The organism is Pseudomonas sp. GM50 (assembly GCF_000282375.1).
GTDB lineage: Bacteria > Pseudomonadota > Gammaproteobacteria > Pseudomonadales > Pseudomonadaceae > Aquipseudomonas.
The window spans coordinates 1-112,926 of sequence record NZ_AKJK01000042.1 but is presented as its reverse complement, the minus strand read 5'-3'; the positions used below and the strand labels follow the sequence as shown (position 1 = coordinate 112,926).

At 59.2% G+C, this 112,926-nt stretch carries 109 protein-coding genes and 1 pseudogene (1 of these 110 only partly in view); 65 read left to right on the top strand and 45 right to left on the bottom strand.

What is annotated here, in order from left to right:
* From PMI30_RS21690 to tagQ, 5 genes are all read left to right on the top strand, one after another.
* A protein-coding gene (locus tag PMI30_RS21690; protein ID WP_008007684.1) for a serine/threonine-protein kinase crosses the window boundary here: on the top strand, window positions 1–473 show its final stretch. The gene continues 2,578 nt to the left of window position 1, outside the view; only the last 473 of its 3,051 coding nucleotides appear in the window; its start codon lies off the left edge, out of view; the stop codon is at window positions 471–473.
* The gene (locus tag PMI30_RS21695; protein WP_008007681.1) at window positions 473–1,189 is read left to right on the top strand and encodes an ABC transporter ATP-binding protein; all 717 of its coding nucleotides are present in this window, start codon (window positions 473–475) and stop codon (window positions 1,187–1,189) included. The genes PMI30_RS21690 and PMI30_RS21695 overlap by 1 nt, the downstream gene beginning before the upstream one ends.
* Window positions 1,189–2,385, top strand: a complete 1,197-nt coding sequence (locus PMI30_RS21700) for an ABC transporter permease (protein ID WP_008007679.1) — start codon at window positions 1,189–1,191, stop codon at window positions 2,383–2,385. Before PMI30_RS21695 ends, PMI30_RS21700 begins: the two co-directional genes overlap by 1 nt.
* Complete coding sequence (locus PMI30_RS21705) at window positions 2,378–4,105, top strand: formylglycine-generating enzyme family protein (protein WP_008007678.1); 1,728 nt, start codon at window positions 2,378–2,380, stop codon at window positions 4,103–4,105. Before PMI30_RS21700 ends, PMI30_RS21705 begins: the two co-directional genes overlap by 8 nt.
* Before the next feature lie 84 nt (window positions 4,106–4,189).
* A complete protein-coding gene (tagQ, locus tag PMI30_RS21710; protein ID WP_008007676.1) occupies window positions 4,190–5,119 on the top strand; it encodes a type VI secretion system-associated lipoprotein TagQ in 930 nt (309 codons plus the stop codon).
* Window positions 5,120–5,194: 75 nt separating this feature from the next.
* Here tagQ and PMI30_RS31415 read toward each other — a convergent pair whose 3' ends face one another.
* The gene (locus tag PMI30_RS31415) at window positions 5,195–5,440 is read right to left on the bottom strand and encodes a hypothetical protein (RefSeq protein WP_032835064.1); all 246 of its coding nucleotides are present in this window, start codon (window positions 5,438–5,440) and stop codon (window positions 5,195–5,197) included.
* Window positions 5,441–6,103: 663 nt separating this feature from the next.
* Here PMI30_RS31415 and tssA point away from each other — a divergent pair.
* The 28 genes from tssA (at window position 6,104) to PMI30_RS21845 (ending at window position 38,188) form a co-directional block, all read left to right on the top strand.
* Window positions 6,104–7,660, top strand: coding sequence for a type VI secretion system protein TssA (gene tssA, locus PMI30_RS21715; RefSeq protein WP_008007673.1), 1,557 nt, complete (start codon window positions 6,104–6,106; stop codon window positions 7,658–7,660).
* Between the two features lie 32 nt (window positions 7,661–7,692).
* Complete coding sequence (gene tssB, locus PMI30_RS21720; RefSeq protein WP_008007671.1) at window positions 7,693–8,196, top strand: type VI secretion system contractile sheath small subunit; 504 nt, start codon at window positions 7,693–7,695, stop codon at window positions 8,194–8,196.
* Between the two features lie 26 nt (window positions 8,197–8,222).
* Window positions 8,223–9,698, top strand: coding sequence for a type VI secretion system contractile sheath large subunit (gene tssC / locus PMI30_RS21725; protein WP_008007668.1), 1,476 nt, complete (start codon window positions 8,223–8,225; stop codon window positions 9,696–9,698).
* A 14-nt stretch (window positions 9,699–9,712) separates the two neighbouring features.
* Window positions 9,713–10,120: a type VI secretion system baseplate subunit TssE gene (gene tssE, locus PMI30_RS21730; protein WP_007894554.1), complete on the top strand. Its 408-nt coding sequence runs from the start codon at window positions 9,713–9,715 to the stop codon at window positions 10,118–10,120.
* Window positions 10,121–10,154: 34 nt separating this feature from the next.
* Window positions 10,155–10,532 (top strand): hypothetical protein, encoded by a 378-nt coding sequence (locus PMI30_RS21735; protein ID WP_238541976.1) that lies wholly within the window; start codon window positions 10,155–10,157, stop codon window positions 10,530–10,532.
* A gap of 43 nt (window positions 10,533–10,575) precedes the next feature.
* Window positions 10,576–11,079, top strand: a complete 504-nt coding sequence (locus PMI30_RS21740; RefSeq protein ID WP_008007665.1) for a PAAR domain-containing protein — start codon at window positions 10,576–10,578, stop codon at window positions 11,077–11,079.
* 4 nt (window positions 11,080–11,083) lie between these two features.
* Window positions 11,084–11,935, top strand: coding sequence for a hypothetical protein (locus PMI30_RS21745; RefSeq protein WP_008007663.1), 852 nt, complete (start codon window positions 11,084–11,086; stop codon window positions 11,933–11,935).
* The gene (locus PMI30_RS21750) at window positions 11,923–12,303 is read left to right on the top strand and encodes a hypothetical protein (RefSeq protein WP_008007661.1); all 381 of its coding nucleotides are present in this window, start codon (window positions 11,923–11,925) and stop codon (window positions 12,301–12,303) included. Before PMI30_RS21745 ends, PMI30_RS21750 begins: the two co-directional genes overlap by 13 nt.
* A gap of 12 nt (window positions 12,304–12,315) precedes the next feature.
* The gene (locus PMI30_RS21755) at window positions 12,316–12,888 is read left to right on the top strand and encodes a hypothetical protein (protein WP_008007659.1); all 573 of its coding nucleotides are present in this window, start codon (window positions 12,316–12,318) and stop codon (window positions 12,886–12,888) included.
* A 161-nt stretch (window positions 12,889–13,049) separates the two neighbouring features.
* Window positions 13,050–13,313: a hypothetical protein gene (locus PMI30_RS31675; protein ID WP_157173021.1), complete on the top strand. Its 264-nt coding sequence runs from the start codon at window positions 13,050–13,052 to the stop codon at window positions 13,311–13,313.
* Window positions 13,310–13,483 carry a hypothetical protein gene (locus PMI30_RS31265; protein ID WP_238541975.1) on the top strand — a complete coding sequence of 58 codons (174 nt, stop codon included), beginning with the start codon at window positions 13,310–13,312 and terminating at the stop codon, window positions 13,481–13,483. The genes PMI30_RS31675 and PMI30_RS31265 overlap by 4 nt, the downstream gene beginning before the upstream one ends.
* A gap of 24 nt (window positions 13,484–13,507) precedes the next feature.
* The gene (gene tssF / locus PMI30_RS21765) at window positions 13,508–15,295 is read left to right on the top strand and encodes a type VI secretion system baseplate subunit TssF (RefSeq protein WP_008007653.1); all 1,788 of its coding nucleotides are present in this window, start codon (window positions 13,508–13,510) and stop codon (window positions 15,293–15,295) included.
* A complete protein-coding gene (gene tssG / locus PMI30_RS21770) occupies window positions 15,259–16,266 on the top strand; it encodes a type VI secretion system baseplate subunit TssG (protein WP_008007651.1) in 1,008 nt (335 codons plus the stop codon). Before tssF ends, tssG begins: the two co-directional genes overlap by 37 nt.
* Window positions 16,267–16,279: 13 nt before the next feature.
* Complete coding sequence (gene tssH / locus PMI30_RS21775) at window positions 16,280–18,928, top strand: type VI secretion system ATPase TssH (RefSeq protein ID WP_008007649.1); 2,649 nt, start codon at window positions 16,280–16,282, stop codon at window positions 18,926–18,928.
* Between the two features lie 10 nt (window positions 18,929–18,938).
* Window positions 18,939–20,456: a sigma-54 interaction domain-containing protein gene (locus PMI30_RS21780; protein ID WP_008007647.1), complete on the top strand. Its 1,518-nt coding sequence runs from the start codon at window positions 18,939–18,941 to the stop codon at window positions 20,454–20,456.
* Between the two features lie 324 nt (window positions 20,457–20,780).
* A complete protein-coding gene (locus tag PMI30_RS21785; protein ID WP_007894589.1) occupies window positions 20,781–20,921 on the top strand; it encodes a hypothetical protein in 141 nt (46 codons plus the stop codon).
* Window positions 20,922–20,938: 17 nt separating this feature from the next.
* Window positions 20,939–22,135 (top strand): type VI secretion system-associated FHA domain protein TagH, encoded by a 1,197-nt coding sequence (gene tagH, locus PMI30_RS21790; RefSeq protein WP_008007644.1) that lies wholly within the window; start codon window positions 20,939–20,941, stop codon window positions 22,133–22,135.
* 5 nt (window positions 22,136–22,140) lie between these two features.
* On the top strand, window positions 22,141–22,641 hold the full coding sequence (gene tssJ / locus PMI30_RS21795; RefSeq protein ID WP_008007643.1) for a type VI secretion system lipoprotein TssJ: 501 nt from the start codon (window positions 22,141–22,143) through the stop codon (window positions 22,639–22,641).
* A 2-nt stretch (window positions 22,642–22,643) separates the two neighbouring features.
* Window positions 22,644–23,975, top strand: coding sequence for a type VI secretion system baseplate subunit TssK (tssK, locus tag PMI30_RS21800; protein WP_008007641.1), 1,332 nt, complete (start codon window positions 22,644–22,646; stop codon window positions 23,973–23,975).
* A gap of 5 nt (window positions 23,976–23,980) precedes the next feature.
* The gene (gene icmH / locus PMI30_RS21805) at window positions 23,981–24,856 is read left to right on the top strand and encodes a type IVB secretion system protein IcmH/DotU (RefSeq protein ID WP_007894606.1); all 876 of its coding nucleotides are present in this window, start codon (window positions 23,981–23,983) and stop codon (window positions 24,854–24,856) included.
* 13 nt (window positions 24,857–24,869) lie between these two features.
* Window positions 24,870–28,409 carry a type VI secretion system membrane subunit TssM gene (tssM, locus tag PMI30_RS21810; RefSeq protein WP_008007639.1) on the top strand — a complete coding sequence of 1,180 codons (3,540 nt, stop codon included), beginning with the start codon at window positions 24,870–24,872 and terminating at the stop codon, window positions 28,407–28,409.
* Window positions 28,409–29,137 (top strand): PP2C family protein-serine/threonine phosphatase, encoded by a 729-nt coding sequence (locus PMI30_RS21815; protein ID WP_008007637.1) that lies wholly within the window; start codon window positions 28,409–28,411, stop codon window positions 29,135–29,137. The genes tssM and PMI30_RS21815 overlap by 1 nt, the downstream gene beginning before the upstream one ends.
* Window positions 29,134–30,150: a serine/threonine-protein kinase gene (locus tag PMI30_RS21820; protein WP_008007635.1), complete on the top strand. Its 1,017-nt coding sequence runs from the start codon at window positions 29,134–29,136 to the stop codon at window positions 30,148–30,150. Before PMI30_RS21815 ends, PMI30_RS21820 begins: the two co-directional genes overlap by 4 nt.
* A 28-nt stretch (window positions 30,151–30,178) precedes the next feature.
* Entirely contained in the window at window positions 30,179–32,221 is a 2,043-nt protein-coding gene (tssI, locus tag PMI30_RS21825) for a type VI secretion system Vgr family protein (protein ID WP_008007634.1), read from the top strand.
* 53 nt (window positions 32,222–32,274) lie between these two features.
* Window positions 32,275–34,977, top strand: a complete 2,703-nt coding sequence (locus PMI30_RS21830; protein WP_008007632.1) for a hypothetical protein — start codon at window positions 32,275–32,277, stop codon at window positions 34,975–34,977.
* A gap of 17 nt (window positions 34,978–34,994) precedes the next feature.
* Window positions 34,995–35,534, top strand: a complete 540-nt coding sequence (locus tag PMI30_RS21835) for a hypothetical protein (protein ID WP_008007630.1) — start codon at window positions 34,995–34,997, stop codon at window positions 35,532–35,534.
* Window positions 35,535–35,633: 99 nt separating this feature from the next.
* The gene (locus PMI30_RS21840) at window positions 35,634–36,770 is read left to right on the top strand and encodes a lysozyme inhibitor LprI family protein (RefSeq protein ID WP_008007628.1); all 1,137 of its coding nucleotides are present in this window, start codon (window positions 35,634–35,636) and stop codon (window positions 36,768–36,770) included.
* A gap of 50 nt (window positions 36,771–36,820) precedes the next feature.
* Window positions 36,821–38,188 (top strand): lysozyme inhibitor LprI family protein, encoded by a 1,368-nt coding sequence (locus PMI30_RS21845; RefSeq protein ID WP_008007627.1) that lies wholly within the window; start codon window positions 36,821–36,823, stop codon window positions 38,186–38,188.
* Between the two features lie 53 nt (window positions 38,189–38,241).
* On the opposite strand, the gene PMI30_RS21850 is transcribed toward PMI30_RS21845, so the two are convergent.
* Complete coding sequence (locus tag PMI30_RS21850; protein WP_008007625.1) at window positions 38,242–38,613, bottom strand: DUF6124 family protein; 372 nt, start codon at window positions 38,611–38,613, stop codon at window positions 38,242–38,244.
* A gap of 588 nt (window positions 38,614–39,201) precedes the next feature.
* Here PMI30_RS21850 and PMI30_RS21855 point away from each other — a divergent pair.
* Window positions 39,202–39,585 carry a hypothetical protein gene (locus PMI30_RS21855; RefSeq protein ID WP_008007623.1) on the top strand — a complete coding sequence of 128 codons (384 nt, stop codon included), beginning with the start codon at window positions 39,202–39,204 and terminating at the stop codon, window positions 39,583–39,585.
* Between the two features lie 47 nt (window positions 39,586–39,632).
* Here PMI30_RS21855 and PMI30_RS21860 read toward each other — a convergent pair whose 3' ends face one another.
* From PMI30_RS21860 to exbB, 8 genes are all read right to left on the bottom strand, one after another.
* Entirely contained in the window at window positions 39,633–40,397 is a 765-nt protein-coding gene (locus PMI30_RS21860) for a Fic family protein (protein ID WP_008007622.1), read from the bottom strand.
* Window positions 40,394–40,645: a hypothetical protein gene (locus tag PMI30_RS21865; RefSeq protein ID WP_008007621.1), complete on the bottom strand. Its 252-nt coding sequence runs from the start codon at window positions 40,643–40,645 to the stop codon at window positions 40,394–40,396. Before PMI30_RS21865 ends, PMI30_RS21860 begins: the two co-directional genes overlap by 4 nt.
* A 198-nt stretch (window positions 40,646–40,843) precedes the next feature.
* Window positions 40,844–42,244 carry an aminoacyl-tRNA deacylase and HDOD domain-containing protein gene (locus PMI30_RS21870; RefSeq protein WP_008007620.1) on the bottom strand — a complete coding sequence of 467 codons (1,401 nt, stop codon included), beginning with the start codon at window positions 42,242–42,244 and terminating at the stop codon, window positions 40,844–40,846.
* A gap of 78 nt (window positions 42,245–42,322) precedes the next feature.
* Complete coding sequence (gene recG / locus PMI30_RS21875; protein WP_008007619.1) at window positions 42,323–44,398, bottom strand: ATP-dependent DNA helicase RecG; 2,076 nt, start codon at window positions 44,396–44,398, stop codon at window positions 42,323–42,325.
* Between the two features lie 9 nt (window positions 44,399–44,407).
* On the bottom strand, window positions 44,408–45,337 hold the full coding sequence (locus tag PMI30_RS21880; RefSeq protein ID WP_008007618.1) for a hydrogen peroxide-inducible genes activator: 930 nt from the start codon (window positions 45,335–45,337) through the stop codon (window positions 44,408–44,410).
* A gap of 267 nt (window positions 45,338–45,604) precedes the next feature.
* The gene (locus tag PMI30_RS21885; RefSeq protein ID WP_008007617.1) at window positions 45,605–46,351 is read right to left on the bottom strand and encodes an energy transducer TonB family protein; all 747 of its coding nucleotides are present in this window, start codon (window positions 46,349–46,351) and stop codon (window positions 45,605–45,607) included.
* On the bottom strand, window positions 46,348–46,776 hold the full coding sequence (exbD, locus tag PMI30_RS21890; RefSeq protein WP_008007616.1) for a TonB system transport protein ExbD: 429 nt from the start codon (window positions 46,774–46,776) through the stop codon (window positions 46,348–46,350). The genes PMI30_RS21885 and exbD overlap by 4 nt, the downstream gene beginning before the upstream one ends.
* Before the next feature lie 6 nt (window positions 46,777–46,782).
* Window positions 46,783–47,739 (bottom strand): tonB-system energizer ExbB, encoded by a 957-nt coding sequence (gene exbB / locus PMI30_RS21895; protein WP_008007615.1) that lies wholly within the window; start codon window positions 47,737–47,739, stop codon window positions 46,783–46,785.
* A 189-nt stretch (window positions 47,740–47,928) separates the two neighbouring features.
* On the opposite strand from exbB, the gene PMI30_RS21900 reads away from it, so the two are divergent.
* Window positions 47,929–48,786: an SDR family oxidoreductase gene (locus tag PMI30_RS21900; RefSeq protein ID WP_008007614.1), complete on the top strand. Its 858-nt coding sequence runs from the start codon at window positions 47,929–47,931 to the stop codon at window positions 48,784–48,786.
* A 139-nt stretch (window positions 48,787–48,925) separates the two neighbouring features.
* On the opposite strand, the gene PMI30_RS21905 is transcribed toward PMI30_RS21900, so the two are convergent.
* From PMI30_RS21905 to PMI30_RS21930, 6 genes are all read right to left on the bottom strand, one after another.
* On the bottom strand, window positions 48,926–49,666 hold the full coding sequence (locus PMI30_RS21905) for a hypothetical protein (RefSeq protein ID WP_008007613.1): 741 nt from the start codon (window positions 49,664–49,666) through the stop codon (window positions 48,926–48,928).
* Between the two features lie 57 nt (window positions 49,667–49,723).
* Window positions 49,724–50,104 carry a RidA family protein gene (locus PMI30_RS21910; protein ID WP_003177257.1) on the bottom strand — a complete coding sequence of 127 codons (381 nt, stop codon included), beginning with the start codon at window positions 50,102–50,104 and terminating at the stop codon, window positions 49,724–49,726.
* 24 nt (window positions 50,105–50,128) lie between these two features.
* Window positions 50,129–52,234, bottom strand: coding sequence for a bifunctional GTP diphosphokinase/guanosine-3',5'-bis pyrophosphate 3'-pyrophosphohydrolase (gene spoT, locus PMI30_RS21915; protein WP_007894658.1), 2,106 nt, complete (start codon window positions 52,232–52,234; stop codon window positions 50,129–50,131).
* Between the two features lie 57 nt (window positions 52,235–52,291).
* On the bottom strand, window positions 52,292–52,555 hold the full coding sequence (gene rpoZ / locus PMI30_RS21920) for a DNA-directed RNA polymerase subunit omega (RefSeq protein ID WP_007894670.1): 264 nt from the start codon (window positions 52,553–52,555) through the stop codon (window positions 52,292–52,294).
* Between the two features lie 167 nt (window positions 52,556–52,722).
* Window positions 52,723–53,343, bottom strand: a complete 621-nt coding sequence (gene gmk / locus PMI30_RS21925; protein WP_007894672.1) for a guanylate kinase — start codon at window positions 53,341–53,343, stop codon at window positions 52,723–52,725.
* 12 nt (window positions 53,344–53,355) lie between these two features.
* Window positions 53,356–54,219 (bottom strand): YicC/YloC family endoribonuclease, encoded by an 864-nt coding sequence (locus PMI30_RS21930; protein ID WP_007894674.1) that lies wholly within the window; start codon window positions 54,217–54,219, stop codon window positions 53,356–53,358.
* Window positions 54,220–54,487: 268 nt separating this feature from the next.
* Between PMI30_RS21930 and rph the strand changes: the two genes are divergently transcribed.
* The 3 genes from rph (at window position 54,488) to gltS (ending at window position 57,273) form a co-directional block, all read left to right on the top strand.
* The gene (gene rph / locus PMI30_RS21935) at window positions 54,488–55,210 is read left to right on the top strand and encodes a ribonuclease PH (protein ID WP_008007612.1); all 723 of its coding nucleotides are present in this window, start codon (window positions 54,488–54,490) and stop codon (window positions 55,208–55,210) included.
* A 29-nt stretch (window positions 55,211–55,239) separates the two neighbouring features.
* Entirely contained in the window at window positions 55,240–55,608 is a 369-nt protein-coding gene (locus tag PMI30_RS21940; protein WP_008007611.1) for a DUF4870 domain-containing protein, read from the top strand.
* Window positions 55,609–56,067: 459 nt separating this feature from the next.
* The gene (gene gltS / locus PMI30_RS21945; protein WP_008007610.1) at window positions 56,068–57,273 is read left to right on the top strand and encodes a sodium/glutamate symporter; all 1,206 of its coding nucleotides are present in this window, start codon (window positions 56,068–56,070) and stop codon (window positions 57,271–57,273) included.
* Between the two features lie 86 nt (window positions 57,274–57,359).
* Here the strand turns inward: gltS and PMI30_RS21950 are convergent, their stop codons facing one another.
* Window positions 57,360–58,139: an exodeoxyribonuclease III gene (locus PMI30_RS21950; RefSeq protein WP_007894678.1), complete on the bottom strand. Its 780-nt coding sequence runs from the start codon at window positions 58,137–58,139 to the stop codon at window positions 57,360–57,362.
* A gap of 82 nt (window positions 58,140–58,221) precedes the next feature.
* On the opposite strand from PMI30_RS21950, the gene pyrE reads away from it, so the two are divergent.
* On the top strand, window positions 58,222–58,866 hold the full coding sequence (gene pyrE / locus PMI30_RS21955) for an orotate phosphoribosyltransferase (protein WP_007894680.1): 645 nt from the start codon (window positions 58,222–58,224) through the stop codon (window positions 58,864–58,866).
* Between the two features lie 119 nt (window positions 58,867–58,985).
* On the opposite strand, the gene PMI30_RS21960 is transcribed toward pyrE, so the two are convergent.
* The 7 genes and pseudogenes from PMI30_RS21960 to coaBC all read right to left on the bottom strand — a co-directional run bounded on the left by PMI30_RS21960 (window position 58,986) and on the right by coaBC (window position 64,728).
* On the bottom strand, window positions 58,986–59,369 hold the full coding sequence (locus PMI30_RS21960) for a hypothetical protein (protein WP_008007608.1): 384 nt from the start codon (window positions 59,367–59,369) through the stop codon (window positions 58,986–58,988).
* Window positions 59,356–59,928: a hypothetical protein gene (locus PMI30_RS21965; protein ID WP_008007606.1), complete on the bottom strand. Its 573-nt coding sequence runs from the start codon at window positions 59,926–59,928 to the stop codon at window positions 59,356–59,358. Before PMI30_RS21965 ends, PMI30_RS21960 begins: the two co-directional genes overlap by 14 nt.
* A gap of 17 nt (window positions 59,929–59,945) precedes the next feature.
* Entirely contained in the window at window positions 59,946–60,206 is a 261-nt protein-coding gene (locus tag PMI30_RS21970) for a hypothetical protein (protein ID WP_008007604.1), read from the bottom strand.
* A 201-nt stretch (window positions 60,207–60,407) separates the two neighbouring features.
* A complete protein-coding gene (gene argB, locus PMI30_RS21975) occupies window positions 60,408–61,313 on the bottom strand; it encodes an acetylglutamate kinase (RefSeq protein WP_008007602.1) in 906 nt (301 codons plus the stop codon).
* Between the two features lie 17 nt (window positions 61,314–61,330).
* Window positions 61,331–62,707: pseudogene (locus PMI30_RS21980) on the bottom strand (phosphomannomutase/phosphoglucomutase); the annotation flags it as partial.
* A gap of 351 nt (window positions 62,708–63,058) precedes the next feature.
* Window positions 63,059–63,514 (bottom strand): dUTP diphosphatase, encoded by a 456-nt coding sequence (dut, locus tag PMI30_RS21985; RefSeq protein ID WP_007894692.1) that lies wholly within the window; start codon window positions 63,512–63,514, stop codon window positions 63,059–63,061.
* 5 nt (window positions 63,515–63,519) lie between these two features.
* A complete protein-coding gene (gene coaBC / locus PMI30_RS21990) occupies window positions 63,520–64,728 on the bottom strand; it encodes a bifunctional phosphopantothenoylcysteine decarboxylase/phosphopantothenate--cysteine ligase CoaBC (protein WP_007894693.1) in 1,209 nt (402 codons plus the stop codon).
* Window positions 64,729–64,863: 135 nt separating this feature from the next.
* On the opposite strand from coaBC, the gene radC reads away from it, so the two are divergent.
* Complete coding sequence (gene radC / locus PMI30_RS21995) at window positions 64,864–65,538, top strand: RadC family protein (protein ID WP_008007598.1); 675 nt, start codon at window positions 64,864–64,866, stop codon at window positions 65,536–65,538.
* Between the two features lie 175 nt (window positions 65,539–65,713).
* On the opposite strand, the gene PMI30_RS22000 is transcribed toward radC, so the two are convergent.
* The gene (locus tag PMI30_RS22000) at window positions 65,714–67,300 is read right to left on the bottom strand and encodes an ABC transporter substrate-binding protein (protein ID WP_008007596.1); all 1,587 of its coding nucleotides are present in this window, start codon (window positions 67,298–67,300) and stop codon (window positions 65,714–65,716) included.
* A gap of 444 nt (window positions 67,301–67,744) precedes the next feature.
* On the opposite strand from PMI30_RS22000, the gene rpmB reads away from it, so the two are divergent.
* Window positions 67,745–67,978: a 50S ribosomal protein L28 gene (gene rpmB / locus PMI30_RS22005; RefSeq protein WP_007894701.1), complete on the top strand. Its 234-nt coding sequence runs from the start codon at window positions 67,745–67,747 to the stop codon at window positions 67,976–67,978.
* 11 nt (window positions 67,979–67,989) lie between these two features.
* Window positions 67,990–68,145: a 50S ribosomal protein L33 gene (gene rpmG, locus PMI30_RS22010; RefSeq protein ID WP_007894709.1), complete on the top strand. Its 156-nt coding sequence runs from the start codon at window positions 67,990–67,992 to the stop codon at window positions 68,143–68,145.
* Window positions 68,146–68,280: 135 nt separating this feature from the next.
* On the opposite strand, the gene PMI30_RS22015 is transcribed toward rpmG, so the two are convergent.
* Window positions 68,281–68,643, bottom strand: coding sequence for a cupin domain-containing protein (locus PMI30_RS22015; RefSeq protein WP_008007594.1), 363 nt, complete (start codon window positions 68,641–68,643; stop codon window positions 68,281–68,283).
* Window positions 68,644–68,870: 227 nt separating this feature from the next.
* Between PMI30_RS22015 and PMI30_RS22020 the strand changes: the two genes are divergently transcribed.
* Window positions 68,871–70,364, top strand: coding sequence for an aldehyde dehydrogenase (locus tag PMI30_RS22020; protein ID WP_008007592.1), 1,494 nt, complete (start codon window positions 68,871–68,873; stop codon window positions 70,362–70,364).
* A gap of 259 nt (window positions 70,365–70,623) precedes the next feature.
* Complete coding sequence (locus PMI30_RS22025; protein ID WP_008007589.1) at window positions 70,624–71,769, top strand: MFS transporter; 1,146 nt, start codon at window positions 70,624–70,626, stop codon at window positions 71,767–71,769.
* Between the two features lie 18 nt (window positions 71,770–71,787).
* Here the strand turns inward: PMI30_RS22025 and PMI30_RS22030 are convergent, their stop codons facing one another.
* Window positions 71,788–73,362, bottom strand: a complete 1,575-nt coding sequence (locus tag PMI30_RS22030) for a phospholipase D family protein (protein WP_008007588.1) — start codon at window positions 73,360–73,362, stop codon at window positions 71,788–71,790.
* 59 nt (window positions 73,363–73,421) lie between these two features.
* The gene (locus PMI30_RS22035; RefSeq protein WP_008007586.1) at window positions 73,422–74,843 is read right to left on the bottom strand and encodes an aminotransferase-like domain-containing protein; all 1,422 of its coding nucleotides are present in this window, start codon (window positions 74,841–74,843) and stop codon (window positions 73,422–73,424) included.
* 179 nt (window positions 74,844–75,022) lie between these two features.
* On the opposite strand from PMI30_RS22035, the gene PMI30_RS22040 reads away from it, so the two are divergent.
* Window positions 75,023–75,268, top strand: coding sequence for a DUF1127 domain-containing protein (locus tag PMI30_RS22040; protein ID WP_008007584.1), 246 nt, complete (start codon window positions 75,023–75,025; stop codon window positions 75,266–75,268).
* A 145-nt stretch (window positions 75,269–75,413) separates the two neighbouring features.
* On the opposite strand, the gene PMI30_RS22045 is transcribed toward PMI30_RS22040, so the two are convergent.
* Entirely contained in the window at window positions 75,414–76,727 is a 1,314-nt protein-coding gene (locus PMI30_RS22045; protein ID WP_008007582.1) for an NAD(P)/FAD-dependent oxidoreductase, read from the bottom strand.
* Window positions 76,728–76,874: 147 nt separating this feature from the next.
* Here PMI30_RS22045 and PMI30_RS22050 point away from each other — a divergent pair, with 147 nt between their 5' ends.
* Window positions 76,875–77,228 (top strand): YkgJ family cysteine cluster protein, encoded by a 354-nt coding sequence (locus PMI30_RS22050; protein WP_007894729.1) that lies wholly within the window; start codon window positions 76,875–76,877, stop codon window positions 77,226–77,228.
* A gap of 138 nt (window positions 77,229–77,366) precedes the next feature.
* Here the strand turns inward: PMI30_RS22050 and PMI30_RS22055 are convergent, their stop codons facing one another.
* A complete protein-coding gene (locus PMI30_RS22055; protein WP_003206849.1) occupies window positions 77,367–77,855 on the bottom strand; it encodes an Lrp/AsnC ligand binding domain-containing protein in 489 nt (162 codons plus the stop codon).
* A 156-nt stretch (window positions 77,856–78,011) separates the two neighbouring features.
* Between PMI30_RS22055 and dadA the strand changes: the two genes are divergently transcribed.
* The 6 genes from dadA to PMI30_RS22085 all read left to right on the top strand — a co-directional run bounded on the left by dadA (window position 78,012) and on the right by PMI30_RS22085 (window position 84,157).
* Window positions 78,012–79,316, top strand: a complete 1,305-nt coding sequence (dadA, locus tag PMI30_RS22060) for a D-amino acid dehydrogenase (RefSeq protein ID WP_007894735.1) — start codon at window positions 78,012–78,014, stop codon at window positions 79,314–79,316.
* Window positions 79,288–79,641 (top strand): RidA family protein, encoded by a 354-nt coding sequence (locus PMI30_RS22065; RefSeq protein WP_008007580.1) that lies wholly within the window; start codon window positions 79,288–79,290, stop codon window positions 79,639–79,641. Before dadA ends, PMI30_RS22065 begins: the two co-directional genes overlap by 29 nt.
* Window positions 79,642–79,750: 109 nt before the next feature.
* Window positions 79,751–80,824, top strand: a complete 1,074-nt coding sequence (gene alr / locus PMI30_RS22070) for an alanine racemase (protein ID WP_008007579.1) — start codon at window positions 79,751–79,753, stop codon at window positions 80,822–80,824.
* 128 nt (window positions 80,825–80,952) lie between these two features.
* Window positions 80,953–81,501, top strand: coding sequence for a cupin domain-containing protein (locus tag PMI30_RS22075; RefSeq protein ID WP_007894746.1), 549 nt, complete (start codon window positions 80,953–80,955; stop codon window positions 81,499–81,501).
* A gap of 182 nt (window positions 81,502–81,683) precedes the next feature.
* Window positions 81,684–82,100: a c-type cytochrome gene (locus tag PMI30_RS22080; RefSeq protein WP_032835058.1), complete on the top strand. Its 417-nt coding sequence runs from the start codon at window positions 81,684–81,686 to the stop codon at window positions 82,098–82,100.
* A gap of 134 nt (window positions 82,101–82,234) precedes the next feature.
* Window positions 82,235–84,157, top strand: a complete 1,923-nt coding sequence (locus tag PMI30_RS22085; RefSeq protein WP_008007576.1) for an acetyl-CoA hydrolase/transferase C-terminal domain-containing protein — start codon at window positions 82,235–82,237, stop codon at window positions 84,155–84,157.
* Between the two features lie 128 nt (window positions 84,158–84,285).
* Here PMI30_RS22085 and PMI30_RS22090 read toward each other — a convergent pair whose 3' ends face one another.
* Window positions 84,286–84,858: a xanthine phosphoribosyltransferase gene (locus PMI30_RS22090; protein WP_020799401.1), complete on the bottom strand. Its 573-nt coding sequence runs from the start codon at window positions 84,856–84,858 to the stop codon at window positions 84,286–84,288.
* A 69-nt stretch (window positions 84,859–84,927) separates the two neighbouring features.
* The gene (gene rep / locus PMI30_RS22095) at window positions 84,928–86,937 is read right to left on the bottom strand and encodes a DNA helicase Rep (protein WP_007894754.1); all 2,010 of its coding nucleotides are present in this window, start codon (window positions 86,935–86,937) and stop codon (window positions 84,928–84,930) included.
* 263 nt (window positions 86,938–87,200) lie between these two features.
* Between rep and PMI30_RS22100 the strand changes: the two genes are divergently transcribed.
* Window positions 87,201–88,865: a putative bifunctional diguanylate cyclase/phosphodiesterase gene (locus PMI30_RS22100; protein ID WP_008007572.1), complete on the top strand. Its 1,665-nt coding sequence runs from the start codon at window positions 87,201–87,203 to the stop codon at window positions 88,863–88,865.
* 103 nt (window positions 88,866–88,968) lie between these two features.
* On the opposite strand, the gene PMI30_RS22105 is transcribed toward PMI30_RS22100, so the two are convergent.
* Entirely contained in the window at window positions 88,969–90,366 is a 1,398-nt protein-coding gene (locus tag PMI30_RS22105) for a NorM family multidrug efflux MATE transporter (RefSeq protein ID WP_008007570.1), read from the bottom strand.
* A gap of 157 nt (window positions 90,367–90,523) precedes the next feature.
* On the opposite strand from PMI30_RS22105, the gene PMI30_RS22110 reads away from it, so the two are divergent.
* The 3 genes from PMI30_RS22110 (at window position 90,524) to PMI30_RS22120 (ending at window position 95,085) form a co-directional block, all read left to right on the top strand.
* Window positions 90,524–91,444, top strand: a complete 921-nt coding sequence (locus PMI30_RS22110) for a LysR substrate-binding domain-containing protein (RefSeq protein ID WP_007894759.1) — start codon at window positions 90,524–90,526, stop codon at window positions 91,442–91,444.
* Between the two features lie 185 nt (window positions 91,445–91,629).
* Window positions 91,630–93,606 carry a methyl-accepting chemotaxis protein gene (locus tag PMI30_RS22115; protein WP_008007566.1) on the top strand — a complete coding sequence of 659 codons (1,977 nt, stop codon included), beginning with the start codon at window positions 91,630–91,632 and terminating at the stop codon, window positions 93,604–93,606.
* A gap of 264 nt (window positions 93,607–93,870) precedes the next feature.
* Complete coding sequence (locus tag PMI30_RS22120) at window positions 93,871–95,085, top strand: aldose 1-epimerase family protein (protein WP_008007564.1); 1,215 nt, start codon at window positions 93,871–93,873, stop codon at window positions 95,083–95,085.
* Window positions 95,086–95,091: 6 nt separating this feature from the next.
* Here the strand turns inward: PMI30_RS22120 and PMI30_RS22125 are convergent, their stop codons facing one another.
* Entirely contained in the window at window positions 95,092–96,585 is a 1,494-nt protein-coding gene (locus PMI30_RS22125) for a YifB family Mg chelatase-like AAA ATPase (RefSeq protein ID WP_007894770.1), read from the bottom strand.
* 450 nt (window positions 96,586–97,035) lie between these two features.
* On the opposite strand from PMI30_RS22125, the gene PMI30_RS22130 reads away from it, so the two are divergent.
* Complete coding sequence (locus PMI30_RS22130) at window positions 97,036–97,299, top strand: HigA family addiction module antitoxin (protein ID WP_008007563.1); 264 nt, start codon at window positions 97,036–97,038, stop codon at window positions 97,297–97,299.
* An 11-nt stretch (window positions 97,300–97,310) separates the two neighbouring features.
* Here the strand turns inward: PMI30_RS22130 and PMI30_RS22135 are convergent, their stop codons facing one another.
* Both PMI30_RS22135 and PMI30_RS22140 read right to left on the bottom strand, forming a co-directional pair.
* Window positions 97,311–97,832 (bottom strand): BRO-N domain-containing protein, encoded by a 522-nt coding sequence (locus tag PMI30_RS22135; RefSeq protein WP_008007561.1) that lies wholly within the window; start codon window positions 97,830–97,832, stop codon window positions 97,311–97,313.
* 460 nt (window positions 97,833–98,292) lie between these two features.
* Window positions 98,293–98,553: an accessory factor UbiK family protein gene (locus PMI30_RS22140; RefSeq protein ID WP_008007559.1), complete on the bottom strand. Its 261-nt coding sequence runs from the start codon at window positions 98,551–98,553 to the stop codon at window positions 98,293–98,295.
* Window positions 98,554–98,970: 417 nt separating this feature from the next.
* Here PMI30_RS22140 and glnK point away from each other — a divergent pair, with 417 nt between their 5' ends.
* From glnK to sutA, 4 genes are all read left to right on the top strand, one after another.
* Window positions 98,971–99,309 carry a P-II family nitrogen regulator gene (gene glnK / locus PMI30_RS22145; RefSeq protein WP_002555808.1) on the top strand — a complete coding sequence of 113 codons (339 nt, stop codon included), beginning with the start codon at window positions 98,971–98,973 and terminating at the stop codon, window positions 99,307–99,309.
* A gap of 35 nt (window positions 99,310–99,344) precedes the next feature.
* On the top strand, window positions 99,345–100,682 hold the full coding sequence (locus PMI30_RS22150; protein WP_008007557.1) for an ammonium transporter: 1,338 nt from the start codon (window positions 99,345–99,347) through the stop codon (window positions 100,680–100,682).
* 214 nt (window positions 100,683–100,896) lie between these two features.
* Complete coding sequence (locus tag PMI30_RS22155) at window positions 100,897–101,322, top strand: secondary thiamine-phosphate synthase enzyme YjbQ (RefSeq protein ID WP_008007554.1); 426 nt, start codon at window positions 100,897–100,899, stop codon at window positions 101,320–101,322.
* 103 nt (window positions 101,323–101,425) lie between these two features.
* Window positions 101,426–101,749 carry a transcriptional regulator SutA gene (gene sutA, locus PMI30_RS22160; protein WP_008007552.1) on the top strand — a complete coding sequence of 108 codons (324 nt, stop codon included), beginning with the start codon at window positions 101,426–101,428 and terminating at the stop codon, window positions 101,747–101,749.
* Between the two features lie 246 nt (window positions 101,750–101,995).
* Here the strand turns inward: sutA and PMI30_RS22165 are convergent, their stop codons facing one another.
* Genes PMI30_RS22165 through lptM form a run of 6 tightly spaced genes read right to left on the bottom strand, consistent with a single transcriptional unit; the run spans window position 101,996 to window position 106,612 of the window.
* The gene (locus PMI30_RS22165; RefSeq protein WP_008007550.1) at window positions 101,996–102,700 is read right to left on the bottom strand and encodes an HAD family hydrolase; all 705 of its coding nucleotides are present in this window, start codon (window positions 102,698–102,700) and stop codon (window positions 101,996–101,998) included.
* Window positions 102,697–103,596 (bottom strand): tyrosine recombinase XerC, encoded by a 900-nt coding sequence (gene xerC, locus PMI30_RS22170; RefSeq protein ID WP_008007548.1) that lies wholly within the window; start codon window positions 103,594–103,596, stop codon window positions 102,697–102,699. Before xerC ends, PMI30_RS22165 begins: the two co-directional genes overlap by 4 nt.
* 2 nt (window positions 103,597–103,598) lie before the next feature.
* Window positions 103,599–104,324 (bottom strand): DUF484 family protein, encoded by a 726-nt coding sequence (locus tag PMI30_RS22175; RefSeq protein ID WP_007894877.1) that lies wholly within the window; start codon window positions 104,322–104,324, stop codon window positions 103,599–103,601.
* Between the two features lie 13 nt (window positions 104,325–104,337).
* The gene (dapF, locus tag PMI30_RS22180) at window positions 104,338–105,168 is read right to left on the bottom strand and encodes a diaminopimelate epimerase (protein WP_008007547.1); all 831 of its coding nucleotides are present in this window, start codon (window positions 105,166–105,168) and stop codon (window positions 104,338–104,340) included.
* A 4-nt stretch (window positions 105,169–105,172) separates the two neighbouring features.
* Entirely contained in the window at window positions 105,173–106,420 is a 1,248-nt protein-coding gene (gene lysA / locus PMI30_RS22185) for a diaminopimelate decarboxylase (RefSeq protein ID WP_008007546.1), read from the bottom strand.
* 9 nt (window positions 106,421–106,429) lie between these two features.
* Window positions 106,430–106,612, bottom strand: coding sequence for an LPS translocon maturation chaperone LptM (gene lptM / locus PMI30_RS22190; protein ID WP_007894883.1), 183 nt, complete (start codon window positions 106,610–106,612; stop codon window positions 106,430–106,432).
* 327 nt (window positions 106,613–106,939) lie between these two features.
* Between lptM and cyaY the strand changes: the two genes are divergently transcribed.
* The 3 genes from cyaY (at window position 106,940) to rnk (ending at window position 108,194) form a co-directional block, all read left to right on the top strand.
* A complete protein-coding gene (gene cyaY / locus PMI30_RS22195) occupies window positions 106,940–107,272 on the top strand; it encodes an iron donor protein CyaY (protein WP_008007543.1) in 333 nt (110 codons plus the stop codon).
* 4 nt (window positions 107,273–107,276) lie between these two features.
* Entirely contained in the window at window positions 107,277–107,495 is a 219-nt protein-coding gene (locus tag PMI30_RS30390) for a DUF1289 domain-containing protein (RefSeq protein ID WP_081501249.1), read from the top strand.
* Between the two features lie 288 nt (window positions 107,496–107,783).
* Entirely contained in the window at window positions 107,784–108,194 is a 411-nt protein-coding gene (gene rnk, locus PMI30_RS22200) for a nucleoside diphosphate kinase regulator (protein ID WP_008007541.1), read from the top strand.
* 7 nt (window positions 108,195–108,201) lie between these two features.
* Here the strand turns inward: rnk and PMI30_RS22205 are convergent, their stop codons facing one another.
* The 3 genes from PMI30_RS22205 to PMI30_RS22215 all read right to left on the bottom strand — a co-directional run bounded on the left by PMI30_RS22205 (window position 108,202) and on the right by PMI30_RS22215 (window position 112,068).
* Entirely contained in the window at window positions 108,202–111,048 is a 2,847-nt protein-coding gene (locus PMI30_RS22205; protein WP_008007539.1) for a class I adenylate cyclase, read from the bottom strand.
* A gap of 195 nt (window positions 111,049–111,243) precedes the next feature.
* Complete coding sequence (locus tag PMI30_RS22210) at window positions 111,244–111,489, bottom strand: TIGR02647 family protein (RefSeq protein WP_007894898.1); 246 nt, start codon at window positions 111,487–111,489, stop codon at window positions 111,244–111,246.
* Between the two features lie 294 nt (window positions 111,490–111,783).
* On the bottom strand, window positions 111,784–112,068 hold the full coding sequence (locus PMI30_RS22215) for a hypothetical protein (protein WP_007894899.1): 285 nt from the start codon (window positions 112,066–112,068) through the stop codon (window positions 111,784–111,786).
* A gap of 167 nt (window positions 112,069–112,235) precedes the next feature.
* Between PMI30_RS22215 and PMI30_RS22220 the strand changes: the two genes are divergently transcribed.
* A complete protein-coding gene (locus tag PMI30_RS22220) occupies window positions 112,236–112,853 on the top strand; it encodes a glutathione S-transferase (RefSeq protein ID WP_008007537.1) in 618 nt (205 codons plus the stop codon).
* Window positions 112,854–112,926 lie beyond the last annotated feature (73 nt).

Here is a 112,926-nt window from a genome sequence, read left to right as displayed (position 1 = left end):
TCAGCGCCTGGACCGCCGACCGCGACCTGACCAACCCGGCACTGCCGGCGTTCCAGGTGTGCGTGATGCTGACCAAGTTGCAGCTCAATGACTTGCAGCAATCGCTGAAACTGATCGTCGATGCCGCTCGCAAGACCCAGACCTCGCCGAAGAATTTCTTCCAGGAAATCGCCAGTGCCAGTGCCTACATGAGCCGCGATCCCTCGGCCTTGCGCAAGGGTGGCAACCTGGCCGATGGCGGGGTGCTGGGGGAGTACCTGGAAGGGCTGCCCTATCGCAGCAAATCGCTGAACATGACCCAGGATTTGTGGCTTTCCCTGAGCGTGGCCGAGCAGGAGGATTTTATCGACGAGCTGGATTCGAAGATCCGCCTCTACGAAACCTTCCACAACGACTTGGCCAACTGGGTGCGGTTCGGCGATGCCGAACCGGGTGATGCCTTGTACCGCGTTCCATTGTCGACGCTGCCGTAATGATGAACCTCAGCGCAGTGCACAAAAACCGGGGCGCCGGCAGTCAACGCTACAGCCTGGTGATCCCTCGGCTGCAACTGCGTGCCGGTGAGCAACTGGCGGTGGTCGGTCCCAGTGGCTGCGGCAAAAGCACCTTGCTGGATTTGCTGGCGCTGGTGCTGGCTCCGGATCAGGCCGGGCAATTTGATTTTGCACCCGGCCAAACCCGCACAGACATTACCGGGCTGTGGCACGCAGAGGCGCAAAGTGCCTTGGCGGACCTGCGCCGCCGGCACTTGGGCTACGTGCTGCAAACCGGTGGCCTGCTGGATTTTATGGACGTGCGCGGGAACATCGGCCTGTCGCGCAAACTGCTCGGTTTGAAAGACGACGGCAGCGTGGATCGCCTGGCCGGGGCGTTGGATATCGTCGATCAACTGGGCAAGAGGCCGGGCGACTTGTCCGTCGGCCAACGGCAACGGGTGAGTTGCGCCCGCGCCTTGGCCCATGGGCCGCGTTTGCTGCTGGCCGATGAGCCGACCGCCGCCCTCGATCCGCTAAACGCGGAACGAGTGATGCAGTTGCTGGTGACCCAGGCCCGCGAACACGGTGTGTGCTGCGTCGTCGCCACCCACGATGAGTCACTGGCCCGCGCCAGCGGTTTGCAGGTGCGGCGCATCAGTTGTCATCGCGACGTTGATGGCGGTGTCACCGCCACCCTCGGGGAGGCCTGCTGATGCGCAGCGCGCTGGTGGCTTCCCTGGCCTGGCAGGATTACCGCAACGATGCGTGGCTGTCGGCCTGTTCGGTGCTGGCGCTGGTGGCGGTGGTCGCGCCGCTGCTGGTGCTGTTCGGCTTGAAATTCGGCCTGGTCAGCAGTTTGACCGAGCGCCTGGAAAACGACCCGGCCACCCGGGAAATCATTCCCCTGGGCGGCGGTCGGTTCGGTGCCGCGTTTATCGAACAGTTGAGCCGGCGCGACGACGTGGCTTTCGCCTTGCCGCGCACCCGGCAGATTGCCGCGACGGCGGACCTGACCGCTGGCGCTGCGACGGTGACCGTCGAAATGATCCCCACCGCCAACAACGATCCGTTGCTCGGCAGCTTGCCGGTGCCCCAAGGGCTGGACCAGGTGCTGCTCAGCCAGACCGCCGCCGAAAAGCTCGGGGCCAAGGCCGGTGATTGGCTGCAGGCCAGCGTCGGTCGGCAAGTGGCCGGTCGTGGCGAGGCGCAGCGCACTCGCGTCCAGGTGCTGCGCGTACTGCCGCTGGAAGCCTTCGCCCGGGACGGCTTGTTCGCACCGTTGGCCCTGCTGGAAGCAGCTGAAGATTACCGGGACGGCCGCGCCGTGCCAGCGCTCGGTTGGCCGGGGGAGTCGGTGGGTGTGACGGAGCAACGGGTGTACCCGGCGTTTCGTCTGTACGCCCGTCGTCTCACGGATGTCGAGCCGCTGCGCCAGTACTTCGCCGCACAGAATCTGCTGGTCTCGACCCAGGCCCAGGCCATCGCCCAGGTGCAATCGCTGAGCCGCAACTTGTCGATCGTATTCTGGATCATCGCCGGATTGGCTTTGTCGGGAGCATTTGCGGCGATTTTTGCCGGTGCGCTGGCGGCGGTCGAGCGCAAGCGTCGAGCGTTGTCGGTGTTGCGCCTGCTGGGATTTTCCACGGCGGCGCTGTTGCTGTTTGTTGTGTTGCAGGCGCTGTACAGCGCCGGCCTCGCGGCCCTGTTGAGCGCCGGGCTGTATGGCCTGGCGCAATCGGGCCTGAACCATTTATTTGCGCAGGCGCCGGGCGAATACGCCAGTCATCTGCTGGTGCATCACTACGCGTGGGCCTTGGTAGCCGTGCTCGGCGTCAGCGTCGTGGCGGCGGCCTGTGGTGGCTGGCGAGTGGCGCGTATCCAGGCGTTTGAAGGAATCCGAGATGTATAAGTTACTGGGCGCCGCCGTGGCGCTGAGCCTGGCCAGCATCGTCTGGGCAGATGAGAGCACCGACAAACTGGACAACCCCAAGCCGTTGCCCGATGACGTCAGCCTGCCGTTGCCGTGCGAAGGGCAGATGGTGTTCCGCTACGTGTACATTTTGGCCGAGGGCACCCTGGATGATCGCGAGATCAGCCTCGGCTATCCCTTCAGCGAGGGCGAGGCCGGTTATCAACAGTCGTTCATTTCCGGTTACCGCCGGGACTTTATCAACGGCCAGTTCACCCTCAAGGATCTGCCCAAGGATTGGGGCAAGACCATCACGCCGTTGATGCCCAAGACAGACACCAAGACCCCGCTCAAACCGATGCTCTATTTCATCGGCAAATACGAAGTCACCGCCCGCCAATACGCTCAGGTCATGGCCCAGGCGCAATCGCTGGCCAGCGGCGAGCCGGCGCCCACCTGCGAGGCACTGCAAGCGGAGGCGCCGCAAGGCATGGCCGGGCGTTTGCCCAAGGTGAAGTTGTCGCGATTCGAGGCCGAACGCTTCTCGGCGGTGTACAGCGCCTGGCTGATGAAATACCACAAGGACCTGCTACCGGTGAGCGGTCGCGGTACCTCGGCTGAAGACGGTGGGCTGGGTTTTGTGCGCTTGCCGACCGAAGTCGAGTGGGAATTTGCCGCCCGTGGCGGGCAGGCCATCAGCCGTCAGGATTTGGAAGGGCGCCTGTTTCCCCGGCGCCTTGAGGGCAGCGAAAGCGACGGGCCACTGGCCGATTGGGCGGTGTTCAACCAAGTCGCCGGTGGCACCGGTCAGGCAGCGCGGTTGATGCCGATCGGTACCAAACTGCCAAACCCCATCGGCCTGTTCGACGTGATCGGCAACGCCGCCGAAATGGTCCAGGAGTCCTTCCAGCTCGTGCATGCCGGACGCCGCCAAGGCACCTACGGCGGCTTCGTGGTCAAGGGCGGCAACTACCTGGAAGGCGAGGGCACCTTGTTTACCGGGATGCGTCGCGAGTACCCGCTGTTCGCCGCCGACGGCACCGAGCAAAACAACGAAACCACCGGGTTCCGGGTGGCGATTGGCGCGTTGTCGGCGCCACGTTCGCGCTACAAGGAACTGTTCGTCCAGTGGGAAAAGGAAGGTCGGCTGGCTTCGCTGACCGATGCCATCGACGACGCCCAGGACCCGACCAAACGCCTGGACAGCATCATTGCTGCCAGTGTCGATCCACGCCTGCAAGCCGAACTCGGGCTGGTCAACGAAGAGCTCAAGCGCAACGTCTCGCTCATCGCCCAGCAGCGCGAGGAAGCGGCCGGCAACCTGATCCAGTCGGCGGCCCTGGTGGCCGAGACCGTCAACAACTACAACATTCGCCTGACCAATTTGCAGAAGAGTCGCCAGCAAGCCGTGGACGCCAAGGACGAGGCCAGCGCCAAGCTGTTCGCCACGGCCATAGACAATGGCCGCAGCGCGCTGGACGGCGCGGTGGCGATCTACATCGACAACCTGGCGACCGGCACGCGCTACACCGATGCCGTGATCCAGGCGCAGTTTCAACGCATCAAGGAAGAGTTGGAGCGCAAGCCGGTACTGGGCAAAAGCCTGGTAACGCGCGCAACGTTATTCGTTCGCCATGTCGGTGATTATCGTCAGCAACGACGAGCCGACCCGGCGGCGATATTGAAGGAATTGCTCGCATCGAACGCTCAGCGGTCTTGATCGTTCGTTGTACAGCGAGCTTGGAAGGGACTCAGGCGGCGGTGGGCCGTGCTGAGCTGGTCAAACTTAAAAGAGAACACAACTATGCTTTCCTCCCGTAAACCTGTTGCTTCGCTTTCCAAGCGTCACTTGCTGCTGATGGCCGTCGGCTTCAGCACCGTACTGAGCGGTTGCGCCACGTCGCCGACCTCCAAGGTCGCCTCGAGCACCAAGGTCGAGTACTACCCAAACTGCTACGAGCCAGTGCAACACCTGCGTGCCACTGATTCGAACATGACCAAGTCGGTCGTCACCGGCGCGGCCGTCGGCGCTGTCGGCGGTGCACTGCTGGGCGCCCTGGTCGATTCCGAGAACCGTGGTCGCAACGCCGCCATCGGTGCAGCGGGCGGTGCCCTGGCGGGCGGCGCGGCCGGTTACTACACCGAGCGCCAGAAGCAGATCGCCGATGACAACCAGCGCATCGCGTCCTACGCCTCCGACGTCAACAAAAGCGCTGCCGACATCGATCGCAGCACCGCGTACGCCAAGACTTCGCAGCAGTGCTACCAGAACGCGTTCACCAAACTGGTCGCCGACCGCAAGGCCAAGACCGTCAACGACACCGAAGGCCGCAAGCGCCTGGCAGAAATCGTCGCAGGCCTCAAAGAGTCCAACGATCTGATCGTTGCGGTGAACGGTAAAGCCAGCGAAGACCTGAACAACTACACCCAGGCCTACGAAAAAGACCTGCAGCAAGTCGGCGTACAGCGCACTGACGTGGTCACCGTGGCAACCGCCGACACCACGCCAGTCGTGGCGCCGACCAAGAGCAAAAAAGCGGTGAAACCGGCGAAAAAACCGGCGCTGCCAACCGTGCCGAAAGAAGCGGTCACCACCGAGAAAACCCTGCAGACCGCACAAGCCAAACAGGCTGAAAGCAAACAGGTCGCCAGCGCAGGCAACACTCAAGTCAACAGCATGTGCAAGAACCCGGACCTGGGCGACTGGGCACCGGTACCTTGCCCGAATGCTTGATTGAGTTTTCTGTAGGTCTTTGATCATTCCCACGCGCTATGCGTGGGAGTGATCTGTACTGGCTACACCTTGGCGCTATGCGCCGCCATCTCCTGCACTGGCAAATGATCCAGCGCTCGTTTCACCGGCAACTACACGCCCTTTGCCATTCTGCTGAGCACCAAGCTTACCGAGTGTCGAGTACCTTTCTCCGTCGGCCAGGTCCCTGCGGTGTATCGGCTGAGCAAACTCTCCAAGTTCGACATCAGGGTGCTCGCTGACCAGTTCAACCTCGGTCGAATACAAGGTGCTGATGGCTTCAATACCTTCAAAGACCAGCACTTTAAATCGTTGCGAACAAACGGAATCAATAACGTGAAGTGCGCAACATTGGCCGGCACGAACAGGCCTTTATCCTGAGCAAAAGGATTATGTAGGAAGGGGCCTGAGGCGCAGTCCGAAATTTCCGTATTGCAGAATGTTGCATCAGCTTTTGTAAGAAGTTTGAGACGTATTGAGCATGTATTTGGAGGGAGAGGGGTGAAATACAGGGTGCCATCATTATGATGGCACCCTGTATTTCTTATTGTCAGTTATCGCTACGTCCATGGATGACTGTAACTTTTCGGAAAGCTCCTACATTTTTCATGTTTTATTTTTGTCATGCTGGGTTCCGTTTCAGGGTGTGAATGTCCTGTGATTATTGGCGGGGTTGATAAACCGCTCTGGCTCAATGGTTACGGGGGTGATGCGTCGAAGGTGGGGAGGTCAAAACCGGCATCAGGGGATCCCCTGTCTCCTATAGGGTGATCTCCTACAGCAACAACGAAGACGCAGTTTTATTGTTTTATCGGATGCTTGCCAATGGCCATCATTGTGATTAGGATGCGCGCCTTGAAAGAGCGCGAACTCAATTGGATGAGACTCATCGCAGCTCTTTGATACTGTCCGGCGCCATTTCAACTCCAATGGCTGCGTGACTGTAATCCTAATTAAAGGTCACGGATGTCCTACTCAAGCAAACTTTCCGCTCATTACCTCGAACTCGCAAAAGGCTCTGTTTCAAAAGAGAATTTCGCGGGCGAGGATGTTCGCTTTTCGAGCGAATATGAGGCGTTGGAAAGTGAGCTGGGTAAAGCCTCGTCCATGCACGAAAGCGGTCAGATCGACTGGCTGAAAATCCGCGAAAACAGTGAAAACCTGCTGCGCACGCAATCCAGGGATTTGCGTGTCGGCGCCTGGTTGACCTGGGCGCTGTACCAGCGTGAATCCTTCCCGGGGTTGCTGGCCGGCCTCGGTTTGCTGCACCACCTGTGTGAAAACCATTGGGCCGAAATCCACCCGAACAAGGCCCGCACCCGCGCCGCAGCCATCAGCTGGTTGGTGCCGCGTCTTGAGCAGGTGCTGAACGAAAACGTCGCGATCAAAGAGCAGTTGCCGCTGTTCCGCCGTCTGGTCGAGCATCTGGAAGGGCTCGACGCCGCGTGCACCGAGCATTTGGGCGACGACGCGCCGTTGCTGCTGCCGATTTCCCGTCGCTTGAAAAACATGGTCCAGCGCGCCGCCGACAATCAGCCGGAGCCCGGTGTGGTGGGCGCCGCGGTGGCGCAGGTCAAGCAGGCCGCAACCCAGCTGTTAACTCCCGGCGCACCGATCGACAACGAGAAAGAAGCCCACAAGGCCCTGCGTGCCCAGCAGGAAAACGCCCGTCCGTTGTGTGCCTGGTGGCTCAAGCAGAAAGCCACCGACCTGCGTGCCCTGCGTCTCAATCGCACATTGCTGTGGCTGCCGATCGACGCGGTGCCCGAGCGTAACGCCGAGCAGATCACCGTTCTGCGCGGGCTGCCGGCGGACAAACTCAAGGCCTATCAGGACCGCTACGACCAGGGGAAATACGCTGATCTGCTGGTAGAGCTGGAGGCGAGCCTGGCGAAGGCGCCGTTCTGGTTCGATGGCCAGCGAATAGTCTGGGAATGCCTCCAGGGGCTGAACGCCGAGATGGCGATGCGCGAAGTGGAAATCCACTTCGCGCTTTTGGTTCAGCGCCTGCCCGGCATCATCGAATTGCGTTTCCATGACGGCGCGCCGTTCGCCGATCCGGCCACCCGCGCCTGGATCGGCGCCCACGTCATGCCGCACCTGCAAAGCGCCAGTGCGCCGCGCAAGGTCGAGGTCGCCGATACCCAGCCGGCCTGGGAACTGGCCCTTGAAGAAGTCTTGCCGGTTCTGCGCAAGGACGGTCTCAAGGCCGCCGTGCAGGTCCTCAAGCAAGGCCTGCAAAGTGCCCACGGCGGGCGGGTTCGATTCTTCTGGCAGTTCGCCCTGGCGCGGCTGTGTTTCATGGCCAAGAAATACGAACTGGCCAAGACTCAACTCGAAACCCTCGACCAAACATTACAGGACTCAGGCCTGCACGCCTGGGAGCCCGATCTTGCGCTGGAAGTGCTGCATTTGCTGCATAGCTGCTGCGAGTTGTTACCGCAGAACCATGCAGTGCGTGAACGCAAGGAAGAGATTTATCGCAGGCTGTGCCACCTCGATCTCGAAGTGGTACTCGAATAGGCCCCCGGGCCACAACCGCAAGGAGAAAAGCCATGGCCAAAGAAGGCTCGGTAGCCCCCAAGGAACGCATCAACGTCACCTTCAAACCCGCCACCGGCGGTGCTCAGGAAGAGATTGAACTGCCGCTGAAACTACTGGCAATCGGTGACTACACCCACCGCAAGGACGAACGCAAAATCGAAGATCGCAAGCCGATCAGCATCGACAAGATGACCTTCGACGAAGTGCTGGCCAAGCAAGAGCTGAGCCTGACATTGAGCGTGCCGAACCGTCTGCAGGAAGATGGCGAAGCCGACGAGTTGGCCGTGCAACTGCGCGTCAACTCGATGAAGGACTTCAACCCGGCCTCGCTGGTCGAGCAAGTGCCCGAGCTGAAAAAACTGATGGAACTGCGCGACGCGCTGGTGGCCCTCAAAGGCCCGCTGGGTAACGCGCCTGCGTTCCGCAAAGCCATCGAAGGCGTGCTCGCCGACGACGAATCCCGCGGTCGCGTACTGGGTGAGCTGGGCCTGAACGCCGCAGCCCCGGACGCCTGAGCCTCTATCAGTCAAGGAAGCCAACAATGAGCACCAGTGCAGCACAGCAAAAGAGCAACGAGAACGGCGAATACAGCATTCTCGACAGCATCATCGCCGAAACCCGCCTGACCCCGGACGACGAAGCCTACGACATCGCCAAACGCGGTGTGTCGGCGTTCATCGAAGAGTTGCTCAAGCCGCAGAACAACGGTGAGCCGGTCAAGAAGGCAATGGTCGATCGCATGATCGCCGAGATCGATGCCAAGCTCAGCCGTCAGATGGATGAAATCCTCCACCACCCGGACTTCCAGTCCCTGGAATCGTCGTGGCGTGGCCTGCAGTTGCTGGTCGACCGCACCAACTTCCGCGAAAACATCAAGATCGAAATCCTCAACGTCTCCAAGGACGATCTGCTGGACGACTTCGAAGATTCGCCGGAAGTGATGCAGTCGGGCCTGTACAAGCACATCTACACCGCTGAATACGGTCAGTTCGGTGGTCAGCCGGTGGGCGCGATCATTGCTAACTACTTCATGTCCCCAAGCTCGCCGGACGTGAAACTGATGCAGTACGTGTCCAGCGTAGCCTGCATGTCCCACGCGCCGTTCATTGCTGCCGCCGGCCCGAAATTCTTCGGCCTGGAAAGCTTCACCGGCCTGCCGGACCTGAAAGATCTGAAAGATCACTTCGAAGGCCCGCAATTCGCCAAATGGCAGAGCTTCCGCCAGTCGGAAGACTCCCGTTACGTTGGCCTGACCGTGCCGCGTTTCCTGCTGCGTAACCCGTACGACCCGGAAGAAAACCCGGTCAAATCGTTCGTGTACAAAGAAACCGTCGCCAACAGCCACGAGCACTACCTGTGGGGCAACACGGCCTACGCGTTCGGCACCAAGCTGACCGACAGCTTCGCCAAATTCCGCTGGTGCCCGAACATCATCGGCCCGCAGAGCGGTGGCGCGGTTGAAGACCTGCCGTTGCACCACTTCGAAAGCATGGGCGAAATCGAAACCAAGATTCCTACCGAAGTATTGGTTAGCGACCGTCGTGAATACGAACTGGCCGAGGAAGGCTTCATCTCCCTGACCATGCGCAAAGGCTCCGACAACGCGGCGTTCTTCTCCGCAAGCTCGGTGCAGAAGCCGAAGTTCTTCGGCATCAGCGCAGAAGGCAAGGCCGCAGAGCTGAACTACAAGCTCGGCACCCAACTGCCGTACATGATGATCGTCAACCGCCTGGCTCACTACTTGAAAGTGCTGCAGCGCGAGCAACTCGGTTCGTGGAAAGAACGTACCGACCTCGAACTGGAACTCAACAAGTGGATCCGCCAGTACGTGGCCGACCAGGAAAACCCGAGCGCCGAAGTCCGTGGCCGTCGTCCACTGCGCGCCGCCCAGATCATCGTCAGCGATGTCGAAGGCGAGCCGGGCTGGTACCGCGTCAGCCTGAACGTGCGCCCGCACTTCAAGTACATGGGTGCCGATTTCACCCTGTCACTGGTTGGCAAGCTGGACAAAGAGTAAGCGGAGCCTAACTCATGACTGGATACGGCAGCCTTTTCGAACGCCTGGGTGGCGACGCAGACAAACGCGTCGGCTGGAGCCGCGAGGTCTCCGCCATGGCGTCCGTGGCTGCCCATCTGGCCAAGATGCTCAGCACCCGTGCGGGCAGCGTGCAAACGCTGTCCGATTACGGGCTACCCGATCTCAATGACATGCGCCTGAGCCTGCACGACTCCCTGAGTCAGGCCCGTTTGGCCATCGAAAATTTCATCGAAGCCTACGAGCCACGCCTGAGCAATGTGCGTGTCATCTCCCTGCCGCGTGACAACGATCAGCTTCGCCTGTCCTTCAGCATCGAAGGCCTGCTGGAAGTTGATGGTTTCAAGCGTCAGGTCAGTTTCGCCGCGCGCCTGGATGGCAGCGGTCAAGTAAAGGTCAACTAGGGATATGCGATTGAGGGTTCTAAGTACGTTGGCAATGATCGTGCGTCGCGCTTTGCTGCTGATCGCCCTGACTGCCGCTGCGCTGGTGTTGGCTGCCTGCTACATGAAAGTGACGGCTTCAAAGCTCGCTCACGTGTACTCCACAGTCTGGAACGAGTCCGGGACTTGTTACATCAACTCCTACATTCCGCAGTATTCGGCTCTGGGCATTCCCGGAAAGATCTTCCGTCTTTTCACCAGTGAAGCCTTTTTCAGGGTGTACGCAAAAGACGGCACGTTGTTGAAATCGTCTGAATGGTTGATTTGGCAGAACGAATTCACGACGGATGAACGGGCGCAATGGGTAAACGCTCATGCGATCTACCCGACAGCGACGGGTTACGAAGGCTGGAAAATTCCAGTGTGTGGTTGAGCAATGAACAGTCATCAAGCCAAGGTCAATTAAGGAGAGCCCAATGTCAGGAAAACCCGCAGCACGCGTATCCGATCCCACCGCTTGCCCGCTCCCCGGCCACGGCACCAACCCGATCGTCGCTGGTTCCGGCGACGTGTTCTTCGACGGCCTCGCGGCCGCCCGCCAAGGCGATGCCTCGGCGTGTGGTGGTGCGATGGTTGGCGATCTTGCGACGACTGTTTTGATTAACGGTAAACCGGCGGCGACCGTGGGCTCAGCCGGTACTCATGGCAACAAGGTTACGGCCGGGTCCGGGTCGGTGATTATCGGGAATTCGCATTCGCCGGCGCCGTTTATTCCGCCGTTGCCTGTGATTATTCCCGGAATATTCAATCGTGTTTTTGCCTTTAAAACGGCCAGCGGGAAAACGGTCGAGGGGCTGAACTATAGAATAGTTTCCGAAAGTGGAATCGAGAAGTTTGGTACTGCAGTAGCCGGAACGTCTGCCTGTTTCTCAACGGGACAGAAGCCTGAGCCAGTCTCGATTTTTGTAACATCGGAGTAAGATCTTGGAAACGATTGTTGAAATTGGCGGCATGCCTTATACCTTTGTTACCGAAGACGGTGCTACTGCGTTAAGGCTTGATGACAAGACAACCGCCAGCAATGATACGGATCTGGGGACTTTGAATCTCCCTGAAGTTTGGTTGGTGACTCGTTCCAATGGCGTACCCTTATTCGCTGTAAAACCAGATATCTGTGATAAGCCATTTCGCATCCTGAGCGCTGAAAAATTATACGCTGAGAAAATTCAGTGGTTTGAGCCACTGGCCGATTTCTATCGCGAGCGGTTATGGGTAAACCCCGAAAGTAGTGTAGAAGGGTCGGAAGTGTACGGAGCTTATCGACAGCATACATGGCAATCAATTATTGATTTCGCAATCGTGGACAGGCCATCGCTTGTTTACTATAGAAATCTTCCTGGAGATTGGAAAAAACAACCTGAAGGTGGAGCGAAGTATCTTCTCTGTCTAGTTGAAGGTGATCCTTACTGGACAGATGGGCTGGGGCAAATTCCATTCGCAGTGGACACTTTCCGTAAGTACTGGGAGGAAACCCGCGAGGTTGATTCCGCGGTCAGGAAGACTGGCCAGACTGGCTTGGACTGGGCAGACGGAACACTCGGTGGCAGCGACGATGGCAGTAAGAATGTTTATGACAACTTCATAATCATCAGGGCTTGTTTGTGGGCTTCTGAGAACTTTGAGCTGATGCTCGAGAAAAGAGCTATGAGCGGTCAAAGATTCGGGATCGACGGTGCGACACTCGCAAGCACCGTATTCAAGCCAGCCTCTAATGTAAGACTCGAGACGTCGATTGACGCAGGCCTATTAGAAAAATACAAAACATGGGGGGCGTGATTTTGAAAATTTTCGTTGGTGCCATTGTTTATCTGCTCGTCGGTGTATTGTATTTCTATGTGCACGACATTGGTGTTGTTTATTACAAGTCGCATGTGGGCTTTACAGACCGAGGTGTCGCAATAGGTGGCACCGCAGAGCTTATATTTTATTTTTTTATTCTGACCAATTTTATCGTTTTCTTTGTGCCGAAGGCTTTGTTGAAGTTGCTGGTAGTAGCAGTAATGCTGAGCATTGTGTTGTTTTATTTCTTGCCAGATAACCCGGTGCGAGCATTCGCCTATGGTGGTCTTACTACCAGTATGAGTGTATTGGCGCTTGTGCTGCGTTTGACAATTGACCGATGGCTCTCTCGAAGCTTTGTTTGAGGCGGCTACAACATGAACGTAGTTGGAGTGGTTTTTTATCCATGGATAGACCAGCCAACAAAGGAAAGGGGGCTGTCCCCTTTTTTGCGCCCTTTTTTGCGTTATGGTGAGCCAATGTCGAAGTTGAGTTTGTATTCGTCAATGTGGGCCTTGCAAACTTTTGTCGGTCGCGCCAGCTGCGTTGCGTTAGCGGTAATCATAGCGGCGTTGCTTACATTTGATTTGTGGCTCGATGGTCTTTCGGTTTTGCGTCCGGATGTTATCGAGTTAAGTTACTCGCGTCAGTTTATTGTTGAACGTGTTCCAGTGAATGTATTGTTTGCTGCTGAAAAAATGTCGTACTTACGCGTTACTGATCAAGACCACGCTCGTGATGTTTATCGCAGCCCACTTTGTCCGACTCGGCTGCTGGATATGACCGTCACAGAAACAGTCGAGCGAGTAGTGCTGCCGCATGTCAGTTTTTATATCAAGGGTAAATATTTTGTTCTGAATGCGTCGTGCTGGGAGGACAGTTGGTTGAATGATTTTATTAGCAATACTGTCCATAAGATCAAAGTCCCGGTAGGGGAACGCTACAAGTGATGAGTGTCGGTAGTTTCAGCAGTGTTGTGACCAAGCGACGCGGAGTTACGTTATTTTGCTTCTTGGTTCTGTTTGCGTTGTTCATAAGGAATTTGATTAACAATCAAGCGTATTTAATTCAGATAAGCCCCTCTGGGCGCTACATAATGGAGAATGTAGGAGTGGGCCGCTGGTGGTATTGGAATGATATGGCCTACCTGCGGGTGATCGATAGACAACACCCAGAGAAAGTCTATCGGACGCCACTATATGAAATGGATTCCTTTGATATGCGAGCCTTCGAAGATGAGAAAGAGGTTGGTATTGTCTGGATTTACTTTGATTTGGTTAATAAAGCTTTCACAGTTCATATGCCGCAATGGAAACCCCATTGGCTGAATTATTTCATCAGCAATACTCCCTACGAAGCAGGAGGTAATGATTGATGAAGACCAAGGCATTACGTGGCGTTACTGCTTTCCTGTGGCCCGAGCGCTGGATTCGTTTTAGCACGAAAGATGAATTCGGCTGGGTCACGATTTTGCCTTACCTATTGGTGGCGGGCTACGTGTGTGCCGGTCTGACAGTCGCGCTCTACAGGACAGTTTTTTCATGAGATCCACTACCAGGAAGGTACCTCGTGTCCTTTAACCACTACTACCAAAGCGAACTCACCGCACTTCGCCAGTTAGGTCGTCGTTTCGCCGAGCGTAGCCCGGCGTTGGCGCCTTTCCTGGGACAGGCCGGGCGGGATCCGGATGTGGAGCGGTTGCTGGAGGGCTTTGCCTTTCTGACCGGGCGCCTGCGCCAGAAGCTCGACGACGAGTTGCCGGAGCTCAGCCACTCGCTGATGCAGCTGCTGTGGCCCAACTACATGCGGCCGCTGCCGGCGTTCAGCATTTTGCAGTTCGATCCGTTGAAGCGTTCCGGGCCTGCGTTGAGGGTCGAGCGTGATACGCCGGTGGAGAGTGTGCCGGTCGATGATGTGCGCTGCCGTTTCCGCACGTGCTATCCGACCGAGGTGTTGCCGCTGGATCTGGCCGCGCTGACTTACTCGGTGAAGGGTGACGGTTCGCTGTTGAGCCTGCGCCTGGAGATGAGCGCCGATGGTCACCTCGGCGAGTTGGAGCTGAGTCGTCTGCGCCTGCACTTTGCCGGTGAGCGCTACATCAGCCAGATGCTTTACCTGAGCCTGTTGCGCAATCTTGAAGGCATCGAGCTGATCCCGCTGGACGGCGCCGGCAAGCCTATTAACAGTGTGAGCGGCCAGCCGATGGCGTTCAAGATGCCGGGCGACCGTGTGCAGCCGGTGGGTTTTGCCGAAGAAGAAGCATTGATCCCGTATCCGCTGAACACCTTCCGCGGCTACCGCTACCTGCAGGAATATTTCGCCTTCCAGGACAAGTTCCTGTTCGTCGATATCAACGGTCTGGACCTGCTCAAGGCGCTGCCGGAAGACACGCTCAAGCAAATGCGCGGCCTCGAATTGCGTTTCGATATTCGCAAGAGCGGCATCATGCGTATGCGTCCGACCCTGGATAACGTGAAGCTCTACTGCACGCCGATCGTTAACCTGTTCGAGCACGATGCTTTGCCCATTCGCCTCGATGGCAAACAGGACGAATACCTGCTGCTACCGGCCGAATACGACCTGCAAAACTGCGGCGTGTTCTCGGTGGAAACCGTCACTGGCTGGAAGCCCGGCGGCCTCGGTTATCAGGAGTACGTGCCGTTCGAATCCTTCGAGCACGACCCGAGTTTCGATGTACCGACTAGCCGTCCGCATTACAGCATCCGCCAGCGTTCGTCCTTGCTGCACGACGGCCTCGACACCTACCTGAGCTTCGGCATCCGCCACACTGAAGCCCACGAAACCCTGTCGATCGAGCTGATGTGCACCAACCAGAACCTGCCGCGCAAGCTCAAGCTCGGCGACATCTGCATGGCCTGCGAAGACACGCCGGAGTTTCTGAGTTTCCGCAACATCACGCCGGCCACCTCCAGTTTCGCGCCGCCGCTGAACCGTGACTTCCTCTGGAAGCTGATCAGCAACATGTCGCTCAACTACCTGTCGCTGGCCGACGTCAATGCGCTGAAGGTGATTCTCGAAACCTACGACCTGCCGCGCTACTACGACCAACACGCGGAAAAAGTCAGCAAACGCCTGTTGGGCGGGCTCAAGTCGATCAAGCACCAACACGTCGACAGATTGCATCGAGGGTTGCCGGTACGCGGGTTGCGCACTGAGCTGACCATCGACCCGGAAGGGTATATCGGCGAGGGCGACCTGTTCGTGTTCGCTTCGGTTCTTAACGAGTTTTTCGCGCTTTACGCCAGTCTCAATTCGTTCCACGAGCTGCGGGTAAAAAGCACACAGGGAGAGGTGTACCAATGGACACCACGTATGGGCCTGCAGCCCCTGCTTTAAGCGGGCTGACCCGGGTAATACGCGAGTACTCGCTGTTTCAGGCCGTGCTGCTGGTGATTGACCGGCTGCGCGATGCACACCCGCACCTGAGCGAAGACGACCTGTACGACCAGCTGGAATTCCAGGCCAACCCGAGCCTGGGTTTCCCTGGCAGCGACATCGATCGCGTGGAGTTTTTCAAAGAGCATGGGCAGATGCGTGCGCGTCTGCGTTTCAACCTGATCGGCCTGGTCGGCTCCGGTTCGCCGCTGCCGGCGTTCTACGGCGAACAGGCCCTGGGCGACAGTGAAGACGGCAACCCGACCCGCAACTTCCTCGACCTGTTTCACCATCGCCTGCAACGGCTGATGCTGCCGATCTGGCGCAAGTACCGCTACCGCGCGAGCTTCCAGAGCGGCGCGCTCGATCCGTTTTCCTCGCAGCTGTTTGCGTTGATCGGCCTCGGTGGCGAAGAGATCCGCAAGGCCCAGGAACTGAACTGGAAACGCCTGCTGCCGTACCTCGGCCTGCTCAGTTTGCGGGCGCACTCGGCGGCGTTGATCGAAGCGGTGCTGCGCTACTACTTCAAGCACGCCGAACTGACCATCGAGCAGTGCATCGAGCGCCGCGTTGAAATCCTCGACGAGCAACGCAATCGCCTGGGTCGCGCCAACAGCATGCTCGGCGAAGACCTGGTGCTGGGCGAACACGTGCGCGATCGCAGCGGCAAATTCCGCATTCACATCCGCGAACTCGACTGGCAACGCTTTCACGAATTCCTACCGATCGGTTTCGGCTACCAGCCGCTGTGCGCGCTGGTGCGGTTCACCCTGCGTGACCCGCTCGATTACGACATTCGCCTGGTGCTGCGCCAGGAAGAAATCCGCGAACTGCGCATCGGTGAGCAGAACGCCTGTCGCCTGGGGTGGACCAGTTGGCTCGGCCGCGAGAAAGCGGACGGCGTGGTGACCCTGGGCAGCAAAATTCATTAAGGACAGATGACACATGATCAACGTAGACCTGCAACAACTTATCCAGGCGCTGGACGCCGAAACCCGTCGTGATCTGGAAAGTTCTGCCGAACGCTGCGTCGCCCGTGGCGGCAGCAAGATCCTCGTCGAAGACCTGCTGCTGGGCCTGCTGGAACGCCCGCAAGGTTTGCTCGCACGGGCGTTGCAGGATGCCGAAGTGGACGCTGGCGAACTGAGTGCCGCGTTGCAATCGCGGGTCGAGCACAGCGCCTCGCGCAACCCGGTGTTCGCCCCGGAACTGGTGCAGTGGCTGCAAGACGCGTTGCTGGTGGCCAATCTCGAATTGGGCCAGAGCCAGGTCGAGCAAGCCGCGTTGATCCTCGCCCTGCTGCGCAACCCGATGCGTTACGCCGGCAGCCGTTATCAGTCGTTGCTGGCCAAGCTGAACATCGAGCGCCTGAAAGAATTCGCGCTGTCGCAGAAAGAGCAACCGGCCACCGGTAAGCCCGCTGTGCCTGGCGAATCGCTGCTGCAGCGCTTCACCCATAACCTGACCCAACAGGCCCGCGACGGCAAACTCGACCCGGTACTGTGCCGCGATGGCGCGATCCGCCAGATGGTCGACATCCTCGCTCGTCGGCGCAAGAACAACCCGATCGTGGTTGGTGAAGCCGGCGTCGGTAAAACCGCGATCGTCGAAGGCCTGGCCTCGCGCATTGCGGCCGGTGAAGTGCCGCAAGTCTTGAAAGGCGTCGAACTGCTGTCGCTGGACATGGGCCTGTTGCAGGCCGGTGCCAGCGTCAAAGGTGAGTTCGAACGTCGCCTCAAAGGCGTGATCGACGAAGTCAAAGCTTCGCCAAAACCGATCATCCTGTTCATCGACGAAGCCCACACCCTGATCGGCGCGGGCGGCAATGCCGGCGGCTCCGACGCGGCCAACTTGCTGAAACCGGCCCTGGCCCGTGGCGAGTTGCGCACCATCGCCGCCACTACATGGGCGGAGTACAAAAAATACTTCGAGAAAGACCCGGCCCTGGCCCGTCGTTTCCAACCGGTGCAACTGCACGAACCGACCGTCAGCGAAGCAGTGACCATCCTGCGTGGCCTGGCTCAGGTTTACGAGAAGAGCCACGGCATCTATTTGCGCGATGATGCGGTGGTTGCAGCGGCCGAGTTGTCCGCCCGTTACCTGGCGGGCCGTCAGCTGCCGGACAAAGCCGTCGACGTGCTCGACACTGCGTGCGCCCGCGTGCGCATCAGCCTCGCCGCCGCCCCTGAAAGCCTGGAACGCCTGCGTGGCGAACTGGCCGAAGGTGGTCGTCAGCGTCAGGCCCTGCGTCGCGACGCCGAGGCCGGTCTGCTGATTGACCATGAAGCGCTGGACGCTCTGGAAGATCGCCTGACCGACGCCGAAGAAGAAAGGGTCGCTCTGGAAACCCTCTGGACCGAACAAAAAACACTGGCCGAGCGCCTGCTGGACCTGCGTCAGCAACTGGCCAAGGCCCGTGAAGCCGCTGCCGTCGAACCGACCATCACGGTTGAAGAAGACGCTGAAGGCACCGTGATTGAAACCTTGCCAATAGACGAAGCACAAAGCGTCTTGTCCCTGGAAACTGCGCTGAACGAAACCCACCGCGCCCTGACCGAGGCCCAGGTCAAGGAGCGTCTGGTGAGCTTCGAAGTCTGCCCGCGTCTGGTGGCTGAAGTGATCAGCGCCTGGACCGGCGTGCCATTGGCGCAACTGGCCCGCGAACACAACGCCAAGGTCGCGAGCTTCGCCACCGACCTGCGCACCCGCATTCGTGGTCAGGAACAAGCGGTTCATGCCCTCGACCGTTCGATGCGCGCCACTGCCGCTGGCCTGAACAAGCCTGATGCCCCGGTCGGCGTGTTCCTGCTGGTCGGCCCAAGCGGCGTCGGCAAGACCGAAACCGCCCTGGCACTCGCCGATTTGCTGTACGGCGGCGATCGCTTCATCACCACCATCAACATGTCCGAGTTCCAGGAGAAGCACACCGTGTCGCGCCTGATCGGTGCACCGCCGGGCTACGTCGGTTACGGCGAGGGCGGCATGCTCACCGAAGCCGTGCGGCAAAAACCGTACTCGGTGGTGCTGCTCGATGAAGTCGAAAAAGCCGACCCGGACGTGCTCAACCTGTTCTATCAAATCTTCGACAAAGGCGTAGCCAACGACGGGGAAGGGCGCGAGATCGACTTCCGCAACACGCTGATCCTGATGACCTCGAACCTGGGCAGCGACCGCATCAGCGAACTCTGCGAAAACGGTGCGCGGCCGACAGCCGAAGTCCTCGAAGAAACCATTCGCCCGGTGCTCAGCAAGCACTTCAAACCGGCGTTGTTGGCGCGGATGCGCGTGGTGCCTTACTACCCGGTCGGTGGCCCGGTGCTGCGCGAGCTGATCGAAATCAAACTCGGCCGTTTGGGCGATCGCCTGAACCGTCGTCAGCTCGATTTCACTTACTCCCAGGACCTCGTCGATCACCTGGCCGAACGCTGCACCCAAAGCGACAGCGGCGCACGCCTGATCGACCACTTGCTGGACCTGCATGTGCTGCCGTTGGTGGCTGACCGTTTGCTCGACGCAATGGTCACCGGTGAAAGCCTCAAGCGTGTGCATGCGACGCTCGACGGTGACGCCAGCGTGATGTGCGAGTTCGCCTGAGGTGGGTGTGATGTTCACTCAAGTGCCGCAACCGCTGGTCTATGCCGAAGCCTTGCTGGCGCAATTCGCCAGCCTGTCGCGCGCGGCGGACGGTGCTGCGCTGCTGGGTGACTTCGTGCGCGGTTTGGCCGAGCTCAGCGGTTGCGAGCTGACGCAACTGTACCTGCTGGACGCGACCCACACCTGCCTGGGGATGAACGCCGAGTGCCTGAACGGCATTCTGCAACCTCGGGAGGGGGCGAGCCTGCCGGCGGATTACAACGGTGAACAACTGCTGCAATTCTCCTTGTGCCAGAACCGCGTGGTGTGCCTCAGCGAGCTGAGCGGCAGCCTGCACGAAACCAGTTTCCTGCCGCTCCAGGCCACGCCGTGGCAGTCACTGTTGTGCGTGCCATTGGTCAATCAGCAAAAGGCTGTCGAAGGTTTGCTGCTGTGTGCCAGTCGCCGGCAGATCGACCTGCAAGGCTTTGCTGATTCCCTCGGTCAACTGGGCTCGTTCGTGCTCGGCCAATTGCACTTGCTGCAACGTTTGCGTCGGCCGGCCGGCGATACACGACCGGCATCGGTCAGCGTCCCGAGCGTCAGCGGTTATGGCTTGATCGGCAAGAGCGCGGCGATGCGCCAGACCTATTCGCTGATCAGCAAAGTTTTGCACAGCCCGTACACCGTGCTGCTGCGCGGCGAAACCGGCACCGGCAAGGAAGTGGTCGCGCGGGCGATTCACGACTGCGGTCCGCGACGTTCCCAGGCGTTCATCGTGCAGAACTGCGCGGCGTTCCCCGAGAACCTGCTGGAAAGTGAACTGTTCGGCTACCGCAAAGGCGCCTTCACCGGTGCCGACCGCGACCGTGCCGGGCTGTTCGACGCGGCCAATGGCGGCACCTTGTTGCTCGATGAAATCGGCGACATGCCGTTGTCCCTGCAAGCCAAGCTGTTGCGCGTGTTGCAGGAAGGCGAGATCCGCCCGTTGGGTTCCAACGACACCCACAAGATCGACGTGCGCATCATCGCTGCGACTCACCGGGATTTGGCAGTGCTGGTCAGCGAAGGCAAATTCCGCGAGGACTTGTACTACCGCCTCGCGCAATTCCCGATCGAGCTGCCGGCCCTGCGTCAGCGCGAAGGCGACATCCTCGACCTGGCCCGGCACTTCGCCGACAAGGCTTGCGCGTTTCTGCAACGCGATGCCGTGCGTTGGTCCGACGCGGCGCTGGATCACCTGTCCGGCTATGCCTTCCCCGGCAACGTTCGCGAACTCAAAGGTTTGGTCGAACGCGCGGTATTGCTGTGCGAAGGCGGCGAGTTGCTGGCCGAGCATTTCTCCCTGCGCATGGAAGCCATGCCGGAAGACAACAGTCTGAACCTGCGCGAACGCCTGGAGCAGGTCGAACGCAGTTTGCTGCTCGACTGCCTGCGCAAAAACGACGGCAACCAGACCCTCGCCGCCCGCGAACTCGGATTGCCACGCCGCACGCTGCTTTATCGCCTTGGGCGCCTGAATATCAATTTGGGTGATTTCGATGGCTGACCTGAATTTCTGCAACCTAACCACTCTGGTTGGAATGCTCCTTTTGGCCAGCGCAACTCCTGTGGCGAGGGGGCTTGCCCCCGTTCGGCTGCGCAGCAGTCGTAGTCCGGTAAATGCGGTTTGCCTGAATAAACAGGATGGCCGGTTTTGGGGCCGCTTCGCGACCCAACGGGGGCAAGCCCCCTCGCCACAGGGGGCCACCGTTTCCCTTGTGATTGGCTATAGGCCTTGGAATAGAGCCTCCCAATCAACCTCATTCGCTTTTAACAGCGCCGCCCGAACAGGTCGGCGCTTTGTGCTTTGTCTACCCCTGGAGACCCTCTGATGCCTGTTCGTCACTGGCAAGCCGTCCTGCTGACCCTCGTCGTTCTATGCGGCCTTGGCGGCTGTAGCGGCAATTACAAATACAACGACAACACCTATCGCCCATTGGGTGATCCGCAGGCGGTCAATCGCGGCAAGTGACCGCAAGGAGTATCACCATGGAACTGGTTTTCGAAATGCTGAACACCAAGCAGTTCGTGCCCACGGATTTGTGCCAGAAGACCTTCAAGCAGGCCGGTGGCGTGATCGGCCGGGGCGAGGATTGCGACTGGATCATCCCCGACCGCAAGCGTCACCTGTCCAACCACCACGCGTTGATCAACTACCGCGAAGGCACGTTTTTCCTGACCGATACCAGCAGCAACGGTATCCAGGACAGCGAAAGCGGTGCGCGTCTGCGCAAAGGCGAGCCAATGCGCATCGAACACGGCAGCGTGTACGTGCTGGGTGACTTCGAGATCCGTGCGCGACTGGTGCGCGACCCGGCGACGTTCGACGTTGAAGTTGGCCGTCCGCAGGCCGCGGGCAGCATCATTCCGGACGATGCCTTCCTCGACCTCGATCCGCTGAATGCCCTCGACCAGCAAGAGCGCGTGTACTCGGAAATCGATGAGCTGATCTCCCCGAGCACCACCATCGAAGACACCCGTCAGCGTGCCGACTACGCGCGCATCGACATGGAAAGCCTGATGGTCCCGGAGCTGATCGACGCCCCGGCTGAGCCTGCGCCAGCCCCGAAGCCTGCGGCTGTGGCGCGTCAGAGCGAGGGCTTCTGGGAGCACTTCGGTGCCGCCCTCGGCGTGGACCTCAAAGGTCTCGACCACGACGCTCGCGAAGCCCTGGCCCTGAACGCAGCGCGCCTGCTCAAGCAGAGCGTCGGTGGTTTGCAGCAGAGCCTGCGCACCCGCAGCGAACTGAAAAACGAACTGCGCCTGGCCCAGACCACCGTGCAAGGCACTCACAAGAATCCACTGAAATTTGCCGTCGATGCCGGTGAAGCGCTGGGCATTTTGTTGCAGGGCAACAAGCCGGGTCAGTTGCCGGCCGAGCAAGCGATCTCCCGTGCGTTCCGTGATTTGCAGGCGCATCAGGTGGCGTTGCTGACCGCCAGCCGCGCTGCCGTTCGCGGCACCCTGGAACACTTCTCGCCGCAACAGCTGACCCTGCGTTTCGAGCGCGACAACAAGCCGTTGCTCGCCACCTCCGGTAGTCGCTGGAGAGCCTACGGGCGTTATCACCAGGCTCTGCGTCTGGACGATGACTGGAGCGAGCGCCTGCTGGCCCGCGACTTTGCCCAGGCCTACGAAGAACAGATCCGCCTGATTTCTACCCTTCACACCGACCACCAAGGATGATGCGCATGTCTCGCTGCTCGACCGCTTTTTTCAAGACGCTGACGGCGCTAATTGCCCTTGTGCTGTTGGCCGGATGCTCGTCGTTGTCGCCGTATTCCAAAGTGACCAAAGTCAACCTGAAGCTCACCGGCAGCGATCAGCTGAACCCGGACCTCAACGGGCGTCCGTCGCCGATTGTCGTGCGTCTGTTCGAGCTCAAGCACCCGGTGACGTTCGAGAACGCCGACTTCTTCAGCCTGTACGAACGCGCCAAGGAATCCCTGGTCCCGGACCTGGTGGCCAGCGAAGAACTCGAGCTGCGTCCGGGTGAAACCGTCGAGCTCAAACTCAGCGTGGAGGAGGGCAGCCGTTACGTCGGCGTGCTCGCGGCCTACCGCGACCTGCCGGAAACCAAGTGGCGCTACACCGTGCAAATCACTCCGCTGGAAGTCACCGTGGCTGACCTGACCCTCGATCAGGCCGGCATCCGCAATACCCATGAAACGCTCGCCAAGGCGGATGACTGATCATGAATGCCCATAAAGTCATTTGGCAGGAAGGCATGCTGCTGCGTCCGCAGCACTTCCAGCACAACGATCGTTACTACGACCACCAGATGAAGACCCGTACCCAGTTGTTGGGCAGCTACATCTGGGGCTTCCTGAACCTGGAAATCGACTTGCAGTTCCTCAACATGGGCAAACTGGTGATCAGCCAGGCCTCGGGGATTCTGCCGGACGGCAGCCTGTTCGAACTCGGCGGCAACACCGAGCCGTTGGCGCTGGACGTGCCGCCGAACACTGGCAACACGCCGATCTACCTGGCGCTGCCGCTGGTCACCGGTAACCACATCGAGTCTCGCCGCCCGGAGCAGTCCGACGTGCTGGCGCGCTACACCGCGTACGACGCGGAAGTCGCCGACTCCAATGCCGGCGACGACTCCGCCAGCCAGGTCAGCTGCGGTCGTCCGGACTTCAAACTGTTGCTCGGCGAGCAGCAGAGCGACCAGGCCTACGTGAAGCTGAAAATCTGCGAAGTGCTCGACACCACGCCCGACGGCGTGATCAGCCTCGACCCCGACTTCGTGCCGACCTACATTCAGGCGCACTCCTCCAGCTACTTGCTGTCGTGCCTCAAAGAAGTGATCAGCATGCTTGGCCACCGGGGCGACACGATTGCCGAGCGGATCAGCTCCAACGGCAAGGTCGGTGGCGCGGAAATCGGCGACTTCATGATGCTGCAACTGATCAACCGCACCGAAATGCTGCTGCGCCATTACCTCGGCCTGGAACAGGTTCACCCGGAAGAGTTGTACCGCACGCTGCTGACCATGCTCGGTGATCTGGCGACGTTTTCCAGCGAGAGCAAGCGCCCGCGTCTGGACAGCCGTTACCAGCACAGCGACCAAGGCGCGAGCTTCCGCAAACTGATGGAAGCGATTCGTCAGGTGCTGTCGATGGTGCTCGAACAGCACGCCATCGAGCTGGTGCTGCAAGCGCGTCAGTACGGGATCATCGTGTCGCCCTTGCACGACCACAAACTGCTGGGCTCGGCCTCGTTCGTGCTCGCGGCCAGTGCCAACTGCGACTCCGAAGAACTGCGTCATCGCTTGCCGGCGCACCTCAAGGTCGGCCCCGTGGAGCGCATCCGTCAACTGGTCAACCTGCACCTGCCTGGCATCAAGGTCAAACCGTTGCCGGTGGCCCCACGGCAGATCGCGTTCCACTCCAACAAAACCTATTTCATCCTCGAACTCAGTTCCGAAGACCTGGCGCAACTCGAGCGCTCCGGCGGCTTCGCGTTCCACGTGTCCGGCGAATTCGCCGAGCTTGAACTGAAATTCTGGGCCATCAGGAACTGACCGACATGATCAAGGACATGGAATACAACCAGGACGACAAAACCGTCCTGCTCGACCGCCAGGGCCACGGCCCGGCGTCGAGTCCGCTGACTGACTTCGCTGCGCCGCCGCGTTTCGAACAGCTGGAAGAACGGATGATCTACGCCGCGCGTCTGCGCCCGGCCGAAGCGTTCAACATCAGCCTCAACTCGCTGGTGGCCGCGGCGTCCGAGTTGCTGTCGGAAGTGGTGCGACTCAAGCACAGCGACACCCGTGAAGACCTGTACGCGCTCAACGAGCGACTGACTGCCGGGCTGAAGCTGTTTGAAGTGCGTGCGCTGCACAACGGCGCTGAAAGCAGCCAGGTGATGGCCGCCCGTTACGTGCTCTGCACCGTGGTCGACGAAGCCGTCGTCACCACGCCGTGGGGCAACGAAAGCGAGTGGTCGCAGATGAGCCTGCTCAGCAGCTTCCACAACGAAACCTTCGGTGGCGAGAAGTTCTTCCAGCTGCTGGATCGCCTGTCGAAAAACCCGGTCAAGCACCTGCCAATGCTGGAGCTGATGTACTTGTGCCTGTCCCTCGGTTTCGAAGGCAAGTACCGGGTACAGGCTCGCGGCATGCTCGAGCTCGAAGGCATCCGCGATGCTTTGTATCGGCAGATTCGGCAACTGCGCGGCGACGTGCCGCGTGAGCTGTCGCCGCATTGGGAAGGCTTGAACGATCAGCGTCGCAGCCTGGTGCGCATCGTGCCGGCGTGGATGGTGGTGCTGTTCACTGTGGTCTGCCTGGTGGTGATGTATTCGGGTTTCGCCTGGGTACTGGGCGAGCAACGCGAAACCGTTCTGCAACCTTACCAGCAGCTGGATCCGGCCGCGGTTCAGCCGCAGTCGAAGCCGTAAACAGGGACGTGTGATGAAAAAGTTTTTCAAGAAAGTCGGCGCATTCCTGCGCCAGACCTGGGTCTGGACCCTGCTGCTGGTGCTGTTCGTCGCGCTGCTGGTGTGGTTCGTCGGGCCGCTGCTGGCGGTCAATGACTACAAGTTCTGGGAAGGTTCGACCTCCCGCCTGCTGACCATCAGTGTGCTGTTTCTGGTCTGGGGCCTGACCATGGTCTTCGTCAGCTGGCGCGCCGGTGTGCGCAAAAAGGCTGTGGAAGAAACCGAAGACGGCCAGGACCGTATCCGCCGTGAAGAGCTGATCGACGACGAGCAGAAAGAGCTTCGCGTGCGCTTCAAGGATGCGTTGAAAACCCTGAAGACCTCGAGCCTCTATCGCGGTCGCAGCGAACGCTGGCGCAGCGATTTGCCGTGGTACTTGCTGATCGGCCCGCAGGGCAGCGGCAAGACCAGTCTGCTGGACTTCTCGGGGCTTGAGTTTCCGATCAACAAGATCGACCGCAAACTCACCCGTGACACCCTCGGCACTCGGCATTGCGACTGGTACTTCGCCGACCACGGCGTGCTGATCGACACCGCCGGGCGTTACCTGACCCAGCCGGATGCGGAAGTCGATGGCAGCGCCTGGAGCACCTTGCTCGACCTGCTGCGCAAGCGTCGCCGCAACCGCCCATTGAACGGTGTGTTGGTGACCATCCCGGTGGAAACACTGCTGGGCGGCAGCGAGCAAGACCTCGACACGCTGGCTCGCCAGGTGCGTGCGCGTCTGCAAGACGTGCATCAGAAACTGCACGTCGACGTGCCGATTTATCTGGTGCTGAGCAAGGCCGATCGCCTGCTCGGTTTCGACGAGTTCTTCGATCAGCTGACCCGCGAAGAAAGCGATCAGGTACTCGGCACCAGCTTCCGCAAAGAGCAGAGCGGCACTGACGTGGCTGTGCTGCGCGCCGAGTTCGAAGAGCTGCTGCGTCGCCTGAACAGCCAGGTGATCATGCGCATGCACCAGGAACGCGACACCCAGCGCCGTGGCCGTATCCTCGACTTCCCGCATCAACTGGGGCAGATCGGCGAGCGTCTGTGCCTGTTTGTCGACATGGCGTTCACCGGCAACCGCTACCAGCGTGTCAGCCAGTTGCGCGGTTTCTACCTGACCAGCGCGCCGCACCTGACCCAGGAAATGGACCAGACCACCGCCGGCATCGGCGCGAACCTGGGGATGAACGCCGGCGTGCTGCCGACCCTGCGCAGTGGCCGTTCGCGGTTCATTCACCATTTGCTCAGCCGAGTAATTTTCCCCGAGGCCGATCTGGCCGGTCTGGACAAGCGCGAACGCAGCCGCATCCATTGGGGCCAACGTGCGTTGTACGTGGGTGCACTGGCGGCACTGGCGCTGTTCGGCATGCTCTGGGCTGGCGGGTTCTCGGCCAACTACGAGCGTCTGGAAAACCTGCGTTCTTTGGCACAAAACTGGAATCAGCAACGCTCGGCCCTGACTGCACGCGATGATTCGATGGCGGTGCTCAAGACCCTCGACACCAGCTACGCGGCGACTCAGGTCTTCCCGAAAAAGGGTGACGTGTCGTACCACGAGCGCGGTGGCCTGTACCAAGGTGAAGACGTCAATCCGGTAGTCAAGAGCGCCTACGAGCGTGAGCTTGAAGCGCAACTGCTGCCACGGGTTGCGACCCTGCTGGAAGGGCAGATCCGCGCCAACATGAAGGACCGCGAACGCCTGCTCAACAGCCTGCGTGCGTACCTGATGCTGAACATGAAGGATCGCCGCGATGCTGCCTGGCTCAAGGATTGGGTCGCCACTGACTGGTCCTTGCGCTACGCCGGCAACACCGCGGTGCAGAATGGCTTGAACACCCATTTCGAGCGTTTGCTCAAGCAGCCGTTTATCTACCCGCTGAACGAGCAACTGGTGGCGCAGGCGCGTCAGGTGCTGCGCAGCGAGTCGCTGGCCAACGTGGTTTACCGGATGCTGCGCGAGCAGGCTCGCAACCTGCCGGAATACCGCCTGAGCCAACACATCGGCCCGCAGGGTTCGTTGTTTGTCGGCACCGATTACGTGATTCCGGGGTTCTACACCCAGCAAGGCTATCAGCAGTACTTCTCGGTCCAGGGGGCGGCGCTGGTCACCGATATCCTGCGTGACAACTGGGTACTGGGCGAAGGCTCGGGCATCAGCGGCATGGACTTGCGTCGCCTGATGGTCGAACTGGAGCAACTGTACTTCCGCGACTACGCCAATTTCTGGAGCGAAGCGGTCGGTCAGGTGGCATTGCCACCGATCAACGACGCCGGTGAAGGCGCCGAGCAACTGGCAGGCCTGACGTCCGCCAACTCCCCAGTGCTGCAACTGCTGGTGGAAGTGCGCGAGAACACCCGGTTCCCGGCGGAAGCTGAGCCGGTTGATGAGGCCGCGGATGCCGCTGCAAAACTGGGAGAGCAGAAGGGCAAGCTCGGCAAGTTGGGCAAACTGGCGTCGGCCGCAGCGGATGCGGCGTCTGACATGGCCGCGACCAAAAACCTGCCGGACACCGCGAAAAAATCCCTGCAACGTCGCTTCGAACCGCTGCACCGCTTGCTGGACGACAACAACGGCCCGGCCGCTGACCTGACCCCGGCACTGACAGCACTCAACGACCTGCAACTGCAACTGTCGAGCCTGGCCCGTGCCAGCGCGCCGGAGCAGGCTGCGTTCGAAATGGCCAAGACCCGCATGAGCGGCCAGCGTGATGCGCTGAGCAACTTGCGCAATGCGTCGAACCGTTTGCCGCGCCCTGTCAGCGTGTGGTTCAACGTGCTGGCCGAAGACACCTGGCGTCTGGTGCTCAACGATTCCTACCAGTACCTGAACCAGCGTTATCAGAGCGAGCTGTACAGCTTCTACGGCAAGGCGATCAACAAGCGTTACCCGTTCAGCGCCCACAGCACCAGCGACGTTGCGATCAGCGACTTCCGAGAGTTCTTCAAGGCCCAGGGCATCGCCGACCGCTTCTTCGACAACTACATGCGTCCGTTCGTGAGTGGCGATCCAGGCAACTACCGCCTGCGCAGCATTGACGGTCACAGCATGCCGATCTCCAAGGTCTACCTCGACCAGATGGCCGCGGCACAAGTGATCCGCCAGAGCTTCTTCGCCAGTAACCCGGCCGAGCCGCAAGTGCAGTTCAAACTGGAGCCGTACACCCTCGACCCGGCCGTCAGCCGTTCCGAGTTCAAGTTTGGCGACAAGACCATTGAATACCGTCACGGCCCTATCGTGCCGGTGTCCTTCAAATGGCCGACCGACGCTGAAGACGGTCGCACCAGTCTGGTCCTCGACAAAATGGCCGGTCGCCCGATCGGCATCGAGAAGAACTCCGGCCCATGGTCGTTGTTCCGTCTGTTCGACCTGATGCAAACCGAGTACCTGACCGGTCGCGACGTGCTGGTGCTCAAGGCTGACGTGGGTGGCCTGCGCGCCAACTACTTGCTGACGAGCCAGCGCACGCCGAACCCGTTCGACATGGGCGTGCTGCGTACTTTCCGTATGCCGGTGCAGCTCTGATGCTGGTTGCCAGTCCCTGGCGCAGCGCTGCGCGTACCGATCCGGGCAAGGTTCGGGCGCGCAACGAAGATGCTTTTCTCGACTGCCCACAGCAGGGGCTGTGGGTGGTCGCGGACGGCATGGGCGGTCATCAGGGCGGCGACATCGCCAGCCAGTTGATCGTCGCCAGCCTGGCGGAATTGCCGGTACAGGACGACTTCGACGAACGACTCAAAGGTATTCGCCAGTGCCTGCACTGGCTCAACCGCCGATTGGGTCAGGAGTTGACCGTCACCGCCGGACGCCATGACAGCATCATGGGCAGCACCGTGGTGGCGCTACTGGTGGAAGGCAATCGCGCGGCCTGCATCTGGGCCGGCGACAGCCGCTGCTACCTGTGGCGTGGCCAGCGTTTGTATCAGCTGTCCAAGGACCATTCGCTGCAACAGCAACTGATCGACGAGCAGAACATGAGCGTCGAGCAAGCCCAGGCTCACCCTGCCGCTCATGCCTTGACCCGTGCGGTCGGGGCTGCCGAACAGCTGACCCTGGACGTGCTCGAACTCGAGGTCTATCCCGGCGATGCGTTTTTGCTGTGCAGCGACGGTTTGTATCAAGGGCTGACTAGCGATGCCCTGGGCAACGCCCTGAGCCTGACCGCGCCGCACGTTGCGCTGGAACGTCTGTTCGACGGCGCTCTGCGTGGCTCGGCCCGGGACAATCTGACCGCCGTGGTGATCCGCCAATGACTGAACTCATGCCACTGATCGACGACCTGCTGGTGACCGAGGAAGAAGCCAATAACCTGACTTACTTCGCCTTCGCCACGCCTCTAAACGGAAAGCCGCATCAGGCCGAGCCTGCGCTGGCGCCGACCCGGGCCAGCATCGGCGAACTGCCGGACGTGCTGGCGGGACGTTACCGCATCGAGCGCCTGCTCGGTGCCGGTGGCATGGGCGCGGTTTACCGTGCACGGGACTTGCTGAGCGAACAGTTCGGCGATCCCGATCCTTACATCGCGCTGAAAATACTCAGCGAAGAATTTGCCGAATCGCCGGACGCCAGCGCCTTGCTCTACAGCGAGTTCGCGCTGACCCGACGACTGCGCCACAACAACGTGCTGCGACCGCACACCTTTGAAGTGGACACCGACTGCCAGCGCGCCTTCATCACCATGGAACTCATGCGTGGGCTGACCCTGGACAAATTACTCTGCGAGCGGCCTCTGGGCCTGCCATGGAAAGAACTGCGCGACATCGCGCTGCCGCTGCTCGACGCGCTGGCCTACGCCCACGCTCGCGGCGTGCTGCACGGCGACATGAAGCCGAGCAACGTAATGCTCAGCGAAGAGGGCGTGCGCCTGTTCGACTTCGGCCTCGGCCAGGCACAAGAGGGCATCTTGCCCGGCCTGCCGCACCTGAGCCGCAACCGCTTCAACGCCTGGACCCCCGGCTACGCCGCCCCCGAACTGCTCGAAGGCCAACCGTTGTCGGCCAGCGCGGACGTGTACGGCGTGGCCTGCGTGATCTACGAACTGGCGGGCGGCAAACACCCGTTCCGCCGCTTGCCCTCGACCGAGGCCCGCGACGGCCACCTCGAACGCGAACTGCAAGCACCCAAGCATCTACCGAAACACTGCTGGCCAGCCCTGCGAACGGCGCTGGCTTTCGATGCGGCCAAGCGCACCATCACCGCCGCCCAATTGCGTGACGCCATGGGCGCCACTTCGTCCTGGCTACAACGTCTGCGACTTCGGGCGTAACGGATGACATTCGAACAGGGAGCACTTTATGTTCAACCCAGCTAACGAAACGCACTTCAGCCTGACCGTTGAAGACTATGCCGGCGACCTGCAAGTGCTGTCGTTCACCGGCACTGAAGGCATCAGCCAGCCGTATCGCTTCGACCTCGAACTGGTCAGCGAAAACCCGGACCTGGACCTGGAAAAGCTCCTGCACAAGCAGGCGTTCCTCGCATTCGACCCGAAAGGCAGTGGCATCCACGGCCAGATCTACCGCGTCGCCCAAGGCGATGCCGGCAAGCGCTTGACCCGCTACAAAGTCTCCCTGGTGCCGCAGCTGCAATACCTGCATCACCGCACTAACCAGCGCATCTACCAGCAGATGTCGGCGCCGAAAATCATCGCGCTGATCCTCGAAGAACACGGCATCAAAGGCAACGCCTACCGCTTCCAGCTGAACACCCCGTGCCCGGACCGCGATTACTGCGTGCAATACGACGAAACCGACCTGCACTTCGTCCAGCGCCTGTGCGAAGAGGAAGGTATTCACTACCACTTCCAGCACAGCGAAAAAGCCCACCTGCTGGTGTTCGGCGACAACCAGACCGTGTTCCCGAAACTCGGCCAGCCCACCGCCTATGTACAAGGCAGCGGCATGGTCGCCGAGGAACCGGTGATCAAAGGCTTCAAACTGCGCCTGGAAACCCGCACCGGCCGCGTCACCCGCCGCGACTACGACTTCGAAAAGCCCAACCTGCGACTTGAAGCCGGCTATAAACCCGACGGCAAAAGCACTGAACCGGACCTCGAAGACTACGACTACCCCGGCCGCTTCCTCGACCGCGCACGCGGCAAATTCCTCAGCCAGCGCGCCCTCGAACGCCACCGCGCCGACTACCAGCAAGCCGAAGGCCACGGCGACCAGACCACCCTCGCCAGCGGCCACTTCCTGGAAATCTCCGACCACCCGCGCACCGAGTGGAACGACCTCTGGCTGCTCACCGAAATCGTCCACGAAGGCAAACAGCCGCAAGTGCTCGAAGAATCCGTGACCAGCGACACCACCGATAACAAAGACGACTTCCACCAGGGCTACCGCAACCGCTTCCTCGCCACCCCGTGGGCCGTGTTCTACCGCCCCGCGCTACAACACCCGAAACCCCGCGTCCTCGGCAGCCAGACCGCCATGGTCACCGGCCCCAAAGGCGAAGAAATCCACTGCGACCAATACGGCCGCATCAAAGTGCAATTCCACTGGGACCGCGAAGGGTTGGCTGATGACAAAACCAGCTGCTGGATGCGCGTCTCCTCCAGCTGGGCCGGCGACCGCTACGGCGCCATCGCCATCCCGCGTATCGGCATGGAAGTCCTCGTCACCTTCCTCGAAGGCGATCCCGATCAACCGTTGGTGACTGGGTGCCTGTACCACAAGGAAAACCAGGTTCCCTACGATCTGCCGGCCAACAAAACCCGCACCGTGTTCAAAACCCTCAGCTCACCGGGCGGCGGCGGGTTCAATGAACTAAGGATTGAGGACAAGAAGGGCGCCGAGCAGATATTTATTCATGCCCAGCGGGATTGGGATGAAAACATCGAGCACGACCAGAAGATTCGGGTGGGGAATGAACGCCACGATACGGTGGTGAAGAACACCTACACCGAGCTGAAGGCTGAGGAGCATCGCACCACGATTGCGGATCGCAAGAGTGAAGTGCGGGTGGATGATCACCTGACGGTTGGGCAGAGCCAGCATGTGAAGTTGGGGACTGCGCAGCTGACCAGTGCCGGGAAGGAGATTCACCTCAAGGCTGGGGACAAGATTGTTATCGAGGCCGGGATGGAGCTCACGGTTAAGGCCGGGGGGAGTTTTATCAAGCTCGATGCGGGTGGTGTGACGGTTGTTGGGCCGGTGGTGAAGATTAATGCGGGTGGTTCGGCGGGCTCGGGGACTGGGATTGGCATCAAGCCGCCGGTGTTGCCGGGGGCTGCGGATAAGGATAAGGCGGGGAGTTTGATGGATCAGGCGTTGGGGAATGCGCCTGAGGAACAGGTCAAACGTAAACCCAAACGAATGCTCAATTTTTCTGGTTAATCGACATAGACGGCAATCCAAGCCACCAGGGATCAGGATTTAGGTAATTGGTAATGACTGAAACAACAAGCAAAGTAGAGAAATGGTCGTATCCCCTGAAAGTAGGGACAGCAGAAGCGACGGATCCACAGCAATTTTATAGGGCGTTGGCCAAGGCGAAAGACGGCTACTACCCATTAGGGGCCAATGGCCTCTGGCATGGCGGGGTTCATTTCGACGAAGACTCGGGCTTGGTGAAAGATCTGACGGAGGTCAGATGTATTGCCGACGGTGAGGTAGTGGCCTATCGCATTGACGAGAAATACCCCGCATCAGATTTTGGCTCGACGCATTCAGTTTACTCAACGGGGTTCGTGTTGGTTAAGCACCGTCTGGAAGTTCCCGTGCCTCCTGCCCCCGCACCCACTCCTGGGGCGCAACCAGCGACAGTGGCTCCCGGACCTAGCCTGACTTTTTTCAGTCTTTATATGCATTTGCTGCATTGGGATACCTACGAAAAAACTCCGGCATTAGGCAGGCCGCCTTTCTGGAGTGGCGGTACTTGGAAGGTGAAATCGACGGCTAAAGATGAAATTCTGGGTCTAAGAGTTCGACTGGAGCCGCGTGGAAAACCTGGTTATGCCACGGTGTTAGCCGTATTGCCTCGCGGCACGGTTGTCGAAACAGGCGAGGAGGAAAACGGATGGCTCAAAGTGGTGAGTGTTACGCCTGCCAATACCGGTGTTACTCCAGGTACCGGTTGGGTGTTCAAAAGACAGTTGACGGCGGGTGCAACACCTAATAGTTATGTCATTGGTAGTGCTGCAAAAGACCCGATGAACCCACCTCAAAAAGGGCTGGCAGTTCATGCTTCCGCCAGCCGATCAAGCGCTACAACAGCAATTTTGCCGATTGGAACTAAGGTAAAAATCGGTAATGACGGAACGAGTGGCAAATATCAGAAACTGCTAGAGATAGTTGGGGGGAATGCTGTCCCTCCGTTGGCCGCGGCCGACGTGCTTGGTTATGTCTGGGAAGGATTGCTTGAGACGAAGAGTGAGCCTGCCGAGAAAGGCACTGTCCATGTTCTGACCCGCCCATTCTCGGTAAAGGCAGGGAGCCTGATTGGTCACGTAGGGCAGTATCAGAACCATTCTGATTCCGCTCCCAAAAATTTTCTGCACTTGGAAGTATTTAGCTGCGAAGACGTCAAGGCATTCACCGCTCTGAGCAAGGAGAAGGTTACAGGTTTGCCAGCAGCCGAAAAAACAATGCTTAAGATTCCAAAAGGCAGCGTTTTGGTCACCCATATGCAAGGAATGAGCGCGACAAACCCACCTAAAGTGACAGATCCTCACAAGATAGTTGGATACGATTTTTTGGTGCCTGTCGCAGTACTTGAAGCGTTACCTGCGGAGAAAAGAATTAAGGTGCCTGTCGTCATGGGGGGAGCTACCACTTACACGCTTTGGTGGCGTTTGGACGGGTTGCTTGGTGATGCCGGCGGGAATGAAATCAGCGGTTGGTTTGCTGAGCCGGACACTACTTTGTCACGCCACTCGCCTTTTGAATGGGAAGGCTTTAGTTTTATCGATGAAACCGTCAGCAATATGGATCACTTGGCCGCTTTCCTTCATGCACAGGAAAGTCTCAGTGATGAAGAGCGAGCGACTTATCTGCCGAACGTTAGCAATGCTAATGAAGGTTCAGCGAAGCAACAGCTTTATAAAATATTGGACAAAAATGCTGATAAAAAACTCACTCCCCTTGAGATAAAAGAAGCATTGGGGAAACCTTGGTTTTCTCAGCCGATATCTCAGATGGTTACTCGTTACGAAAGCGAGTGGCAATACAAGAAAGACAAATGGGATGCTCTTGATGAATTGATGGGTCATAACGAATCAGATCCGCATAAAGAATGGGTCGAAGAGAAAGTTCGGATAGAAAATTTAAGCTGGTGGGATAAGCTGATACAAAAGCATGGGATAACTGAAGATATTAATATTCAGCACATACATCCCATTGGCTTGATTTCTAATTTTACTGCTCGGCGTGATTTGATTACTTTGGAGATGTTGAGAGCCGCGAACCCGGACGGGGCCGAGGAACATCATAGAAATATTTTGCCCTATCTAAATAAATACGCGCTGGCATACAAGTTGGAAGAGCCAAAAGCGATCGCGCACTTTCTTTCTCAAGTTGGCCATGAAAGTGGTTTTAGAATTATTGAGGAAGGGTTGAGGTATAGTGCGCGACAAATGAAAAAGACTTACGGGTGCAGGCGGCAAAATAATGTTAATGGGTATAATGAGCAAAGTGATAGCTGTGAATTTGGCGTGTTGCGTAGCAAGCTATGGTCGGAAGAAAGTTATTATGCGATGAACGCGGAAAACCTCGGTAGTTATGTTTATGCTAATAGAATGGGTAATGGCGATGAGGCCAGCAAAGAGGGGTATACATATCGAGGCCGAGGAATGCTTCAAGTAACAGGGAAGTCGGAATATCTAAGGTTTACGAATGTTCATAATCAGAAAAATCCAACAGATATACAGGACTTCGTGGCTAACCCTGATCTACTGGTTTCTTCGATCGAATACGGTGTGGAGTCTGCTTTCGTATTCTGGTTCACGAAAACTGGTCAGGAAGGGACGAAGCTTTGTGATATTGCTAAGACAGGTAGTGTTGTTAACGTAACGCAGATGGTGAACGGTGGCCAAAATGGATATACGGATAGGAATAACCGATTCCAGTCTCTCGCAACGCTAATGAATCTTTGATTAAGAGAGTGCTCACAATGCTCCGGCTTACTGCGTTTTTCTTCTTTTTTACTTTGGCGGGTATAAGCTTTGCTCAAGATGATGCGAGGTTTTTGCAAGGCAAGGTAATTCAAGGTCCATTTAAAACAAACGTTGTAGATAATGGCGAGTTATCATTTTTAGATACGGGAGATGCAGAGTTTCCTATCTCGCTAATCCTAGAGACAGCAGAGACTGATAAAGCCAAGGCTAAAAGTCTAGTTGATAAGTACGATGTCGCTGGCTCAGATCCTAAAATTGAGTCGCTGTTCTTTTACCCTGTGCAAGGGAAGAAAAATGTATTGGTTTTGGTTTCTTGGGAGCTTACCAGTAGGGGTATTGGTACCTATGGAACCCTTTATCAGGTTTATAGTTATGAGAAGGGTTCGAAAAATCAGTTGGTGACTAATAGGCTAATTCGGTTCGATAAGCATCTGAGCGGTATTGATGGTTATCAGGAGGGAGAGGAGGAACACTTTGCCTATAAGGATGCGGCATCAATAAAATCCTATATTAAAAAGAATATTAACGTTCATTAAGTCAGAGCAAAGGGGGCGGATTTATTTGTTGCGCTCCACGGCTTTGATCTTGGAGGGGAGCTTAAATAGATCTGTCCTGTTGGTTGAGAAATTTATTTGATGGCTGATTCAATGAGAAATATATATTCGCTCTCTAAGTTTTTGTTGTTGGCTCTGTTGCTGTTTAGCTCAATCGCGCTTTCAGCGAGTTTCGACTGCGGCAAAGCTTCGACGGAAGTAGAACGACAAATTTGTAGCTCTCCTTCTTTGTCCGTAATGGATGAAAAGTTGAGTGAGGTCTTCAAGCCGTTAAAGAATCGCCGGGCTTTTCAAGTTATTGAAAGTGATTGGCTTGAATCAGAACGTAACTCTTGTGAGTCAACGGAATGTTTAGAGGACGCTTATGTCCGGCAGATTCGCTTTCTGACTCCGATCTCAGTAACGCCTAGGCCGACCCAAAAAGACATTAAGTTGCTGGCGGGCGATAAAGCGTATACGCAGTTCGATCGTTCATGGAAGGTAATTGAATTAGCATGGCTTCCCAATGAAAAAGGCGTTCTTGAGCGTTTTATAATTTCCGCTGAAACAATCTCAGGCATGCTGCATGTCATCGTATTTGAAGGGCATTTTGATGCAGCAATGATTGCGTACCGGGGTAATTTGTATGAGTATGTTGATCACAACGACAGGCCAATAGTACACGCGATTGCAAAAGATATTGGCTTTGACGGTGCGCTGAGATTGGGTGCGAACGACGAAGGAAAGAGGTTTTCGGGAATTTTAGATGGGTCTTTTTACTATCGACAGCAGATCTCGAAAAACCAGTTACGAGGGATGGTGTATAAACTCGGTTCCAAGCTGCCGCCGGCGGAGAGTAGTTTGTTATTTCAACAGTGGCCAAATGCTGATGAAAATGCTGTTAGTGGTTTGACTTTCGGTTGGGGTGGTGAATATGGAAAACTGCAAGCGTATTATTCACACACTCCGGGATATGAAACGGTTGCTCCAGTTGGTCAACCGGAGGTCGGTTGGAATATTTATAATCCGATTTGGAGCAAGTCACGGCCGGTATTTTATTTCAAGAATGGTGATGAAACTATCTGGCGTGCCAATGTTGCCGATAAGACTCTGACAAAAATTGCGGCAGCCAGTGATAAAGATATGATCCAGAATCCTACGCCTATCGATATTAACGGTCGCGAAGCAGTCGTTTTTCTAGATGGGTATACTCTGAAAATGGCTATCGCGCCGGATTAGTAGTGACAGTTTAAAAGAATGTCTTCTAAAGTTTGTTGTTGGGTTTTTTCATGAATAAGTATTTTGTTCTAGTGCTATTTGGCGTGCTGGTTTGTGGTTTGCCTCCTTTAGGGGCTGATGCACTTGCTCAAGATGCATGTGTTGATGTCGCTACGAACGCCCAGGGTGAAAGATGTTCTGTGAGTGCCAAGGCTGCTGCGGATGCGCAGTTGAATACCAGTTACCAAGAATTGATGGTGCGGCTTGAAGGCGGCTATCAGACCGACCCAGTTCTAGCTGCGGAACACAAGGCAAAGGTTCAAGAGGCTCAGCGCGCCTGGATTAAACTGCGTGATACCGATTGTCAGATTGATGCGTTGGAGGTGGAACCGGGCTCGTCGGCACATGTGACAGCGGTGAACAATTGCATCGCCAGCATGAGCCGTGAACGGTCAGTTTTTCTGGACAATATCGCGTCCGATAGCGGGAGTAGCTCGGCAATTGGGCGCGGCTCGTGTCCTTCGCAAGAGTTCGCCCAGTTTCTGCCGGCATTTTCCGTTAATGCCGAATCGCAAAAGCGGCTAACGGCGCAGGCTGTGAAGCTATTGGTGTTAAAGGGAACGTCCGATATAGGGCGGATTGTGCCTTACGTCACTGCCGAGGTAGGGCGCGACATGGCGTTTCCCTTAATGGTCGCGATGCCTGATGGGAAGGTGGAAGGGATAGAAGTCGAGAAGGTGGATGACCGCCACGTTAACGTTGTGGATAAACGTGCCGGCAACAGCAATATCAAGATCTTCAATTTTTCAAGGAAGGCCTGCTGGACGCTTGTTGGGGTTGAGGATTGGTCGATTCCTGAAAAAGAGCTTTCTGTAGCAAGTACGCGGTCGATGAGTCGTGCGGAGAATTTCTGCTCACAGCGCGCACTGGGATTTGTTGGCTTGGGTGGTCTTGAGCAATACCGGCTGACGGGAGAGCTTTTTGAGGCAGCCTTGGAAAATTACCTGTGCGCTGCCGCTTCAGGCGATCCTGAGTCGAGTCTGGCAGCAGCTGGGCTGAGTCTGTCGGGTATGGCGCCGCAGTTGGAATACGGCAAAGTCGAGGCTCTGTTCAAAGCGGCGGCCGTTAATTCACCGAGCGGGGCTGAGTCCCTGGCAGGCTTCTATTGTTTTGGCAATGAAACGGCAGGGGAAGGGCCATGTCAGCGACCAATTGACGTTGAAAAAGAGCTGATTCGTGCCGTTTCCATGGGGTCAACGAATGCGTTCGTTTCGTTGGGCTCTTATTGGGAAAGTGGCGATCTCGGTAAAAAGGATATTCCCCGAGCCTTGGCCTGTTATCAGCTTGCTGCCAACAAAGGTTACGAGTCGGGTCTCAATGCTGTTAAACGACTTCAGTCGGAAGTGACTGAACCAATAGCGGCCAGCAACTGCTATTAGTACGACCAAGTGATGAAGGGCGCGCAAAGCGCCCTTCAACTGCTTTGGGGTTACTAACCCTGCGTTCGATACTCCCGCAACTCAATGTGATCCTGCGTCCCTTCCACCATCAACCGCACGCCATCCGCCATTCTGCTCAGGGCTAATGCGACCGAGCGGCGTGAGCCGTCTAGGTCGTCTGCCAGGTCTGCGGCGATGGCGCTGATGGACAGGAGGTCTTCCGAGGCGTTGGCCATGAGGGCTTCGGCGTCGGTGCCGGGGGAGAGGGTGAAGAGGCCGCCACGGCGTTTGGGGCGGGGTTCGACGGCTGGGGCGAAATGGTGGTCGAGGGCGCGTTCGGCGGCTTCGTGGAGTTTTCTGGAATCGAAGGATTCGTAGGGGGATGTGGCTGGGTTTTCAGGAGGATTCGGTGTTGGCTTGATCATTGAAATAGTACCGATATTAGGAGCTAACACCGTTTCGCTTGCGCTTCGAATGAGGTGGCAGCTGTGTATAGGTGTGCAAGACCGGAATCGGCAAACCGGCAAACCCGAAGGTCTCCCATACACAGCCGCCATAACGATTCGCGAGCATAAGAAAACGCTCGATGAATAGCCATAACCGATTGTGTGCCGATTCTGGACTTGCACGTCCGAGTCACCGATTTTGCGGTGACGGACAGAGGTTATCGATGAGGGACCAAGCTGCCTAGTTCATGGACAGCCCGGCGTTTTGAAGGAAATGTCCGATAAGATTGAGGGCATCAAGATCAAAAGATCGTAGCCTTCGGCAGCTCCTACAGGAATGTGTTTCTTCAGGTGTAGGGCGGGTGTTGGGTGTGACGCGCAGCGTCACGGGATGCATTCCCACGCGGGAGCGTGGGAACGATCAAGGTGGAGGCGGGGAAAGCGTGACTTGGCGGTCATCATGCGGGAAAAGCGGTTCATCTTCTTCTAACGCAACCCGACGGTGGCGTTCTGGCTTGAAGCCGCTACACTGCGCCGGCCGTTCATTTTTCTTTTGAGGCTGTGCGCATGAAATTTCGTTTTCTTCTGTGGATGCTGGGTTTGTTGATGGGTAAGGCCAGTCGGACTAATCCTGCGTTTCAGCAGCAGTTGGGTGACAAGGCATTGGTGTTTCAGCTACAGACCCTGGACGGGAAAGTGGCGCGGCATTTCTTTGTGAAGGATCAGCGCATTACCAGCAAGTCGGGCGTGTATGCCGAGCCGGCGTTTGCGATCGCGTTCAAGGACGCAGCGTATGGCTTTGCCACGATGCAGGCGAAGAACAAGCAGTTGGCGTTTATGACCGGGATTCAGGACAAGTCGATTCAGATCAAGGGCAACCCGGCGTTGGTGATCTGGTTTCAGGGGTTGACCAAGTATTTGAAGCCGAAGAAGGCCAAGCCAAAGGCATAGGTCTTTCGGGTAGCTCGCCGGGATTTTTCGAGAGCAAGCCAGCCTCTTCAGCCATCCGACTCAGGAGGCCCGCGGGTGTCGAGTGGCTGGGCCCGGTATGTCTTGTAGATCTGCTGGACTTGCGGGTTGTCCAGGTTCGCGTATGTGATGTCTTCCTTGTCCAGGCCATCCAGGCCTCTGATACCACTGATGGTCTCTGGCCACTCGTCACGACTGGATATATCGACTACGAACGGGGTGAGGTAGTTATCGAGATGCCTCTCGCGAGGCTCTCGGATCTCGTCGCTGAGTGCCCGCAGGTAGTCGTCTTTGTTTGTCCTTGACCAGGCGATGGCGAACTCGGCTCGATAACAGAGTTCCATGAAGACTAATAGAATCGTGCGCCCATTGCCGTCCAGGAAGGGGTGTGCGAAAGCCAGCTGGCCCATTACCCCGCCGGGATGGGCTCTGAAGCGTTTCTTGTCAGCTGCTAGTTTAAGCGCATAGTCGACAGACATTTTGATGGAGTCTGGGCGCTCGAAGACGGTACTGCGAGGATCGTCAAGGGAGCCCTTGAAGACTGCCAGATGAGGGACAAGCTCGTTCCGGTCATTTCCTGCCCAGTGATAGAAGCCGGAGAACAGGATCTCGTGAACTTTGAGGACTGTCTTGTAATCGATTGGCTTCTTCTTTGCCAAATAGGCAAGCGCATCTTCGATACTCAATTCGAACGAAAGATGCTCTGACTCTTTTACTTCAGTGGGATCTTTCAGTTGCAGTGAGTTTTGAAGATATCCAGCAGTGTCGAAATCGCCGAACGGATCAAAAGTCATGCGCTACGTTTCTGTGCACGCCTTTCTTGAAGATAGCGCCCTTGGAGCACCAGGATTTCAGACTTGCTCAGAATGCCTTTTCTCTTGAGATTGACGAGCAACTGTTCGATACCATCCAACTCGACGACATCGCCAGCCAAATGGGTAATGCTCACGGCCATACGACTTATGCCGTCACGTCCAGCAGTGACCTTGTTTTCTTTCGCAAGCTTACGGACTTGGCTTGCAACACTGGCTGTTTGGGTCATAGGAAAGCCCTCTATTTGCCGTCAAATCATAGCAGGGCGCTTGCTTCCTGTCGTTGCTGGCTCAGTTGAGCGGGAGCAAGCTCTCTCGCCACAGTGGGGGGTGGTGATTCAGGTGGACCGAGTTGAATTCTTCGCGGGCAAGCCTCGCTCCTACAGGGCTTTGGTGATCTGTGGGAGCGATGCTTGCCCGCGATGCTTTTAAGCCTGACTGAATTGCGAAGCCAGTTCACGCAGCAGCACTTCAGCCTCAAGCACTTTGCTGACGACGTCGTTGGCTTTGTCGCGGGTCAGGCCGACGCGTTCCAGCAGCGCATCCGGAATATCTTCATCCGGTCCCGAACCAATCCCGCGACCGCGCAGCAGGCGCACGGCCAGGCAGACGAGGTTCGGGTATTCGGCGTAGTCGCCGTCGTAGCTTGGGTCGTGCTGGAAGCGCAGGGCGGTGGCCAGTTCTTCGGGCATGTCCCAGTAGCGCATCAGCCATGAGCCGATCTGTTCGCGGCTGATGCCCAGCAGGTGTTGTTCCACGTAGCTGTGGCACAGGTGCGGGTTGACTTCCAGGTGGCGGCAGATCAGCGAGAAGTGCGGTGGGAACACGTGGGCCAGCAGCAGGTAACCGAAGTTGTGCAGCAGGCCGGCGAGGTAGGTCAGGCCGGCTTCCGGGCGCTGGGCGCGGGGCATGGCGCGGGTCAGGCCTTCGATGACGGCGGCGGTGTAGATCGATTGCTGCCAGTACGGCGTGGTGTGTTGCGGGTGGTCTTTGGGCAGGCTCAGGGTTTTGCCCAAGGCCAGGCCCAATGCCAGGTTGATCACCAGGTCGAAACCCAGCACCCGGACGATGGCGTCTTCCACTGAACGAATCTTGCCCGGCGAGGCGTAGTACGGCGACGCTGCCCAGCTGACGACTTGTGCGGCCAGGGCCGGGTCGGTTTCGACGACGCCGGTGATGTCGTCGATGGTGGCGTTGGGGTCGACGCGCAGTTTGATGATTTTCTGCGCGGTTTCGGCCAGCGGCGGAATCTCGATGGTCGCTTCCAGGCGTTGCTGAATGCGTCGCGCGGTGAACGCTTGCACGGCCTGGGTGATTTCCTCGCGGTCATCGTCGGGGCGATCGAGGTTTGGACGGATGCGGTTCACGGCTTCGCCGAAATTGCCGGCGCTGGCCTTGGTGAGCATGGTTTTGAAAGCATCGCTGGAGATTTCCAGCAGCACGCCCGGCTCGCCCGAGTTGATCAGCAACATCGGTTCGCGCAGCAGGCTTTCTTCATACAGACACGGCGAGCTGGTGAGTGCCGGCAGGCCGGGCAGCAGGCTCAGGCTGTGTTTGCCGAGCATTTTTACCAGGCGTTCGGTGGATACGGCAGTCAACCGGCGGCCAGTGAGTTCGGCGAGGCGGTTGAGGTCCAGCAATTGGCTCTGGGGGAACAGCACCATGAGCGCACCGACGGCATCATCCAGCAGAACCGCCTGCACTTTACGCGCGGCGTTCAGGCCGTGATGGTCGAGGACTTCTTCATAGGCGATGTCCAGCTTGCCGAGCAGCAGCCGAATAACAGACGGAGCGTGCGGGGTTTCGGGGGCGAGGGCAGCTTCTGTCATGGTCTGTATCCGTTTGCAAACAATTGCAGGAGTATAACCAGCTTGTTTAAAGGCAGGGTCCGGAAACTGCGACAGTGCTCACACTTGGCCGTATTGCTGCCCATGGCGTAGCCAGCGGTCGAGCAACGGGCTGACGTGATCCGGCCAGCGTTCGAGCAAGGCCTGGGCGGCGTCGCGTACGGCGGGCAGCAAGTCGGCGTCGCGCATCAGGTCCGCGACTTTGAATTGCAGCAGGCCGGTCTGGCGGGTGCCGAGCATTTCGCCGGGGCCGCGCAGTTCGAGGTCTTTTTCGGCGATGACAAAACCGTCGTTGGTTTCGCGCATGATGCCCAGCCGCTGACGGCCGATCTGCGACAGCGGTGGATGGTAAAGCAGCACGCAATGGCTGACGGCGCTGCCTCGGCCGACACGGCCGCGCAATTGGTGTAGTTGCGCGAGCCCGAGGCGTTCGGGGTTTTCGATGATCATCAGGCTGGCGTTGGGCACGTCCACGCCGACTTCGATCACGGTGGTGGCGACCAGCAGTTGCAGGTTGCCGGCCTTGAATTCGGCCATCACCGCGGCCTTCTCGGCAGGCTTCATGCGACCGTGGATCAAGCCGACTTTCAACTCGCCGAGGGCGGCGGTGAGGTCTTCAAAAGTGGTTTCGGCGGCCTGGCAGGTCAGCTCTTCAGACTCTTCGATCAGCGTGCACACCCAATAGGCCTGACGCCCTTCGGCACAGGCGCCGCGCACCCGTTCGATGACTTCGACGCGCCGGGTGTCGGTGACCAACACCGTGTTCACCGGGGTACGGCCGGGTGGCAGCTCGTCGAGGATCGAGGTGTCGAGGTCGGCGTAGGCGCTCATGGCCAGCGTGCGGGGGATCGGCGTGGCGGTCATGATCAACTGGTGCGGACACATCCGCCCGCCGACGCCTTTCTGCCGCAATGCCAGGCGCTGCTGCACGCCGAAGCGGTGCTGTTCGTCGATGATCGCCAGCGCCAGGTTCTTGAATTGCACTTCGTCCTGGAACAGCGCGTGGGTGCCGACCACCATCTGCGCGCCGCCAGCGATCTGCTCCAGCGCCGCCACGCGGTTTTTGCCCTTGAGCTTGCCGGCCAGCCACGCGACTTCGATGCCCAGCGGTTCGAGCCAGCGCTTGAAGGTGATGAAGTGCTGCTCAGCGAGGATTTCGGTGGGCGCCATCAATGCGACTTGGTAACCGGCTTCCAGCGCCTGAAGCGCGGCGAGGGCGGCGACCACGGTTTTGCCCGCGCCGACGTCGCCCTGGATCAGCCGCAACATCGGCTCGTGCTGGCTGAGGTCGTAGGCGATTTCTTTGCCGACCCGTTGTTGGGCACCCGTCGGGGTGAAGCCGAGGTTGGCCAAATACTGTTCTGGCAGCTTCGTGGCTTTCGGCATGGCCGGCGCGCGCAGGGCACGCATGCTCTCGCGCAGGCGTTGTTGGGACAGTTGATGGGTCAGCAGTTCTTCGAAGGCCAGACGGTGTTGGGCCCAGTGATGACCGAGGGCGAGCTCGTCGACATCGGCATCGGCAGGCGGGTGATGCAGGTAGCGGATCGCATCGGCCAACGGCGCCAGTTGATAGTCCCGGGCCAGTTCGGTCGGCAGCCAGTCGGGCAGGCTGCTGGGGCCGAGCAGGGTCAGGGTTTGCATGCACAACTGGCGCAAGCGCTGCTGGGTCAGGCCTTCGGTGAGCGGGTAAACCGGGGTCAGGGTTTCGTCCACCGGCGGTGGCTCGTCGCCGGTGATGGCGCGGTATTCCGGGTGGTAGATCTCCAGCCCCGAGGCTCCGGGCCGCGCTTCGCCGTAGCAGCGAATGCGTGTGCCACGCTTGAGGCCTTCTTTCTGGGCGTTGCTGAAATGGTAGAAGCGCAAGCTGAGCCCGCCGGTGCCGTCCTGCAGACGGACAACCAGGCTGCGGCGTCGGCCCATGACCACGTCGGCGCCGCTGACGGTGCCTTCGATCACGGCGTCCTGACCCGGTCGCAAATGGCCGATCGGGACCACGCGGGTGCGGTCCTGATAGCGCAGCGGCAAATGGAACAGCACGTCCTGGAGATTCTCCAGGCCGACCTTGGCCAGTTTCTCGGCCATGGCTTCGCCGACACCCTTGAGTGCCGTCACCGACACCTGCGACAACTCGGTCATGGCAGCAGCTTAACCGGCCACCACCGGCGCTGGCGGCTTGGCCACCGAGCACAGGCGGATGGAGTCGGCGAGGATTTCAATCGCCTTCGGTCGCGGGAAGCTCGCGCGCCAGGCGATGGCCACGGTGCGGAACGGCACTGGCGCGCTCAGCGGGCGTACTTCGATCACGCCGGGGGCGTAATGGTGGCTGTCCACCGCCGAGAGCGGCAGGATCGAAATACCCAGGCCCGACGCGACCATGTGGCGAATGGTTTCCAGCGAGCTGGATTCCACCGTGGTGTGCTTGGCGCCGTCGTTGCCTTTGGCCAGGGTCGGGCAGGCTTCCAGCACTTGATCGCGGAAGCAGTGGCCTTCGCCGAGCAGCAGCAGGCTCTTGTCGTTGAGCAGGGCGGCGTCGATGGATTCTTTTTGGGTCCACGGGTGCTGGGCTGGCATCAAGACGTAGAACGGCTCGTCGTAGAGCTGCAAGGTCAGCACGTCGGCTTCGTTGAACGGCAGGGCGATGATGATCGCGTCGAGCTCGCCGTTGCGCAGTTTGTCGCGCAGCACGTGGGTGAAGTTTTCTTCGATGTACAACGGCATCTGCGGGGCGACCCGGTGCAGTTGTGGAATCAGGTGCGGAAACAGGTACGGGCCGACGGTGTAGATCGCGCCGACTTTCAGTGGGGCGGTCAGCTGATTCTTGCCGGCCTGGGCCAGTTCGCGGATGCCTTGGGCCTGTTCCAGGACTTTCTGTGCCTGGGCGACAATGCCTTCGCCGACCGGGGTCAGGCGCACGGCGCTCTTGCTGCGCTCGAAAATCAGCACACCGAGTTCGTCTTCAAGCTTTTTCACGCCCACCGACAGGGTCGGCTGGCTGACGTGGCAACGCTCGGCGGCATGGCCGAAGTGCTGCTCTTGGGCGAGGGTAACGATGTAGCGTAATTCTGTCAGAGTCATAGCAAGCGTCCATGAAGTTGCGGGCCAAGCATACCGGCTGCAATCGATAGACGCACGTTATCAGACTGAGTGTGTTGAGTGACACCGGGCAATGCAGGTTTGCCGTTGCCAGATATGCAAAAGGCACCTTTCGGTGCCTTCTATAGGTTGTTACATAACCCTGTGGGAGCGAGCCTGCTCGCGATGGCGGTTTAACAGTCAATGAGGATGTTGAATGCTATGGCCTCATCGCGAGCAGGCTCGCTCCCACATTGGTTCGGCGGTGTCTTAACGGCGGCGTTCCAGCGAGTAAACAAACGGTGCAACGATTTCGATGGAGCCGTTGTTCAGCATGTCGGCCGGTGGCTTGGGCAGCGGTTGGGCGCGGCGGATCATTTCCAGGGTGGCCCGGTCCAGATCGGCGTTGCCGGAGCGGCCCACCAGTTCGAACGACAACACGTTCCCTTCGGCATCCACCACGAAGCGCAGACGGTTCAAGCCTTCCTTGCCCCGCTGCTGTGCACTGGCCGGGTACTTTTTGTACTTGGCCAAGTGCGCGAGCAGGGTGCCTTGCCAACTGGCCTTCGCCGCTTGCTGCGCCGGTGATGGACCGGGTGCCGGCTGAGCGGATTTCTCCGTCGGTGCCTGGGTCGGTTGCGCGTCGCTCGGTTTTTCCTCGGAAGGCTTTTCCTTCGGCGGTTCCGGCTTTTTCTCCACAGGCTTGGGCGGTTGAGGCTTCGGCTTGGGTTTTACCGGCTTGGGCACGGCAATTTCGGCCTTCGGCGCTTCAGCGAGTTTGGGCAGCGGCAGTTCTTCCACCGGGGCTGGTGGCTGTGGCGGCGTGATCACCTTCGGCGGTGCGGGCGGTGGCGGGGCCGGAACCGGCGCCAGCTCGACCATCATCGCTTGCGGCGGCAGCTCGATCGGCGGGCGCGAGGTCCAGTTCAGCGCCAGCGCAATGGCCAGCGCATGGACGCCCAGCACCACGGCCAGGCTCCCGCTGTAACGCGTCAGCTTTTGGCGCGTGTTGATCATTTTTTGGCTGCCGTCTCGAGTCCGACCAGGCCGACCTTCAGGTAGCCGGCGGCACGCAGGGCGTCCATCACGCTCATCAGGTCGCCGTAGTCCACGCCTTTATCGGCCTGGAAGAAGATCGTCGTGTCTTTCTTGCCATGGGTCTTGGCGTCGAGTGTGACGCCCAGGGTCTCGGCTTTCACTTCGTCTTCGCCGAGGAACAGGCGCTGGTCAGCTTTCACGCTGAGGAACACCGGTTTCTCTGGTCGCGGCGCCGGTTTGGCGGTGGAAGCAGGCAAGTCGACCTTGATGTCCACGGTGGCCAGCGGGGCCGCCACCATGAAGATGATCAACAGCACCAGCATCACGTCGATGAACGGCGTGACGTTGATTTCGTGGTTCTCGGCCAGATCGTCGTCTGCGCCTTCTTTCAAATGCAGGCCCATGGCCGATTACCCCACTTTCACCATGTGCGGTTGCGAGCTGCGCTGCTCGGTCGGCAGGTGGTCGAGATCACGGCTGACCAGCAGCAGGACTTCTGCCGAGGCGTCGGACACTTGCGCCTTGTAACCGGCGATGGAGCGGGCGAAGACGTTGTAGATGACCACCGCAGGAATCGCTGCAACCAGGCCCAGCGCGGTCGCCAGCAGGGCTTCGGCGATGCCGGGAGCCACGACGGCGAGGTTGGTGGTTTGGGTTTTGGCGATGCCGATGAAGCTGTTCATGATGCCCCACACGGTGCCGAACAGGCCGACGAACGGCGCGGTGGAACCGATGGTGGCGAGTACGCCGGTGCCGCTGCTCATGTTGCGACCGCACGCAGCGACGAGGCGCTCCAGGCGGAAGCTCACGCGCTCCTTGATGCCTTCTTTCTCGCGGCTGTTGGCCGACAGGCGCATTTCTTCCAGCGCGTCGTGGACCAGCAGGTTGGCGAGGGTGCCTTCCTTGGCTGCCGTTGCGCTGGCTTCTTTAAGGGTGGCGGCTTTTTTCAGGTGGACGATTTCAGTGCGCAGACGACGCTTGGCGCCCATCAGCTCGAAGCCCTTGGCGATCCAGATGGTCCAGGTGATGATTGAGGCGATGGCCAGGCCGATCATCACGATCTTCACGATGATGTCGGCGTTCTGGTACATGCCCCACGGCGACAAGTCATGGGCCATGCCCAACGTGTTGTCGGCTTCGAGGACTTCCGGCACGTCAGCGGCGTCTATGGCCTGGACCGCATCGGTCGCGGCAGGTGTCACGGCAGGCGCTGCGGGTGTTTGAGCGGCAGCAGGCTGGGTGGCCGGCGCTTGTGCATCGGCGAAGGCGGCGGTCGGCGCCAGCATCAGGCTGAGCAGCAGGGCGGCCACCGCGCTCCAGGCGCGAGGTCGTTTGGTTGGCGAAGCGGGGAATTGATTGGGTGTCATGCTGGCCGGACCTGAAAGGAAAAAACGGTAAATGTTCTTCCAGGCCTCGTGAGGCCGAGAACAAAAGTGGCAGGCATTATTGCAAGTAATTCTTGTTAACAAAAGTAATAGAGTATCTTTTTTTCCTTCATTGCTAGCCGCGTGTCCTTTGCCGACGCTAGTCTGTAGCTTTCCGATAGGAGTTTTCTGATGTCCGCGCCTTCTGTTTTGATCGCCGGCTGCGGTGATGTCGGCAGTCGTCTGGCCACGCAATTGCTGGCTTGTGGGTGGGAGGTTCACGGCTTGCGACGTGATGTCTCACGCCTGCCACAGGGCGTGATCGGCGTTGCCGGCGACTTGTTCAATAAAGACTGCCCGGCGACCTGGCCAATCGGTGCGGTGGATTACCTGGTGTATTGCGCGGCGGCTACCGATCACGATGAGGCGGGTTACCGCGCCGCTTATGTGCAGGGTTTGCTGCACGTGCTGGAATGGCTGAACGACTATGGGCAAGTACCCAATCGACTGCTGTTCGTTTCCAGCAGCAGCGTTTACGGCCAGCAGGATGGCGAGTGGGTCGACGAAACATCGCCGACTGTGGCGGGCGGCTATTCGGGTCGTTTGATGCTCGAAGCCGAGCAGGTGGCGCTCGATAGCGGCATCCCGGCCAGTCTCGTGCGCCTGACCGGTATTTATGGTCCGGGTCGAGAGTGGCTGTTGACTCAGGTTCGTCGCGGCTATCGCGTGGCGATCGATCCACCGTTGTACGCCAACCGCATTCATGTCGACGACGCGGCGGGGTTGCTGGCGTTTCTGCTTGAGGCGGATCGGCGCGGGGTGGCGCTGGATGATTGCTACATCGGCGTCGACGATGCGCCCGCGCCGTTGGCCGAGGTGGTGGGCTGGTTGCGGGAGTATCTGGGCGTGACCGAATGGGCCGAAGACGCCAGTGTGCGTCGTGCCGGCAGCAAGCGTTGCAGCAATGCCCGGGCGAAGGCGTTGGGCTGGGAGCCGAAGTATCCGAGTTTTCGTGAAGGGTATGCGGCGATTCTCGAAGGTCGCTGCTGATTCCAGTCACCACAAACCAAATGTGGGAGCGAGCCTGCTCGCGATGGCGGTTTAACAATCAACGATGATGTTGAATGTTATGGCCTCATCGCGAGCAGGCTCGCTCCCACATGGGTTCTGCGTTGGCCTCAGGGCCGGGTTACTGCTTCTTGAGCAACCATTTGCGCTCGCCGGGGGCAAACTGCGGCATCTCGTCCGCCAAGGCGGTGTTCACGGCCTGAAAGAGCTCCAGTTCCTTGCCTTTGCGGGCGAAGATCCAGGTATTGCCCTGGCCATTGAGTTGCAGCCAGATGTTGTCGTTACCGATGCTCATCGATGCGCAATCGCCGGTCAGGCACAGGGCGTAACGGTCGGCGCCGGGCAGGCCGGAGACTTGGCCATCGGCCTGAAACTGCACGGTGCCACCTTCGCCTGGGCCGTTGATGATTTTCCAGCTGCCGCCCATGTAGGCTGAGTACAGCGCACGCTCAAAGCTGGCACCGATCGGTGCCCCGTCCGGGACTGGGATCTGGGCGCGGTCGAAAAGCTGTTCTGGTTCGTTTTCGCTGGCGACTTGGTGCAGTTGCTTGCCATCACGCTTCAGCTCGCTGGCGGAGCTGCCATAAAAGTCGACTTTCCAGGCGCCGGACTCTTCGCCCAGCAGCTTGCCTTCGACATTTTCAAAACCATTGGTGTAGCGGGCCTGACCGGCTCTGGTGTTGACGTCCCATTCCAGGTTCGGGCCATAGGCCTGGAGCGCTTCCCGCAGGGGGGCGCCTTTGGATGCAGCATCGATCGCCGACTGATTGATCCAGGTGCCGCTGATATCACGGTCGGCAGGGTCGCTGGCACAACCGCCCAAGAGAAGGGCGACCAGCGAGAGAGCTAGCGCTTGGCGCATGGTGGAATCCTTTCAAAGCAAGATCGACGCAGCCTTTGGAAGGCTGCGCCGGACACATTACTCGATGACCAGAATGGCATCCATTTCAACCTGCGAACCCTTTGGCAGGGCTGCTACGCCGATGGCGGCGCGGGCTGGGTAAGGTTGGTCGAAGTACTTGCCCATGATCTCGTTGACCTTGGCGAAGTGGCTCAGGTCGGTGAGGAAGATGTTCAGTTTGACGATGTCCTTGAACGAACCACCGGCTGCTTCAGCCACGGCTTTGAGGTTCTCGAACACCTGGACGGTCTGGGCTTCGAAGCCTTCGACCAGTTCCATGGTTTTTGGGTCCAGAGGAATCTGACCCGACATGTAAACGGTGTTGCCAGCCTTGATCGCCTGGGAATAAGTACCGATGGCGGCCGGGGCCTTGTCGCTGTTGATAACGGTCTTGGTCATGTATGACTCCTTGTGAAGGGTGGGCTACGCGCGCATGCGGGTGATGCGAATCACCCCGGTCAAGGCACGCAGTTTCTTGATCACGCGGGCCAGGTGCACGCGGTCGTGCACGCTGACCACCAGTTGGACCACGCTGATACGACCGTCGCGTTCGTCCATGCTGATTTTTTCGATATTGCCGTCGGCCGCATTGACGCTGCTGGCCAGCAGGGCGATCAGGCCGCGCTGGTGTTCCAGTTCGACGCGCAGTTCGACATTGAATTCTCCGGTGACATCCTTGGCCCACGAGAGCTGGATGCATTTTTCCGGGTTGTGGCGGATTTCGCTGATGTTGCGGCAGTTGTCCAGGTGCACCACCATGCCTTTGCCCGCGGACAGGTGACCGACAATAGGGTCCCCCGGGATCGGCGTGCAGCACTTGGCGTAACTGAGCACCAGACCTTCGGTGCCGCGAATCGCCAGCGGACCTTCCGGGCTTGGCAGCTGCTCGCCTTCGCCAAGCAGGCGGCGGGCGACCACGTAAGCCATGCGATTGCCCAGGCCGATGTCTTCGAGCAGGTCTTCGATCAGTTCGAGGCGGTATTCGTGGAGCATCAACTGCACGCGCTCGGCCGGGATTTTTTCCAGGGAGCTGTCGAAACCGTTGAGTACTTTGTTCAGCAGGCGTTCGCCGAGACTGATGGACTCGGAACGGCGTTGCAGTTTCAGCGCATGACGGATGTGTGTGCGCGCCTTGCCGGTGACCACGAAGTTGAGCCATGCAGGGTTCGGCCGCGCGCCCGGGGCGCTGACGATCTCGACCGTGGAGCCGCTTTGCAGCGGTTCGGACAGCGGTGCGAGACGACGATTGATCCGGCAGGCAATGCAGCTGTTGCCGACGTCGGTGTGCACCGCGTAAGCGAAGTCGACCGCCGTGGAGCCTTTGGGCAGCTCCATGATCCGGCCTTTGGGCGTGAACACGTAGACCTCGTCCGGGAACAGGTCGATCTTCACGCTTTCGATGAATTCCAGCGAGTTGCCGGCCCGTTGCTGCATTTCCAGCACGCCTTTGACCCACTGGCGAGCGCGGGCGTGAGTGCCTTTGGGCTGCTCGTCGCCGCTGGATTTGTACAGCCAATGGGCGGCGATGCCGTTGTTGGCCATCTCTTCCATTTCACGGGTGCGGATCTGAATCTCGATCGGTACACCGTGCATGCCGAACAGCGTGGTGTGCAGCGACTGGTAGCCGTTGGCCTTGGGGATCGCGATGTAATCCTTGAAGCGACCCGGCAACGGTTTGTACAAATTATGTACAGCGCCTAGCACGCGGTAGCAGGTATCGACCTTGTCGACGATGATCCGGAACGCGTAGACGTCCATGATCTCGTTGAAGGCCCGACGCTTGCCGCGCATTTTCTTGTAGATGCCGTAGAGGTGTTTCTGGCGACCGCTGACCTCGCCCTGGATGCCGTCGATGGCCAGGCAGTGGCTGAGGGACTCTTCGATCTTGTTGACGATTTCCTTGCGGTTGCCCCGGGCGCGTTTGACCGCCTGGTTGATCCGCGCGGAACGCATCGGGTGCATGGCCTTGAAGCCGAGGTCTTCGAATTCTATGCGAATGGCGTGCATGCCCAGGCGGTTGGCGATGGGCGCATAGATTTCCAGGGTTTCCTTGGCGATCCGCCGGCGTTTTTCGCCGGACAGCACTTCCAGGGTGCGCATGTTGTGCAGGCGGTCGGCCAGCTTGACCAGGATCACGCGAATATCGCGCGCCATGGCCATGGCCATTTTCTGGAAGTTTTCGGCCTGGGCTTCGGCTTTGGTCTCGAAGTTCATCTGGGTCAGTTTGCTGACCCCGTCGACCAGTTCGGCCACGGTTTCGCCGAACTGCGCTTGCAGCGCTTCCTTGGCAATACCGGTGTCTTCGATCACGTCATGCAGCATGGCTGCCATCAGGCTCTGATGGTCCATATGCATGTCGGCAAGAATATTCGCAACCGCGAGTGGGTGCGTGACGTACGCCTCGCCGCTACGGCGGCGTTGGCCATCGTGGGCTTGTTCGGCGTAGAAGTACGCTCGGCGGACCAGATTGACCTGGTCCTTGCCGAGGTAGGTCGATAAGCGATCGGCGAGGGCGTCTATGCTCGGCATGATAATTCCTGCCGTTCGTTGTGACCCCGCGCCGTGCTACGTCGACCAGGCATGGACTTATACTGCCTCGTTGGACTCGTCCTCGAACGCTGCGAACAGCGGTTCGTCTTCGACGATTTCTGCGTTGGCGATGAACTCGTAGCTCATCAGGCCTTCGGCGATTTCACGCAGCGCTACAACAGTAGGCTTGTCGTTTTCCCACTGAACCAGGGGCTCTTTGCCGCCGGTGGCCAGTTGACGGGCACGCTTGGTGGACAGCATGACCAGTTCAAAACGGTTTTCCACGTGGTTCAGGCAGTCTTCAACGGTTACGCGGGCCATGGTATTCCTCGGAGCGAATGCAATATGCGCGCTGCCCGGGTGGGCGAGCGGACTCAACAGTTTAAAAAATCACCAGCGATTAGGGAAGCGCTGATTTTTTGACCAGACTCTTCAACGCGCTATAAGTGCCAATGTAAAGCCCTTGCAGCGGTTTTGGGAAGTGCTGTTTAGCCGAGCAATTCAGCCAAAAGTTTTCCGTTACGCTGCTGCTGACGCTTCTGATGCAGCTGATTGGCGCGGAAAATCGCCTGCAAATCGCGCAGCGCGTGGGCGAAATCGTCGTTGATGATCAGGTAGTCGTAGTCGACGTAGTGGCTCATTTCGCTGACGGCTTCACGCATCCGGCCTTCGATGACCTCGTTGCTGTCCTGGCCGCGATTGTTCAGGCGCTGACGCAAGGCTTCCAGGGACGGCGGCAGAATGAAGATCGAGCGGGCCTGGGGCATCAACTTGCGCACTTGTTCTGCACCCTGCCAGTCGATTTCCAGAATCAGGTCGTGGCCTTCGTCCAGGGTCTGCTGCAGGTGGCTTTGCGAGGTGCCATAGAGATTGCCGAACACTTCGGCGCGCTCGAGGAAATCCCCGTGCTCGATCATCTTCACGAACTCGCTGCGTTCGACGAAGTGATAGTTCACGCCGTTCACTTCACCGGGGCGCATGGCGCGGGTGGTGTGGGAGACCGAAACACGGATCTCCTGATCAGCGTCGGTCAGGGCCTTGACCAGGCTGCTCTTGCCCGCGCCCGAAGGGGCGGAAATGATGTACAGGGTGCCGGTGCTGTGGGTCATGTCGGGTTTGCCTTACTCAATATTCTGCACTTGTTCGCGCATCTGCTCGATCAACACTTTGAGGTTGACCGCCGCTTGGGTGCTGCGCGGATCGAAGGCTTTGGAGCCCAGTGTGTTGGCTTCGCGGTTGAGTTCCTGCATCAGGAAGTCCAGGCGCCGACCGGCAGCGCCGCCGGACTTGAGCACCCGGCGAACTTCGATGATGTGAGTGCTCAGGCGATCCAGTTCTTCGGCGACGTCGCTCTTTTGCGCGAGCATGACCATTTCCTGCTCCAGTCGCTGCGGGTCGAGGTCGGCCTTCATGTCGGTGAAGCGGTCGAGGACTTTCTGGCGTTGGGTGGCGAGCATCTGCGGGACCAGCTCACGCAGGATCACCACATCCCCTTCAATGGAGGTCAGGCGCTCGTTGATCAATCGCGCCAGCTCAGTGCCTTCGCGCTCGCGACCGGCCTTGAGTTCCTTCAGGCCCTGATGGAACAGCGCCAGGGCTTCGGCATTCAGCGCTTGCGGGTCGGCGGCATCAGCCACCAGTACGCCGGGCCAGGCCAGGACTTCCAGCGGGTTCAGTGCGGCCGGGTTCTTGATCAGGCTGGCGACCGTCTCGGCGGCAGCGACCAGTTGAGCAGCGCGTTCACGGTCCACTTGCAGCGGTTTGCCGGTGCTTTCTTCGGTAAAGCGCAGGGTGCATTCGAGCTTGCCCCGGGACAGTTCCTGGCGCAGGGCTTCGCGGACCGCGCCTTCGAGGTCGCGGAAAGATTCCGGCAGACGCAGGTGGGGTTCCAGGTAGCGGCTGTTGACCGAGCGCAATTCCCAGCTCAGGGTGCCCTGGACGCCGGCTTTCTCTACGCGGGCGAAGGCGGTCATGCTGTGCACCATGGAGGTACCTCGCAATGCAGGTCGGCGCGTAACCCATGGTTCGCGGACCCGCTATCTGTGAATTAAAGCCGACAGGCAGCAAAGGCGCAGGATTGTAGCGCAGTGGGGCGGATGCGCCCAAACACACGCTGTGACAAAGAGCTGCAGGCCGTCGGCTAAGCTCTATTCAGGGGCTTCAATCGTCGGGCGATTTTTTTAGAAGTGCCCACTGGCGGCCCACGGCTCTATAATGCTCGGCAGTTTTCCGTCCCCCGTACAGGTAATCCCTATGAAACGTCCAAGTGGTCGCGCTGCCGATCAGCTCCGCTCGATCCGCATTACCCGCAACTACACCAAACACGCCGAGGGTTCTGTACTGGTCGAGTTCGGTGATACCAAAGTCATCTGCACCGTCAGCGTCGAGAATGGCGTGCCGCGTTTCCTGAAAGGCCAGGGCCAGGGTTGGTTGACCGCCGAATACGGCATGCTGCCACGCGCCACTGGCGAACGTAACCAGCGTGAAGCGAGCCGCGGCAAGCAAGGCGGCCGTACGCTGGAAATCCAGCGTTTGATCGGCCGTTCCCTGCGCGCTGCGCTGGACATGACCAAGCTGGGCGACGTCACCCTGTACGTCGACTGCGACGTGATCCAGGCTGACGGCGGCACCCGCACCGCGTCCATCACCGGTGCCATGGTTGCACTGATCGACGCCTTGAAAGTGATCAAGAAGCGCGGCGGCCTGAAAGGTGGCGACCCGCTCAAGCAAATGATCGCTGCCGTTTCGGTGGGCATGTACCAGGGCGAGCCTGTGCTTGACCTCGACTACCTGGAAGATTCGGCTGCCGAGACTGACCTCAACGTAGTGATGACCAGCACTGGCGGTTTCATCGAAGTTCAGGGCACTGCCGAAGGCGCGCCGTTCCAGCCGGAAGAGCTGAACGCGATGCTGGCACTGGCGAAGAAAGGCATGATCGAGATTTTCGAATTGCAGAAGGCTGCACTGGCCGACTGATCGGAACTGCTCCACGCAAGGAGGACACCATGAGTGACGAGCAACTGCCGCTACCCACACCGACCCGAGAGGTTCGTCAGTGGGCGATGTTTTGTCACCTGTCCGCCTTGCTGGGGATCTGGCTGCCGTTCGGCACGCTGATCGGGCCGTTGATTCTCTGGCAGATGAAGCGCGAGTCAGACCCGTTCATCGACGCGCAAGGCAAGGAAGCATTGAACTTTCAGATCACTGTCGCCATTGCTTCCGCCATCTGCTTCCTGCTGATGGTGGTGATCATCGGGTTCTTCCTGTTTGGTCTGGTCGCGATCGGTGCGCTGGTGTTGACGATTATTGCCGGCGTGAAGGCCAATGAAGGGTTCCCTTACCGTTACCCGTTCACCTGGCGGTTGATCAAATAGCGATCAATGAGAATCTCCCTTGTGGAGCGAGGCTGCTCGCGAAGAGGCCTTCATATTCAACATCGATGTGACTGAAAGATCGCTTTCGCGAGCAGGCTCGCCCCCACATTGCAGTTTTAAAACAAATGCCCTGACTTGTCGGGGCATTGTTTTTTTGCAATTAAATAAATGTCTCAAGTCGTGTGTGGCGGTTGTCATTTTAGATAAATGCCAAGTCCCGCTAAAAGTTTGGTTAGCTATCTTACACTTCTAGTCACAACTGCCTCGCCTATCTGCTTGGCAATGAGACTTCGCGGTTGATAAGGTTGTCCCAAGTAATATTCTTTCAGAAATATTTCGATATATTCAGACCATTGAAGGTCCTTGAATTTAAAGCAAATCAGTGTTGAGAAGATCAGCCTGTTCAAGAGGCGTGTCCAGGTAAAAAGTTCGCCCCTGAATATATAAAAGAATAATCCAATGGTTCAGCTCGATTTTTATGGAACACTTGTGGCCGCCTCTTTAGTACTGTTATTGGGGCGCGGACTAGTCACCCGAATCGGTTTTTTACGCAACTACAATATCCCTGAGCCTGTAGCAGGCGGCCTGGTGGTGGCTCTGCTTCTCCTGGCTTTGCGGGGACTTGATATTGACGTCCGATTTAACACCTCACTGCAAACTCCCTTGATGTTGGCTTTTTTTGCCACTATCGGCTTGAGCGCAGACTTCGCCAGCCTGAAGAAAGGCGGGCGCGTAGTGGGGATCTTCCTACTGGCGGTCGTTACGCTTTTGGTGGTCCAGAATGCCATGGGCATCGCGCTTGCAAAAACCTTGGGGCTCGATCCCTTGATGGGCCTGCTGACAGGCTCGATTACCTTGGCGGGTGGTCATGGTACAGGCGCTGCGTGGGGAACGGTGTTCAGTGAGAAGTACGGTCTGGCTTCTGCCTCTGAGCTCGCGATAGCCTCTGCAACGTTTGGGCTGGTGCTGGGCGGCTTGATTGGTGGTCCGGTCGCTCGCCTGCTCATCAAACGTGTCCAGGTGCCTGGCCTTAAGCAAGAAAAGCCACAGCTGCCAAAGGGCTTTGAGCAACCGAACAAAGAGCGCTCGATCACGCCATTTTCGTTTATCGAGACGCTCGCTCTGATCGCGGTCAGCTTGCTGGTTGGTTCTCTCCTGAATGGTCTGCTCCAAGGAACTGCACTTGAGCTGCCGACGTTCGTTTGCGTCTTGTTCGTGGGTGTGATTTTACGGAACGGGCTTTCAGCGCTGGGCTTGTATCAGGTGTTTGAGCGTGAAGTTTCGGTGTTGGGGAATGTCAGCTTGTCGCTGTTTCTGGCGATCGCTCTGATGTCGCTCAAACTGTGGGATCTGGCAGCACTGGCTTTGCCGATCTTTATCATCCTGGCTGCGCAAGCGTTGGTCATGGCGCTGTTTGCGATTTTCGTGACATTCAGAATGATGGGCAGCAACTACGATGCGGCAGTTCTGGCGGCGGGGCACTGCGGTTTCGGACTAGGAGCAACGCCAACTGCCATCGCTAACATGCAAGCGGTGACACAGCGTTACGGACCTTCGCAGATAGCGTTTCTAGTGGTGCCAATGGTGGGTGCTTTCTTCATCGACATCATTAATGTCATCGTGATCAAGTTGTATCTGGCACTGCCGTTTTTCGCCGCAGTTTGAAGGTATAACGCAAAAGAAAAATGCCCGTATCTTTCGATACGGGCATTTTCGTCAACCGGTCAGCAGGTTTTCGTGTCAGCGAAAACCTAGATAGTCAGCGTCCAGTCGTAGTCCACGATCAGCGGTGCGTGCTGCGAGAACCGTGGCTGACGTGGCAGGCGTGCGCTACGTACGAAGCGGCGCAGGCCCGGGGTCAGCAACTGGTAGTCGAAACGCCAGCCCAGGTTGAGCATCTCGGCCTGTTCGTTGTCCGGCCACCAGCTGTACTGGTCGCCTTCACGGCTGACTTCGCGCAGGGCATCGACATAACCCATGTTGCCGACAATCTCGTCCATCCAGGCACGCTCAGGTGCCAGGAAGCCCGGGGATTGCTGGCTGTCGCGCCAGTTCTTGATATCCAGCTTCTGTTGCGCCACGTACAGCGAGCCACAGTAAATGTACTCGCGACGTTTGCGTCGCTGTTTATCCAGATAACGGGCGAAGTCGTCCATTAGCTTGAACTTCTGGTTCAAGTCTTCATCGCCGTTCTGCCCCGAAGGGAGCAGCAAGGTCGCGATGCTGACCTTGTCGTAATCGGCTTGCAGGTAACGCCCGTAGCGGTCGGCCGTCTCGAAGCCGAGACCGCTGATGACTGCCTTCGGTTGCAACCGCGAGTACAAAGCCACGCCACCTTGGGCGGGAACTTCAGCTTCGCAGGCATAAAGGAAGTAGCCATCCAGTTGGAAGGCTGGATCGTCCAGTTCAAAGGCGGAGGCGCGGGTGTCCTGCAGGCAGATGACGTCGGCATTCTGTGCTTGCAGCCAACTGAGCAAACCACGCTCGACTGCAGCCTGAATCCCATTGACGTTCACACTGATGATCCGCATAAGTGGCCCCAAAAATCGCGTGCGGGTATGATACACGGCGTCTACCTAATTAGCTAAATCCGTGGTATTTGGGGTTTTTTTCATGCAAGCGTATCAGCGCGACTTCATTCGTTTTGCCATTGATCGTGGCGTTTTGCGCTTCGGTGAGTTCACCCTGAAGTCCGGGCGCACCAGTCCTTACTTCTTCAATGCCGGCCTGTTCAACTCGGGTTCTGCCCTGGCGCAGCTGGGGCGTTTCTACGCGGCAGCCATCGTCGAGAGTGGTATTTCGTTCGATGTGCTGTTCGGCCCGGCCTACAAAGGCATCCCGTTGGCGGCGACTACCGCCGTGGCGCTGGCCGAACATCATGGCCGTGATCTGCCATGGTGCTTCAACCGCAAGGAAGCCAAGGCCCATGGCGAAGGCGGCAGCCTGGTCGGCGCGCCATTGACCGGCGACGTGCTGATCATCGACGACGTCATCACCGCAGGCACGGCGATTCGCGAGGTGATGCAGATCATCGCTTCCCAGGATGGCGCCAAGGCCGCGGGCGTATTGATCGCCCTGAACCGTCAGGAGCGTGGCAACGGCGAATTGTCGGCCATCCAGGAAGTGGAACGTGACTTCGGCATCCCGGTGATCAGCATTGTTTCGCTGAACCAGGTGCTCGAGTTCCTGGCGGATGATCCGCAGCTCAAGCAGCATTTGCCTGCCGTCGAAGCCTACCGCGCCCAATTCGGCGTCTGACGCCATCCCCTGTAGGAGCGAGGCTTGCCCGCGAAAGCGATTTAACAGCCAACATTCATGTTGGATGTGACGACCTCTTCGCGGGCAAGCCTCGCTCCTACAGGTTTTTGTTTGTGCCGTCAGAGCAGTCTTCGCCATTTTCCTATTAGTTTCAGCGTCAATCCCAAGTTGAACAGCGCAAACACCAGCAGCGCTACAACGACCATCACGTACAGCGTGCGATCTACGTCGAAATCCCACAGATCCAGCGTGCTTCCGCGCATGATCCGCACGGCGGCCGGCAGATTGACGTAAAACAGCGCCATGAAGGCGCAAGTCAGCGGCACGGCGCGGCCCAACAAAACGCTCACCACTTTCCCTTGGCTGCGTTTTCTGGCCAGCGGGCCTGGTTGTTTTTCGTCCAGCTCCAACGCTTCATGCAGCCTGGGCCATGCCAGATTGAACATGAAAGTGGTCAGGGTCAGCAGCAAGCCGCTGACCGCGACGATGTCACTGAACGGCATTCAGACCGAGCGTCTGGCACAGCAGGGCGTGAGAGTCTTCGCTGATCTCGAACTGCCCGGCGCTGCCTTTGCGCTTGGTGATGGGTTTGAAGGTCGGCTGGTTCTGGGTGATCAGCATGTTCAGTTCATCACGGATGACGTCAGAGCTGATCACCACCAGATAAACCGTTTGCGCGTGCTCTGCGGATTCGATCACGGCCCGCATGCTGTTCTGCAGGATTTCGTCGAGTTGATTGCGAAACCGCGAGACGGTGTTCTTCAGCAGGGTTTTGCTCTGGCTTTGGGTGAGTTGGAAGATCGTCGATATCTGCGATTCGGTTGGCAGGGTTTGCCCGAAATAGCTTTGAATCAGATACAGCAAACGATCCTGTTTCGCCTCGTCAGCTCGGCTCGGCATGCCGCCTTCGACCAGCATTTTCAGGTATTCGGTCAGACTCGCCTTGGCTATTCGCTGTAGGGCATGAGCGATTTCATGGTCGGAAATCCTCAGGGTCTTTTTGACCGGTTCCTTTTGTTCCAGGTCGAAGGCCTGGGCGTCGATCGTGAATGAGATCTGCATGGCTCAGTCCTCCAGGATTATTCTTTGCTGGTGCTGCTGAGCGTCTCGGCCTTTTTGATCCCGGCGGGTTTATCGGTTTTCTCCGGGTACGGATCAGCAACGGCATCGCCCTGGCCGGTAAGAATTTTCCAGCCATGACGGGTGTGTGGTGTTTTCCGGAGTTGCGGGCAAGGCGGCATCGAGGTCTTGGCCTGATTGGAGTACTCATGACCGCAATCGACGCAGGCATAGGTGCCAGGTGAAACATCGCTACCGTATGGGGCATAGTCTTTTTGCATGGGTAGATCTCCTGTGGGCTCAGGGAGGATCCTATGCAGATTGCTTACTTCACGATGTCAGACGTTTCGCTTAGTCAGGTCAGGTATTTCCTGCGCGCATAAAAAAGATCGCAGACTTCGTCAGCTCCTACAGGGTTTTCGTACATCCGAAAACCCACTGTCGTAGAAGCTGCCGAAGGCTGCGATCTTTTTAAGTTTGAATCAGTGACGCTTGCGATTGCTGATCAAAGTGCCCACACCGGTGTCGGTGAAGATTTCCAGCAGAATCGCGTTCGGCACTCGACCATCGATGATCAGCGAGCTGCCCACACCGCCTTGTACCGCTTCCAGCGCGCAACGAATCTTCGGCAGCATGCCGCCGTAGATAGTGCCGTCGGCGATCAGGTCGTCGACCTGTTGAGTCGTCAGGCCGGTCAGAACCGTGCCCGACTTGTCCATCAGGCCGGCGATGTTGGTCAGCAGCATCAGCTTTTCAGCCTTCAGCGCTTCGGCCACTTTACCGGCCACCAGATCGGCGTTGATGTTGTACGACTCGCCGTTGGCGCCGACGCCGATTGGCGCGATTACCGGGATGAAATCGCCTTTGACCAGCAGGTTCAGCAGGTCGGTGTTGATCCCGACCACTTCACCCACCTGGCCAATATCGATGATTTCCGGCTGGGTCATTTCCGGCGTCTGACGGGTAACGGTGAGCTTTTTCGCGCGAATCAGCTCGGCGTCTTTACCGGTCAGGCCGATGGCGCTGCCGCCATGGCGGTTGATCAGGTTGACGATGTCCTTGTTGACCTGGCCGCCGAGGACCATTTCCACCACGTCCATGGTCTGCGCGTCAGTCACGCGCATGCCATCGATGAAGTGGCTCTCGATCGACAGACGCTTGAGCAGGTCGCCGATTTGCGGACCGCCACCGTGAACCACCACCGGATTGATGCCGACGGCTTTCATCAGCACGATGTCGCGGGCGAAGCCGGTTTTCAGCTCCTCGCTTTCCATCGCGTTGCCGCCGTATTTGATCACCAGCGTCTTGCCGACATAGCGGCGAATGTAAGGCAGCGCTTCGGACAGGACCTTGGCGGTGTTGGCGGCGGCTTCGCGTTCGAGGGTCATTCAGGGCTCCGGGTGAATCAGAACGGTAGTTGGAGATCAGGTGCAACACGCTTTAACTGGACGTGGAAAACGTCCTTGATGCGCTGCAATTCAGCCTCGTCATCGGCCTCGAAGCGCAGCACCAGCACCGGTGTGGTGTTGGAGGCGCGAACCAGGCCCCAGCCTTTGGCATAGTCGACTCGCACGCCGTCAATGGTGGTCAGGTCGGCGCCTTCACCCCATTGCGCATCGTGCAATGCATCAATGATGCTGAATTTGCTCTCTTCGGTCACATGGATATTGATCTCTGGCGTAGAAATATCGTTCGGGAAGGTTGCAAACAACTCTTCCGCGGTGGATTTTTCCTTGCTGAGGATCTCCAGCAGCCGTGCGGCGGCGTAAATGCCATCGTCGAAACCGAACCAGCGTTCCTTGAAAAAGATATGCCCGCTCATTTCGCCGGCCAACAGGGCGCCGGATTGTTTCATTTTCTTTTTGATCAACGAATGACCAGTCTTCCACATCAGCGGCCGACCGCCATATTCCTTGATCAGCGGGATCAGGCGACGGGTGCATTTGACGTCGAAGATGATTTCCGCGTTCGGGTTGCGCGCCACGACGTCGCGGGCGAACAGCATCAACAGACGATCAGGGAAGACGATGCTGCCGGTGTTGGTGACAACGCCCACACGGTCGCCGTCGCCGTCGAAAGCCAGGCCCAGGTCGGCGTTGGTTTCCTTGACCTTGGCGATCAGGTCGACCAGGTTTTCAGGCTTGCCCGGGTCCGGGTGGTGATTCGGGAAGTTGCCATCGACTTCGCAGAACAGCGGGATGACTTCGCAGTTCAGGGCTTCGATCAGCTGCGGGGCGATTACGCCGGCCGCGCCGTTGCCGCAATCGACCACTACTTTCAGGCGGCGGGCCAGTTTGATGTCCTGGACGATTTCAGTGTTGTAGCGGTCGAGGATCTCGACCTTGGTGATGCTGCCCTTGCCGCTGCTCAGGTTGTTGGTCTTGAGGCGTTCGTGCAGGGCCTGGATCTGTTCGTTGGCCAGCGTGTCGCCGGCAATGACAATCTTGAAGCCATTGTAGTTCGACGGGTTGTGGCTGCCGGTGAGCATCACGCCGGATTTGCCGGCCAGTACGTTGGCGGCGTAGTACAGCGCAGGTGTCGGCACCAGGCCGACGTCGCTGACGTGGCAACCGCTGTCGGCCAGGCCCTGGATCAGTTGTTCGACCAGTTCCGGACCGGACAGGCGTCCGTCGCGGCCGACAGACACATTGGGTTCATTCTGAGCCAGGCTCTGGGAGCCGATGGCGCGACCAAGCCAATAAGCGGTTTCAGCGTTCAAGAATTCCGGGACGGTGCCGCGAATGTCGTAGGCGCGGAAGATGCTGTCGGGGAACTTGGGTGCGACTTGGGCTGGGGTGCTCATCTGTAGGAATGCTCCATCTCGAAAGTGGCTGGACCCGCCAGCGAAAAACTCGTTGGCAGGCTCAAACTGAAGGGTATGACGGCGTTTTCCACTGAGAGTTCGTGGTGTGAAAAGGCCATGCCATCAGCATCGGCGAGCAATTGGTCGTTCAATGCCTTGATTTTCAGTGGTAAACCTTCCAGATGACGACTGTGCAATTTGTGGTGAGAGAGCTAGCTCCCGCTTGAGTGCGTAGCACTCACAAAAATCGGTAATGACTCACAGAGTTTGGGGCCGCTTCGCTGCCCAACGGGGGCAAGCCCCCTCGCCACAGGGTTGCCATTTTTCGGATCAGTGGCTGCCGGAATGTCCAAAACCGCCAGTGCCGCGCTGGGTTTCGACGAACTCTTCAACCATTTCGAAGTGGGCTTGAACCACCGGTACCAGCACCAATTGGGCCAGGCGTTCGCCTACCACCATGTTGAAATCGGTCTGGCCACGGTTCCAGCACGACACCATCAGTGGGCCTTGGTAATCGGAGTCGATCAGGCCGACCAAGTTGCCCAGCACGATGCCGTGCTTATGGCCCAGGCCCGAGCGCGGCAGAATCAAAGCCGCCAGGCCCGGATCGCCGATGTACACCGACAGGCCGGTAGGGATCAGCAGGGTTTCGCCCGGCTTGATGACGGTGTCTTTTTCCAACATGGCGCGCAGGTCGAGGCCGGCGGAGCCCGGCGTGGCGTACTGCGGTAGCGGGAATTCGGTACCGATGCGGGGGTCGAGGATCTTGGCTTGCAAAGCGTGCATGTAAATTAAACCTGGTTCAGACGTTCGGCGATAAAAGTGATCAGCTGGCGAGCGATTTTGCTCTTGCTGGTCTGGGCGAAGAGTGTGGCGTGCAGCTCACGGTCGATCACGCTGCAGGCGTTTTCTTCGCTGTTGAAGCCAATACTCGGGTTCGCGACGTCATTGGCGACGATCAGATCGAGGTTCTTGTCTTTCAACTTGCGGGCAGCGTAATCGAGCAGATGTTCGGTTTCGGCGGCGAAGCCGACACTGAACGGACGATCTGGACGGGTGGCGATGGTGGCCAGGATGTCTGGATTACGCACCATCTGTAGCAACAAGCCGTCGCCGTTCGTAGGGTCTTTCTTGAGTTTCTGTGGGGCGACGACTTCCGGGCGGTAGTCCGCGACCGCAGCAGAGGCGATGAACAGGTCGCAAGGGATCGCCGCTTCGCAGGCAGCGAGCATGTCGCGGGCACTGACCACGTCGATGCGCGTGACGCGATCCGGGGTCGGCAGGTGCACCGGACCGGTGATCAACGTCACGCGGGCGCCGGCTTCCACCGCGGCTTCGGCCAGGGCAAAGCCCATTTTTCCGGAGCTGTGGTTGGTGATGTAGCGCACCGGGTCGATGTTTTCCTGGGTCGGGCCGGCGGTGATCAGCACGTGTTTGCCAGTCAGCGCCTGGCGCTGGAAGCAGTCTGCCGCGCACTGGGCGAGGTCGGTGGCTTCGAGCATGCGGCCCATGCCGACGTCGCCACAGGCCTGGCTGCCGGAGGCTGGGCCGAAGACCTTGAGGTCACGGCTTTCGAGGGTTTGCAGGTTGGCCTGGGTCGCCGGGTCGCGCCACATGGCCTGGTTCATCGCCGGGGCAACCGCGACCACCGCGTCGGTGGCCAGCACCAGCGTGGTCAGCAGGTCGTCGGCAATGCCTTGGGCCAGACGGGCGATCAGGTCCGCGGTGGCGGGAGCGATCAGCACCAGGTCGGCCCATTTGGCCAGCTCGATGTGGCCCATGGCGGCTTCGGCCGCCGGGTCCAGTAAATCGAGATGGACCGGATGCCCGGACAAGGCCTGCATGGTCAACGGGGTAATGAATTCGCTGCCGCCACGGGTCATGACCACGCGCACTTCGGCGCCCTGATCGATCAGGCGGCGAACCAGCTCGGCGCTCTTGTAGGCAGCAATGCCGCCGCCGACGCCCAGAACGATGCGTTTCCGATACAGCCGCTGCATAGGTCTGCCTTTCATTTCGTTAATGACTGCTTGGCGATACCCCCTCCCCAGGGATGAATTCGCCAGCAAAAAAGATGGGCTACGATATCACAGCGACCGCTATGGAACAGCGGCGCCCACAGACATGGAGGTGTTATGAGTATTCGCGATTGGCCGGTGGCCGAGCGACCGCGGGAGAGGTTACTGGAGTTAGGCTCGGGGAGTCTTTCGGACGCTGAACTGCTGGCGATTTTTTTACGTACCGGCGTATCCGGCAAAAGCGCGGTGGATCTGGCGCGACACCTGTTGAATCAGTTTGGCAGCCTGCGTTCGCTGCTTGAGGCGGATCAACAAACATTCAGCAAACAGTTAGGGCTCGGGCCCGCGAAATTCGCTCAGTTGCAGGCGGCGCAGGAAATGGGCCGACGGCATTTGGCCGAACGCTCGCGCCACAAGTCGGCGCTGGAAAATCCGCAAGCTGTTCGTGATTATCTGAAGTCGATGCTCCGCCATGAGCCCCACGAGGTGTTTGGCTGCCTGTTTCTGGACTCCAAACACCGGGTATTGGCGTTCGAAGCGCTGTTTCGCGGCTCCATCGACAACACCAGCGTCTATCCACGGCAGGTGGTAAAACGCGCTCTGGCCCATAACGCCGCAGCGCTGATTCTGTGCCACAACCATCCGTCGGGTAACTCCGACCCCAGTCAGGCCGACCGAATGCTGACCAAGCGTCTGCAAGAGGCGTTGGACTTGATCGATGTGCGGGTGCTCGACCATTTCATCGTCGGTGACGGCGATCCGCTGTCCATGGCCGAGTATGGGTGGATGTAGAGGACCAAGAACCCCTGTGGGAGTGGGTCTGTGGCGAGGGGGCTTGCCCCCGTTTGAGTGCGAAGCACTCACAAAATCTTTGGTGCATCAGAGATTTTGGGGCTGCTTCGCAACCCAACGGGGGCAAGCCCCCTCGCCACAAGCCCGCTCCCACAGGGTTTTGTGGCGGGTCGGATTACTTCAGGTTGACCTTCGAGTAGTCCTGTCGGCCGAACGGACTGACCTGATAGCCCTGAACATCCTTGCGCGTCAACGCAAACGCAGTCGGATGCGCCAGCGGCAGCCACAACGCCTGTTGCTGGATCTGCGCCTGGGCCTGTTCGTAGAGCTTGGTGCGTACACCTTGCTCGCCAGTGGTCTTGCCGGCGCTGATCAGCTTGTCCAGATCCTGGTTGCAGTAGCGGGCGAAGTTGGTGCCGGATTTGACTCCCGCGCAGGAAAACTGCGGCGTGAGGAAGTTGTCCGGGTCACCGTTGTCGCCGGCCCAGCCCATGAACAACAGGTCGTGCTCGCCGGCCTTGGCGCGGCGAATCAGCTCGCCCCATTCGATCACGCGAATTTCGGCTTGAATGCCGATTTCCGCGAGGTCGGACTGCAGCAATTGCGCACCGAGGCTCGGGTTCGGGTTCAGTAAACTGCCGGAAGGGCGGGTCCAGATGGTGGTCTGGAAACCGTCCTTGAGTCCGGCCTTGGCCATCAATGCCTTGGCCTTTGCCACGTCGTGCGGATAGCCCGGCAAGCCTTTGGCGTAGCTCCAAGTGTTCGGCGGGTAAGGGCCATTGGCAGCTTCGGCGGTGTCTTCAAACACGGCTTTGAGGTAGTTGGCCTTGTCGAACGCCAGGTTGATTGCCTGACGCACTTCAGGTTTGTCCAGCGGCGGATGCTGGCTGTTAATGCCGACGAATGCGGTCATGAAGGCGTCAGTCTTTTCCACCTTCAGGGTCGGTTCCTGCTTCGCAGCCTGTACGTCCAGCGGTTTGGGCGACAGGGCGATCTGGCACTCGTTGCGGCGCAATTTCTGCAAGCGCACGTTGGCGTCCGGGGTGATGGCGAAGATCAACGGGTCTACCGATGGCTTGCCGCGGAAGTACTCACTGTTGGCCTTGTAGCGAATCGAGGCATCTTTCTGGAAGCGCGTGAAGACAAATGGGCCGCTGCCGATCGGCTGGCTGTTGAGCTTTTCCGGAGTGCCGGCCTTCATGAGTTGGTCGGCGTATTCGGCCGAATAGATCGAGGCGAAACCCATGCTCAGGGTGGGCAGGAAAGTCGAGTCCGGGTGATCGAGGGTGAAGCGGATGGTCAGCGGGTCCAATGCGTCGATCTTCTTGATCAGCGCCGGTAACTGCATCGACTGGGCGTGCGGGAAACCGCTCTGGGCGACTTTGTGCCACGGGTTCGCCGGGTCAAGCATGCGGTCAAAGCTGAACTTCACGTCTTCGGCGGTCAGGTCACGCGTCGGGTTGAAGTATTCGGTACGGTGAAATTTCACCTGCGGGTGCAATTTGAAGACGTAGGTCAGGCCGTCGGGGGTGACTTCCCAGCTGTCCGCCAGGCTGGCGACCACTTTGCCGCTGGCCGTGTCGAAGTCCACCAGGCGGTCCATCAGCACGTCGGCCGAGGCGTTGGTGGTGGTCAGCGAGTTGTATTGCACCACATCGAACCCTTCCGGGCTGGCTTCGGTGCAGACGCTCAGGGCGGCAGCCATAGCCTGTGGGCTCAGTAGAAGCGGGGCGAGCAGCAGCGGTAGGGCAGCGAGGCGCATGGTCGGATTCCTTTACAGATCGAAGGCCCATCTGCAAGTGCAGTCTGGAAAAGTCTTACCCTAGTGGGCTCTTTTGCAAATGACTATCCCCTTTTTCATTTTAAGGTGACTATGTGCGCTGGTTTCGGTGATGCGGACCGAGGAAAACCCGGAATCGGTCGGTTGGCCGATTCTCTGCGACGAGCGGTCTTAATCGACGACAGCCTTTATCCAAGGCGCCCGGTGGCCGAAAAATGGGGAATTTATCAAGTCCGCGCACACGGAATGTTGTTGCTCTCCAGTCTTTCTGGTATAAAGCAGCGCTCTTTTCTAGGGGCCCGGTTCCTTCACTGTAGGTGTAGCCGGTAAGACCTCTAAAGAAACGCGGCGCCTGGCGCCAAATGACTGAGAGATTAAGCGGCCAACCCATGCCGGGTTGGGCATGTGGTTTTAGAGGGCTGAGGCATGTCGAGAGTATGTCAAGTTACCGGTAAGGGTCCGGTGACTGGGAATAACATTTCCCACGCAAACAACAAAACCCGTCGTCGTTTCCTGCCGAACCTGCAGCATCACCGCTTCTGGGTTGAAGAAGAGAAACGTTTCGTGCGTCTGCGCGTATCTGCCAAAGGCATGCGTATCATCGACAAGCGTGGCATTACTGTCGTGCTGGCCGAAATCCGCAAAGCTGGCAAGATCTAAGGGAGCTAATCATGCGTGAATTGATTCGTTTGATTTCGAGCGCCGGTACTGGTCACTTCTACACTACCGACAAGAACAAGCGCACTACTCCGGACAAAATCGAGATCAAGAAATTTGATCCGGTTGTTCGCAAGCACGTGATCTACAAAGAAGGCAAAATCAAGTAATTGATTTTTCCCTCTTACGAAAAAGGCCCGTATCGCGAGATACGGGCCTTTTTTGTGCCTGTCTATTTTGTATTGCCTGGACCGGCCCCTTCGCGAGCAAGCCCGCGATGAGGCCGGCCCAAGCAACACAAATCTTCAGGCCTTCTGTTCAAACACCACATAAATCTTGCGGCAAGGCTCCAGCACTTCCCAAGTACCGCGAAAACCTGCCGGGATCACGAAGCGATCACCTGTACGCAAGGTCTTGGCATTGCCATCGTCGTCGCGCAGCACTGAAACTCCCTGAAGGATTTCGCAGTATTCGTGCTCGGTGTAGTTCACTCGCCACTGGCCGACTTCGCCCTCCCAAACACCTGCACTCATCTGGCCGCACGGGCTGTTGTAATGGTTGTACACCGCTTGCTCGGGGTCGCCCTTGAGGATTTTTGCCGGGTCTGGCCGATAGCGATCGGGCTGGGTGTTGGCCTGGCTGAAATCGACGATATCCTGAATGTTCATGCTGGTATTCCCCCGTGATTGCGCTGGAAAATTGAAAGTCTATGTTTATTAAAATGAACATCGCAAGGCCGTTTGCCGGCCTTATGTCAAATATATTGAAACTTCACTGGCCGCTGGTTTAGGGTAACGGTTGCCTTGAGCCGAAAAGCAGGCTGGCCGGGCAGAATTCCTGACAGCACCCGCATAGAACGCGGGGCACTCGTATTCAATAAGAGGAGGACACTCGAATGACCACCCTGACTCGTGCCGACTGGGAACAACGGGCTCGCGATCTGAAGATCGAAGGCCGCGCCTACATCAATGGCGAATACACCGATGCCGTCTCCGGTGAGACCTTCGAGTGCATCAGCCCCGTCGATGGCCGTCTGCTGGGCAAGATTGCCAGCTGTGATACCGCCGACGCCCAGCGTGCCGTGGACAACGCCCGCGCCACTTTCAATTCCGGCGCCTGGTCGCGCCTGGCGCCAACCAAACGCAAAGCCACCATGATCCGTTTCGCCGGCCTGCTGAAACAGCACGCCGAGGAGTTGGCCCTGCTCGAAACCCTGGACATGGGCAAGCCGATCAGCGACTCCCTGTACATTGACGTTCCAGGCGCGGCGCAAGCCCTGAGCTGGAGCGGTGAAGCCATCGACAAAATCTACGATGAAGTCGCCGCCACCCCGCATGATCAACTGGGGTTGGTGACTCGTGAGCCGGTCGGTGTGGTCGGTGCGATCGTACCGTGGAACTTCCCGTTGATGATGGCCTGCTGGAAGCTCGGCCCGGCGTTGTCCACTGGTAACTCGGTGATCCTCAAGCCTTCCGAAAAATCGCCGCTGACGGCCATTCGCATTGCGGCGCTGGCGGTTGAAGCCGGTATTCCGAAAGGTGTGCTGAACGTGCTGCCGGGCTACGGTCACACCGTTGGCAAGGCCCTGGCCCTGCACAACGACGTCGACACCCTGGTGTTCACCGGTTCGACCAAGATCGCCAAGCAACTGCTGATCTACTCCGGCGAATCGAACATGAAGCGCGTCTGGCTCGAAGCTGGCGGCAAGAGCCCGAACATCGTGTTCGCCGATGCGCCGGACCTGCAAGCCGCCGCCGAAGCCGCTGCCGGTGCCATCGCCTTCAACCAGGGCGAAGTCTGCACCGCCGGTTCGCGCCTGCTGGTCGAGCGTTCGATCAAGGACAAATTCCTGCCGCTGGTGATCGAGGCCCTGAAAACCTGGAAGCCGGGCAACCCGCTGGACCCGGCAACCAATGTCGGTGCGCTGGTGGATACCCAGCAGATGAACACTGTGCTGTCCTACATTGAGTCCGGTCACACCGATGGCGCCAAACTGGTGGCGGGCGGCAAGCGCATTCTTCAGGAAACCGGTGGCACTTACGTCGAGCCAACGATTTTCGATGGCGTGAGCAACGCGATGAAAATTGCCCAGGAAGAAATCTTCGGTCCGGTGTTGTCGGTCATCACCTTCGACAACGCTGAAGAAGCCATTGCGATCGCCAACGACACGCCTTACGGTCTGGCCGCTGCAGTCTGGACCGCCGACATCTCCAAGGCTCACCTGACCGCCAAGGCTTTGCGTGCCGGTAGCGTGTGGGTCAATCAGTACGACGGCGGCGACATGACCGCGCCGTTCGGTGGCTTCAAACAGTCCGGCAACGGTCGCGACAAATCGCTGCACGCGTTCGACAAGTACACCGAGCTGAAGGCGACCTGGATCAAGTTGTAAGTCAGTAAAGGAGCCCGAATGTAAATCGGGCTCCTGAACGACACAGATCCCCTGTGGGAGCGGGCTTTTGTGGCGAGGGGGCTTGCCCCCGTTGGGTCGCGGAGCGGCCCCAAAACCTGCGTCTGCGGTGTATAAAGTACACCGCATGCAATGGTCTTGCGCCTGCTTCGCAGCCGAACGGGGGCAAGCCCCCTCGCCACAAAAGCCCGCTCCCACAGTGTTTTGTGCTGTACATAAAATATCCACAGGAGTGTGGAGCATGCGTTGGGCGACTTATTTCGCCGTCTTGGCATCTGTCTTGAGTGTCGGCCTGGCGCTGGGTGTCAGCATGCCGTTGGTGTCGTTGCGTCTGGAAGGTTGGGGTTACGGCTCGTTCGCGATCGGCGTGATGGCGGCGATGCCGGCCATTGGCGTACTGCTGGGGGCGAAAATCTCCAGCCATCTCGCGGCCCGTCTTGGCACGGCGAATCTGATGCGCCTGTGCCTGTGGGCCGGGGCGGTATCCATCGGCTTGCTTGCGCTGTGGCCGAGCTATCCGATCTGGCTGGTGCTGCGGTTGATGATCGGGGTGATCCTGACCCTCGTCTTCATCCTCGGTGAAAGCTGGATCAACCAACTGGTGGTCGAGCAATGGCGCGGTCGGCTGGTGGCGCTATATGGCAGCAGTTACGCATTGAGTCAGCTGGCCGGGCCGTTATTGTTGGGTGCGTTGGGCACCGAGCACGATTATGGCTTCTGGGTTGGTGTCGGTTTGCTGATGACGTCACCGTTCTTGCTGATGGGCCGCGGCGGCGCACCCACCAGCGAAGCCTGCAGCGTAACCCTCGGTGACTTGTTGATCTTCTGCCGCGGCTTGCCAGCGATTGCCTGGGCGGTGTCGCTGTTCGCGGCGTTCGAAGCGATGATCCTGACCTTGCTGCCGGTCTATTGCCTGCGTCAGGGCTTCACCACGGAAATCGCCTTGGCGATGGTCAGCACCGTGGTGGTGGGTGATGCCTTGCTGCAATTGCCGATTGGCGCGTTGGCCGATCGCTTGTCGCGGCGTACGTTATTTACTGGCTGTGCGATGCTCTTGTTGCTGTCGAGCCTGGCGATTCCATTACTGATCGACACGCTACTGATCTGGCCGCTGTGGGTGTTGTTTGGCGCCAGCGCCGGCGGGTTGTTCACCTTGTCGCTGATCCTGATCGGCGAGCGTTATCGCGACGATGCGCTGGTGCGCGCCAATGCCCATATCGCGCAACTGTGGGGCATTGGTTGCCTGATCGGACCCTTGGCAGCCGGTGCCGGGAGCCAGTGGATCAGCGGGCATGCCTTGCCATTGCTGATGGCGGTGGGCGCGTTGGGGCTGGTGATTCTGGTGTCGCGGCAAGGGGCGTTTGGTACGGTTGCCGAACCAGCCTGAGCGCTGCACAAAGTCGGTCTACAGCATCCGCTCCAGGCCGACCATGCTGCTGAGCCATGAATTGAAACGCCGCCACCAACCCCCCGGTTCTTTGGTCAATGTGTGCGGCTTGCCGTCATCTTCGGTGACCCAGACGATCTGACCCTTTTCCAGCCGGGCCTGATAACTGAGGGGTGGCGCCATGCCCTCCAGTGCCAGTTCACGCACTCGTCCGGCGAGCTGCGGGTTGTCCACCAATACCCCGACTTCGGTGTTCCACAGTACCGACCGCGGGTCGAAATTGAACGAGCCGATGAAGGCTTTCTGTTGGTCGAAAATCATCGCCTTGCTGTGCAGGCTGGAGTCGGAACTACGGTAGGTCCCGCTGTGAAACAGACGCGGTCCGCTGCCGCTATCACCGTTATCGCCGGGCTGGCGACGTAATTCGAACAATTGCACCCCATGCTCCAGCAAGGCTTTTCGATAAGGCGCGTAACCACCGTGCGTGGCCGGTACGTCGGTGGCTTCCAGTGAGTTGGTCAGCACACTGACCGATACGCCGGCATCGGCGCGACCGGTCAGGTAAACCAGCCCCGGTTGGCCGGGTACGAGGTAGGCCGAGACCATGATCAGCTCTTTGCTGACCCCATTGAGCTCGGGTGCCAACTGGGTGGTCAGCAGCAAGTGCGGGTCAGGTTCGCCATCGGACAGCACCTTGCTCGGTGCGTCCCACAATGCCTGGTTCCAGGCCCAGATCAGCTCCCGGCGCCAGACATTCAGGCGCGGGTGAGTGGTGTAGGCCATTAACTGCTGATAAAGCGCGTGGTTCTGTTTGCGCGTTTCCTCCAGGGACTCGTCCAGTCGGGTCCGGGTGTTTTTCAGATCCCTGGCTGTCGGCTTGGTCGAGAGAAACTGCTCGATCGGCTTGCTCAGGGCACTGTTCCAGTATTGGTCGAAGCTATGCCCCAGCTGCTCTGCAACCGGGCCGACACTGAGCATATCGATGTCGGTGAAATTCATTTTGGGCTCGGCATCGAAATACTCGTCCCCCAGGTTGCGCCCGCCAACGATTGCCGCGCTGTTGTCCGCCACCCACAGTTTGTTGTGCATGCGCCGATGTTGTTGCGACAGGTTGAAGAGCCGGCCCATGGTTCGCGTAACCACGGTGCTGCGGCCCAGGTGCAGCGGATTGAACACGCGGATCTGTATCTTCGGATGTGCGGCAAGGGTCGCGATGATCCGGTCCAGACCATCGCTGGTGGTGTCGTCGAGCAGAATCCGCACCCGCACGCCGCGGTCGGCGGCCTTGAGCAGTTCGCTCACCAGTATTCGTGTACTGATGCCGTCATGGACGATGTAGTACTGCAGATCGAGGCTGCTTTGGGCGTTGCGAATCAGCTCGGCGCGTGCGGTGAAGGCCTCGGCGCTATCGGAGAGCAAGCGAAAGCCCGATTGGCCCTGATGGGGCGCTGCCTGTGCCTGGATCGAACGGCCGAACGCCGAGCCCGCCGCCGGCAGGGCCTGACTGGGTTCGCGAGGGGCATTGAGCGTTGCGCAGCCACCCAGGAACGAGGCGAGTAACAGAAGAGCAAGCAGGGGCTGTCTGGTTCTCACGGGGAATGTTCCGGTGGCGGCCGTTGTTAGTTATATGGACGCCGGATCCCGAAGAAAGGTCAGTCAGTTTCCGCCAGCAGTTTGATGGCTGTCGCACCGACCTTGCGCACTGCTTCTTCGATCTGCGGGGTTGTTTTGGCAGCGTAGTTCATCCGCAGGCAATTGCGGTATTTGCCCGAGGCGGAAAAGATACTGCCGACAGCAATCTGTACGCCTTGATCATGCAGCGCACGATTGAGTTTCAGGGTGTCGAAGCCCTCCGGCAGTTCGACCCACAGCATGAAGCTGCCTTGCGGACGGCTGGCCCGGGTACCGGCGGGGAAATAGCGGGTCACCCAGTCGATCATCGCGTCGCGATTGCGCTGGTATTGTGTACGCATCCGCCGCAAATGTGGTTCGAAGTGCCCGGCCTTGAGAAATTCGGCAATCGCGATCTGCGGTTGCGGAGCGGTGGAGCCGGTGCTGATGTACTTCATGTGCAGTAGCCGTTCCAGATAGCGGCCCGGTGCGACCCAACCAATGCGCAGGCCTGGTGCCAGGGTCTTGGAAAAAGAACTGCAGAGCAGGACGCGGCCGTCTTCATCGAAGGATTTGATCGTGCGCGGGCGCGGGTAGGTGTAGGCCAGTTCGCCATACACATCGTCCTCGATAATCGCCACGTCGAAACGCTGTGCGAGCGTCAACAACGCACGTTTGCGCGCCTCCGGCATGATGTAGCCCAGCGGGTTGTTGCAGTTGGGGGTCAACTGTATGGCTTTGATCGGCCATTGCTCCAATGCCAGTTCCAAAGCTTCGAGGCTGATGCCGGTGAGCGGATCAGTAGGGATTTCCAGGGCTTTCATGCCCAGGCCTTTGAGCGTCTGCATGGCGCCGTGAAAGCTCGGCGAGTCCACGGCGACGATGTCTCCTGGCTCGCAAATGGCGCGGATGCTGGTGGACAGCGCTTCATGGCAACCGGTAGTGATCACCAGATCGTTGGCGCTCAACTGGCAGCCGGAATCGAGCATCAGGCGAGCGATCTGTTCGCGCAATTCAAGGGTGCCGTAGATGTTGTCGTAATACAGACCGGGCATGTCCTGGCGACGACTGATTCGCGCCAGGCTGCGCAGCAGCGGTTTCATGGTCGGCGTGGTGATGTCCGGCATGCCGCGTCCCAGTTGCACGACGTCCTTGCGCGGCACGGCGCGGATCAGTTCCAGCACTTGATCCCACTGCGAGATATCCACCGGTCGCTGGGCCGGCCGGCCAACCACTGGCAGCTCCGGCAGTTCGCGACTTACGGGCACGAAGTAGCCGGACTTGGGTTTGGGCATCGCCAAGCCAACGTCTTCCAGTACTCGATAGGCCTGCTGCACCGTGCTCAGGCTGACCCCGTGTTCGACACTCAGCGCCCGCACCGAGGGTAACCGGTCGCCGGGGCGATAGAAGCCCTGTTCGATACGCGTGCCGAGCAACTCGGCGAGGTTGACGTAAAGGGTCATGGCGCAGTCTCGGTGAGAGTGATTCGGTTAACCAGTACAGATCGGGCGAAAATATGTGATTCAGAGGCTGAAACGGAAAATCTGTATGGAATTAATACATCCTTGTTGAATCTGTAATGCTTTCCGCCGTCCGCGCATCATGAAAGCTCTGGCTACCCAAGTAAACAGGAGCGACGAAAATGAACGGCTTGAGCGATGTGCGGCTGACGTTACGCAGTCAGGAACTGGCGGCAGGGCAAAAAAACGGAGCACGCGAGGCGGTCATGCGCAACGCACCGTCCTGCCTGGGTCGCTGGGGCCTGTTCTGGCATCGTCTGCACACGCGCAAGGTGTTGCTGGAATTGACGCCGGAACAGCTCAGGGATGTCGGATTGAGTCAGGAGCAGGCGCAGGAGGAGGGGCTTAAACCGTTCTGGCATCTGTGAGGTCTGCGGTGCCTTCTCGGCCCAATCGCGAGCAGGCTCGCTCCCACAATTCGATCTCTGTTGTTCACAAGAAGCGTGTTCACAGATGATCCCTTGTGGGAGCGAGCCTGCTCGCGATGGCTTCGGTACAGACGCCGAAAATCTTTCAGACCAACTCTTTAAAACGATGCCACAACATTCCCAACGCCAACAACGGCGAACGCAAATGCTTGCCACCCGGGAAGGTGATATGCGGCACCTTGGCAAACATATCGAACCCTCCACTCTGCTGACCACTGATGGCCTCAGCCAACAACTTGCCCGCCAGATGCGTGGCGTTCACCCCATGGCCGGAATAAGCCTGGGCGTAATACACATTCGGCTGCTCCTTGAGCCGACCGATCTGCGGCAGGCGATTGGCGCCGATGCCAATCATCCCACCCCATTGATAGTCGATTTTCACCCCGGCCAGTTGTGGGAACACCGCCAGCATCTTCGGTCGCATGTACGCGGCGATGTCTTTCGGGTCGCGCCCTGAATAATGGCAGGCACCGCCGAACAGCAAACGTTGGTCGGCCGAGAGTCGGTAGTAATCCAGCGCCACCCGTTGATCGCAGACCGCCATGTTTTGCGGTAACAAAGCGTGAGCCTGTTCTTCACTCAAGGGTTCGGTGGCGATGATGTAACTGCCGGCGGGCAGCACCTTGCCACCGAGTTGCGGGTTGAGATCGTTGAGGTAGGCGTTGCAACCCAGCACCAGCGTCTTCGCGCGAACCGTGCCCTGGGCGGTGTGGACCTTGACCTCGGGGCCGTAATCGATGCGGGTCACCGCCGATCGTTCGAACAGCTTCACGCCCAATTGTCGGGCGGCTGCCGCTTCACCGAGTGCCAGGTTCAAGGGGTGCAGATGCCCGGAGCCCATGTCGATCAGACCGCCGACATAGCGGTCGGAACCCACCACGCTGTGCATATCATTGGCTTGCAGCAGACGGGTTTCGTAACGGTAACCGAGGCTATGCAGCTCGATCGCGTCTTCGGCGAAGCCTTCCAGGTCTTGAGCCTTGTTGGCGAGGTCGCAGTAGCCCCAGGTCAGGTCGCAAGGGATCTGAAAACGCTCGATCCGCTGTCGGACGATTTCCACTGCTTCCAGGCCCATCAATTTCATCTGACGCACACCGTCTGCACCGATCACGTTGGCGAATTGATCGAGACCATGGCCGACGCCGCGAATCAATTGCCCACCATTGCGTCCACTGGCGCCCCAACCGATCTTGTGCGCTTCCAGCAGCACCACGCTAAAACCCCGTTCGGCCAGCTCGAGCGCGGTGTTCAGCCCGGAGAACCCGCCGCCCACCACGCACACGTCCGCAACCAGCTCACCTGTGAGCACCGGCAAATCGGGCTGCGGCAGGCTGCTGGCGGCGTAATAAGAGGCCGCGTGTTGATGGCTCGAGGCAGGTTGCTGAACGGGGGCGTTCATATCCGTCATCCTGATGCGTGTGTTTGAAAAAGTTGACGGAGCATAAGCCGCCGCTTCGGACGCGGGCAACACCGGTCGGTTGGCGCTGTCTGGATCGGGGCTTTTGCGTCAGAATCCCGGTCTATTCCACATTCGGTCACCGCTTCGATGAGTTGCAACAGTCAGAAGATTCGCACGCTGCGCCAGCAGATACCCTCTTTCGAGTGCGTGCCCGGCTGCCATGACTGCTGTGGGCCGGTGACCACCTCGCCCGAAGAAATGTCCCGCCTGCCGCGCAAGACCCGGGCCGAGCAGGATGCGGCGATGGATGAACTCAATTGCGTCCATCTGGGCCCCAATGGCTGCACGGTGTATGACGAACGACCGCTGATCTGTCGGCTGTTCGGCACCACCAAGACGTTGCCATGCCCCAACGGGCGGCGACCGGTGGAGCTGATTCATCCGCGGGTCGAGAAGCAGATTCATGAGTACATGGCCAGCACCCGGCAGGTGTTGGTGTAGAAATGGCGTTACTTCAGTTGGACCGAGTCGCTTCAATCGCGAGCAGGCTCGCTCCCACAAGGACACCGCTGTACCTGTGGGAGCGAGCCTGCTCGCGATAGCGGTCGCTCAGACAACCCTTCCCTTATGGCTGCAGCCTCAATCCGGAATCGGCAGGTTCAAGCTCTCTTTCACTTCTTCCATCACGATATAGCTTTTGGATTCGCGCACATGCGGCAACTTGAGCAGGATGTCGCCCAGCAGTTTGCGGTACGAGGCCATCTCGGAAATCCGTGCTTTCACCAGATAATCGAAGTCCCCTGACACCAAATGGCATTCCAGTACGTGGGGCAGTTTCAGCACCGCGCGTCGGAACTCTTCGAAAGTATCGCCGGATTTGTAGTCGAGGCTGATCTCGACGAACACCAGCAGGCTACCCTTGAGGTGCTGCGGATTCAGGCGGGCGTTGTAGCCCATGATGATCCCTTCGCGCTCCAGTCTTCGCACCCGTTCGGTGCAGGGCGTGGTGGAGAGACCGACCTTTTCCCCCAGTTCGGTGAAGGAAATGCGCCCGTCCGCTTGCAGGATCCGCAGGATGTTGCGGTCGATCTTGTCCAGCTCACGTTTGGTCTGAGTGTTGGTCCGCATAGGGGATGCGCCTCCGTGAAAAGGGTTTTTGCCGAGAATTGTCGCCAAATATAGGCACTTATATAGTGAAAAGCACTGGCTAATCTTTTTTAAACTGCCCACATCTTCGGTCTGCACAATAAACGTCAGCGGTAAGCCGCGATGAGGGATATGAAAATGCGCGTTCTGGTCTTGGGTAGCGGCGTCATCGGTACCGCCAGTGCCTATTATCTGGCACGGGCCGGCTTTGAGGTGACGGTGGTTGACCGTCAGCCAGCGGCGGCCATGGAAACCAGTTTCGCCAACGCCGGGCAGGTTTCGCCGGGTTATGCCTCGCCGTGGGCCGCGCCGGGCGTACCGCTCAAAGCCATCAAGTGGCTGTTGCAGCGTCACGCGCCATTGGCGATCAAGGCCACCGCCGACATCGACCAGTACCTGTGGATGGCGCAGATGCTGCGCAACTGCACCGCCAGCCGTTACGCGGTGAACAAGGAGCGCATGGTGCGTCTGTCCGAGTACAGCCGCGACTGCCTCGACGAATTGCGCGCCGAAACCGGCATTGCCTACGAAGGCCGCAGCCTCGGCACTACCCAGCTGTTCCGCACCCAGGCGCAGCTTGATGGCGCCGCCAAAGACATCGCCGTGCTGAAAGAGTCCGGCGTGCCGTTCGAACTGCTCGACCGTGCCGGCATTGCCCGGGTCGAACCGGCCCTGGCCAGTGTCACCGACATTCTCGCCGGTGCCTTGCGCCTGCCGAACGACCAGACCGGCGACTGCCAGATCTTCACCACCCGCCTGGCCGAAATGGCCACGAAGCTGGGTGTGGAATTCCGTTTTGGCCAGGACATTCAGCGCCTCGACTTCGCCGGTGATCGCATCAACGGCGTGTGGATCGACGGCAAGCTGGAAACTGCCGATCGCTACGTGCTGGCGCTCGGCAGCTATTCGCCGCAATTGCTCAAGCCGCTGGGCATCCGGGCGCCAGTGTATCCACTCAAGGGTTACTCGCTGACCGTGCCGATCATCAACCCGGCGATGGCCCCGACGTCGACCATTCTCGACGAGACCTATAAGGTCGCGATCACCCGTTTCGACAACCGCATCCGCGTCGGCGGCATGGCGGAAATCGCCGGTTTTGACCTGTCGTTGAACCCGCGTCGGCGCGAAACCCTGGAGATGATCGTCAACGACCTTTATCCTCAGGGCGGCGATCTGGCGCAGGCGAGTTTCTGGACCGGCCTGCGTCCGACCACTCCGGATGGCACGCCGATTGTCGGTGCCACACCGTTCAAAAACCTGTTTCTGAATACCGGCCACGGCACGCTCGGCTGGACCATGGCTTGTGGTTCCGGTCGTTTGCTGGCTGACCTGATGGCGAAGAGAACGCCGCAGATCAGCGCCGAAGGCCTCGATATTTCCCGTTATGGCAACAAACTCAAGGAGTCCGCAAAACATGTCAATCCAGCGCCAGCTCACCAATGAACGCATGAGCCAGATCGTCGTCCACAACAGCACTGTTTATCTGGCAGGGCAGGTCGGCGATGACATGAGCGCCGGGATTGAACAGCAGACCCGTGAAACCCTCGCCAACATCGAGCGTTTGCTGGATCTGGCCGGCACCGACAAGAACCGCCTGCTGTCGGTGACGATTTACCTGAAAGACATCGACGCGCACTTCAAAGGCATGAATTCGGTGTGGGACCAGTGGCTGCCAAAAGGCGTTGCACCGGCCCGAGCTACCGTTGAATCGAAGCTGTGTGAACCGCAAATCCTGGTCGAGCTGTCGGTTGTTGCCGCGCTGCCATAACGCTGTACCGTAAAGCCAAGCCAGAAAGATCCCTCTCCCGGTGCTGTTGGCGGTTCACGCTGTCAGCCAGCGCCGGTTTTTTTCAATGACCGACTAGAAGTCTGCCGCCATGCGTCCAGCCCGTGCCCTGATCGACCTTCAAGCCCTGCGCCACAACTACCGGATCGCCCGTGAAGTCACGGGGGCCAAGGCCCTCGCGGTGATCAAGGCCGATGCCTATGGTCATGGCGCGGTACGCTGCGCCCAAGCGCTGGAAGCCGAGGCGGACGGGTTTGCCGTGGCCTGCATCGAAGAAGCGTTGGAGCTGCGTGCCGCCGGCATTCGTGCGCCAGTTTTGCTGCTGGAAGGTTTTTTCGAAGCCGATGAGCTGTCGCTGATCGTCGAGCATGACTTCTGGTGCGTGGTGCATTCGTTGTGGCAGCTCGAAGCCATCGAAAAAGCCGCGCTGAGCAAACCGATCACCGTCTGGCTCAAGCTTGACTCGGGCATGCATCGGGTTGGCCTGCATCCGGCGGATTACCAGGCGGCCTATCAACGGCTGCTGGCCAGCGGCAAAGTGGCGAAGATCGTGCTGATGAGTCACTTCGCTCGTGCCGATGAGCTGCACTGCCAGGCCAGCGCCGAGCAGGTTGCGGTGTTCGAGGCGGCGCGTCAGGGATTGTCGGCTGAAATCAGTCTGCGTAATTCGCCGGCGGTGCTCGGTTGGCCGCAGATTCCCAGCGATTGGGTGCGCCCGGGCATCATGCTTTACGGCGCGACGCCGTTCGAAGAGGCCAATGCCGTGGCGTCCCGCCTGCAGCCGGTGATGACTCTGGAATCGAAAGTGATTTGCGTGCGCGAACTGCCGGCCGGCGAGCCGATTGGTTACGGCGCGAAATTTGTTACCTCCAAGCCGATGCGCGTGGGCGTGGTGGCGATGGGGTATGCCGACGGTTATCCGCGCCAGGCGCCGAGCGGCACGCCGGTGCTGGTGGCCGGGCAGCGCAGTCAGTTACTGGGGCGGGTGTCGATGGACATGCTCTGTGTCGACCTGACCGACGTGCCGCAAGCCGGCCTTGGTTCGCCCGTCGAGTTGTGGGGCAAAAATATCCTCGCCAGTGACGTCGCGATGGCCGCGGGCACGATTCCTTACCAGATCTTCTGCAACCTGCGTCGGGTGCCGCTGCTCTATTCCGGGGCCTGACGAAAAACGTTCCCGACCGAAAGTCGCTTCGCCAAACAGGATTCAGGCCCAAGTGTTGTAAATACTGAACGCTGTCGCCATGATAACGCTCAATATTCCTGCAACCTGAATCCCTGGAGGCTCCAGCATTGGACGTCGGTGAACGACTGCAATCGATCCGTAAGCTCAAAGGTCTTTCCCAGCGTGAGCTCGCCAAACGCGCGGGTGTAACCAACAGCACCATTTCGATGATCGAGAAAAACAGCGTCAGCCCCTCGATCAGTTCGCTGAGGAAGGTGTTGGGCGGGATTCCCATGTCCATGGTCGAGTTCTTTTCCGAAGAAATCCTGCAGGAAAAACCGACTCAGATCGTCTACAAAGCCCACGAACTGATCGATATTTCCGATGGGGCAGTGACCATGAAACTGGTCGGTCGGGCTCACCCGAGCCGGGCTATCGCGTTTCTCAACGAAATCTACCCGCCAGGCGCCGATACCGGTGACGAGATGCTCACCCATGAGGGCGAGGAAACCGGGATTCTGGTGGAAGGGCGGCTGGAACTGGTGGTCGGGCTCGAAACATTTGTGCTCGAAGCCGGCGACAGCTACTACTTTGAAAGTACCAAGCCGCACCGTTTCCGTAATCCGTTCGATGCTCCGGCGCGACTAATCAGCGCAGCTACCCCGGCGAATTTCTAAGAGAAGAGGCGTCCTGCCCGGATTGTGGAGACGCCCATGCTGTATTCCCATCCCACGACAAGACCCCTTCGACTTTGGGGTTGTTTCAGTGTGGCGGGCTTACCGCTATACTTGCGCCCGCCTGCGAACCGTGGCCGTGGGCGTGACTAGCCACCATTGAGGGTGAACGCGTGAATCTAATTATGAAAATGCTGGCCGTACCAGCAACCGTATTGGCCCTTTGGGCAGTCAGCGCACAAGCAGCGACCAACGACGATATTGCTAAACGTCTTGAGCCAGTTGGCCAGGTTTGTGTGCAGGGCAAAGAGTGCAAGGGGATGGAAGTCGCAGCATCTGCTGGTGGCGGTGGTGGTGCCAAGACCCCTGACGAAGTGATTGCGAAACATTGCAACGCTTGCCACGGTACCGGCCTGTTGGGCGCGCCGAAAATCGGTGATGCTGCAGCCTGGGGCGAACGCGCCAAGAAAGAAGGTGGTGTTGACGGCCTGCTCGCCAAAGCAATCTCCGGCATCAATGCGATGCCGCCAAAAGGCACCTGCGCCGATTGCGCCGATGCTGAGCTCAAGGGCGCCATCCAGAAGATGTCTGGCCTGAAATAAGCCTTCATTTTCAGCGAAAAGCCGCTTGCGAGCGGCTTTTTTGTGCCTGCGATTTACCCCTGAGGCTATGCTTTGCAGCAAAGACCCGGCAAGCTCGGTCCAACCCCAATTCATGGAGCGGGCGGGAGGATCAGATGGTGCAGTTGTGTTCTATCGAGCAGGCGGTCGATGACGTTCTCGCGCGGTTGCCGGCGCATATCCACATGGGATTGCCGCTTGGGCTGGGCAAGCCCAATCACTTCGTCAATGCGCTGTATCAACGGATCGCGCAACTGCCCGAGCGGCAGCTGACGATTTACACCGCCCTGTGCCTCGGACGCCCGCCATTGGGCGATGGCTTGCAAAAGCGCTTCCTCGAACCCTTCATCGAGCGGGTGTTCGGCGACTACCCGGAGCTGGATTTCCTCGCCGATCTGCGTCGCGACAGCCTGCCGGCCAACATTCACATCAATCAGTTTTTCATGCAGCCGGGCAGCCTGCTTGATTGCGCACCGGCCCAGCAGGATTACGTCAGTAGCAATTACAGCCACGCCGCCCGGGACATCAATGCCGCCGGCTTGAACCTGGTCGCACAACTGGTCGCCAGCCACAGCGAACATCCCGATCGCCTGAGCCTGAGCTGCAACCCGGACATCACCCTCGACCTGCTTCCGATGATCACCAAACGCCGGGCGGCGGGGGAAACGATCCTGATGGTGGGCCAGGTGCACAACGATTTGCCGTACATGCCCGGCGATGCGGAAATCGGCATCGACACCTTCGACCTGCTGATCGACGCGAAGGACAGCACCACGCTGTTTTCCACACCGAATATGCCAGTGGGTTTCCAGGATCATTTCATCGGGCTGCACGCCAGCACGCTGGTGCGCGACGGCGGCACCTTGCAGATTGGCATCGGCGCCATGGGCGATGCCCTGACGGCAGCGTTGCTGGCGCGGCAGGCTGACAGTGACGGTTACAAGGCGTTGCTGGCGGAGCTGAATCTCAGCCAGTGGGCGCAATTGATTGAGCGTGAAGGAGGCACCGAACCGTTCGCCAAGGGCCTTTACGGTTGCAGCGAAATGTTCGTCAACGGCTTGCTGGTGTTGGCCGACGCCGGGATCGTGCGGCGTAAGGTCTACCCCGATGTATCAACCCAGCAGCAGGCGAATGCCGGCACCCTGGACGAAGCTACGCAGACTGACGGCATCTCGGTGCATGGCGGGTTTTTCCTCGGGCCGCGCAGTTTCTACGAGCGCTTGCGCGAGTTGCCGCAGAGTAAGCGGCTCGAATTCAACATGACCCGCATCAGCTACATCAACGAGCTCTACGGTCAGGAAGAGCTCAAACGCTTGCAGCGCCTCGATGCGCGCTTCATCAACACGGTCTTCACCATGACCCTGCTCGGCGCCGGCGTGGCCGATCAACTCGAAGACGGGCGGGTGCTGAGCGGTGTCGGCGGGCAATACAACTTTGTTGTCCAGGGCCATGCGCTGGAAGGCGCGCGTTCGATTCTGCTGCTACGCAGTTGGCGCGAGTCGGGCGGTGAAGTCAGTTCGAATATCGTCTGGCAATACGGTCACTGCACGATCCCACGGCATCTGCGGGACATCGTCGTCACCGAATACGGCATCGCCGATTTGCGCGGCAAGACCGATGCGGCGGTGATCGAGGCGTTGCTGAATATCAGCGACTCACGCTTTCAGCCAGGGCTGATCGAGCAGGCGCAGAGCGTTGGCAAACTGCCGAAGCATTTTCGCCTCGATCCGCGTTTCGCCGACAACAGCCCACAGCGTTTGCAGGCCATTCAGGCTCGGCATTCGAATCTGTTTCCGGAGTATCCGTTGGGCTGCGATTTCACTGCTGAGGAACGGGATTTATTGCGGGCGCTGAACTGGTTGAAGAGCAAGTTCAAACTGACGGAGATTCTGGAGTTGGGTAAAGCTGCGCTGGATGCGCCGCAGCCGTCGGAATTCCCGCTGCACCTGGAGCGGATGCAGCTGACGAAACCGGAGGGTTTGAAAGAGGATTTGTTTCAGCGGTTACTGCTGACCGGCCTCAAAGCCACCGCGCAGTAACAGCCAACACAAAACCACTGTGGGAGCCAGCCTGCTGGCGATGGCGTCGTGTCAGTCAAAACCTTCATGACTGACAGACGGCCATCGCCAGCAGGCTGGCTCCCACAGGGGAAATGCGGTGTTGCGGATTACTCGATAAAGGTCACGACACCGCCGGCCAGGGACTGCACCCGCGCCAACGATTCAACGCGATAACCCTGCGCATCCAGTTCCGCACGGCCGCCCTGGAACGACTTCTCGATCACGATACCCAAGCCGGCAACCGTCGCGCCGGCCTGTTTGATGATCGAGATCAGCGCTTGCGACGCCTTACCGTTGGCCAAAAAGTCGTCGATGATCAGCACGCGGTCGCTGCTGGTCAGGTGGCGCGGGGAGATCGCCACGGTGCTTTCGGTCTGCTTGGTGAACGAGTAAACGGTCGCCGACAGCAGGTTTTCGGTCAGGGTCAGGGACTGATGTTTGCGCGCAAAAATCACCGGCACGCCGAGGTTCAGACCGGTCATGATCGCCGGCGCGATGCCCGAGGCTTCGATGGTGACGATCTTGGTGATGCCTGAATCCTTGAACAGCGTGGCGAATTCGTCGCCGATCAGCTTCATCAGGGCCGGGTCGATCTGGTGGTTCAGAAAGGCGTCGACTTTCAGGACCTGGTCGGAAAGCACGATGCCTTCTTCGCGAATTTTCTTGTGCAGTGCTTCCATGAAGCTTTCCTCTACTGACGCCATGTGCGCCTGGCGTGTAAAAAGTGTTCGGTTAAAAAGTAGCCAATTCTAGCGCTTTAACATCGCGCGTATATCCGCCAATGCGGTATTACCGCGGACGGCTTTGACTTCAACGGGAGTGTCGTCATTGCCTTCCCATGCCAGGTCGTCCGGCGGCAGTTCATCGAGGAAGCGGCTGGGCGCGCAGTCGATGATCTCGCCGTATTGCTTACGCTTGGCGGCGAAGGTGAACGCCAACGTCTGACGCGCTCGGGTAATCCCGACGTAGGCCAGGCGACGTTCCTCTTCAATGGTGTCGGCTTCGATGCTGGAGCGGTGCGGGAGAATTTCCTCTTCCATGCCCATGATGAACACGTAGGGGAATTCCAGACCCTTGGAGGCGTGCAAGGTCATCATCTGCACACCTTCGGCGCCGTCTTCCTCTTCCTGCTGACGCTCCAGCATGTCGCGCAGGACGAGTTTGCCGATGGCGTCTTCGACGGTCATCTCGCCTTCTTCGTCTTTCTCCAGCGTGTTCTTCAGCGCCTCGATCAGGAACCAGACGTTACCCATGCGGTAATCGGCGGCCTTGTCGCTGGAGCTGTTGGTGCGCAGCCAGTTCTCGTAGTCGATGTCCATGACCATGCTGCGCAGGGCGGAGATCGGGTCTTCGCCGGCGCACTGCTCGCGGACCTTGTCCATGAAACGCTTGAAGCGCGACAGGCGATCGGTGAAGCGCGTGTCCAGATGCTCGCCCAAACCGATCTCGTCGGTGGCGGCGTACATCGAGATTTTTCGCTCGGTGGCGTAGTTGCCCAGCTTCTCCAGCGTGGTCGAACCGATCTCCCGGCGTGGGACGTTGATCACCCGCAGGAAGGCGTTGTCGTCGTCCGGGTTCACGATCAGCCGGAAGTAGGCCATCAGGTCTTTTACTTCCTGACGTCCGAAAAAGCTGTTGCCGCCGGACAGGCGATATGGAATCTGGTGGTGCTGCAGCTTCAGCTCGATCAGCTTGGCCTGGTAGTTGCCGCGATACAGGATCGCAAAATCGCTGTATGGCCGATCCGTGCGCAGGTGCAGGGTCAGCAGTTCCACGGCCACGCGCTCGGCTTCGGCGTCTTCGTTGCGGCAACGGATCACGCGGATTTCGTCGCCGTGGCCCATCTCGCTCCACAGCTGCTTTTCGAACTCGTGCGGGTTGTTCGAGATCAGCACGTTGGCGCAGCGCAGGATGCGGCTGGTGGAGCGGTAGTTCTGCTCGAGCATCACCACTTTCAGGGATGGATAATCATCCTTGAGCAGCATCAGGTTTTCCGGCCGGGCGCCGCGCCAGGCGTAGATCGACTGGTCGTCATCGCCCACCACGGTGAATTGGTTACGCTTGCCGATCAGCAGTTTCACCAGCAAATACTGGCTGGCGTTGGTGTCCTGGTATTCGTCCACCAGCAGGTAGCGGACCTTGTTCTGCCATTTTTCCAGGATATCGTCGTGTTCCTGGAACAGTTTTACCGGCAGCAGGATCAGGTCGTCGAAGTCCACCGCGTTGAACGCCTTGAGCGTGCGCTGGTAGTGGGTGTAGACGATGGCGGCGGTCTGTTCCTTGGGATTGCGTGCGTTTTCCAGGGCTTCGGGCGGCAGGATCAGGTCGTTTTTCCACGAGCCGATCATGTTCTTGATCTCGTCGACACCGTCGTCGCCCGAGTATTCCTTCTGCATGATGTCGGTCATCAGGGCTTTGACGTCGGTCTCGTCGAAGATCGAGAAGCCCGGTTTATAGCCCAGCCGCACGTGTTCCTTGCGGATGATGTTCAGGCCCAGGTTGTGAAAGGTGCAGACCGTCAGGCCGCGGCCTTCACCGCCCTTGAGCAGGGTACCGACCCGCTCCTTCATCTCGCGCGCGGCCTTGTTGGTAAAGGTCATGGCGACAATGTATTGGGCGCGGATGCCACAGCTCTGGATCAAATGCGCAATTTTGCGGGTGATCACGCTGGTCTTGCCGGAGCCTGCGCCGGCGAGCACCAAAAGAGGGCCGCCGACGTAGCTCACGGCTTCTTGCTGCCGGGGATTGAGTCGGGACATACGAAATCAGGGAGTCATTAGCGAAATGGGCCGGCATTTTAACAGGCTCAGCGAATTGTGCTGCTCTCTCCGACTTGTGACTTAACACGCTATCTCTATTTGCCGGTTTTGCTACTTTCACGCAGGATGCGCAGTGAATTTGCGTCTAATGTTCGTATTCAAGACGCAAAAGCCGTGTTTGATAACCGATGTCATTTTGTCATTGGTTATCTGCGCGGCATAATGCCCGCCGCCTACATCTTTGCAGAGTCTAGGGAGCTAGCTTGTCTACGCCTGTCGAACCCTTGCGTTTGCTGCTACTGGCCGAAGAGCCGGTGTGGGCAGCGTTGTTGCGCGAGTGTCTGGCTCCGATGGGGAGTTCGGCTGTGCTGCTCAGCGCGCCGAGCTGGGAGTCGGTCAGCAACCTGTTCGATGACAACCGCAGCGCGGTGTTATTGACGATTCCTGCTCTGCAGCCGGCACCCGGCCGTTGCAACCTGCCGACGGTGTTGCTGCTCGAACACGAGCCGCTGGCGCCGCCCGACGGTGTGAGCGACTGGCTGGTGCGCAATCTGCTGGATCCCGGCATGTTGCGCCGTTGCCTGCGTCATGTGCGTGAACGCGGCGTGCTGGAAAACACTTTGCAGCGCCTGGCCGAGCAGGATCCGTTGACCGGTATCGCCAACCGTCAGGGTTTCCAGACCTTGCTGGCGGCGCGCCTGGCCGACAACGAAGGTCGCGGCCTGGCCCTCGGTCACCTCGACCTCGACAACTTTCGACACGCCAACGACGCCCTCGGCCATCAGGCTGGCGATCGGTTGATCCTGCAAGTGGTCTCGCGGCTGAAAAGCCAACTGGAGGCCAGCGATCAACTGGCGCGGCTGGGCAGCGATGAATTCGCGCTGTTGATCGATACTCGCCGCGCCCCTCAGCGCGCCGAATGGATGGCCGAACGCATTACCGAAGCTCTTTCCGAACCCTATTGGGTCGATGGCGAGAGCCTGTTGATCGGTTCCAGCCTCGGCATCGCTCATGCACGAGCGCAGGCCGGCGCCGACCCATTGATGTGGCACGCGCACATCGCCATGCAGCAAGCCAAGAGCACTCAGGGCTGCACCTTTCACATTTTCAACGAACGGATCAATCGCAATGCCCGCAGCATCGCCGACCTCGAAAGCGAGCTGCGCCGGGCCTTGCGCCGCGATGAGCTGGAGTTGCATTACCAGCCTCGCCTGAACCTTGAGGATGGCCAGATCGTCGGCCTCGAAGCGTTGGTGCGCTGGCGTCATGGCGAACGCGGCTTGCTGCCCCCCAGCGAATTCGTGCCGCTGGCCGAGCAAAGTGGTTTGATTGTGCCGCTGGGTTACTGGGTGATTTCCCGGGCCTTGCGGGACATGCAGGCGTTGCGCGAACGAGGTCTGCCAGCGCTGCACATGGCGATCAACCTGTCGTTCCGGCAGTTTCAGGACAGCCAATTACTGTCGACCCTGAGCCGGCTGATTGCCGAGCGTGGCGTCGAGGCGCAATGGCTGGAATTCGAACTGACCGAAACCGCGGTGATGCGTCGCAGCGATCTGGTCAAGCAGACCATGGACGCCCTGGGGCGTTTGGGCGTGCGCTTCTCACTGGACGATTTCGGCACCGGGTTCTCTTCGTTCGTGCACCTCAACAGCCTGCCGATTGCCTTGTTGAAGGTCGACAAGAGCTTTGTCGGCGGCATGGAAGAGCGCGAAGAAAATCGCAAACTGGTGCACGCGATGATCAACCTGGCACACAACCTCAACCTCGAAGTGGTCGCCGAAGGCGTGGAAACACCAGAGCAACTGGATTTGTTGCGCGGCTTCGGTTGCGATCAGGTGCAGGGGTATCTGATCAGCAAGCCGTTGCCGTTGGCGGAACTGGTTGAGTATTTGACCTTGGGTTCCAGTCAGCAGGTTGTGCTCGCTTAACGACGTACCGTAGGAGCGAGGCTTGCCCGCGAATGGCATCACGCGGTGTCTCTGATACACCGCGTGATGCCATTCGCGGGCAAGCCTCGCTCCTACAGGGATCTCAATCTGGCTGCGCGACCTGGAAATTCTGCTCTGACGCTGGCTCGCGCCGAATCATCCGCTTCATCTTCCACTCAAACGCCAGCGTCAGGCTCACCGCCGCACACGCCAGCCCCAGCGCCAGGCCCCACCAGACCCCCGTTGGCCCCCAGTTCAAATGGAAGGCCATCCACCACGCGGCCGGTGCGCCGATCAGCCAATAGCAACCCAAACCCACCAGGAACGTGGTCTTGGCATCCTTGAGCCCGCGGATGCAGCCCATGGCGATGGTTTGTGTGCCATCGAACAGCTCGAACCACGCCGCCACCGCCAACAGGCTCACGGCCAGGTTGATGACTTCGCGGAACGCCGGATCGTTGTGGTCCAGAAACAAGCCGATCAACTGATGCGGCAGCAGCCAGAAAACCATGGCAAACCCCAGCATCGACGCGGCGCCGAAGGCGATCCCGACCCGTCCGGCCAGCCGCGCATCGAGCAATTGCCCGGCGCCGTAATGCTGGCCGATGCGCATGGTGATCGCGTAGGAAAGCCCCGCCGGAACCATGAACGCCACCGAGACGATTTGCAGGGCGATCTGGTGCGCCGCCAGTTGCGTACTGCCCATGGTGCCCATGCACAGCGCGGCGAAGGCAAACAGGCCGACTTCCACCGCATAGGTGCCGCCTATCGGCAGGCCCAGGCGCCATAACTCCTTCAAGTACTGACGGTTGGGCCGCGACAGCCCCTGGCGTAATGGATACGCGTCGTAAGCCGGATGCCGACGAATATGCAGCGCGAGCGCCAGCGCCATGAGGTTGGCAACGATCGCCGTGACCAGGCCGATGCCCACCAGGCCCATTTTTGGTAGGTCGAACATGCCGGTGATCAACGCATAGTTGAGCAGGAAATTGGCCACAGTGCCGGCGAGGCTGATGACCATTACCGGTGTCGCCCGGCCGATGGCGCTAGTGAAACCGCGCAACGCCATGAAGCTCAGGTAGCCGGGCAGGGCGAATGGCAGAATCAACAGAAACTGGCCGGCAGCCCGGACGTTGGTTTCGGTCTGGCCGAACAGCAGCAATACCGGTTTGAGGTTCCATAGCAGCAAACCCGCCACCAGCGCCATCAACCAGGCCAGCCACAACCCGGCCTGGGTCAGCCGCGCCGCGCCGATGATGTCGCCCGCACCCTGACGGATCGCCACCAGGGTGCCGACGGCGGCGATTACGCCGATGCAGAAGATCGACACGAACGAATACGTCGCCGCGCCCAGACCGCCGCCGGCCAGCGCTTCGGGGCTCAGGCGCGCCATCATCAACGTGTCGGTGAGGACCATCAACATGTGCGCCAACTGCGAGGCAATCAACGGCCCCGCCAGCCGCAGGATGGCCCAGAGTTCAATACGCGCTGGATGCTGCATGGTCATCACGCTCGATTGTCAGAGATAACAGGAAGCGTCGATTCTCGGCGCTCTGCGGGGTTTGCACAAAGGGATAAAAAGGATGGGTGGCATGATTAAAACTCATGCTGGGGAGTTTCTGATAAGTTGGTTCCATCGCGCTATAGGAGCCTTCCTGATGTCCCGTCGTCTTCCTCCCTTGTACGCCCTTCGAGCATTCGAAGCGGCGGCGCGGCATAGCTCGTTTACTCGCGCGGCCGAAGAACTGTCGATCACGCAAAGTGCGGTCAGTCGGCACATTCGTACGCTCGAAGAGCATTTCGCCTGTCGGCTGTTTCATCGCAGTGGGCGCAACCTGCAACTGACCGAATCGGCGCGGCTGATCCTGCCCGGCATTCGTGAAGGCTTCACCGCCCTCGAGCGGGCCTGCAATACCTTGCGTGCAGAGGACGACATCCTGCGCATGAAGGCCCCATCGACTCTGACCATGCGCTGGCTGTTGGCACGGCTCAGCCGTTTTCGACACTTGCGCCCGGGAAACGAGGTGCAATTGACCAGCGCCTGGATGGACATCGATACGGTGGACTTCAACCATGAGCCCTTCGACTGCGCTGTCATCCTCAGCAACGGGCATTTTCCACCGGACTGGGAGGCGACTTTCCTGTTCCCCGAAGAGCTGATTCCGGTGGGCGCGCCGAATCTTCTGAAGGATCAGCCGTGGGACGTTGCGCGCCTGGCCAGTACCGAGTTGCTGCACCCGACGCCGGACCGCCGTGACTGGCGCAACTGGCTGGAGCGCATGGGCCTGACCGATCAAGTCTCGCTCAAGGGGGGGCAGGTGTTCGACACGCTGGAGTTGGGCATGATCGCCGCTGCCCGAGGTTACGGCGTGTCCATGGGCGATTTGCTGATGGTGGCGGAGGATGTCGCGCAGGGACGTCTGAGTTTGCCGTGGCCGACGGCAGTCGCCAGTGGTGAGAATTATTACCTGGTCTGGCCGAAAACCCGCCCCGGCGGCGAACGTTTGCGCCGCCTCAGTGATTTCCTGCAAGGCGAAGTCCGGGCCATGGAATTACCGGATGTCGAACGCTTGGGCTGAATCGATGGAGCCGCCGCAATGGCGGCCTTGAGCCATATCCCCGTTAATTACTCAAGTATTCCGCTTTGCCGCCGAAAATCTGCTGATGGGACCTTCGTGCAGGCTCCATGTTTTCCCCACAATCAGAAATTTTGCCGAGTGTGCGATGGGATCAGAATGATCCGGCCACTGGGTCAGGAGCTGTCATGTCTCAACCTCGTGCTCGGATTGCCTCACAGCTGGGTCTTGCGCTTGCCGTGATTCTGGCGATTGTCATCAGCGGCAGTACCGTGTTCGCCCTGCGCTCGCTGGACACCGCCAACCTCGCCACCCGCGAAGAGCATCTGGCCAGTGAGGCCCGCTTGCTTGCCGATCAGCTGAGCACCTTTCACGGCACCTTGCGTGAAAGCACCCAGCGCCTGGCCGGCCTGTTCGAGCAGCGATTCAGTACTGGCCTGAGCGTGCATCCGGACGAACCGGTAGCCGTGGCGGGCACGCAGACTCCTGGGCTGCGTTTGGGGAGTGAAGTGCTGAACAACAACTTCAAGATAGTTGACGAGTTCAAGCAGATGACTGCAGGCGTCGCGACCGTGTTCGTGCGCAGCGGCGAAGAATTCATTCGGGTCAGCACCAATGTCACCAAACAAGACGGCAACCGTGCCATTGGCACTCTGCTCGACCACGCAAACCCGGCTTACGCCCGTTTGATGGCGGGGCAGAGCTACCTGGGTCGAGCCTTGCTTTTTGAACGCTTCTACATGTCGCAGTACACCCCCGTACGTGACAGCAGCGGTAAGGTCATTGCCGTGTTGTATGTAGGATTCGATTACACCGACGCGCAGAACGCACAGTTCGCCAACCTCAAACGCTTCCGTATCGGCCAGACCGGCTCCTTGGCACTGCTGGATGAGCAGAACAAATGGCTGGTGCCGATTGCCGGTGTACAAGCGCTGGATCAGGCGGTCCCGAGCATCGTCGGTCTGGCCAAGACACCGGGCAAAGGCGACTTCTGGAACGACAAGTCGCAAGATTTTTACAGTGTTGCCGTGCCGTTCGAAGGCGGGCCGTGGTCGGTGGTGGCGAGCATGCCGAAAACCGAAATCCGCGCGGTGACCTGGAACGTCGGCATTCAATTGGCAATCGGCAGTTTGCTGGCGATGTTGCTGGCGGTCGGTGCGGCGGTCTGGTTGCTGCGCAGCAAACTGGCGCCACTGGGTGATCTGGTGCGTCAAGCCGAAGCCTTGGGTGCCGGTGATTTGAGTGTTCGCCTGAACGTGTCGAGCAATGACGAAATCGGCCAACTTGCCCGCGCCTTCAACCAGATGAGCCAAGCCCTGTCGACCATGGTCGAGCACATCCGCCGAGCGTCGGGAGAGGTCAACAGCCGTGCCCAGGCGTTATCCGGTTTGTCCGGTGGCGCCTATGAAGGGATGGAGCAGCAGTCCGGCGAAATCACCAGCATGGCCGGCGCCGTAGAAGAATTCAGCGCCACCTCGCTGAACATCGCCGACAACATGGGCAACACCCAGCGTCTGGCGCAGGAAAACGCACAGCAAACCCAGATCGGTCGTACGTCGATGGACGAAGCGTCCTCGTCCCTGGAGCAAATCGCCGGTGCACTGAACAGCACCGCGACGGTGATCAATACCTTGGGGCAGCGCTCCCAGGAAATCGGCGGCATTGTCGGGGTGATTACCGCGATCGCCGAGCAAACCAATTTGCTGGCGCTGAACGCCGCCATTGAAGCCGCCCGCGCCGGTGAGCAGGGCCGTGGGTTTGCGGTGGTGGCCGATGAGGTGCGCAACCTGGCCTCACGCACCCGCCAGGCCACTGACGAAATTTCCGGGATGATTCAAAGCATCCAGCAGGAAACCGGCAACGCCATCAGCACCATGGAGCAGGGCAACGTATTGATGCAGGAAGGCCTGTCGCGCAACGCCAACGTCGCTTCGGCCCTGGCACGGATCGATGAGCAAAGCCGCTCGGCTGGTCAGCAATTCGCCGCCATCACCACCGCGACCCAGGAACAAAGCAGCACCGCGACCTTGCTCAGCAGCAATCTGCAAAGCATCGCTTTGGCGAACAGTGAGCAGCGCGAAGTAGTGTCCAACCTGGCTGTGACTGCCAAAGAGCTGGAGAAGCTCGCGGCGGACTTGCGGCATGAGGTTGACCGGTTTCGTTGAGTCGCCTCTGAAATCGCCTTCGCGAGCAAGCCCGCACACATTTGGTCTCGGGTGTTCACACATATTGTGTTCACCGCAAATCTAATGTGGGAGCGGGCTTGCTCGCGAAGGGATCGACTCAATTCCGATTTGTTCCAAATCTGCGGATCAATTCCTCTCTAGTCGTCTTCCTTGGCATTTAGCACCAGTGTCTCGATTTTTATGCTTGCTGAAACGTTTCTTCAAGTCTATAAAAATGGCACAACTCCAAGAAAGGCTGCTGCCATGACCCCGCTCAAACTTATCGTTGCCCTCAGCGCACTGTCCGCTGCTTCCCAAGCCATGGCCTGGGACTATGTTTTGCTCGACACCGACAAAGCCGCCCAGAACTGGCAGATCACCAGCCAGCAACTTGGTGTAAAAACCGACAAACCCTTCAGTGTGACCCTACGCACTTTGCATGGCGGTCGACAGGAGGGTGTCAGCATCGTCGACATCGATAACGGCACAATGAAACTCTCGGTGGTGCCGACTCGCGGCATGAACGTCCTGCAGGCCTCGGTCGGCGATGTGCGCATGGGCTGGGATTCGCCGGTCAAGGAAGTGGTCAATCCATCCTTCATCGAGCTCAACGGCCGCGGAGGCCTGGGCTGGCTGGAAGGTTTCAACGAACTGGTCACCCGCTGCGGCTACGAATGGGTCGGCCATCCCGGCATCGACAACGGCGAACTGCTGACCCTGCACGGTCGCGCCGCCAACATCCCCGCGAACAAAGTCACCCTGCACATCGATGAAAAACCGCCGTACGCCATCACCCTGCGCGGTGAGCTGAAAGAACAGGCGTTCAAGAAAGTCGATTTCTCCGTCGCGACCGAACTGGTCACCGAACCCGGCAGCGTAGCGTTCGCCCTCAACGACACCCTGACCAACAATGGCGACTATCCGAAGGAATACCAGGCGCTGTATCACAGCAATTTCAGTACCCCATTCCTGGAACAGGGCGCCCGCTTCGCCGCGCCGGTGAAACAGGTATCGCCGTTCAACGACAAGGCCAAAGGCGATCTGCCGGACTGGCAAACCTACCGTGCACCGACCAAGGACTACGACGAAACGGTTTACAACGTGGTGCCGTATGCCGATGCCAAGGGCGATACGCTGACCGTGCTGCATAACAAGGCCGGCAGCCTGGGTGTCTCGGTCGGCTTCAATACTCAAACACTGCCGGTGTTCTCCCTGTGGAAAAACACCGATACCCAAGGGCAGGGCTATGTCACGGGGCTGGAGCCGGGGACGAGTTTTTCCTACAACCGCCGGTATCAGCGGCCACTGAACCTGGTGCCAACGATTGGGCCGAAGGAACAGAAGCAGTTCGGGATCAGCTACAGCTTGTTGGCGGATAAGGCGGCTGTGGATAAGGCGTTGAAGCGGGTGAGCGAGATTCAGGGTGGGCGGGAGACTGAGGTGCGGCAGACGCCGTTGGTTGATCTCACCAAGGGGTGACGCCGGCTAGAGTGTTGTCGGCCGATATTGCAGCGCTTCGGCCAAGTGTTCACGGCTGATGCCATCGACTTGCTCAAGGTCCGCCAAGGTGCGAGCAACCTTGAGCAGTCGATGGGCCGCTCGAAGGGACAAGGTCAGCCGTTCACACGCTGTTTCCAGCCAGGTTTCGTCGACTGTGGATAACTTGCAGTGTCTGCGCAGGCCCGGTAAATCGAGGAATGCATTGGCACAGCCCTGGCGCTTTTGTTGCCGTTCTCGTGCATCGGCAACCAACTCGGCGGCGGTGGCAGTGTCGTCACCGGGTTTTAAGGCAGGATTCAGCGCCGTGGCTTCGCGAGCAACCGTCAGGTGCAGATCGATGCGGTCCAGCAGTGGGCCCGACAGTTTGTTGCGGTAACGCTGGACCATGTCCGGTGTACAACTGCATTTACCACTGGGCTCGCCAAGATATCCACAGGGGCACGGGTTCATTGCGGCCACTAATTGAAAGCGGGCCGGAAACCTCACTCGATCCTTGGCGCGGGAAATCACGATGTGGCCGGATTCCAGCGGCTCTCTCAATACCTCCAATACCTTGCGATCAAATTCCGGGAGCTCATCGAGGAACAGCACGCCATGGTGGGCGAGGGTGATTTCGCCAGGTTGCGGTTTCGAGCCACCGCCCACCAATGCGGGGCCTGAAGCGGAGTGGTGTGGTTGTCGGAAGGGACGCTGTGGCCAATGACTCAGCGGCACACAACTGGCGACCGATTGAATCGCCGCAACTTCCAGCGCTTCACTCTCGGCCAGTGGCGGTAACAATCCCGGCAGACGACTCGCCAACAACGTTTTCCCCGTCCCCGGCGGACCGCTGAACAACAGGTTATGAGCACCCGCCGCCGCAATCAGCAAGGCTCGCTTGGCCGCAAGTTGCCCCTGAACTTCGTTCAAGTCTGGATAGGGTTTGCTGGCGTAGAGCAAACCGTTGGAAGCGTAGGGGGCGATGGGCGTGTGGCCATTGAAATGCGCGACCGCTTCCAGCAAATGATCCACCGCAATCACCTTCAACCCCGAAGCCAGGCAGGCCTCCTCGGCATTCGCTCGCGGGACTACCAGCGTGCGCCCGGCCTTGCGTGCCGCCAGCGCAGCGGGTAACACACCCCGAACCGCCCGCACCGCCCCCGACAGCGCCAGCTCTCCCAGGCACTCCACGTCATCCAGCGTCAATGTTGGCACTTGCACACTGGCCGAGAGAATCCCCAGGGCAATCGCCAGATCGAATCGCCCGCCGTCCTTTGGCAGATCGGCGGGAGCGAGATTCAAGGTGATACGCCGTGCCGGAAATTGCAGGCCGGAATTGATGATCGCGCTGCGCACCCGGTCTTTGCTTTCCTTCACCGCCGCCTCGGGCAGCCCGACCATGGTCAGCGACGGCAAACCGTTGGCCAGGTGCACTTCTACGGTGACGGCGGGTGCTTCTACGCCGACCTGGGCGCGGCTGTGGACGATGGAGAGGGACATGGTCGTTCCTTGAGCTGACGAGGACCGCTTCCTGCGGTTTTTTGAAGGGTAGTCGTGGGCAGATGATTTAGCGTGGCGGCGGAGTAACCAAACTTTCGCAGGATGTTGCTGGGGGGCGAGCTGATTCCAGTCAGTTACGCCGCAACGCAATCCGTAGCAGCTGCCGAAGGCTGCGTTCGACTGCGCAGCAGTCGTAAATTCAAGTTGTGCGGTCTGCCTGATGCACCGCGTGATCTGATTTCGCGGCTGCTGCGCAGCCGAACGCAGCCTTCGGCAGCTGCTACAAAGGTTATGTCGCGGCCGGTATTTAGGCGTAATCAGCCGCGGCAGCTAGTTTTTTGTAGGACCGGTCTTGGATAAATGAAGGACTTCGGTGAAAACTCACGAACGCACTTGTCGGATCGAGGTGGCTGCTTATGATCACAGCTGATCGAGCCCTCAGGAGGGGAAATGAGCAATTCTGGAATTCGGCCGATTCATCCTGGCGAAATCCTTGAAAAGGAGTTTCTAGTGCCTCTGGGCATTACGGCGGCTGGGTTAGCTAGCTTGTTGAATGAAGGCGCGGGTGACGTGAGAGCCCTTGTGATGCAGGAGGGTGGTATCAGTCCTGAGCTCGCAAAGAAGCTCTCGCTCTACCTGAAAACGACGCCCGAGTTCTGGCTAAACCTGCAATCGACCTACGATCAGCGCAGGGCCGAAATCGAGCGTGGTTGAGCTTCGGGAGCTTAAAAAGACTGCAGCACCCGCGAAGCACGCTTCCACCACGGCGCATTGACCGGACTTCGCGGTCGTTCCTCATTCGGCAGCAGCTGCGGAACATCCTGCAACCGAATCCACGGCTGGTTATTCCAGTGCAGCAAACTCAATGACATTTCCGGCCAATTCAGCAGGCTCAGGATCGGGCGTTCGGTTGAGGAGGGTTGTTGGGCGTCTCTGAGGGCTGGCACCACGTCGTGGGTCAGCCATTCGCGCAGGCCTCGGTATTCGGGGCAGTAGTGGTAGATCAGTAACGCGTAGACGCCGGATTCGCTGATTAGCAGTGCGTCTTCAACGGTGCCGTGGATGAGCATCTGCAGATTCTGGTGTTGGTCGGGATCGAGTTTGCGTAGCGCTCGTTCGTCGAGGAAGAGGCGGAGCAATCGGCCGAGGTCACGTGCGCTGAACCAGGCTTGGTTTTCCAGGAGGAGGGCGTGGAGGTGGAGTTTGTGGCGGGTGAAGACGTGGGGGGTTAGATAGTTTTCGTCCATGGTGCAGTACCCAAGTTTCGCTTGATAAATAACTGCCGTTTATCGTCGCCAAACAATAAGGGTGGCAGCTGTGTGCGGGTTGGCGAACCGGCCAAGCGAATACCGGCAGACCCTAAGGTCTCCCACACACAGCCGCCATAATTCGGATCGAGGAAGAAATACCTCATATCGAACAAGGTTGCGGTGCATAGCTTGGTTCCAGGTCGCCAAACCCAGTGCTGAACATTCAGCAGAAGGTGAGCTTAGGAACCGGGGCTTTGCGGCGCAATCGGACGGCGGTGGTTTTCTTGTAGGACGTTGCCGGGATGTTTGCGGGGCTTAAAGATCCAAAAGATCGCAGCCTTCGGCAGCTCCTACAGGGGTGGTCGTTCCAGCGAGGGGCTGCTGGAACACCGTGGTGACTCTATCGCGAGCAGGCTCGCTCCCACATGGACCCCATTGTCAAAGGGGATTGGTGGGGTTACTCGGTCGGTGGATTGAGCTTCGCTTCCAGCTCCGCCACTTTCGCCTCAAGGCTTTCCAACCGTGCGCGGGTGCGTGCCAGTACGACCATCTGGCTATCAAACTCTTCCCGGCTCACCAGATCCAGCTTGCTGAAGCCGCTCTGCAACAAAGCCTTGAACTGGCTTTCGATTTCGCTTTTTGGCAGTGGGGTGTCGCCGCTGAAGAGGCGGGAGGCGGTGCCGCTCAGGGCGTCGAGGAAGTCTTTGGGCGCGAGCATGGGAAATGTCCTGTCAACAATGGCGGGCAGTGTATCACGCAGTGTCTATAGTCAATCTCGGCAGCAGCGATGCACGCTTTTCGCGCAGTCGAGTGGGCAGCCGCGCACTGTTGTTGTGCGTAACGGTTGCGTCAATCGGGCGATAGGCTTTACGGCAGCGGCCAAGGCATTGAAATCAATGGGTTTTGGATAGATGGCAAGCTTTCTGCTTAGTCGCTGATGACCCATGCACTGATGCAGTCGCTGTGACGAATGCAGTGCGCCAAGCGGAACGGGGGAAGTTTCGTGCGGAGTGGTTAGCTGGCGTCGGACGGGCAGGTAAGGCCGAACGATGCGTTACAAAGCCAGGCACTGCGCTTAGACTTGAGTCGGGTTTGTTTTCCTGGGGCAAGTCCACCAATTCGGGAGAGAGTTTTCATGAAGCTAGTCACTGCCATCATCAAGCCGTTCAAACTGGACGACGTGCGCGAGTCGCTGTCCGAGATCGGCGTGCAGGGCATTACTGTTACTGAAGTCAAAGGCTTCGGTCGGCAGAAGGGTCACACCGAGCTGTATCGCGGCGCGGAGTACGTGGTCGATTTTCTGCCCAAGGTGAAGATCGATGTCGCCATTGACGACAAGGATCTGGACCGGGTTATCGAGGCGATAACCAAGGCCGCCAACACCGGCAAGATCGGTGACGGCAAGATCTTCGTGGTCAATCTGGAACAGGCGATTCGCATCCGTACCGGCGAAACCGATACCGACGCAATCTAAGCCGCCACAAACCCAACGCCCCAGGAGAAAACAATATGACTCTGCGTAAATTCGCAGGGCTAGGAGCCCTGTTGTCCCTCGTAATGCCCGGCCTGGCCATGGCGGCAGACGAAGTGGCGGCCCCAGTCCTCAATTCCGGCGATACCGCCTGGATGATGACCTCGACAGCCCTTGTGCTGTTCATGACCATTCCCGGCCTCGCGCTGTTCTACGGCGGCATGGTTCGTTCGAAAAACATTCTTTCCGTGATGATGCAGTGTTTCGCCATTACCGGTCTGATCAGCATTCTGTGGGTCATTTATGGCTACAGCATTGCGTTCGACACCACCGGCATGGAGCAGGGCGTCGTCAACTTCAACTCGTTCTTTGGCGGCATGGGCAAGGCGTTCCTCGCCGGTGTCACGCCTTCGAGCCTGACCGGTCCTGCGGCGCTGTTCCCCGAGGCGGTCTTCATCACCTTCCAGATGACTTTCGCCATCATCACCCCGGCGTTGATCGTCGGTGCGTTCGCCGAGCGGATGAAGTTCTCCGCCATGCTGATCTTCATGGGCATCTGGTTCACCCTGGTTTATGCACCGATCGCGCACATGGTCTGGTCCGGTAACGGCGGCCTGATGTGGGACTGGGGCGTTCTCGACTTCGCCGGCGGCACCGTGGTGCACATCAACGCCGGTGTGGCCGGTCTGATTGCCTGCCTGGTGTTGGGCAAGCGTAAAGGTTTCCCGACCACCCCGATGGCTCCGCACAACCTCGGCTACACCCTGATGGGCGCTGCGATGCTGTGGTTCGGCTGGTTCGGCTTCAACGCCGGTTCCGCTGCCGCCGCCAACGGCACTGCCGGCATGGCGATGCTGGTCACCCAGATCGCCACCGCTGCTGCGGCGCTGGGCTGGATGTTTGCCGAGTGGATCACCCACGGCAAACCAAGCGCACTGGGTATCGCTTCGGGTGTGGTGGCCGGTCTGGTTGCAATCACTCCGGCGGCAGGCACCGTGGGCCCGATGGGCGCTCTGGTGATCGGTCTGGCGGCGGGCGTGGTGTGCTTCTTCTGCGCCACCACCCTGAAACGCAAACTCGGTTATGACGATTCCCTGGATGCCTTCGGCGTGCATGGTATCGGCGGTATCCTCGGCGCAATCCTGACTGGCGTGTTCGCGGCACCATCGCTGGGCGGTTTCGGCACCGTTACCGACATCGCTGCTCAAGTCTGGATTCAATGCAAAGGCGTGGGCTTCACGGTGATCTACACCGCGATCGTCACCTTTATCATCCTCAAGGTCCTGGACGCTGTCATGGGGCTGCGTATCACCGAGGAAGAAGAAGCAGTCGGCATCGATCTGGCGCTTCACAACGAACGCGGCTACAACTTGTAAGCACGCGCATGAAAAATTTGCCCGGCTTGCCGGGCATTTTTTTGTCTGGAATTTGTCAGTGGAGGAAGGGCTGAAAGGTTTTTTCTCACACGTTCAGTCGCGTTTACGACGGGCGATTTTCTACGGCCAATGGCTTACACGATTGAAGGAATATTAGGGCCTTTGTTTTTTTTCAGAGCGCGCTAGAATGCGCCCCGAACGTGCGGAGAACTGTATGTGGCAACAGACTCTGATTACCCTGCGGGCACGGCCCCGGGGCTTTCATCTGGTAACGGACGAATTACTCGCCGGCTTGCCTGAACTCAAGGCGTGTCGGGTCGGTCTGTTGCATTTGTGGCTACAGCATACCTCGGCGTCGTTGACCATCAACGAGAACGCCGATCCGGCGGTACGTCGCGACTTCGAACGATTTTTCAATCGTCTGATCCCACAAGGAACAGACGGCTATGAGCATAACGACGAAGGCCTAGACGACCTCCCGGCGCACTTCAAGGCCAGCGTACTTGGCTGTCAGCTCAGTTTGCCGATCTCGGCAGGCCGACTGGCGTTGGGGACCTGGCAAGGTGTTTATCTGGGCGAGCACCGTGATCACGTCGGTGCCCGTAAAGTCCTCGCCACCGTGCACGGTGAAGGGGCATAAAACCGCTGGTTACCAGCGGTGGTTGATTTTTTTCCGGCAGCCGTCGACAGACGGCAAAGCTGGGCTATAACTAATCTGCTTTTCGCAAGTCATGAGGTAGAACATGAGCGACGATGATCTGGAAAACGACGACCTCGAAGTAGGCGACGAAGACGAAACCGAAGAAGGTCTTGAAGCGGCGGCGGAAGACGTCGCTGAAGATGACGGCGGTGATGCGCCCGTTCCGACTGCCAAAGGCAAGGTCAAGGCTGCGGTATCGGTCGATGAGCTGCCGAGCGTCGAAGCCAAGAACAAGGAACGCGATGCCCTGGCCAAGGCCATGGAAGAGTTTCTGGCACGGGGCGGCAAGGTGCAGGAAGTGGAGGCCAATGTGGTCGCCGATCCTCCCAAGAAGCCTGATAACAAGTACGGCAGCCGGCCTATCTAAGCGCCTGCTTCTTGCTTGCTGAAAAAGCCCGCCGTCGCTGCGGGCTTTTTCATGGGCGGAGCAAAAGTCTTGGGCAGGGCGCGATCCAATGTGGGAGCGAGCCTGCTCGCGATGAAGCCGTCACATTCAATATTGATGTTGGCTGACACACCGCTATCGCGAGCAGGCTCGCTCCCACAGGGGTATGTCCCACAGGGGTATGTGTGTACAGGGGTATGTGTGTACTCAGGTATGTGTGTACTCAGGTCAGTGTTGGGTATTCCAGCGCGCCAACAACCCCGGCAACTCGGTCAAACTACGAATCTCGGCATCCGGTGCCGTCTGTGCTTCCCACACCTTGCCCGCCGGGTTAAACCAGATTGCCCGCAACCCCGCCTGCTGAGCGCCGGCAATGTCGTCACCCGGATGGTCGCCAATATGCACCGCTGTTTCGGCGGTCGCGCCGCCACGCTGCAGCGCTTCATGAAACAGTCGCGCATCGGGTTTGGCGATGCCGATGTCTTCGGCGCACAGGGCAAACTTGAAGTAATCCGCCAGCCCCAATCGACGCACATCGGCATTGCCGTTGGTCACCACGCCTAAAGCGTAATGCTTGGCCAGCGTCTCCAGCGTCGGCTCGACTTCAGGGAACACTTCGATCTGATGTCGTGCATGCAGAAACACTTCGAAACCCTGATAGGCCAGGTCGGATGCTTCGGTATGTCCATAACCGGCTTCTTCCAGCGCATGGAACAGCACCCGCCGACGCAAGGCACTGATGCGGTGCTTGAGGCTCGGTTCGTGGCTCAGCACTCGCTCGCGAATCGACCACAGGTGTTCCACCGGTACCGCGCCCAGGTTCGGTGCATGCTCAGTCAGCCATTCCCGCAAAACGACTTCGGCGCTGGCGATCACCGGGGCGGTGTCCCACAGGGTGTCGTCGAGGTCGAAGGTGATCAATTGGATGGTCATGAATCATCGCCTTTAATGCGTTTGGCCCGTGGATGGGCGCTGTCGTAGACCGTCGCCAGGTGCTGGAAGTCCAGGTGGGTGTAAATCTGGGTGGTCTTGATGTCCGAGTGGCCAAGCAGTTCCTGCACCGCCCGCAAGTCCTGAGAGGACTCCAGCAAATGGCTGGCGAAGGAGTGTCGCAACATGTGCGGGTGCAGATTCTGCCCCAGTTCGCGCTCGCCGGCAGCCTTGACCCGTACCTGAATCGCCCGTGGACCGAGGCGCCGACCTTGCTGGCTGACAAACACTGCGTCGTCCGCCGGGTTGGTCATTGCCCGCAATGGCAGCCACAGTTCCAGTGCTTCGCGAGCCTTTTTGCCCACTGGCAACAGTCGAGTCTTGCTGCCCTTGCCGAGCACCTGGACCATGCCGTCAGCCAGATCCAGCTGATCAAGATTGAGCCCGGTCAGTTCGGAAAGGCGCAAGCCGGAGGAATAGAACAGTTCCAGAATCGCCTGATCCCGACGCGCCAGAAAATCATCCTCTACCGCACCCTCAAGCAGTTGCAGCGCGCGGTCAGTGTCGAGGGTTTTCGGCAGGCGGCGTTCGCCCTTGGGCGGTGCGAGGCCATTGGCGGGGTCGTGATCGCACAAGCCTTCGCGATTCAGATAGTGATAGAGCCCGCGCACCGCCGAGAGCAGGCGCGCCAGGCTGCGGGACGATTGACCTTGGGCATGGAGGCGAGCGATCAGGCTGCGCAGGCGCTGGATGTCCAGCGCTGCCCAGCTGTCGATGTTCTGTTTGATGCACCAGCCCAGCACTTTGTCGAGGTCGCGGCGGTAGGCGTACAGCGTGTGAGGCGACACCTGCCGCTCACTGCGCAGGTGTTCGCAGTAAGCGTCCAGTTGTCGTTCCATGGTCAGCGTACCGAGCGCAGGGAGCTGTTGACCCGTGGCAGCACGCGGCCCATGACTTCGGCGATGTAACTCAAAAACAGCGTGCCCACCGAGCTCTTGTAGTGCTGCGGATCGCGGCTGGCGATGGCCAGGACACCGTGGATGCCTTGGTGACTGATGGCGACGACGGCGGTGGAGCCGATCTGCTTGCGCTGTTCTTCGCCGAACAGGAAGTCCAGTTCATGCTCACGCAGGCTGCCGCTGACGCTTTTGTCTTCCGAGAGCAAGCCGCCGATGGCCGTTTGCGCGTCGGCATGCGTCACCCAACGGCCCACCGGCATCGGGTTGTCGCCCAGCAGGATCAGGCTGACGAAGGGCACCTGGAAGTCTTGGCGCAGACTGTCTTCAACGCTGATCACCACATCTTCCAGGCTGGTGGCGTCCATCAGCGCGAGAATCAGGCGGCGTGTCTTGTCGAAGAGTCGATCGTTGTCCCGGGCCACGTCCATCAAGTGCGAGAGGCGATGACGCAACTCGATATTGCGGTCGCGCAGAATCGTCATCTGGCGTTCGACCAGCGAAATGGTGTCGCCGCGCTGGTGCGGAATGCGCAGCGCCGGGAGCAGTTCTTCGTGCTCGATGAAGAAATCCGGATGAGCCTCCAGGTACGCGGCAATCGCCGCCGCCTCAAGGCTTTCGGAAGGGGATTCGTCGGGCTGTAGGGCGGGAACCTGGGGTTTGTCGGTCATGGATTTCGCTCACTCAAAGACGCACTTGTCCTTCGTATACGCGCACTGCCGGGCCGGTCATCATGACCGGCTGGCCTGGGCCTGCCCATTCAATGGACAGACGCCCGCCGGGCAGGTCGATCAATAGCGGCGAATCCATCCACCCCTGGCTGATCGCGGCCACTGCGGCAGCACAGGCGCCGGTTCCGCATGCCTGGGTTTCCCCGGCCCCGCGTTCCCAGACGCGCAACTGCGCGCGGCTCCGGTCGATAACCTGGAGAAAACCGACATTGACCCGCGCCGGGAAGCGTGGGTGATGTTCGATTTTCGGCCCCAGTTCATGCACCGGTGCGTTGTTGATGTCGCTGACCCGCAACACGGCATGGGGGTTGCCCATGGACACCGCGGCCAGTTCGACCGTGGTGCCGTCGACGTCGACTTGATAGCTCAGGGCCTGGCTCGGGGCTTCGAACGGAATCTCGGCCGGCACCAGGCGCGGGGCGCCCATGTTGACGCTGATCTGGCCATCGTTGCGGATGTCCAGTTCGATGATGCCGCTTTTGGTCTCGACGCGAATCAGCCGCTTGGCGGTCAGGCGCTTGTCGAGCACGAAGCGGGCGAAACAGCGCGCACCGTTGCCGCACTGTTCCACTTCGGAGCCGTCGGCGTTGAATATCCGATAGCGGAAATCCACATCCGGGTTGCTGGGCGCCTCAACGATCAGCAACTGGTCGAAACCGATCCCCGTGTGCCGATCGCCCCAAAGCTTTGCGTGTTTTGGCAGGATGTGCGCGTGCTGGCTGACCAGGTCGAGAACCATGAAGTCATTGCCCAGGCCGTGCATCTTGGTAAAACGCAGCAGCATGGTTTTACTCCGGCAGCAGGCTTTCGCCAGCAAACAACTCGGCTACCGTCTCACGGCGACGCACTTCAAATGCCTGATCACCGTCCACCAACACTTCAGCGGCACGGCCGCGGGTGTTGTAGTTGGAACTCATGACAAACCCATAGGCACCGGCCGAATGCACGGCCAACAGATCGCCTTCTTCCAAAGCCAGCTGACGATCCTTGGCCAGGAAGTCGCCGGTTTCGCAGATCGGGCCGACGATGTCGTAGGCGCGAGCGGCGCTGTTGCGCGGGCGCACGGCAGTGACGTCCATCCAGGCTTGATACAGCGCTGGGCGGATCAGGTCGTTCATGGCCGCGTCGACGATGGCGAAATCTTTGTGTTCGGTGTGCTTGAGGTACTCGACCTGGGTCAGCAGCACGCCGGCGTTGGCGACGATGAAACGGCCCGGCTCGAACACCAGCGCCAGGTCACGACCGTCGAGACGCTCGCGCACGGCTTTGATGTAGTCGGCAGCCAATGGCGGCTCTTCATCGCGATAACGCACGCCCAAACCACCACCGAGATCGATGTGGCGCAGGTAAATGCCGCAATCGCCGAGGCGGTCGACCAGGCCCAGCAGGCGGTCGAGGGCATCGATGAACGGTGGCAGAGTGGTCAGTTGTGAGCCGATGTGGCAATCGACGCCGACCACTTCCAAGTTAGGCAGTTGTGCGGCGCGGATGTACACGTCTTCGGCGTCGGCGATGGCGATGCCGAACTTGTTCTCTTTAAGGCCGGTGGAGATGTACGGGTGAGTGCCGGCATCGACGTCCGGGTTGACGCGCAACGAGATCGGCGCGCGAACGCCCAGCTCGGCGGCGACCACTTGCAGGCGTTCCAGCTCATCGGTGGACTCGACGTTGAAGCAGTGCACGCCGACTTCCAGGGCGCGACGCATGTCGTCACGGGTCTTGCCGACACCGGAGAACACAATCTTGTCAGCGCTGCCGCCAGCGGCCAGTACGCGTTCCAGTTCGCCCCGGGAAACGATGTCGAAACCGGCGCCCAAACGCGCCAGGACATTCAGTACACCCAGGTTGGAGTTGGCCTTGACCGCAAAGCAGACCAGGTGCGGCATGCCGGCCAGCGCATCGGCGTAAGCCAGGTACTGGGCTTCGATGTGGGCACGGGAGTAGACGTAGGTCGGTGTACCAAAGCGCTCGGCGATGGCGGACAGGGCAACACCTTCCGCGAACAGCTCACCGTCACGGTAGTTAAAAGCTTCCATGGCGTTCCCTTATTGGTAGACGTCGTGCTTGTGTGCTTTCGACGGAGTCTGCTGCGACGATTTGGCTTGCTCTGCAGGGTCTTGATTTTCATCGGGCAGGTACAGCGGGCCTTTTTGACCACAGGCCGATAATAAGCTGACAAAAGCGACGAGCGAAGCGAGCGCAGCAAGGGAAGAGATCAGGCGCTTCATGGCGAAATCCTTGAAAATGCGTTAATTGCGCCGGAGTATACCGGCCACCCGGCAGCTTGCCTATGCGACGGGGCTCCCGTCCGGCGGGGCTTATCTTGTCAGCGCCGGAACGCTGTACTCCTTGTGGGAGCGAGCCTGCTCGCGATGGCGGTGTGTCAGTCACCTGAGATGTTGCAGGTGCCGTCGCTTCGCGAGCAGGCTCGCTCCCACAGGGATCGATGTTGGATTTACCGACAGGGCCCTTGATCGTTATCCTTTGCAATCACCGGGGCTCGCCCGTATCTTGCGGCGCTTGAGCGTGAGTAGACACTTTTTGAGGTTCCCGCAATGAGTTTGACCGAAGCCCGTTTCCACGACCTGGTCGATGCAACCCAGCAGACGCTGGAGGATATTTTCGACGAGAGTGGCCTGGATATCGATCTGGAGAGCTCGGCCGGTGTGCTCACCGTCAAGTTCGAGAGCGGCAGCCAATTGATCTTCAGTCGTCAGGAGCCGCTGCGTCAGCTGTGGCTGGCGGCTGTGTCGGGTGGCTTCCATTTTGATTATGACGAAGAGAGCAAACGCTGGATGTGCGACAAGAGCGACGAGCAACTGGGCGAAATGCTCGAACGCATCGTCAAGCAGCAAGCCGACGTCGAACTCGATTTCGAAGGTCTGTGAGATCGTGACCCAGCCCGCCCCCGTTCGTCCGCCCAAACCGCTTTACAGCAATGTCAGCCCGGCAGTGCCTTCGCCGTGCAGCGGTGTGTGTCGGCTGGATGAGCAGAAGGTCTGCCTGGGGTGTTTTCGCCATGTCGAAGACATTCGCGAATGGCGTTCAGCCGACGATGAGCGGCGGCGAGTGATTTGTGCGCAGGCTGTTCAGCGAAAATCTGCGGTCTGATCACTCTATTGGGTAACGATGCTGACCTGTGGCGAGGGGGCTTGCCCCCGTTGGGTCGCGAAGCGGCCCCAAAAAGCTCACGACTGCTGCGCAGCCGAGCGGGGGCAAGCCCCCTCGCCACAGGGTTTCCCGATAAGCCGGAATGGGCGGTGTTGGGCCTCACTTGTATATTTATTGAGCTGTGATAGTGTCCAGATACGCCTCAACCCATCGAGGCTCGTGAAAACCCCGCCTTTTTCTGGCGGGGTTTTGCTTTTTTCGTGCAGAAGAAAGGAGTCTGCCCTGATCATGACCGCACCTTCCATCACCCTTACCCGTCTGGACGTACAACGTCTGGAGCGCCTGATCGACAGCCTGGATGACACGCTGCCGGGCGTTATCGCGTTGCAAACCGAACTGGATCGCGCCGATACCCTGGTCGGTCACGAGGAAGTGCCCGCCGATGTCGTGACCATGAATTCCCGTGTGCATTGCCGTGAAGAAAGCAGCGGCAAGGACTATCACCTGACCCTGGTTTACCCCAAGGATGCCAACGCCGACGAAGGCCGGATTTCCATTCTGGCGCCGGTGGGCAGTGCTTTGCTGGGGCTGAAAGTCGGCCAGCACATCGACTGGCCGGCTCCGGGTGGCAAGACCCTCAAACTGACCCTGCTGGAAGTCGAGTCGCAACCTGCCAATGGCGGCGATTACAACGTTTGACCACGCCTCAGACCTGCTCGAGCGCCTCGTTCAGTGCGCGCTCCAGGTCGGCCTTGTAGCGCAGATACAGATGGCTTGAACCCTGACCATCACCGAGCAGGCCCGACAGGTCCAGGTCGGTGATGTAGCAGCGATAGCGTTCAGTCTCGCGGCGCTGCTCGACGATTTCCCGGGCGACTACGCTGAACAGTTCATCGCCATGTTCCAGCTCTGAAAATTCCCGCTGATTGCAATACAGAGTGACCTGCACCTGCCCTGGTGCGGCTTTGCCGACGATGGCCTGCACGTCATAGAACGGTTTGTTGACCGGCGTTTGTGGTGCTGGCCGGGCTTCGACCCGACGCGCCCGCGCGGAACCTGAAGGCAACAACTGGTAATACAAAGTCTCCAGGCTCAGCGGCTGGGCGGCGTCCATCGGCAGCAAGGCATCACGCCGGTACTGGATCGATTGCAGGAAGCGTTGCAGCGGCACCAGCAGGCTTTGTTCGTCGTGATAAGGCAAACGTTGCTGCCACAAGGCATTGAATTCATCCAGCACATACACATCGGCCTGGTGTTCGTTGATCCGGTAGAACACCTGAACGCAGTCGGGTTGCCCCATGGGCAGGATCAGCGCCAGGTCGTGGTCTTCCAATGCCATCGGGTCCAGATGAAACGGGCTGTAGCTCGCCAGTTCTTCGCCGAGATAGTCGAACAGCGCCGGCAGGGTGGCGAGGGCGACGTGATTGACCTGGCCTGGCACCAGCTCCAACACGTGGTAGTGCTGCTGGACCTGAATCAGGTAACGATGATTGAGTTTGCTCAGCAGCAGGTTCTGCGCGGTGTCGAGGATTTCTTCGACCCGTCGGGCAATGAATTGTGCGCGGTTGTGACAGAAGCAACGCACCCGCAGCTTGGGCTGTTGAGGCCCGTCCGGCAGGTTGTTGAGGTAATCGCGCAGGCAGTCGAGCAGGGCGTGGGGGCCGTCAAAGCGGCTGACCAGCACCTCGTTCCAGCTATTGAGCGTGACCTGATCCAGGGTCAGCACCAGGTTTTCCCGTACGCCGGCGTAGCTCAGCGAGTCGGTGCGCTCGGTGGTCATCAGGATGTTCAGGTCGCGATGGTGCTTGAGCGGGTCGATGCCGACGTTCACCAGAATCAACACTTCGCTCGGCACACTGGCGCGCAGCAAAGGCTCTTCGGCGACAGTGGTCAGGGGCAGGGCGATGCTTTGTTGCAGGCTGCCAAGCAGGTTGAACAGCTCGAACTCGCTCAAGTCGCTGGTGCCGGGGTGCAGGGCCAGGCGGGTGCTGCTGTCGATCACGCCGTTGCGGTGGCACCAGGTGAGCAGTTCCAGTAACTGACGGCTGCGCTTGATCGGCGCGAAATTCTCCCACTCGTGGGCGGTCAGGCTGCCGTTGTACAACCCCCATTGGGTTTGCCCCGGTTCTTTCTTGTTGGGCGCCTGCACCAGCGTCAAGGTGTCTTCGGCCAGATCGGGCGCGATGCCCGGGTTGATGAATTCGACCTTGTCGGCCTTGCGCTCGAAGGCTGCGTACAACCGCCGGCCCAGCACATTGAGGTCGCGCTTGTTGATCAGGCTGACGGTCTGTTCGTTGCGGGCAAACTGCGTCAGGAAGCGGTAGCTGTAATTCAGCTCGCCAACCAGGGCTCGGCGTTCGGCGCTGACCTGGCGGACTTTCCACTGGCTGCGGCTGTCGAGCAACGCGAGCTGACGCTGATCCCACTGCCATTCGTTGGCCAGGCGTTCGAGCAACGAACGCTGCCAGCTCTGGGTGCGACCGCTGCTGCCGGTGAGCTTGCGGTTGACCTTCAGGTACAGCGCGCGGCGTACCAGCTCCAGGCGTTCCGGTTCGCCCCGGGCCGTGAGGTATTCCTCGATGCGCCGGTAAACCACGACGTATGGATCCAGTTCGTCGAGATCCAGTAGATTGGCAAACACCGCCTGCTTGAAGCGCAGGCTCAGGCACTGGACCTTGGGGTGTTCGCTGGCATAGACCTCGGTCAGCAGCAGTTTGAGCACTGATTTGTACGGTGACTCGATGCCCTTGAACAATTGCCAGAGCCCGGCACCGATGAACTCCCCGGGCGGGATATACGACAGATGCCCCAGGTCCAGAGTCTCGTCGGCACGGATGAAGCGCTTGGATAACAGCGTGTGGGTATAACGGTCGTACGCCGACTCTTCATAAACCGGCACCAGCCACCAGATGGGTGTACGGCCGGCCAGCCAGATTGCGGTGCGGTAGAACTCGTCCAGCAGCAGGTAGTGCTGGGTGGTGCCGCAGTCTTCCGAACTCAGTTGGGTATCGCGCTCGCCGAGCACGAAGCGAGCAGGGTCGATCAGGAAGAAATGTGCCTCGGCACCCTGGCTGGCGGCCCATATCTCAAGCAACTGGCATTTCTTGCGCAACTCTGTGAGCTCGCTTTCGCTCAAGTCCGGCCCGTGACAGACCCAGACGTCCATATCGCTCTGATCGGCCTGGGCCAAGGTACCGAGGCTGCCCATCAGGAACAGGCCGTGAATCGGTCGCGGAGGATTGCTGCCGTGGCGCGGCCTGTAGGAAAACGAGCGGGTCAGGCGCTGGGCTTCAGCGAGGGTGTTGGCATCCGGTTCGAAATTCGATAGCCCGGCCGGGGTGCTACCCGAAACGTAACCCGGCAACAGAGGATGATTGACATGGAAAAACAGCGGCAGCAGGGTCAGCACCGTTTGCTGGCGGGTCGACAACCCTTCCATGGCACGGGCCATGCGGCCTTCGTTGAGCTTCAGGAAACGGGCGCGCAGCTGGCTGAGAACCTTGCGGTCGATTCCCTCGTCCAGATCGGGGCGGATTTCATGGGTGCGGGTCATGTCAGCTCAATCCGGCTCGCGGGGCTCGGACGTGGGAGGGCTCAGGTTGAGGGGCAGTTTAGCGCCTCGGCCCCGGGACTTTTAAGCTGATTTTGTATTTCTGGCGTCAGGTTTCTATCGCGCGGCGACAGCGGGCACCAAAGTGTGCCCGCGGAAATCCCGTGACAGAGGTTTCCGTGGGCGATGCGGAGAGGCTCAGGCTGTTTCGCGCACGGACAGAATGGTTAGAACGGTTTGCACATTTTGTGCAGCGTCACGCCCCAGGCTGGTCAGATAACCGCCATCGGGCTGGGTGATCAATTCTTTGTCGAACAGTCTTTGGGCAGCGGCAATGGCTTTCGGGGCAGCGGTCTGATGAATTTTCAAACCTTCCTGGGAACTGTCCAGGTTGAAGAGGGCGAGGATTTCCAGTTCGGCAACCAACTCAGGGGTAAGCGACATAAGGACTCCAGACTTTCTAGGAATTGGACGATAGCGCTCCTAAGGTGATCCCACTCGCGCAGCATGTCCAGTGCTCGTAACAGGGTTTTTTCGCCTTGGGGTGGTTTCCAGTTTAGTCAGCGTCTGGGGCAAGGCGGTGCTGATTGGTGACAATCTATGTTGGGGGCGGGCTTTTGTGGCGAGGGGGCTTGCCCCCGTTCGGCTGCGAAGCAGTCGCAAAGCTTTTGGGGCCGCTTCGCGACCCAACGGGGGTAAACCCCCTCGCCACAGTCACGCGCCCGAAACGGGCTGGGCTTATTTCTTTTCCGGCGGCAACTCTGGCAGCGCGCGCAGCGCGGTTTCGTACCATTCGGTGTTGAACGCGCGGTCTTCTTCGAGGATCGCGTCGATTTCCACCGCCAGCACGTGGGCCATCAGGTTGAGGATTTCCTCACGCTCGTAACCCACCAGGGTCAGCTTGTTGAAGGTCGCCTTGGCCGCTGGCGGGTTATCGCTTTCGATCTGGTTTTCGATGGCTTCGATCAGGGTATTTTCGGCGAACTCTTCTTCGTCGATCTCGATATCAGTTGGCTCGCTCATGGCAGGCTCCTCAAGTTAAGGCGGCCAGTTTACCTGCATTCAGCGCTGTGATGCTGCTGGCAAGAAGTGCCCGGGCGTTCTATAACTGGCGCTGCCAACCCCCTGCACGGCCTGGAGGCTATGTAATGCTCAAGCTTTATGGATTTTGCGTCAGCAACTACTAAAACATGGTCAAGCTGGCGTTGCTGGAGAAGGGACTGCCGTTTGAAGAAGTGCCGTTTTACCCAGGCACTACCCCGGAGACGCTAGCTATCAGCCCGCGTGGAAAGGTTCCGGTGCTGGGCGTCGAACAAGGTTTCATCAATGAAACCAGCGTGATTCTCGAGTACATCGAGCAGAGCCAGAAAGGCACGCCGCTGCTGTCGAGCGACCCCTTCGAGCGAGCGCAGGCGCTGGCATTGGCCAAGGAAATCGAGTTGTACATCGAACTGCCGGCGCGCGCCTGCTACCCCGAAGCGTTTTTCGGCATGTCTGTGCCGGAGGCGATCAAGGACAAGACCAAGACCGAGCTGCTGCTGGGGTTCGCCTCGCTGGGCAGGCATGGCAAGTTCGCCCCTTACGTGGCGGGCGACAGTCTCAGCATTGCGGATTTGTATTGTCTGTACAGCGTGCCGATGGCTTGTGCCGTGGCGCAGAAGCTGTTCGATATCGATCTGTTGGCCGGGATGCCGGCGGCCAAGGCGCTGCTGGAGCGTCTGGGGCAGAACCCGCATGTGCAGCGGATCGCAAAAGACAAGGACGCGGCGATGCCAGCGTTCCTGGAGATGATCGCGTCCAAAAAGTAGACGTGTAACGATCTTGAGAATTCCTTCGCGGGCAAGCCTCGCTCCTACAAGAACCCCTGTAGGAGCGAGGCTT

Coding starts and splice junctions, on each gene's coding strand:
- tssB (WP_008007671.1), top strand. CDS start 7,693: ATGGCCAAAGAAGGCTCGGTAGCCCCCAAGGAACGCATCAACGTCACC.
- recG (WP_008007619.1), bottom strand. CDS start 44,398: ATGACCGAGTTGTCGCAGGTGTCGGTGACGGCACTCAAGGGTGTCGGC.
- PMI30_RS21860 (WP_008007622.1), bottom strand. CDS start 40,397: ATGACTTTTGATCCGTTCGGCGATTTCGACACTGCTGGATATCTTCAA.
- PMI30_RS21910 (WP_003177257.1), bottom strand. CDS start 50,104: ATGACCAAGACCGTTATCAACAGCGACAAGGCCCCGGCCGCCATCGGT.
- PMI30_RS21840 (WP_008007628.1), top strand. CDS start 35,634: ATGGCTGATTCAATGAGAAATATATATTCGCTCTCTAAGTTTTTGTTG.
- tagQ (WP_008007676.1), top strand. CDS start 4,190: ATGCTTTCCTCCCGTAAACCTGTTGCTTCGCTTTCCAAGCGTCACTTG.
- PMI30_RS21885 (WP_008007617.1), bottom strand. CDS start 46,351: ATGATCAACACGCGCCAAAAGCTGACGCGTTACAGCGGGAGCCTGGCC.
- PMI30_RS22090 (WP_020799401.1), bottom strand. CDS start 84,858: ATGGAAGCACTGCACAAGAAAATTCGCGAAGAAGGCATCGTGCTTTCC.
- PMI30_RS21965 (WP_008007606.1), bottom strand. CDS start 59,928: ATGCAGATCTCATTCACGATCGACGCCCAGGCCTTCGACCTGGAACAA.
- PMI30_RS21970 (WP_008007604.1), bottom strand. CDS start 60,206: ATGCAAAAAGACTATGCCCCATACGGTAGCGATGTTTCACCTGGCACC.
- PMI30_RS21835 (WP_008007630.1), top strand. CDS start 34,995: ATGCTCCGGCTTACTGCGTTTTTCTTCTTTTTTACTTTGGCGGGTATA.
- PMI30_RS21700 (WP_008007679.1), top strand. CDS start 1,189: ATGCGCAGCGCGCTGGTGGCTTCCCTGGCCTGGCAGGATTACCGCAAC.
- PMI30_RS21740 (WP_008007665.1), top strand. CDS start 10,576: ATGTCAGGAAAACCCGCAGCACGCGTATCCGATCCCACCGCTTGCCCG.
- rph (WP_008007612.1), top strand. CDS start 54,488: ATGAAACGTCCAAGTGGTCGCGCTGCCGATCAGCTCCGCTCGATCCGC.
- PMI30_RS22105 (WP_008007570.1), bottom strand. CDS start 90,366: ATGCAGCATCCAGCGCGTATTGAACTCTGGGCCATCCTGCGGCTGGCG.
- PMI30_RS22000 (WP_008007596.1), bottom strand. CDS start 67,300: ATGCGCCTCGCTGCCCTACCGCTGCTGCTCGCCCCGCTTCTACTGAGC.
- PMI30_RS22015 (WP_008007594.1), bottom strand. CDS start 68,643: ATGAACATTCAGGATATCGTCGATTTCAGCCAGGCCAACACCCAGCCC.
- rpoZ (WP_007894670.1), bottom strand. CDS start 52,555: ATGGCCCGCGTAACCGTTGAAGACTGCCTGAACCACGTGGAAAACCGT.
- tssK (WP_008007641.1), top strand. CDS start 22,644: ATGAATGCCCATAAAGTCATTTGGCAGGAAGGCATGCTGCTGCGTCCG.
- PMI30_RS21785 (WP_007894589.1), top strand. CDS start 20,781: ATGCCTGTTCGTCACTGGCAAGCCGTCCTGCTGACCCTCGTCGTTCTA.
- coaBC (WP_007894693.1), bottom strand. CDS start 64,728: ATGCAGCGGCTGTATCGGAAACGCATCGTTCTGGGCGTCGGCGGCGGC.
- PMI30_RS21880 (WP_008007618.1), bottom strand. CDS start 45,337: ATGACTCTGACAGAATTACGCTACATCGTTACCCTCGCCCAAGAGCAG.
- PMI30_RS21780 (WP_008007647.1), top strand. CDS start 18,939: ATGTTCACTCAAGTGCCGCAACCGCTGGTCTATGCCGAAGCCTTGCTG.
- PMI30_RS22155 (WP_008007554.1), top strand. CDS start 100,897: ATGTGGCAACAGACTCTGATTACCCTGCGGGCACGGCCCCGGGGCTTT.
- xerC (WP_008007548.1), bottom strand. CDS start 103,596: ATGGAACGACAACTGGACGCTTACTGCGAACACCTGCGCAGTGAGCGG.
- PMI30_RS22025 (WP_008007589.1), top strand. CDS start 70,624: ATGCGTTGGGCGACTTATTTCGCCGTCTTGGCATCTGTCTTGAGTGTC.
- pyrE (WP_007894680.1), top strand. CDS start 58,222: ATGCAAGCGTATCAGCGCGACTTCATTCGTTTTGCCATTGATCGTGGC.
- rep (WP_007894754.1), bottom strand. CDS start 86,937: ATGTCCCGACTCAATCCCCGGCAGCAAGAAGCCGTGAGCTACGTCGGC.
- PMI30_RS21735 (WP_238541976.1), top strand. CDS start 10,155: ATGATCGTGCGTCGCGCTTTGCTGCTGATCGCCCTGACTGCCGCTGCG.
- PMI30_RS22040 (WP_008007584.1), top strand. CDS start 75,023: ATGAACGGCTTGAGCGATGTGCGGCTGACGTTACGCAGTCAGGAACTG.
- PMI30_RS21815 (WP_008007637.1), top strand. CDS start 28,409: ATGCTGGTTGCCAGTCCCTGGCGCAGCGCTGCGCGTACCGATCCGGGC.
- PMI30_RS22020 (WP_008007592.1), top strand. CDS start 68,871: ATGACCACCCTGACTCGTGCCGACTGGGAACAACGGGCTCGCGATCTG.
- PMI30_RS22175 (WP_007894877.1), bottom strand. CDS start 104,324: ATGACCGACAAACCCCAGGTTCCCGCCCTACAGCCCGACGAATCCCCT.
- PMI30_RS22215 (WP_007894899.1), bottom strand. CDS start 112,068: ATGAGCGAGCCAACTGATATCGAGATCGACGAAGAAGAGTTCGCCGAA.
- PMI30_RS21870 (WP_008007620.1), bottom strand. CDS start 42,244: ATGACAGAAGCTGCCCTCGCCCCCGAAACCCCGCACGCTCCGTCTGTT.
- gltS (WP_008007610.1), top strand. CDS start 56,068: ATGGTTCAGCTCGATTTTTATGGAACACTTGTGGCCGCCTCTTTAGTA.
- PMI30_RS22150 (WP_008007557.1), top strand. CDS start 99,345: ATGACTCTGCGTAAATTCGCAGGGCTAGGAGCCCTGTTGTCCCTCGTA.
- rnk (WP_008007541.1), top strand. CDS start 107,784: ATGACCGCACCTTCCATCACCCTTACCCGTCTGGACGTACAACGTCTG.
- spoT (WP_007894658.1), bottom strand. CDS start 52,234: ATGCCGAGCATAGACGCCCTCGCCGATCGCTTATCGACCTACCTCGGC.
- PMI30_RS22115 (WP_008007566.1), top strand. CDS start 91,630: ATGTCTCAACCTCGTGCTCGGATTGCCTCACAGCTGGGTCTTGCGCTT.
- tssA (WP_008007673.1), top strand. CDS start 6,104: ATGTCCTACTCAAGCAAACTTTCCGCTCATTACCTCGAACTCGCAAAA.
- PMI30_RS21930 (WP_007894674.1), bottom strand. CDS start 54,219: ATGGTGCACAGCATGACCGCCTTCGCCCGCGTAGAGAAAGCCGGCGTC.
- PMI30_RS21865 (WP_008007621.1), bottom strand. CDS start 40,645: ATGACCCAAACAGCCAGTGTTGCAAGCCAAGTCCGTAAGCTTGCGAAA.
- PMI30_RS22205 (WP_008007539.1), bottom strand. CDS start 111,048: ATGACCCGCACCCATGAAATCCGCCCCGATCTGGACGAGGGAATCGAC.
- dut (WP_007894692.1), bottom strand. CDS start 63,514: ATGCACGCTTTGCAAGCCAAGATCCTCGACCCCCGCATCGGTACCGAA.
- PMI30_RS21830 (WP_008007632.1), top strand. CDS start 32,275: ATGACTGAAACAACAAGCAAAGTAGAGAAATGGTCGTATCCCCTGAAA.
- tssE (WP_007894554.1), top strand. CDS start 9,713: ATGACTGGATACGGCAGCCTTTTCGAACGCCTGGGTGGCGACGCAGAC.
- PMI30_RS21900 (WP_008007614.1), top strand. CDS start 47,929: ATGTCCGCGCCTTCTGTTTTGATCGCCGGCTGCGGTGATGTCGGCAGT.
- tssM (WP_008007639.1), top strand. CDS start 24,870: ATGAAAAAGTTTTTCAAGAAAGTCGGCGCATTCCTGCGCCAGACCTGG.
- PMI30_RS21820 (WP_008007635.1), top strand. CDS start 29,134: ATGACTGAACTCATGCCACTGATCGACGACCTGCTGGTGACCGAGGAA.
- icmH (WP_007894606.1), top strand. CDS start 23,981: ATGATCAAGGACATGGAATACAACCAGGACGACAAAACCGTCCTGCTC.
- PMI30_RS22220 (WP_008007537.1), top strand. CDS start 112,236: ATGGTCAAGCTGGCGTTGCTGGAGAAGGGACTGCCGTTTGAAGAAGTG.
- PMI30_RS22210 (WP_007894898.1), bottom strand. CDS start 111,489: ATGTCGCTTACCCCTGAGTTGGTTGCCGAACTGGAAATCCTCGCCCTC.
- PMI30_RS21850 (WP_008007625.1), bottom strand. CDS start 38,613: ATGATCAAGCCAACACCGAATCCTCCTGAAAACCCAGCCACATCCCCC.
- dapF (WP_008007547.1), bottom strand. CDS start 105,168: ATGCTGCTGCGTTTTACCAAGATGCACGGCCTGGGCAATGACTTCATG.
- PMI30_RS22045 (WP_008007582.1), bottom strand. CDS start 76,727: ATGAACGCCCCCGTTCAGCAACCTGCCTCGAGCCATCAACACGCGGCC.
- tssG (WP_008007651.1), top strand. CDS start 15,259: ATGGACACCACGTATGGGCCTGCAGCCCCTGCTTTAAGCGGGCTGACC.
- PMI30_RS21750 (WP_008007661.1), top strand. CDS start 11,923: ATGGGGGGCGTGATTTTGAAAATTTTCGTTGGTGCCATTGTTTATCTG.
- lysA (WP_008007546.1), bottom strand. CDS start 106,420: ATGGAAGCTTTTAACTACCGTGACGGTGAGCTGTTCGCGGAAGGTGTT.
- PMI30_RS22085 (WP_008007576.1), top strand. CDS start 82,235: ATGGTGCAGTTGTGTTCTATCGAGCAGGCGGTCGATGACGTTCTCGCG.
- PMI30_RS21950 (WP_007894678.1), bottom strand. CDS start 58,139: ATGCGGATCATCAGTGTGAACGTCAATGGGATTCAGGCTGCAGTCGAG.
- exbD (WP_008007616.1), bottom strand. CDS start 46,776: ATGGGCCTGCATTTGAAAGAAGGCGCAGACGACGATCTGGCCGAGAAC.
- PMI30_RS22050 (WP_007894729.1), top strand. CDS start 76,875: ATGAGTTGCAACAGTCAGAAGATTCGCACGCTGCGCCAGCAGATACCC.
- gmk (WP_007894672.1), bottom strand. CDS start 53,343: ATGACCCACAGCACCGGCACCCTGTACATCATTTCCGCCCCTTCGGGC.
- tssH (WP_008007649.1), top strand. CDS start 16,280: ATGATCAACGTAGACCTGCAACAACTTATCCAGGCGCTGGACGCCGAA.
- PMI30_RS21755 (WP_008007659.1), top strand. CDS start 12,316: ATGAACGTAGTTGGAGTGGTTTTTTATCCATGGATAGACCAGCCAACA.
- radC (WP_008007598.1), top strand. CDS start 64,864: ATGAGTATTCGCGATTGGCCGGTGGCCGAGCGACCGCGGGAGAGGTTA.
- PMI30_RS22110 (WP_007894759.1), top strand. CDS start 90,524: ATGTCCCGTCGTCTTCCTCCCTTGTACGCCCTTCGAGCATTCGAAGCG.
- exbB (WP_008007615.1), bottom strand. CDS start 47,739: ATGACACCCAATCAATTCCCCGCTTCGCCAACCAAACGACCTCGCGCC.
- PMI30_RS21845 (WP_008007627.1), top strand. CDS start 36,821: ATGAATAAGTATTTTGTTCTAGTGCTATTTGGCGTGCTGGTTTGTGGT.
- PMI30_RS22035 (WP_008007586.1), bottom strand. CDS start 74,843: ATGACCCTTTACGTCAACCTCGCCGAGTTGCTCGGCACGCGTATCGAA.
- PMI30_RS22165 (WP_008007550.1), bottom strand. CDS start 102,700: ATGACCATCCAATTGATCACCTTCGACCTCGACGACACCCTGTGGGAC.
- PMI30_RS22125 (WP_007894770.1), bottom strand. CDS start 96,585: ATGTCCCTCTCCATCGTCCACAGCCGCGCCCAGGTCGGCGTAGAAGCA.
- PMI30_RS22065 (WP_008007580.1), top strand. CDS start 79,288: ATGTCAATCCAGCGCCAGCTCACCAATGAACGCATGAGCCAGATCGTC.
- alr (WP_008007579.1), top strand. CDS start 79,751: ATGCGTCCAGCCCGTGCCCTGATCGACCTTCAAGCCCTGCGCCACAAC.
- PMI30_RS21905 (WP_008007613.1), bottom strand. CDS start 49,666: ATGCGCCAAGCGCTAGCTCTCTCGCTGGTCGCCCTTCTCTTGGGCGGT.
- PMI30_RS22055 (WP_003206849.1), bottom strand. CDS start 77,855: ATGCGGACCAACACTCAGACCAAACGTGAGCTGGACAAGATCGACCGC.
- cyaY (WP_008007543.1), top strand. CDS start 106,940: ATGAGTTTGACCGAAGCCCGTTTCCACGACCTGGTCGATGCAACCCAG.
- PMI30_RS21695 (WP_008007681.1), top strand. CDS start 473: ATGATGAACCTCAGCGCAGTGCACAAAAACCGGGGCGCCGGCAGTCAA.
- tagH (WP_008007644.1), top strand. CDS start 20,939: ATGGAACTGGTTTTCGAAATGCTGAACACCAAGCAGTTCGTGCCCACG.
- glnK (WP_002555808.1), top strand. CDS start 98,971: ATGAAGCTAGTCACTGCCATCATCAAGCCGTTCAAACTGGACGACGTG.
- PMI30_RS21705 (WP_008007678.1), top strand. CDS start 2,378: ATGTATAAGTTACTGGGCGCCGCCGTGGCGCTGAGCCTGGCCAGCATC.
- PMI30_RS22130 (WP_008007563.1), top strand. CDS start 97,036: ATGAGCAATTCTGGAATTCGGCCGATTCATCCTGGCGAAATCCTTGAA.
- PMI30_RS21960 (WP_008007608.1), bottom strand. CDS start 59,369: ATGCCGTTCAGTGACATCGTCGCGGTCAGCGGCTTGCTGCTGACCCTG.
- PMI30_RS22135 (WP_008007561.1), bottom strand. CDS start 97,832: ATGGACGAAAACTATCTAACCCCCCACGTCTTCACCCGCCACAAACTC.
- sutA (WP_008007552.1), top strand. CDS start 101,426: ATGAGCGACGATGATCTGGAAAACGACGACCTCGAAGTAGGCGACGAA.
- PMI30_RS22120 (WP_008007564.1), top strand. CDS start 93,871: ATGACCCCGCTCAAACTTATCGTTGCCCTCAGCGCACTGTCCGCTGCT.
- rpmG (WP_007894709.1), top strand. CDS start 67,990: ATGCGTGAATTGATTCGTTTGATTTCGAGCGCCGGTACTGGTCACTTC.
- tssJ (WP_008007643.1), top strand. CDS start 22,141: ATGTCTCGCTGCTCGACCGCTTTTTTCAAGACGCTGACGGCGCTAATT.
- tssI (WP_008007634.1), top strand. CDS start 30,179: ATGTTCAACCCAGCTAACGAAACGCACTTCAGCCTGACCGTTGAAGAC.
- PMI30_RS22140 (WP_008007559.1), bottom strand. CDS start 98,553: ATGCTCGCGCCCAAAGACTTCCTCGACGCCCTGAGCGGCACCGCCTCC.
- rpmB (WP_007894701.1), top strand. CDS start 67,745: ATGTCGAGAGTATGTCAAGTTACCGGTAAGGGTCCGGTGACTGGGAAT.
- dadA (WP_007894735.1), top strand. CDS start 78,012: ATGCGCGTTCTGGTCTTGGGTAGCGGCGTCATCGGTACCGCCAGTGCC.
- PMI30_RS22080 (WP_032835058.1), top strand. CDS start 81,684: ATGAAAATGCTGGCCGTACCAGCAACCGTATTGGCCCTTTGGGCAGTC.
- argB (WP_008007602.1), bottom strand. CDS start 61,313: ATGACCCTCGAACGCGAAGCCGCCGCCAACACCGCCAAGGTCCTGTCC.
- lptM (WP_007894883.1), bottom strand. CDS start 106,612: ATGAAGCGCCTGATCTCTTCCCTTGCTGCGCTCGCTTCGCTCGTCGCT.
- tssC (WP_008007668.1), top strand. CDS start 8,223: ATGAGCACCAGTGCAGCACAGCAAAAGAGCAACGAGAACGGCGAATAC.
- PMI30_RS21940 (WP_008007611.1), top strand. CDS start 55,240: ATGAGTGACGAGCAACTGCCGCTACCCACACCGACCCGAGAGGTTCGT.
- PMI30_RS21855 (WP_008007623.1), top strand. CDS start 39,202: ATGAAATTTCGTTTTCTTCTGTGGATGCTGGGTTTGTTGATGGGTAAG.